Genomic DNA, 114521 nt, shown 5'->3' with positions numbered 1-114521 from the left:
GGCGGCCCGTGCAGTGTGGGCCTGCCGCGCTGCGCGAGCAGCCGCAGCCGCAGGGGACGGATCGACGATGCCGGCAGCCGCACGCAGCTCTCGGGCAGCGACAACAGCGACAGTAGTCAGCGCAGCCGCGAGCGGGCCGTCCCCGGGCGGGCCGTGATGCGCACCGCAGTCACCCTCACCGTCACCGTCTCCGTCGCTCGCGATCTCGGCGTCGTCTCCGAACAGCGAGGCGATCGTCTCGGCGGCGGCGGTGATTGCCTCGGTATCACCGTCGGCCGCGGAGACCGCCCGGTCGGTCTGCTCGGCAATGACGGCGATCTGCTCCGAGGTCAACCACGGCGCCAACGCGGCGTCCAGGTCCGGCAACGACTCCTCGTCGAGCACACCAGCCAGAATGCGGCCACCGAGCAGGACCAGGGTGCGGGCGGCGTGATCGGTGCTTGTGGGATCGATCTGCCCGAGTAGGTGCAGCGCCGAGGCCTGCAACCAACGGCGCGCCTGGGGATTACCTGCGGCCACCCGGCCCTCCATGCGCGGCTCCTCGAGCAACGCTGCCCACTCTGCGACAGCGCCGTTCAACCCGTAGCGACGCGTCGTGTGGGTGGCGTGGCCTGCCTCGTGAGCGAGGACGCCGGTTAGAACCGGGAATCGCGCGCGGTCCCGCTCGTCGCGTAGATCGATGCGATCGGGGTCGGGTCGACCGGGCATCGCTTGGGTGGCGTCGAGGGTGATGCGAGCGGTGCGGTGGTTGAACACCCCTGCGGGCTGGCCGCTGCCCGGATGATGCGGGAGCACCGACACGAGGACGTCGCGGCGTGGGGTGAGAGTGTCGACCCAGTCGGTCAGCCGGGAGCCGAGCTGTCGCCACTGTGGGTGGGCCGGACTCTCCCACGCGGTGCGGGCAGTGGTAGCAGTGGCGGTGGCGGGCATTCGGTGCTCCTGTCGGTCGTGGGTTTGTGGTTGCACCGATCGTCTCGACGTCGGTCCTACAGAGTTGCAAGCGAGCGTTCCGGAGGCAGCCGGTCGGTTCCCATCGCAGGATGTGCGCCGGCGGAGGATCCACTGCGGGCGGACAGTTCTCGGCAGGGAACCACTATCGGCACGTCATCGCGGCAGCCGCGATGACTCCGATTGGTCTCGTGACGCCCCGTCCCGGAACGGACCCGTTCCGGGACGGGGGACGAAGGGATACGCCCAACCGCGTCAGAGGTCCGCGGGTCCCGTGATCGTCAGCACCGGCTCGTAGTTGTCGCCGGGACCGACGGAGATGCCGAGGTTGACCGGCTCCGGCTCGTCGGCACCGGGACGGTTCGGGACGACGTACACGGTGAAGATCTGCAGGCCCGTCAGACCGAGCCGACGGGCGCGACGCAACGCCATGGCAGCCATTGTCAGTACGTCCCACTGGCGGCCGGTCTCGTCCTGCATCGCACCGTGCGCGGGGTCCCAGGCCACGGCGGCATCCCACGCGTGGGTTGCGATCGCGACCGGGTACTGGATGCCCTGTTCGGCGGCGAGCTCGGTGACATCGTGCAGAACACCGTCTGCGATCGCGTCGGCGCGACTGTAGGTGTGGATGACCTCGAGCTGGTCAATGACTCGTGCACTGCTCATCAATTCCTCCGTGGATCCGTCATGATGTCGATGGGAACGACGTTATGACGTTGTCTGCAAACGTGTTTCATAGTGAATTGGCTGCTTGGCGCGTGCCGCGGCACAGCGGATCGCGTCGATTCGGGCTTCGCCGTCGCGTCAGTGACGTTCACTTTGGCGAGGTCGGGCGGACAGCGGCAGCGCGCCTCCGATGACACATGGATCGTCCAGATCGGCCATAGCTGCTCACCGTGCACGGGTGCAGATCACGAACAGCTGAGGGCCCGAGGTGCGGCTCCGATGGTGAGGTGCGCCGGCCCGCGCAGCGCTGACATCGAACGCAACGCCTCCGACCCGCATGGCCGGAGACGTTGCGTTCATCGGCTCAAGCGGCCGGGGCCAACAGGACCGGACTGTCGACGGTGAACTCAGCGATGCGTGCTGCGAACAGCTCTGCCCACGCCTTCTTGCTCAACGGGGCGCGCTGACCACGGCGAATCTGCCGCTGATGCCAGTCGTTGTCGAATGCCTGACGTTCGGCGATGACGGTGCGGGCGTGGCCGACTGCCTCAGCCTCGGCAGCATCGCGAGGAGTGAGAGTGCGCGGATATCCGGAGGCAGGGCACGCCTCGATAACCTTCCGCGCCGCGTCGACGGCGCTCTTCGAATGCGGAACGCCCAGCTCGGGGGCCAGGTAGCGCATCTCGGTCATCGTGCGGGTGTCGACGACGATTGGTTCGCCAGCGGTAAGAACCCACACGGTGTGCATCTTCGGGCCGGGCGACCAGAGTTCACCCACGGCGGGCTCGCCTTTGAGATCTGTGTAGTACATCGCCTGCTCCTCGTCATCTCGCGATCGTGAACGCTGCCGACGCTACGAACCACACGCGAAAGGTGTTGCACCACCCAAATTCCGGGTAGACATCCGGTCATCACCGCGCCCCGGACAGATCTCGTCGAACGTGGGAAAACACGCCTGGAAGTGGCTGAGAGGAAGCGCGGTCAGAGTGCGGTAGAGCCTACGCAGCCGACCGCACCACCTTCGAGGTCTGAAACACCGTGGCGTGACCGTTCATACGTTGGTGGCACACCGATTACGACCAACACCATCAGGAGAACACGCCATGACCACGACCGTCGCCGGATTCGCCGTCCAGGATCCGAATAGCCCCGAGCAGAAGGTATACGCGGCATTCGTGTACCGCGACGGCTCGTCCTTCCGATTCGCCACGGCCTCCGGCGGCTTCGCCAACTGGGTCGGCAACCGGATGCGCGTTCAGTCCAACAAGCAGTACGCCTCGATCGACACTGCGGTCGCCGCGATGGCCGATGTATGGACGAAAAAGTGCTCGAAGGGCAGCTACGACACGGTCCTTGCAGGTCCGGTCACCTTCGACGTCGCAGCCACCGGCGAGATCGATCCCGCCGAACTCGTCGCCGTTGCTCAACATGAGAACGCGGTGTTGTCGGCTGACGTCTCGACCGTCGAGGCCGTGGTCGCTCAGACCCTCTCCCCCGTGCCGGCATCTGCCACCGCTGCCACCGCAGCGCCGTCGGCCTCGCGGGTGACCGGCCTGACCGTCGACCCCAGCGAGCGCAACGGGATCGTGCTGCCGAACGGGCACACGATGTACCCACGACAGGTCGCCGGGCATACCGACGTCGCCCTCATGCGGCATCTGCGCGCCAACTCGCCCGATCTGTTCGTGCGCCTGCACGGACCCGCGGGCGGCGGTAAGTCCACCGTGCCCTACGGCGCGTTCGGCACCGACCTGGTCGTGATGCAGGGCCATGGTGATACCAACGTCTCGCACTTCGTCGGCCAGTACCTTCCGCTGCCCGATGGTGGGTTCGAATGGCGCGACGGTCCGCTGACCCGAGCGATGCGCGAAGGCAAGGTGTTCTTCCTCGACGAGGCCTCTCGCGTGCCGTCCGAGACCATGGCCGTGCTCATGTCGGTGGCCGACGGGCGCCGCACCCTGAACATCGACGATCTGCCGGGGTCCGAACCGGTCGTCGCCGCTGACGGGTTCTGGATGGTCATCGGCTACAACGAGTACGGCCAGGGCGTTCGCCCACTCGATGACGCGATCAAGCGGCGGTTCCCGATCGCGATCGAGGTTGCAGCGGACTTCACGGCCGCGGAGGCAGCCGGTGTCGACCCGAAGCTGATCAAGGTCGCCCGCAACCTGCACACCCGCAACGCCGAGGAGAAGAACGACGGTGGCCTCGGTTGCTGGGTGCCTCAGATCGCGGACCTGCTGGTCACGCAGAAGGTCCTCGACGCTGGCCTCGGATTGGAGGTTGCACTCGCGACGATGCTCTCGGCCTGCACCGACCTCGACAGCATCGAGTGCGTTCAGGACGCGATCCATGACGTCTACGGGATGGGCGTGCAACCCCTCGCGCTCGGCGGCCGCGCATGACAGTCATTCGACCGAACATGCGGCAGCAGCTTCCAGCTTGGCGCGGTGGCGCAGTGTTGCGTCCGCTCAGCGCATCCGGTGTTGACTTCGACAGATATACCCGGTTCGGGGTCATCTTCGACGACGAGCCCGACGAGGATGCGGTGGCCTATCTCGAGCAGGTCGTCGGGTACGCGTGGGCAGCGAACATGACGGGCGTGCCGACGATCGATCAAGGCAGGGTGTCAGTGCACGACACCACCGTCGTGTTCGACGCCGACATTCGGCTGCGCCGCATGAGAACCCGCACTCGCGAGGAGGCAACGCGGGCGCTCGCTGCGCAGGTACTGACGTACTACAAGGAAGGCTCACCGGTGCGCCGGGACGGACTACGGCTCGTCGACCGACCCGATGGTGTCGACTTGCCGCCGATCGCGGGATTCGTGGTCGGGTGAATCGGCTAGCCGACCGTCCTGAGGTGCAACACCCTTTGAGTGTCAGAGCGAGAGTGGTTGCACCGGTTCGGAATCGCCGAACCACCGTTCTTCAGGAGGCAGCATGTCGGTCACCTTCACCCCCGAAATCGAGCCCACCGGCTTCGACGTCACCGACGGTGAAGGTGGCCGGGAACAGCACGCCACCCGTGAGGCCGCGTACGCCCGCGTGGCCGAACTTGAGACCACCCGGGAGCCGCTACCCGGTTGCACCGATCCCAAGGCTGTTCGCACCTACGGGGCGTACCTGGTCGAACCGGTGCACGGCGACCAAGAGATTCCATGGGTGAATGCGTCGAACGCGAACGCCCGTCACCTGCTGCGGTTACTCGGTCTGCTCCCCGGGCTCGACGCGGGCGACGTCGTCGGCACGAACGACAGCCACGAGGTGCAGACCGCTGGTGAGGACGATCTATGGGGTGAGGAGTCCTGCGAGCAGTTCCTCGGACGCACACTCCTCGCACTGGCCACACCCACGTCCGCTGGTGTACCGGCCCGCACGATCGGTCCTCGGATGATCGACTGCGGTCGCGCCGAGGGCTACGACAGTCGTCGACTCACCCAACTGCACGATCTCGCGGTCTGGGCACTCGAGCACGGTGCCAGCCGCATCACCTGGGCGTGACCCCTGTAAACGGGCGTGCCCGCCCCTTCCGGGGCGGGCACGTTACGGGGACGTCGGGGCCGCTCAGATAGTGACGGCCTCGACGGCGACAATGACGACGATGATCCAAGCGACTACCGAGATGTAGCCGAGCACCAAACCTGCGATGGCCAGGCCGCGACCGTTCTCACCTGTTCGGTTGATCTGGCTCAGTGCGATGTGCCCGAACACCACCCCAAGAACGCCACCGAGCAGGCCGAACACCAGGGCGAGAATCGCGAGAATATTGGTGGACTGTGAACGCATCGGAGCGCCGTACACGGGCTCTCCCTGTGCCGTGTACCCGACGATGGGAGCGACCAGCGTACTGGCAGACGATGTCGCCGGCCGACTCGATGCCTGCACGATTGCGATGATCCCGCCCACAACAAGTGCCAGCAAACCGCCGAGCCGGACGAGGAAAAGCAGAGTGAACAACACGGGGGCGCCTGTGGCGGCGTAGAAGAAGGAAATCGCGCCGACAGCGAGAAACGCGGGAGTGAGCAGCTGCCACCATTGCAGGCGGCCGTCTTCTTCCCGATAGGTTGTGTAGGCGTAATAGCCCAGGACAGCAGCGATCCCCAGTGCGATGACCCCAGGGACAGCCATCAGGGGCTCGGGTATACCCCTGTAGACCAAGAGCATGACGATAGATCCTAGGAAGGCACCCAATCCGAGGAACAGCACGATCTTCCCGAGGTGGGGAGCACGAGGCGGAGCCGCTGCGGCATCAGCATCCGACCGAGGTTGCGCTGCGGGATATGAAGGATTCGAGGACATTCGAGCATCGTGCAGGCATTTTAGAGTCCCGGACGGGGGACACACTCGGGATGTAGTTCGATCGAATTACATCCGAGTGCATCACCTCAAGCCGATATGCCGGTGGGCCGCCCTCGCACGAGAGCGGCCCACCGTAATTGCGGGCATCAGAAGCGAGCAAGCTCTACCCGATAGATCCCGCCCTCGGGGTTGATCGGTTCGAAGCGGTCGGCGATGGCACCGCGCAGGTTCGTCACGTACACCGCGACGTCCTCGGCCTGGTCCTCAACCTGTTCCATCAGCGACGTGCCGTCGGCAGCGGTGACATCGGCAAGGGCGTGGTGCGGGCCCTGGTCACTCCAGTCGAGCAGCAGGTGCGCTGCGGCCGGGACTGCTTCACACAGCAGCGCGGCGATCAGCGCCATGCTGGTCGTCTCGATCTCGAGATTCGCCTGAGATTGCTCTTCGTAGAGGTTGCGGAGGTGGGTTTCAAGGTCAGCGATGGTGGCCATACGGTTCTCCTGGGCGAACTCGGCGGATTGGATTCGACCGCCACGCTATGAACGCGACGGCGCCGTGTTGCATCGCTACTCATCGACACGGACCAGGGGTTTATATCGCTCTTCGGCAGGGAACTTTGGAAGGCCGTGGCGGTGTCGCAGCCGAAAACGGTGCTCATTGCGCCCCAGAATCGTCACCGTCCGGAAGCCGGACAGCACGAGAGAGTCTCGGCCCGCGCAGAGTAAACACTGCCCAATGCCGCGGTACCCGCGGTCGACCTCGCCAGCCTGGTCATTGGCGGTACGAAGGATCTGGTCTGCGGCATTGTCACTGTCAGGTCGCATTCAAGTGCCCCTGGGGTCACCGATGCCGGATGGGACGGTAGCGCGGCGGCGAACACGGTCCGCGCCGACCCGATGAGGTCCCGGATCCGGGGTACGACCAAGGGCAGCGAGAACGGTCAGCAGGGAGTAGGCGACGGCGGTGCCAACGAAGTACCTGCCCGGTGGGGGCCGCTCACGACTGGGCGCGTCGTTGGCGGCGCTCCCTCTGCCGCTGCTTCATTCGGGCTACGTGTGCCTGCTGCCATTTCTTGTGCTTGCGCTGGTGTTCCGCTTCGGCCTCGTCGAATATCGGGCGTGCTTCGGCGCGCTGCTTGGCGAGTTCCTCCGCGGGGCGGGGGCCGCGCTCGATCGTCGGCAGCAGGTTGCCGGCGAGGTGCTCGACGACGAGCTGGTCGAACTTCCAGACCGGACAGCCCTGCTCGGCGAGCATCGCCACGGCCTCGGGACCATCGTCGATCCAAGCCACAACCGGTGACTGGTCCTCGTACTTGTCGACCCACTTCCACCAGTGCCGGCGCTTGATGTCGAGGGACGGGCGGACGGTGCCATCGGTCCAGAATTCGCGGCACTCGATATGCCCCGGAGGCAGGGACTTCTGCCGAATCCAGTAGTCGGTGGTCGGCATGAACGTGTCGAGACGCGTGGTGGTGTACGCGATGGTGAAGCCTGCGTCGACGAGGTCGCGGACGAGACGGCCGCCGGCTCGGTTGAGTGCGGCGTCGCCGAAGTGACTGTGGAAGGCCTTCCAGTCCCGGTCCTTGTACTTGGGGGCCTGAATCAGGTGGGCGAACTCATCCATGTTGGCCAGCGGGCCATCGATGTCGATGACCACGGTCGGGCCAGGCGCGGGCGGGTCTACCCAAGGGGTCGGGCGGTCGAGAAACCGTCCCTTGTTCGGCTGACCCACTCTCATCCTCCAGCTGTCGTGTCGTAACGCACCCATGAGAGTAATGGGGTTGACGCAACAAACCGGAAACGGCCCGCGCGTTTCTCCAATGGCAATGCGCTGCGTCTTCACGCCCGGAGTGGCCGCGGGACGATCTGGTCCAGCCACTCGATCAGTCCCGGGCGGGAATGCCATTACCCGCGGCTTCGACCGATGCTCTTGGACGACACAGGCACTCACCGGGAACCCTCGGGACAGCGCACCAGCAAGTGCGGCCAAGTCTCAGGTCGCAAATACCGCTTCCCACGAGCATGGCGGGCTTACCCCTACGCCCCGGTTCCACACGCCGGATCTGCGTGTCGGTGCGGTACTCCTGAGATTCGCCCCCGCCACAAGCTGAAATCCGGCTATCGGTCGAGTCGCTTCAATTGGCCGTTGAACGATTCCTTCGACTTTTGACGTCCTCCTCGGTCCGAAGTCCGAGGATTCCTACCAACGCCCGTGGCGCTCTCGGTGGGTTCCTGTTTCATCGAGTCGTGCTCCCCGTTATGTGGGAGGCTTACCGTCTCTCCGCAGGCGTTTTGCCTCTCCGCCCGTCCGGCGGCGAGGATGTTTCGTGCAGCGTTCAGATCCCGGTCATGAACTGCTCCGCACGGGCAAGTCCAGGTCCGGACCGACAGCGGCTTCGGTCCGTCGATCCGACCGCACGTCGAGCAAGTCTGGGACGACGGGAAGAACCGATTTACCTTTCCGACCACTCGTCCGTACCGGGCGGCTTTCTCCTCAAGCAACCGGATAAACGTGGCCCACCCAGCGTCGTGCACCGATTTCGCCAGGTGGGTCCGCGCCAACCCCGTGACACACAGATCCTCGACGTACATCGCTTGGTTCTCGCGGATGATCGTCGTGGAGTGTTTGTGTGCCCAGTCCTTGCGGGCATCAGACACCCTGGCATGAGCCCTCGCAACGCGCAATCGCGCCTTGGCTCGGTTCCTGCTGCCCTTCTCCTTCCTGGACAGATCCTGTTGCGCCTTGCGGAGTTTACGTTCGGCGCGGCGGAAGAACTTCGGAGAATCGATGATCGTGCCGTTGGAAAGGACCGCGAACGTTGTCAACCCCAGATCGATTCCGACCTCGGCGTCGAGTTCGGGCAAGGGCTCGTTACTGGTCTCGACCACGAATGAAGCGAAGTAGCGTCCGGCTGCATCCTTGACGACAGTGACCGAGGACGGTTCCGACGGCAATTCCCGGGACCAGGCGAGTTTCACGTCCCCGATCTTCGGCAGCCGCAACATGCGACTGCCAGTGACAGCGAAGCAGGCGTTGCGGGTGAACCGGATGGTCTGCCTGTGGTCCCGGCGGGACCGGAACCGCGGCGGCCCGACTTTCCGGCCCTTGCGTTTGCCGCTGATCGAGGCGAAGAAATTGCGGTAGGCGGTGTTCGCGTCTGCGAGAGCCTGTTGAAGCACCACCGACGACACTTCGCCCAGCCACTTCCGCTCGGGGGTCCGCTTGGCTGCAGTGAGCGCTTTCGACAACTCCGCGTCCTTCGGGTACGGCAGACCGTCCCGACGAGCACGCTCGCGGGCGGCGATCGCATCATTGAATACCACCCGCGCACACCCGAACGCCTGAGCCAGCGCATTCTGCTGGCCGGGAGTCGGATAGAGGCGGTACCGGTATCGCAACTGCACACCAGGACAGTAGCGGGCTACCTGTTCGGCGTAGTCGTGCACACGATCGCCTCGCTCGGCCGCCTGGTCAGCCAACCACAGGCCAGTGCCCGCGATCGCCTTGCGCGCTGCCCGGTCCACGTCGCGGTTGCGGGCGCGGGCTTCGTCGATCGCGGCGGTCACGTGCGGGTACCGGGCCAGCGCGTCACCGCCGTCGAGGTAGGCCTTCATCGCGTCGGCTGCGACACGGGCGTGCCACCCGTGCAGGGTGTCCGGGGCTTCCGGCTTGTATGGCGTGGCGGCAGGTGTTCGAACCGGCGGGTTCGTAGCGTGCCGTAGGAGACCGTGGGGATGGCCCGGAGGCTTCCTGCCACCCGACCGGCCGGCGGGTTGGCTCTCAGAGGGTTCTGCCTCCCCGCGGTCTCCGTTCGCTGCCTGGCTCGACACAGGAGCGTCACCACCTGGTGGTGGCCGGAAGCCGGAATGCCGACAGCGGATGCCCCATCCACCAGCACACGGAGACACGCCACGGTGATCGTCATCGGTATCGACCCGCACAAGTCCACCCACACCGCGACCGCGGTGGATTCGGCAACAAACAGGGATCTGGGCTCGCTCCGGATCCGGGCCTCGTTCGACGACTACGCCCAGTTGATGACCTGGTCGAAACAGTGGCCGGACCGGATCTGGGCCGTGGAGAACGCCTCGGGCCTCGGCCATCACCTGACGCAGTGGCTGATCGGCCGCGGCGAAGCGGCCGTCGACATCCCGTCCACCGCGACCGCACGAGTTCGGGAACTCTCCCGTGGTGGCCGGAGAAAGAACGACCGCATCGATGCCGCGGCCGCGGCGTGTGTCGCATTCTCGCAGGGCGATTTCCGGCCGGTCGCCCCGGAAGGCCACACCGACGTGCTGCGGATCCTGGACGAACGGCGGATCGACCTGGTCAAACAGAACGGCCGGCTGGTCAACCAACTCCATGCGCTGCTGCGGGAATTGCTGCCCGGCGGGATCGAGCGGGACTTCGGTACCGAGGACGCCGCAACGCAGCTTAGGAAGCTGCGGCCCGAGTCCGCGGCGGACTCGATGCGGGTCAAGATCGGCCTCGAAGTCGTCGGAGACCTGCGCAGGCTGCGGTTCCAGATCGACGACATCACCGATCGCGTGAAGGCCGAGCTCGACGCCTGCGGCACGACGCTGCCGACGATCCAGGGTGTCGGCACTGTGACCGCGTGCCGCATCCTCGCCCGCACCGGCAATCCGATGCGGTTCCCGAACGAGGCCGCGTACGCCAACTACACCGGCACCGCGCCCGTCGAGGTCGCCAGCGCCGACAAACAACGGCACCGGCTCTCCCGCAGCGGAGATCGGGCACTCAACTCCGCCATCCACATCGTCGCCGTCACGCAAGCCCGGACCCCGAGCAGCCCCGGCTACGAATATCACCGCCGCAAGCTCGACGAAGGAAAGACATCCCGCGAGGCGATGCGCTGCCTCAAAAGACAAATCGCGAAGAGGCTCTGGCGGACAATGCGCGCCGACACCGAAGACCGGCTGAGACAACCGGTGGCCGCCTGACAGCGCCCATCAGGCCGCATCTGGTTGGTCTGCCGGCGGATTCCACTGCCTCGCATAAGCGTCGACGTATTGCTGCCCTGTTCGGGCACCGATCATGCGCATCAACTCGTCCGTGGCTGCTCGGACACCGGTCGCGCCCGCGTCGCGGAACGGGTCCAGGTCCAAGGGCTCGAGGACCTCGACCACCACTCGGCGGCGCCACCATGGAACGGACGGGTCCGGCCGGGTCCCCGTGATTGCCACTGGCACCAGAGGAACGTCGGTGTCCATCGCGACACGGACAGCGCCCGTCCGCCCGCGATACAGGCGACCGTCAGGTGAGCGTGTTCCTTCAGGGTGGATTCCCCACGCCCCGCCTTGCTCGACGATCCGAGTCGCGGCTTCGAGCGCTGGCGACGCTGTGGCCCCTCCTCGTCGGTCGACCGGAATCTGGCCCATGGCCGAGAAGAAACCCCGCTGGAGACGGCCGGTGACACCACCTCGGTCGAAGTACTCACGCTTCGCCAGGAAGGTGATCTGCCTGCGAGCGGCAAGAGTCAGATAGAACGAATCGAGAACGGCGAGGTGATTGGCCGCCACGATGACCGGGCCGCGCCGCGGAATATTGCCACGCCCCACGATCTTCGGGCGACCCCGCAAATACAGCGCGGGCCCGATCAAGGCGTAACGACACAGCCGATAGAAGCAAGCACTCCACAAGCGCATAGACAGTGTCTACACGACGATGAGAGACACTGTCTACGTGACTGTGGAAGATACGAGGTCGGCCTTGGTGAGAGCTGGCGTCGAGCTACTCGAAGAGACAGGCTCAGCCGACGTCGGCCTACGGGCGATCGCCCGGCGAGCTGGTGTTTCCCACGGCGCGCCGCGACGATGGTTCCCGACCCACCGCAGTCTTCTTGCCGCGATAGCCGAAGTCGGCTTGCGTGACCTCGCCGCCGCGCTCGCCGGCGCAGCCCAGCAATCACGGAACGGACTTACCGAAATTGCGGCCGCCTACGTCGATTTCGCTCGCCGCCGGCCAGCAATGTTCACACTGATCTTCCGCCACGACCTACTCGAAGGGTCCGGGGCGCAGTTGCGAAACACGTCACAGCCACTGTTCAACTGGCTGGTAGCGATGATCAAGGAGTCCGCCGATGTCCGCGACCCCCAGCAGAGTGCTGCCGCGCTATGGGTCGGAATCCACGGGATCGCCGTGCTCTCGTCGACCGGCTCACTAGGGGTCGCAGCCGGAGGCGTGGACGTGAGCGAGTTGATCACCCGAATCGTGCACGGCAGTCTTCGTTGATCGGGTGAATCCAAAGAGGCGAGGGGCAGAAGAACGGTGCGGGCCGATGCTTCCCTCATCGACCCGCACCAAACTCGACCGCCGGCCTTCGAACGAATCTCCACTTGACGAACACAGAGGAACCCTCGCTGGCCGACACCAGGCTTTGGCCTGCTGCGATGTTCGAAGGATCCTGCAATTGACAAACACACAGGAACCCCCAGGACGGTCGTAAGCGAGGGCACACGCGGCCGGTCCCCCACAAACCGGCCGTACATCCGCCCCCACTCGGTGGCGTGTGCGAGCTTGGGCTGGGTCATGATGCCGCCCGCGGGATCCGGATCGGTTCGGACGTCGGGGTTAGCAGGGGAAGCGGGATGGGAGGTGTGAGGGGCGCGGTGAGGGCGGCGTCGACGTCGATGACGTACCGGTCTGTTGGCGGATGCGCTGCGGAGAACGCTGCGATGACGTCTGCGTCGAGTTCCAGCGCGTCGAGTGCTGCGTACTTTCCCATGGTGAGCACGACCATCGTGTCCCAGGTGGGCGTCTCGGTGAAGTCCGCGAGCTCCAGGGTGATGGTGGTTGCTTCGGGTACGACGAGCAGCACCGCAGTAACAAGATCAAGTTCGGTTTTGTCGGTAGGTGTGTGCACCGTGACTCTCCGTTCAATGCGGGGGTGTGAGCAGATCCGATGCACAAAATGTAGGGCCGCCCCTCTCCAAATGTTGCACAGCCACAGACGCCGAAGCTTGTGCTCGTTCCAGGCAAGACGACGCCTCGGGAACCGACGGACAGCGCCTGGCCGGCCGTGCCCATGCAGCAGTTCCCTGCGACGGGCGGCAGCGCCGGTCACTCGTCGATGAGCACCGCCTCAACGATTGCGCTGATGACCTCGTTGTGGCGCTCCATGTCCTCGTACAAGCGCCCCTCACTGTCACCGTGCTCGTTAATGAGGGTGGTGATCGCGTCGGGAGGGCGGCCGGCCAACCCGCGGTCGACCTCGACGATCTCCTCGGGTGTGTAGTCGCGCTTGTAGACGACAGTCTCGGTGATGGTGACGCGGATCAGTGGCCGATCGCTCATGCGGACTCCTGGGCGGGTGAAGCGAGACGGGTGGTTGGAGGCCGCTGCGCCCCGCCCCGGGGGGGCCGGGCGAGGCGCAGCGGGGTCAGGCGGCCAGAGCGGCGACGGAACGCTCGGCGAGGCGGATTTCGCTGGCCAGGGCCTTGAGGTAGACGGCGTTGCGCGCAGGCAAGGGCTGACCGTTCCCGCGGAGGCGACGCTCGACGCGGGCCTGGTCGATCGCGTCACGCAGCCGGCGGGTGGCGTCGTGATGGACGTGGCCGCGGAGCTGCCGGAGATCGATGTTCATCGCGTCCCACAGGCGCTGGTGGCTGCCGCTCCACACGGTGGCGGTGCCAGCGGAGGGGCGGGCGCGCAGCAGACGGGCGGCGGCGGTCGCCGCGGCGATGAACAGCTTGTGCTTGGAGGCGGTGATGGCCGGGTCAACCCCGAGGAACGCACCGTCGACGTCGACGAGGTAGCCCGTCTCGGTGTCGATGCCGTGAATTTCAGCGAAGTCAGACTTGGTGGGGATCACGGGAGCAGGCATGGCGGGCAACTTCTTTCGGTCGTTCTCGGTGCTGACAGGAACGACTTTGCCGACCAGGGTGGAGAGTGTTGCAGTCGGGATTGACCGCACTACGGTCGGGATACGCACGCTGACAAGCAGGTTCACCTCGGGGTACCTGCCTCTTGGATGCGGGCAACCGTCATCGTTGGCGGCTCTTTTGGTCTCGGTGGACGCTGCGATGGTCCCCGCGGTGGTGGTGGTGGTGTGAAGATACCGGAGGCTACGTGGATTCACGTGTATCGGTGCAGGTGCCGCCCTGTTCTCACGCGGGCGTAGTTGTGTCAGACGCTCGACGCGACCACGGCATAGGCCGCCAGGAACATCAGGGCGACGACGCTGACGCCGGCGACAATGCTCGCCGAAGTCGGGTGGTGCGCCATCCACTTATCCAGACGCGCGAGCAGCTCCTCTTCGAGCGTGGGCCGGGGAGCCACCGCGGGCCTCACCACGTTGATGTGAGTTCGGCGGTGTACGGCGAGCTCGGCAGGTCGGCGGGTTGCGGTGTAGGGCAGGTGCGCCATCGTGGATTCCCCTTTGGGCTCAGTCGATCTCGGTCGATTGAGACGTTAGAAACGGGAATCCGCGGTGTTGCAGCTGCAACAGCCGGGTTTAGGCGGTGGCGCAAAGACCCAAGATCAGGTGCCGGTGCTCGGGATCGGCGCGGTAACCGTGGCGGCCCTTGAGTCCCCCATGGGAGCCCCCGAACACCGATTCCATCCCCATCGACAGCACCTCGGTGTGTACCGACGACTGGTACTGCTTTCCGACGTAGACGTCGACGAAGTCATCGGGGCGCACGTACTCCCCCTTCGCGTACTGCTGCAACGTATGCGGGATCCCGTCTACTGAGGTCGTGCGGCGTTCCCGGAAGCTCAGGCACGCAGCGGTCGCCGCAACGTTGAATGTCTCGACGCGGTGTGACATCTCGTGGATCGCCGTGCGGTGGGTGTCCTCGGCGCTCGATGCGGAGCTGGGAACCCGCAGCTCCGACATCGTCACGGTGCCCTTGTAGGTCATGCGCAGCTTCCATCCCCAGCGACGCGTTTCCGGGTCCCGGACAGCGACCCACTTCGGGTCGCCGTCGGGCCAATCGAGTTCACGCATCCGGTCGACGGTCGACTTCTCCGGTGCCGGCGGCATCTCCTTGCGGGTTGCCCAGGTCTGCTCGGACGTCGGGTCGTCGCTGTAGTCGTAGTCGGTGTTCTCGGAGACACGCACTCTCGATTGGTGCTGGTAGTACGCGCGGTCCTTGGACTCCTTGACGATCATTCGGCGGCTGTTGTTGGACGCGGTCATCCAGTCTGCTGGGAAGACGGTGGAGGCTGCGGCGGTGACCTGCTGTGCCCGTTTCGTGGTGCTCTGGTGGACATCGGGTACGACGGTGCCGTACTCGCGGTAGCGGCCGAGCACTTCTGCAGCGACGCGGCCTTCGGCGGCACCGTGTGCGAGCCGACGCCGTTCGATCTCCGCGGCAGTGGCCTGCAGTGTTCGGCTTCGCTGGTTGAAGTCATTGACGAGCTCGTCGATCTCGTCGAGGTACTGGACGCGTTCCGGCGGCGGTAGTCGTCGTAGCTTGGCCGTGAGGTCATGCACTCGCTGCTCTACGGCACGTTTCTCCCGGGCGTGCTCGATGACGGCTGCCTCGAGCGCGGCGGCGTCGGCGTCGAGTCGGTCGAGTTCGGTCGGGTCGAGGCGGGCGGCGATCTCGGCGTCGACCTGGGTGGCCACGAGCTCGCCGGCGTAGCGGACAGCAGATTCATACCGGCGGAGCGTCTCGACGTTCTGGTTGCCAGCGAACGCGTCGAACAGGGCGCTCGCTGCGGCGCATGCCTCGCGCACTTGCTCGTCTGTCGCGATCGCCGAGTGGTCGCCATGTGTGGGTTCGGGTCCGGCGGGATCGGCGATGGTCGCGGCCTTCTGCGCCGCGTAGAGCGCACGCCGGTATTCGCGGCGCCGTTCGCCGCGCTGTGAGGGGCATCGACGTGGCCCGCCCGGATCGTTGATCCCGTCACACACGAATGTCTCTCCCTGTTTCCCGACCGGCTCTACCTGTGCTTTCGGTGTCCCCACCGTCTGCGGGAGGAGGTCGCGAGGTGATGGAGTAGGTGCAACGCGCGCAACGGTGCAAGATTGCGTAACCACCGCTACGAGCCGTCGACGAAAGGACCGCATGCCGCCGCGCGACCAGCTCGCCGACCTCAGCGATTCGGAGTTCGTGCGCGCAATACTCACCGAACTCGACCGCCGCCCAGCCTTCGCGGCCGTCCGCGACCAGCTCGCGACTCTGCTGGCGATGGGCCCGACGCTGACCGCCGTCACCGAGGCCGGCGTCGGACAGCTCGTCGAGCAGGCCCTTGCAGCCGCCCGCGCCGCGATCGCGGAACAGAACGTCGTGCTCGGCCAACCCATGCTCACCGCGGTGGACGTCGCCGAAGCGGTCGGTGCGCGCGGATCGAGCAACCGGGCTGTCGCGTCGCGCCTGCGTTCGCGCGGCGAGATCGTCGGTGTGGAGGTACAGGGCCGATTTCTGTTCCCGGCGTTCCAGTTCGATCTCGCCCGGGCGCGGGTCCACCCGGTGGTGGCGGAAGTAAACCGGCAGGTCACCGAGCACGGCGATGGATGGGCGGTTGCCCGTTGGTGGATGACCACAGTCGACGGGCATACCCCTGTCGAGCTCATCGAGCGCGACCCGGAGTTGCTGCGCGCGCGGGCGGCGCAGTTCTGCGGGTAGCCCATCCCCGCCGGCGCCCACAAGGTTCCGGCAGCGTGGGGCACAGCCCTGCTTCCGGCGCGGCGGGCGTCGACGATTCATGGGCCGAATAGGACCATGAACGTTCTCCACCCTTCGCGGACAGAGCGATCGACCGTCGGACCAGCGCGTTTTCTGGCGTCCGTGGATGTCACATCGAGTGGTCCCTGAGGTGCTGCCGCCCAGTACAGCCCCTTTGCCTCGCTCTGGAGAGCTCTCACCCGGTCGCTGGGTAGACACTCCCTTTCGCAGGTTCACGCTGAATAGGTGAAAATCTCACTCTCGGAAATGGCTGCCTTCGCTAAACGAGAAGGAGTGACGCTACGAGAAGTGCCCGCAGCGCCTGAACGATTCCTTGCTGACCTGCCGGGTCAACTCACTTTCTGTCGGTCCGAATTTCCCGGGCTTCTGCCATGTATCTGGGCCGGGAATCGCCGCTTCGTTCAACGACGCACCGCACGTCCCGACCTTCGCGTTCGTCGTACCGGCCGGCGGCACCGGCCCTGTTGACATCACGATCAGGACCGACAGGGATCGGATCGAGGCCTGGTGGTTCTACGACTGCTCGATCCTGCAGCTCTGAGGCGATCGCCATCGGCGGAACCGGTCTCACTTGCACGGTCGGACAGCTGAGGCGGGGCACCATTGGTCGACTTCGAGGTAGCCGCGGCCGTTGCCGGTCGGGATCTGGAACGAAACGCGACAGATCCAGCCCCCCGTATTCACCCGCGCCCACGCCGACAAGGCCCCCGGTACCTGGAGGTCCAGGGCGAGTCCTTCCGCGCGCACTCGAAGTGGCAGCTCGTTGGCACGGCGTCCGTCGGTGGAGCCGATAGCGGAGGCGATGTGCACGATCACTGGCGTCGGCGGGTCCACGACGCGGTACGGCGGAGGACCTAACCCAGACGGCCAGTGATCGAACATGCATTCGATTTTAATTCTCGACCTCGGCCGGGGATGACAGCCCAGCCGAAGACGCCGCGTCAGTTCGTCAGCTGCGGGGTTGAAGGCAGAGCACCCGGGCTGGGGCGGGTGCATTGCTGCGTCGTATCAGTCCAGGAGTTCGACGACTTCGGTTGTGTAGAAGTCGCTCGGGTGCCGGGTGAAGTACTCGTCGATCGCTGCACTCGGACTGTCGGGGACCGGGCCGGGCTCGTCTGCGAGTTCATGCCACCACGTCTCCACGTGTTCGCGCAGCACGCGCTGAGCGCCAGCCTCGGTGCGGTGGGTCGACACGGTGGTGCCGTGCCGGTGGTCGATGGTCACGACGGTCACCGATTCACGTTCGGTGGACGGGTCAGTACTGGTCATGACAGAGAACGCTACGACCGCACCCATCGGGTGTTGCGCCGGAAAGTCGGCCGCCTGGCGGTGGTGAACGGCGTTTCTACGGTGTGCGCGACCCGCACCCACAGACCAGGAGGACCCGCAGTGTGCCGTGTCGGCAGACGGTGCTTCCCCCACACCGCTGATCGCCTCGACCGCGCCGAGCAGGAGGTTCGACGGCTGCAGCTCACCCACGATGCGCGACTGGCGACCGCAGCACGGCAACCGACGTCCCAGGCATGGCTCGACCAGTCCGCCGGCGAGCTCGACCAAGCACGACGCAAACTTCAGCAGCAACGCATCGACCTTGCGTCCACCGCCCGCGGCGTGCACAACCTGATGCTCGAGGCCCACGCCCACGAACAGTGCGGACACCCAGAGCAGGCCGCCGAACTCCGCCGGCTCGTCACGCGTGGGCTCGCGCGCCGCCGAGCTGCCGACATCGCGGCGAACCCGGCAGCGGCCGATGGATGGACACCTCCGCAGGTCCGAGGCGGCGGCGATCGCTGTCCCGCGTGCGGCCAGTTCGCCGCGGCCTCCCACCGTTGCCCATCGGTCATCCTCGACGCCCGCCGCCTCGCCCTTACCGCCAGCACCCACCTTCCGCCCCCGACACCAGCGACCACCGCAGCCGGAACCGCTGCTGCGCAATCCCTGTCGACCAGCCTGTATCAGGACATTCCGCTGACCGCCGCCGACGCCGACGCGATCACCACCGTGTGCCGGGACGACCGGTACGGGCCACTCCCCCAGGGCTTGCCGGAGATCCCCCGCCGGGCGGACGGGTCACTGGATACAAACAGCGCCGAGTTCGCAGCGCATCGGGACATGGCACTCGATCGGGCACAGCGGGCGTGCATCGAGGACGACCACATCGACGGCGAGCCTGTGCCGGTCGTGCTGTCGCAGGGCGCGCTCGAGCCGTTCGCGGTACCGGTCAAGCGTGACAATGCTGCCCGACTGGGGGACGAGCTGGCCGCCGTCGAGGACCGCGAACTGTTCGATGACGCAGAGTGCGCAGCGCTGGCGGCACCCGATCGAGCGCAATGGGGTCAGTCTGCGGCCGGGTTGTGCTGGCGGACAGCCAACGACGAACCGTGGCGGCAGATCGGGACCGGCGAGCGGGTCGATCACCGCATGGTGACCCCGAGCGAGACGGGATCTGTCGCGGTCCTTGCTCGGCGCACGGTCGCCTCGCAGGCGATGTCGGCGTGGGCTGCGCACACAGAGCGCGACATGTCACCCGCGGCGGTGCATATGCAGTCCGCGGTCCGGGATGTATTCGTCCATCCCGACGCCGACCTTCCCCAGTCGGTGGAAGCGCGGCGGGCCCGGGCGGTGGTGCAGGCCCAGTACGCGCTCACGCAAAGGCATCTCGCCGCGCGTGGGATTTCCGAGGTGTCGATCTCGCGTGGGATGTGGTTTCCGACCGGCTCCCCTGCTCCTGCGTGGGTGCCGGCGGTGAAAGGTGATCGACAGCCGGCGGATCTGACGTTGAACCCGGCGGCGTCGTTCACCCTTCGCGGTGAGGTGTCGTCCTACTTCGCCCGCCGCGAGTGGGACGACGATGAGTACGTGTCGGTGCGGCTGCACGGCACCGTCCATGCCTCGCGGATCCTGTCGTTGCCCCGAACGGGAATGGGATGCTTGTCCGAGGAAGAGGTCATCGTGGTCGGTGGCCGTGCACAGTGGGAGGTTGAGCGTGTCTGAGCAAGCGCGGCGCCCGATCCCGACGTTCCGGGACATGCGGGCCTGGGATGTTCGCACGGCGGACGGGACGCTGGTCACCACGGTTTCCGCGCTGGGACAGGTGTTGGGGATGTCCCCTTCCGAGGCTGTGCAGTGGGTCCGCGCGCAGGAAGGGCAGCGGGCGATGCCCCAGGAATTGATCACCGAGGCCCGAACCGCCCACTGACCGGAGACCGGACTATTTCGGCCCCGTCGGCCTGTAGTCGGAGAACAGCTCTCGGTGGATCATCTCGGTCATGTTCGGCCCGGTGGCAGGGCGGTCCGTGGTCGCCGGGCGCGGCGCGCGGGGGCCGTCTCGAGGGTCGCGTCGACGGCCGACTGCGTGGGTGCTGCGATAGTCCATGTGCGAAAGCGCCTTCCGTTCAATGAATGATTTCGCCGCCATCATCAGCGTCGGGGTCGATGATGCCTTCCCACAATTCCGGGTCGTCCTCAACCACGATGCCGCGACCGCGGGCGGCGCCCAGCATCGCCACCATCGCCCCTTGCCTGCTGTCCGCGCCCGCGGTGGCGTACCCCCCGGGTGGGGCGACCTCGACCTGCGCCGCGATCGCTGCGAGACCCTGGGCAGTCGAGACGAGTTCGGGGTCCCCGGCGAATGCTCCTCCGGACCAGGAGACCGCACGGTGTTCCCCGGGTAGCCTCACGGTGACTGTGTCTTTGGCCTTGGCCATCAAATCCTCCTGCCCGCCATCATCGGCGGGGGCATCGGTATCGGTGCGTCGAGGATACGGCCGGGGTTCACCGCTGCCGGGGTTCATCACGTTCATGGCGCACCCACCATGGCCACGAGGTGCATGGCGTTCGACAGGGCCTCATTGATGAGGTCCACGACCTCATCGAGGACTTGCTCGGCCAGCTCGTATCCGTTGCAGGTCGTGTCGGGTGTCCACTCCCCGAGGTCGGTGACGATGAGGTCGGTGGTGACCACGCTGCCCGGTTCGATTCGGCTGATCGATGCGACCAATTCGGCGATCGGGTCGCCGTCGCCGACCAGTCCCACACGGACCGAGGGCACAATCGTCACTTCCGGCACGATCGAGGCGAACACGTGCTCGTGCGTGAGGATCAGGTAACGCACCTGATCGAGGTCAGTGAAGTGCTCGGGGGTCAGGTGATCGACCTCGGCGGCGTCGAGGGGTTGCTCCGGATTGCGGATGATCTGCAGCATCGTGACGACTCCTTCTGCTGGATGGAAGATGCCGCCACGGTCTCGTACGCGACGTTCTGGTGTTGCACGCCGACTGCCGACCCACCGTGATGATGGGCCGGCAGCCGATAGCCAGATGTCAGCTGGCGAACCGCTGCAGCAGTGCGCCTCGCTGGTTCTGGCCAAGACCACGGATGCTCCGGTTCTCCGCGATGTCGAGATCGACCATCACTGCGGACGCCTTCGTCTTCCCGAACTTCGGAAGAGCTGCGATCAGGTCGATGACCTTCATCTTCGCAAGGACCTCGTCCGTTTCAGCGCGCTGCATCACCTCGTGCAGCTCGACCCGCCCCTTCTTGAGGTCCTCCTTGACCAGTGCGCGCGTGCGTCGAGCCGCGCCGGCCTTCGCGAGCGCCTGCTGGCGCGCTTCCGGGGACAGCTGGGGAAGAGCCATCGGTGTTCTCCTCGAGATAGTGATTCGGTTGCGCCGTGGGGTACGGCAACTGCGAGCAGATCCTGTCGTGCCGCTTCTCCACCGCAGACGAACGCGACGGATCAGGACAATCATGCGGATGACGACACCACCGGTTACTGGTGTTTGGCCAGGGGTATCCACGGCTGGAAACGACACCAGCGAACCGACACGACACGGAGCCGTCATCATGCGTAGATGGACGAAGCGAACCGTCCTGCCCGCCGCAGTCGCGATACCCTTCTGCTTCGCCGCACCCGCCATCGCAGCACCCGGAGACGTTGCTGCCACATTCACTACCGTCGTGAACCCCAGCGGCGGCAACAGCGTCACCGGGACATTCACCTCCGCGAACGGTGCTGCAGGCTACTGCCGATTTGTGGACCTTGGCACCGAGACTGGCGACGAGACCTCCCCGTACGAACTCCAGGCTTTCGCTAGTCCTCCGGTGGTAGAGAATTCTGTTAGCGCGACCGACGACTATGTGCCCGCCGGCACCTACACAATCGACTGGATTTGCTACACAGTTGATTTCGAACTGATCGAGGCCACTACAGGTTTCGACGGCACTGCAGAGCCCGTGTTGCTGGAAGTCCCAGCCAGGCCAGAGCCGGTCTGCATCGGTTCCGCATGCTTACCCACTGGATCCTTCGGATCCTGACCTAGACCAGCGGCCCGAACCTCTCGGGTTCGGGCCGCTGGCCACGATGTCGGGCCTAGTCCTGCCAGACCAGCCCCTCCGCCTGCAATCGGGCTTCCACCAGCGCGGCGAGTCCGACGACCTCGCGCTGCAGGTACTTGCAGCCGGTCGCGGTGTCACCGCAGTCGGGGCAGAACGAGTCGATCGCAACGTCGGCGGTGATCGTCGGCCCCGCTGCGACCGTCACGACCGGAACGTACACGGCGACGACGGCCGGATCACTATGGGTGGCGCAGCACCCGATGACCGCCAGGTTGTCCTGAGGAGCACCGTCGGCGAGCTCCTGGGCTGTGAGCGAGCGTGCACGAACGATTCCGTGTCCGCAGGACGGGCACAGGTGCAAATCGGAAACAGTACGAGTGCGCATGCTGCACCCCTCCTTTCGAGGGTCGTGGCCCAACCCGGATGGCCGGGGCTTGATGTCCTGTTTCCGTGACTCCAATTTCCCTCGGGTGACTGATGGTGTTGTACCGGTGACTGCATGACCTCGATGACCGCGCCACTGCCGGGTGCGACTCGGCGCGAGCAGTGCCTTCTGCCAGATTCAGCGTGAGCGTTCGGCTGAAACACCCTGCACCTCCCGTCCGTAACGTGCTGCGCATCAACCGATCCGAACCAGAGGATGCGCCATGCACGACACGTCACTGCTGATCACCGCCACCATCGCTATGCACCCGAACGCCTGCGGCAACACGATCGATCTGACCGCGGTGGGCGCCGACAGCCACCCGAGCGATCCTCCTGCCTGGGAGCAGGAGATCCCCGTGCACGACCATCAGACGACGGCCTGGGGCCAGCAGTTCGCCGACGAGATCCTCGCGGCGAACAGCTACCGGCGCGAAGGACGGTGGTGGTGCAGTACCGACCTCACCGGCTACCCGTCCTGGACCGCCGACGTTATTGCAACGTAGCCCGCTGATCCACCTCCACCCGCACGAGGAATCATTCGTGCACGCTGGCACGTTCGATCCGCTCAGCGCGGACGGTAACGCCTGTTGAGCTCCAAGAGGTAATAGAACTGGTCATTACGCGCCGTTTCGTTCGCAATGTCCTTCGACTTCAATGCTGTCGCTGCTACACCAGCCACTGACGGGACGGCAGCTACGGTCAGGGCCGTGAGATCCGCGACGCCCATGCAGATGGAGGAAGCGGCGGCAATGGACCCACTCACCACAGCCCTGGTATTCGCCAATGCATCCTTGGCTGCGTTGAAAACAAGCTTGGTCGCACTCAGGGACTCATACAAATTCCTCAGATGAATTTCCACTTCATCATGCCAAAGGTCATCGATCTCGGCCCTTAGGCGGTCGTTGTCGAAGGGACTTGCCCCCAACTTTTTTGCATACTCGGCCATTCCCTTCCTGTAAGAGGACAGCGGCTCCCTTAGCTGATCGCGAGCGTCGAGAACATCATCGAGTGCTGCATATGGGAAAACTGGCAGCCTCTGAATGAGGCCCGTACCTGCTGCTGCCACCCCGGCATGTTTGACGACGAGCGGGGACGGCCTAATGCGACCTGACTCGACTAGAGCGCTCACCCTCTCCGACATCGTGGTGTCAAACAACGGGTGCACTGAGTGGTCCGTAAGTAATGCACGCAGCGCAGCGGTATAGACCTTTGGATGAGCATCGACGCCATCTCCCAGATCGAAGCCATCGGGTGCCAGCGACATCAATCCGCGTTCTAGCAATACCTCAAGCTCGCCCAATCCAGACCCCTCGTAGACCGCACGCGAATCCATATCCCCTGCCTGCTCAAGCAGATAGAGGATGCGTGTGAGGTCGTCGGTCAACCTCGGGTTTATTGCTCGAGCTCGACGCCTGAGACGCCGTCTATCCGAATTCGAAATATTGCTTGACAGGCTCGGATCCAAGCCAAATTCTTTCAACACCTGATCGCTTTGAGTCGCGAGGAACTCAAGCAGTCGTTCAAGACTGGCTTGTCCCGCCCACATCAGCTGTTCCATCATCACTGCGCCGTAAGAGAAGAGCCGGACCTTGTCCGAGTACAGAAGCGCTGCTTTTACCAGGCCTGAGTCTGTTCGCAATGAAAACGAGCCCCCCGCAGCGCGAGGCGCCGTAACGACAGCGATTTCACGGCCTTGCCCGGAGCCCCACGCATCACGCGAATGGTGTCTCAACATCGTGCGAGTATGCCCTGACAACGGGAAGTACGCGTGCGTTAGCTGCACCCGTCCCATCATTGGCCATAGAAAACTGACCAGCAAGTTCCCGACCGGCGATAGTCCTCCGAACGGTGCTGCGGCAACATCGAGTTCATCCTACTCGAGCCACGGAATCGATCGGCACATTTGGTCGTCAACGGCGACCACCCCTGCTGGTTTGCCCACCCCAGTTCAACTGCGGTACGCCGCTACTCACGTGGACGGTAACGCTGCCCGCTCAGCTGCGCCGCAGGTAGTGGGCGTCCTCCCCCAGCGCGCGTTCGACTTCGGCGCGCAGGGTTGGCCGGCGGAGGAGGTGTGGGTCGGCGGCGAGCATCTGCTGCGCGTCGGCGCGGGCGGCGTGCATCAGCTCGGCGTCGGCGAGCAGGTCCGCGACGAGCAGCCCTGCGCGGTGTCCGGCCTGGGCGGTGCCAGCAAGTGCGCCGGGTCCGCGGAGCTCGAGGTCGACGTTGGCGAGCTTGAAGCCGTCCGTCGTTTCGCACATCGCGTCCATGCGGGCCTGTCCGATGTCGGACACCTCACCGGTGAGGACGCAGAACCCGGGGTGCTTGCCTCGTCCGACGCGGCCGCGGAGCTGGTGGAGCTGCGCGAGACCGAAGTTGCCGGCGTCGAGGATGGTGATGGTGGTGGCGTTCGGTACCGACACACCGACTTCGATCACCGTGGTCGCGACGAGCACGTCGAGCTCTCCGATGCTGAAGGCGTGCATGATCTCGGCTCGGTCCGCTGGCTTCTGCCGGCCGGTAACCACCGCGATCCGCAGCCCGGACAGTGCACCGTCGGAGAGCGCTGTCGCGGTTTCCATGGCGGCAGCGGACTGCGCTTCGGATTCCTGGCCGGCCTTCGTTTCCGGCTCGGCAACAAGCGGGCAGACCACGAACGCCTGTCGACCTTCGGCGATCTGGGAGCGGACGAAGACCCAGTGTTCGTGGGCCGGGTCGTCCAGGGGGACCACCGGTTCCCACCGAGTCTTGATCGGGGTCCGGCCCGGGGGCAGCTCATCGAGGATGGAGATGTCGACGTCACCGAACTGGGTCATCGCTGCGGTACGTGGAATGGGTGTGGCGGTGGCGCCGAGTTCGTCGGCGATCGCACCGCCGGGGCCCTTGGCGAGCAACGCTGCACGCTGGTTCACTCCGAACCGGTGTTGCTCGTCGATCACTGCGAGGCCGAGGCTTTTGAACTGCACGTCCTCGGACAGCAGGCCGGTGGTGCCGACGGCGATGTGGATCTCCCCCGAGGCGAGGCCGGCGAGCGCCTCGCGTCGGGCCTTGGGCTTGTTCTTGCCCGGGACGAGGACGGCTCGAAGGCCGAGCTGCTCGCAGGTTTCGGCGATCTCCTCGTAGTGCTGCTGGACGAGGACGCCGATGGGTGCCATGAGGGCTGCCTGGTGGCCGCCTTCGACGGCCATGAGCATGGCACCGATCGCCGTGGCGGTCTTGCCCGAGCCGACGTCGCCCTGCAGTAGCCGCTTCATCGGCGACGGCGCCCGCAGATCGGCGGCGATCTCCTTGAGGACGCGGGTCTGGGCGCCGGTGAGGGGCCACGGCAGCGAAGCGAGCCATGGGCGGGTCAGTCGGCCGGTGGGTGCGTGCACGACAGCGGGTCGCTGCCGGGCGGCGTTGCGCTGCACACCCATCGCCAACTGCATCCGCAGCAGCTCGTCGTACGCGAGACGGTCCCTGCCCGAGGTGGCATCTGCGGCATTGTCGGGGACGTGCACGGCGCGCAGCGCCTCGAGCCGACGCGGCAACTGCCGGGCGGTGCGGATCTGCTCCGGGAGCGGATCGTCGAGCGTGGGCAGACGGCGCAGCGCGTCGAGGGCGGCGCGGTGCAGCGTCCACGTCGAGACCTGGTGTTTGTCGGACTGCGGGTACACCGGCACGAACGGGGCGGTGGCATCGCGCATCGGCGCGATCAGCGCACCGCCCATCTGGATGAACCCTTCCCATTCGGTGACGTCACCCCACATCAGCACGAGGTCGTCACGGCGGAAGCGCTGCGCCAGCCACGGCTGCTGGAATTGCATCGAGGTGACCCGGTAGCCGCCGGCGCCGATCTCGATGCGGGCGTACTTCTTGCCCCAGTCGGCTTTGGTGGACAGCACCTTGCCGACGGTGGCGACGTTCTTCATCCCGGGCCGCAGGGCCGACATGGGGGTGATCTCGGAGCGGTCGATGTAGCGCAGCGGCACCCGCATCATCAGGTCGTAGACCGTGGCGATGCCGGCGGCGGTGAGGCGTTCGAGTTCCTTGTCGCCGATGCCGGCGTCGTCTCGGATGCCGGCGAGGTCATCGATGGGGACGCCGCGCAGTCCGTCGAGAGTGCCTTCGAACTCGAGTGGTGGCTTGTGGGAGGGCTGCCCGAGGACGGCTGCGGCCGACAGCGTCGGGATGGTGCGGATCTCGACGTCGTGGCGGGGGCGAGCGTTTCGGGTTGTGTGCTGCGGTTTCGGTGTCCCCTGGTGCAGGGCCGGATCGGTGGCTGGCGCGGCAGGGCCGGCACCGAAACCACGCCGCGGCGCAGCGTGCTGTGGAGCGCGCAGTGCCGGATCCAGTGGGACACGCGGTGGGCCGGCGCCGAAGCCATGCCGCGGCGCGCGCTGCGGCGGGGGCTTCGCTTTCTGGGCGGTGGGACCGAGGAGCTGGGTGAGGTCGAACCCGAGGGCGCCGAGCTGGTCGGCGAAGGCCGGCAACTGAGCTCGAACGCGCTCGACGACGGCGGGGTGCCAGTGCGCCGACCGTGCGGCGGCCGACAGAATGGCTGTCGCCGAACCCGACTGGTGAAGCGCAATCACCGCGGCCCGCAAGGTATCGACCTGCTCGACTGCGGTCACCTCACCTCACCCTTCCCTGCCCGACAACGGCGGACAGCTCGCCTCTGCGCGCATCTTCCCTGGACACCCCGACAAACTCCGGCGTGCGCCGCGAGCGGCACGGTACCGGCCGGCTTCACCAGTGGAGCGGCAGCTGAAACACCACGTGCCTGCGGTCGATACCGTCGCTGCACACCACATGAGGACCCGGGGCCACCGTCGGTGGCCCACCGCCTGCGCGGCCTTCCGCTGCGCCCGAGCCCCCGCAGGAGGGCCTCATGTTCGTTTCTGCTTCTGCTGCTTCGCAGTCGTTTCCGCCCCGGCATCCGTGGCTGGGAGCACATGCCGTACGGCTACCGGCGCTGGAACGGCACCGTGTGGGCGCCTGCCTGGGTCGACCGGTACAACCAGCAGCTCGACCTCATCCGACGTCTGTTCGAGGCCGGTTACGACGTCGAGCACCATGTCGAGGACTGGTACCGGATGCTCACCGAGTTCGACCTGCTCGGCAAGGAACTCGACGCGCGTGAACGCGTCGCCCGGTAGACGATGACGGCCCCGTCCCTCGCGCGAGGGACGGGGCCGGGGCCGGTGCTGACGTCGCTACTTCGCGGCCGCGTCGATGATCTCGGCGGGCAAACCGCATGTGTCGATCGAGTCGAGGCGTGGTTCGTCGATGTTCACAGTGGCAGGGGTGACTCCTGGTTGTGAACCGCGGTCGAGTTCGACGACGTCGAGGGTCGCCCGGATCTGTTCGGGCGTCAGACCGGCGCGGTGCTGGTCGAGGACGTACTCGGTGTAGGGCAGGCACGCCCACTGTTTGACGGCGCTGGGGACGGTGACAGCCGACTGCTCGGCGATCTGTGCAAAGACGACGCCCGCGAGCACCAGCAGAACGACGCCGGTGACCGCGGCGACGGCGGTGATGATCTGCGCGATGGTGCTCTTGGGACGGGTGGCTTCGGACATCAGTCCTCACTTTCGGTGTTGAGGGCAGGCAGATACGGCGGCTGCCCCGCCAGGTGCACGGGGCAGCCGCGGTAGAGGTGTCAGGCGATGTTGAGCCCGGCAGCGACGTAGTCGGTCGGGGTCGGTTCCCAGTCGTCCCTGAACTCGTCGACCGCGTCATCGAATTCGTCGTTCTCGATGAAGTCGCGGGTGCGGCGGTCGCAGTGAGGCTCGTGAAGCCGATCCCAGGTCCCGCACGTGCATTCGGGTCGAATCCTTCGCGGCATGGCGTGTCCTCCTCGCGTTGCAATCTCCGTGATGGCAATTGCAACGCTAGAAACACATCCGATAGGTGTTTCATCCGTTACGGCACGGGTGTTCCGCCATGAGCGGCTGCACCGACTCGTCTGACATACGGACAACTTTCGAACGGCACGCGGATTCTTCAAACGATCAGCCTCGCCGATGCGACCGTCGATCCCCGGAAATCCCATGCCATCCCCTCGTCATCACGTGACAGGCAGCATGAGGGCCGGCTTCTCCACCCTCCCCCAACTTGGTGCGGGCGGACAGGTTCCAGGTCGCACGACGACAGTGCGAACGACGGTGCGGTGCACCCGGTGGCTTTTCACAGTCCTGGGAAGTCCTCCGAAGACCCCATGGCCGAGACCGTTCACGACCCGGGTCACGTCGGATCGGAGGGGTCGACTTGTCGGTAGCCGGTGCGGACCGGGTGTAACCGGTCGACGTCGATGCTCACCACCCGATCAATCGGCACGCGGCCACCGGTGGCGCGGTCGGTGCCGTGGGTGATCCGGCAGATGGCCTGATGGTGGCCGTAGGTCTCCTCGATCGCCTCGATAGTGAAGTGCCGGATCGGATCCCGAGTCGGGCTGTTGTCGCACCACTGTTGACCAACGCGGATGACGGTGCCTCGCTTGTTGGCGACCTCGGTGAGGTTGGTCGGATCGTGCGGGTTCGTGGTCATGAGTTCGTCTCCAGTTCGGTTCGGTCGCCGGCACACGAGCACCGGCGTGGATGGGTCGACGATGGGTCAGCGGGTGCTGCGGACAACCGACGAGCTGAAAGGAAGGCGCACGGCCCGCCATCCCCGGTGCGGGCCGTGCGCGGTGATCAGTCGATCGTGATGCCCTGTGCGGACCGGGTGATCACGATGCGGGTGTTGCGACCGAACTGACCCTGGTATTCGTGCAACTCTGAGAGGAAATCCCCATCGTCGAACGCCTCGAAGTACACGTGCTCGCTGTCGCCATCGGTGAAATCGACCTCCACCGTGGTCGAGGGGTAGAAGCCGTTTTCGAACTCCTCGCTGGTGATCTCAACCTTGCGGATCGTCTTGCCGGTCTGCTTCTCGAGCGCGCCAAGGACCCGCTCTTCGACAGTCTGGAATGGGTACCCGGCGGGAGCAATGATCAGAACCTGTGGATCCCGGGAGGGCGTGCCTTCCCGGAAGATGATCTGCAAGGAACCTGAATTCTGATCAAGACCAGCGCGCCAACGCTGGCGGGAAGGCACGCCCGTGCTCACGGTAGTGGACAACAACGACGACTCCAACGACACCCGTGTTGGTGCGGATCCGGGAAGGTCGCTGCTCGACGAGATCGTCCGTGACGGGGCCCGGCAGATGCTCGCCGCAGCGTTGCAGGCCGAGGTCGCCGACTATATCGCCCGGCATGCCGGTGAGGTCGACGACAACGGCCACCGTCTGGTCGTGCGCAACGGCTACCACGCGCAGCGCGAGGTGATCACCGCTGCTGGTGCCGTGGCGGTGAAGGCACCGCGGGTCAACGACAGGCGCACCGACCCGGATACCGGTGAGCGCAGGCGGTTCTCGTCGCGTATCTTGCCGGCGTGGGCTCGCAAGTCCTCGCAGGTGTCGGAGGTGCTGCCGCTGCTGTATCTGCACGGATTGTCGACCAGCGACTTCGGGCCCGCTCTGGAGCAGTTCCTCGGCAGTGGTGCCGGCCTGTCACCGGCCTCGATCACCCGACTGACCGCGCAGTGGCAGCACGAGGCGACCGCGTTCGCGAAGCGGGATCTCTCGCAGGTCGACTATGTGTACCTGTGGGTCGACGGCATCCACCTGAAGGTCCGGCTCGAGCAGGAAAAGCTCTGCCTGTTGGTGATGCTCGGGGTGCGGGCGGACGGCCGCAAGGAACTCGTCGCCCTGGCCGACGGCTACCGAGAGTCCACCGAGTCCTGGGCGGACCTGCTGCGGGATTGCCGCCGCCGCGGGATGCGCGCGCCGGCGCTCGCGGTCGGGGACGGAGCTTTGGGATTCTGGCGGGCACTGCGGGAGGTGTTCCCCGCCACCCGCGAACAACGCTGCTGGTTCCACAAACAAGCCAACGTTCTTGCTGCACTCCCGAAATCGGCGCATCCGGGTGCGTTGGCGGCGATGAAGGAGATCATCGGGGCCGAGGACATCGACAAGGCGCAGTTGGCGATCGCAGCGTTCGAACGTGACTACAGCGCGAAGTACCCGAAAGCGGTGAAGAAAATCGTCGATGACGCCGACGTGCTGCTCGAGTACTTCCGGTATCCCGCCGAGCACTGGGTGCATCTACGCACCACGAACCCGATCGAATCGACCTTCGCGACGGTTCGGCTTCGGACCAGGGTGACCAAGGGCCCGGGATCACGGGCGGCGGGCATGGCGATGGCCTACAAGCTGATCGAAGCAGCGCAGTCGCGGTGGCGGGCGGTCAACGCACCACACCTGGTGGCGTTGGTGCGGGCCGGCGCAGTGTTCCACCAGGGCAAGCTCCTCGAACGTCCGGTCGACATCACCCCGGAACCATCGCCCGACACCCCAGTGTCCGAGGTCGCCTGACAAACCCAGATCCACAGGTATTGACAATTCCTCACCCGGCGGCCGGGACGAGCGCAGCTGCGATGTCCAGCTCAGCGGTGGATTGGGCCCGCCTCCACGGCGCGCACGCTTCGCCAGGGCAAAGGGTCGCCAGCGCGGCGCTGACGACGCTGAGCACCTCGACAGGCAAGCCCTTTACCGCGCGCAGCGAGCCGTCGGGTCCCGTGCAGGTGACGTCCGTGAATGCGAACCACGAGTCGATCTCGTGCACCGTGACGGTGTGCGCATCCGGATTCACCGCGTGGGCAGCAAACGCGAGAGCGCGGGCGGCGAGAGCGCGCTGCGCGGCCGCACGCTCGGCGATCTCCTCGCGGAGCGTGCGGTTGTAGCCGGCGATGCGCTGCAGCAGCGGCGGGTCGAAGGTGACGGTCACGGTGGCCTCCCGGCGAATCGAAGTTGATGCCCTTGACCTTCCGGTGCCACCGGTGGTCGTGTTGCAGTCCGCCGCAGACCATCAGGCCTGTGGGCTGCGGTGGGGGGTGTGGACAGCCGAGCGGAGCAACGAATACGGGTCGGCCCGCCCCTCCGGAAAGGGGACGGGCCGACCCTGAGTTGGTATGCGGTTCAGGCGCCGAATGGAATCGGGGCCCGATCGTGGAAGACGCGCAGCAGGTTCGCGGCGTAGTGGATGTCCTCGGCCACCCGATGGTTTGCGGTGCCGTACTCGTCGACGAGCTGGAGGCGTTCGGCGGTACGCCCGGCGTCGAGGATCGCTCCGGCTTCGCAGAACGACCGCGCGTCGATCATGCGGTACGAGAACATCGCCTCGACCTTCGGCAACCACCGGTCGAGGAACTCACGATCCATGCGGTGCGAGCACCCGCACAGCGGGGTGGATTCGTCCACTCCCCACCGGGCGAGGATGTCGACGATCTCGGATTCGTACCCCGACAGGTCCGTAGGGACCTTGTCGCCGAGGGTGACGAGTTGCTTTTCGAGCTCCGCGAACAGGCCGTTCTTGGTGTGCATCCGGGTAATGAAGTCGTAGGCCGGGTCGTTTCGGACCCGCTCGATCAGGACTGCGGTGCCGGTGGTGACCGCGAGCATCTCGAACCGCTCGACCGGCTCGAGGTCCACGGAGTACAGCGCGAAGCCGATCTCGAGGATCTCGTGTTCGGCTGCTCTGGTGCCGGTGGTTTCGAGGTCGACGAATACGAACCCATCCACGCTCATCTGGTTTCTCCCTCTTCTCTCGGATGGTGCGGCGGCGCACGCTACGTGAGTCGTTCGCCGCCGCCGCACCGGTTTCGGCCGACGCGGCGGCCGCAGTCTCTGTGGGTGATCGTCACCCCTGGGTGTGACACGCCTCCCGCGCCTGCGCGGCCCGCAGCATCTGTTGCGCGTGGCCGTGCTGCCGCTGGAGCTGGGTGTAGCGGGCCAGCCGTGTGTCCTCCTGCTGTTGGACCCTGCGGGTTCGCCGCGGGCCCAGCGCGGCGCCTCCCGCCGCGGCGCGGTCGGTGATGATCGGCTCCGCCAGCGTCTCCATCTGCGCGCCGACCTTGTTCACGCGGTCCTGCCAGTACGACGCGGGACGGTAGCGCCGCGGCCGCGGCCGGTGCTTGGGCGTCGCCTGCGGAAGCTGTACGTGCGCGATGTCCGCCTCCAGCACGAAGTCCGGCAGCAGCGGCGTGATGATCCGTGACAGCTTGAGGCCCTTCGCCTCTCCCACGGCGCGGTGCTGATCCGCCCACGCCGCCTGCCGCGCGAGCAGCACGCGCTCGACGTACTGGTCGCCGGTCAGCGGGTCACCATGGTCGGCGAGCGCCGCGGTCAGGTAGGCATCGGGCGCGTCGGTCGCCGTCATGGGTTCTCCTCGGGGCATCTACGGGAAGCTGTCGAGGATGGACGCTATGAAGCCGGTGCCCTGCGTGTTTCAGCCAGACCGGGCCGGCGGACGATGCACGCCCTGGCTGCCGCTACTGCTGTGACTGTCCCGGCGGTCGTGCACGTCCCCGGCTATGCCGCGGTGCGTGCGGCTTCGGCAGCGAGCGCGGTCAGGTCTCCGAGGTCGGCCCAGGGCACCACCAGGTCACCGTCGACGAGGACAGCACCGTCCCGGCCATCACCACATCGAGCGAGCAACCGGCCAGGACGCTCGCGAGTCGTACCGACAATCGGGTCGAATACCGCCTGCACCACCCCCGCCGGCAGGAGGTCACCGCGACGCCGCGACGGAACAGTCACGCCGAACCGTGCGACCGCCGCGACGAATGCGTCGACGTCGTCTGTCGCGGCGACCAGCAACGCTCGGTGCGCCGTGATGCCCACGGCCTGGCAGGGCGCGGCGAGCCGTCCTGTCGTGTCGGCCACGACAACCCACACGGGCAGCGGTTCTGATTGGCGGACAGCATTGTTCATGGCGGGCACGGTACGAGCCCCCTTGTCCGGCTCGCCCTGCCCGACGAGTCTGCCGGTCAGCACTGTCCACCCGGGTATCCGTAGCGGTCGGCGAGCATGCGGATGACCGCCTCCACGACCTGTCGTCCTCCTGCGGCGCCGCGTTCGCGGTCGCGACGGATGCACTCGTCGACTGGGGTCGGTACGTCGACCACGACGACGGGGACGCCGAACGGGGCGAGGAACTCCTCCCATGCCGTGAGGTGCGCCGGGTCGAGCAAGGTGTCGTCGCATACAACCGAACAGCCCTGCCTGAGCGCGACTGCGGTCCGCGCTCGTTGGGTCGCGGTGATGACCTCTTCCTGTTCCTCGGTGAGCCTTCCGGCTGCCGCGAACAGTTCGGCGCGGAGATCGTCACGGCTGATTCGAACCCGACGCTCTGGGTCCTGCTGCACCCACAGCCGTGCGAGGGAGCTCTTGCCCGAGCCAGGCAGTCCGCGGGTGAGGGCGACCCAGTTCTCGCTTCCCGCCGAATCAGGCTGGATGCAGGCCAGGTTGGTCGGGAGGTCGAAGATCTGCACAGTCGGTCCTTTCGGTGGGAGCGGGATGTCCACCACCGTGCGTGGCGTGGTGTCGGGGTGTTTCACCCCGACACCCACGTCCGCGGTAGTCACTTCGGCTGGTAGACGTCCCACTTCACGCCGCCGACCTCGGCCCACCTGTCAAGGAACGCCGAATCGTCCACATCGAGGTCGATACGCGAGGCGGCCAGCTCGCCGCGCTCGATGAGTTCGCGGGCGTCCCTGCGCGCCCAGCCGGCGAGAATCGGCTCGGCGTCCTGTTCGGCGCCGACGACGGCGACGTGGTCGAGATCGCTGTCATCTGGGTGCTGCATCTGCACAAGCCAGACCCCTGTGATCGGGCCCCCCGTGTAGATGGTTTCGCCTGCATCACGGTGAACGAGCCCGGCGTCGTCGATCCGGTACCGCCACCGGTCGCTGTGCTCGTCCTCACATTCGATCTCGCCCACGAAGCCAGCATCGGCGAGCACCCGCAGGGTTTCCTCCATTCCTCGGAGGCGCCCCCACCCGGAAACGGAGAGCACGAACGTGTCGCCGTCCTTCTCGATTTCGTCCGTGCCGGTCGCTTCGTACATCGTCGACATCAGCGCCGACACGACGGTGTCGAAGGGCGTGTCGGACGCGTCGACCTCGTCGAGCTCGGGGATCTCCAGCAGCCGGTCGACGATCTCCTTGAACGTCGGCGCGGTCGACTGCTCTTCAGTGATGGTCAGTCGGGCGGATGAGTAGACGTCGGTTCCCATAATTCGGTTCCTCACTGTCGGGGCCTATCGGGCGACGCAAGGTTCGCGAGCGGGGATCGCGGGTGTTGCAGCGCAGCACCGCAGGCGGAGATCAACGGAGCGGGCGGACAGCCGGGTCTTCATGGAGACAACACGGGTCGGCCCCCGGGGAGTGACTTCCCCCGAGGGCCGACCCATGTCCGGTGACTACGCCGCGAGCTTCGGTGCGGACGACCACACCACGTCGACCGCCTCGTCGAGCACGTACCCGAACTTGCCGCGCTGGGAGTACCGGTCGTGGGCGACCAGGAACCTGCCGCGGGCGCCGTCGCCGCGGCGGAGCGCGGTCACCCCGACCATCCCCTCCGGGACGTCCTCGTGCCAGTCCCCCAACGCGCTGTCGGCGACGAACTGGTCGGCCGTGGCCACCTCGAAGGTCTCCTTGTCCCGCAGGTACGACTCCCCCGGCTCGAGCGTGCGACCGAAGTGCGCTTCCCACTTCGTCGGGAACCAGTCGGCCACCGACTGCGCAACCTGAGCCCGGCGACGATCGTCGAGCCCAAGGTCATCGGCGAATGCGAGTCCCACAAGAGCGGCCTCGCAGTCCTCCTCGAACCAGCGCCGTCGTCCGATTCGAAGTGCGGCGGGCATCTGCTTGAACCGCTCCGGGCTGATCCGCACACCCCCGTGTCCGGCCGTGGAGACGGTGATGATGCCGTCGGCGACGACGCTGCCGTACTGCACAGCACCCCACGGGGAGCTGGCGGGGATTCGATTGTCTGCGTTCACGTGTACTCCAGAGTGTCGGTGAGAACTGCTGCAACCGACGATGCCGCCGGCGTACAGCGTGTGTTGCAGACTTCGCTACTGGTGCACGGCGCTGAACTGCCGAGACGAAAATCGCCACGCGCTCGCCCATCTCGGCGTGCCGCAAGACGCGGTCGACGATCGGCCGGCCAGCTATGCACCGCCCAAGAACGCGAACCGGCACCGGACAGGTCTGGCTCCGAGCCACCCGGCATCCGACGCACGTTCAAGACCGAGTCCGCGAACGACGGCCCAGCAAGGTCACGACGATCAACACCAAACCGACAGCCGCACACCCCGATGCCACCGAGGACAGCAGCAACAACATGGCCACCGAATCCGACGAGTCGCTCACCACAGGGCCCACGTCACCGAGGCCCACACCGATCGGCCCCGGCGGCAGGCCGACCGTCATCCCCGGGATGGCGCTCGCCGACTCTGGGAATCCGATCACCCCACCGACAACGATGCCCGGACCGTCGCCCACCAACCCAGGAATTCCTTCGACTACGACGCCCGGCTCGTTGCCGATCAGCCCCGGAACCCACCCGAACGTCACACTCGGCGCGATACCCGGCACCTCCGGAACTCCCGGACCCAACACGTCAGACGTCGGCGACATCGCCATGCTCCTCCCTCGCGTACTGCTCAGCGCACAGGCTGCACAACCACACATGGCCGTCGCTGGCGCGCGGTCGTCCAGCCTCTGCGATGGACTCCTCGGTGGCCATCAGCTCGAGATCCCACCCGGACCGAAGGTCACGGCCACACAGCGCCGCCGTTCCGGCAGGCAACCCGCGGGCGAACCAGGGTGCCCCTCGGTTGACCGAAGGTGGGTCTTGCCCATCGCCGCAGCGGTGACGGGCTCACAGAACGCATACCGCTGCGTGACCGCACTCTCGCCAACAAGCCTGCTCATCGCTCGTGTCACCCTTCCCTGGCCTCGATCATCGGTGTACCGCTACCGGTTCCGGTCTCACACAACGCACCATCGGCCGCGGCCTGCACGGCGGCCATCTCTTCGAAGCTGTCGAACAGCAGCGGCCACCCCTCACCGGGCTGCAGCGCCGCCGGGTCGAGATCCCCGCGTACCACCGCGATCCGGACGCCGAGATGGTCGGCCCCGACGGTGGCGAGCCACCCCGCGCACGCCTTGTCGGAGCCTTCCCGCGACTTGTGGCACGCGAACATCGGAGCGCCGACGCCCACCTCACACCCCGGGCCTCCCGCGGTGCCCGCCAGCGCATCGAAACGGTCCCGCCCGAACTTCCCCGCCGCGACATCACGGCGCCACGGGCACTCCACGCACGGTCGACGCCGCCGCGGTAGCCCTTCCTTGAACTGTCGATTCAACTCCCCCGACATCGCCTACCCCTCCCCACGACTTCACGTGGCGAATCGCTCACGCATCACAAACCCTGCCCACCGGGACCGACACTGTTGCAGCGCCGACGACGCGGCCGGCTACCGGAATCTGGCTGTCACCGTCGCCGCCAGTTCCGCGTAGGCCACCTTCGTCCCCGGCTGAAGCTGGCCGAAGTCGAACGCCGCACCTGCTGCCAAGAGCGGATCGTGCGGGATCCGCCGCACCGCCCGCACACGCCGCTTGAGATCAGCGTGGATCTTGTCGACGTCCACCGAGGTCGACTCGTGGATCCCGTTGATCACCGCCACCGCATCGCCGAGCAGCTTGGAACGCCGCATGTCGACCAGCTCATCGAGTGTCTCCAGCAGCGCGTAGAACCCGTCGATCTGGGCCGGCGTGACGACCACCAACTGCGTGGCACGGGCCAGGACCTCACGGGCCACATCGGACGTTGCGCTGGTGCCGCAGTCGGCGACGACCACGCGGTAGTCGGCGGTGAGGAAGTCGAGGATCTCGGCGTACACCGGACCGTCCGAGGTCGTGTCCCGGTGCCGCGTCGAGGTGAGCGCGTCGAGGCCGAGGTCGTTGGACAGCAGATACGGCCGCAGGTCCGAGTAACTATGGAGCACCTCGGTACGGCCGGCGAGCTGCTGCAGCGGGAGCGCGGACTGCCCTTTCGGGAACTTGAGTCGCAGCGTGCCCTTGTCCGGGTTGGAGTCGACAACTGCCACCCGGTCACGCATCACCGCGGCGAGCATCGACCCGATCCCGGTGGAGGTGGTCGTCTTGCCCGCTCCCCCCTTGCCTCCGAACACCGCCACGTACTCGGGTCGACGACTCGAACGCACCGCGGCGACCGCGGCGTCCATCTGGCCAGCAAGGTCCGGTGCACTGCGATCGAACAGGCCCCGCAGCCATCCGCGGGCCGGGATCTCGAGCGCCTCGGGGAGTTCGATGTCGTTCTGGCTCATCGGTTTCGCTCCTCGGGTCGTTGGGCGGCGAGCAGGTCGTTGCGCCACTGCTCATGCTTTCTGCCGGTGCGGCGGTCGGTCCACCCCGGGGACGCCAGCGGCATCCATCCGGACAATCGCGATGCAGCCTGCGCGCCAACCCAACCGGTCAACGCCGTCCACCCCTGCAAGTTCGTGGTGATCACGACTGTCACTGGGTGAGGGGCACGGGCTACTGCGTCGGCCAATGCCTTCCAGGCGAGCATTCGCTCGTCGGGCCGGCGTAGGGACACTCCGACGTCGTCGATGCCGAGGACTTCGACTCCGGTGATCCGCGCGGTGATCGCGGCGGTGAGTTCCCACGGCGGCACGTCGACGGCGAGGATGGTGTCTTCGCTGCCGACGAGCGCGCGGCGGCCGGGGGCGAGCGCATTGACGACTGAGAACATGGCGCGGGTCTTGCCGATCCCGGTGGGTCCGATGAGCGCGATGCCACCGCGATGACCGCCGTGCGGATCGGCCGCGGTGTGGGTATCGATGAGGCGACGGCATGCGGCAGCAGTCTTGGTCGAGTCGATCTCGTCGACACTCGCGTGCTCGTATCCGGCGACCGCGTCGAATGCGCGGACAGTGTCGAACCACGTCTGACGGTCGCGATCTCGGGCGGACGCGGCGCGGGCAGAGGCGGCGTCGACGCCTGCTGCGGCGGCATGCACCCGACACCGGACAGCGTCGCGCCAGCCTTCCGGGCGGCCGGGAAGCTGTGCGGGACGAGCGACGAGAGCGCCGCAATCGCGGCAGGGCACCTCGATCGTGGTGACCTGTCCGAGGACCGCAAAGATGCGGCGGGGGCTGTTGGGTGTGCTCATGCAAGTCCCTCGAGTTCGCTCAGATCGGTATGGGCGCGCACCCCCGAGGCGGCGGTGTTGGTGGCGGCGACGCCGTTCGACGGACCTGCGGTACGGGAGGTCCGCATCGCGAGCAGCGCGCGCGACACAACGTCAGGGGTGGGGAAATCGGCGTCCCGGATGTAGAAGCGGGCATTGCCCTCCTCGAACCACCACCGCATCAGCGCACCGAGCTCGGCGGCCGGAACCGCCTCGATGCCGTCGCCTGCGAGGGCGCGGTGGAGGTTGCGGCCGGTGCGGGGCACCGACGGAGACGCCCCTCCCCCGTGCTTGCTCTGGTACCGCGTCCATGTCCGTCCGAGGTCGCGCAGTTGCTCAGCCATCTCGGGTTCGGCGACATCGGCGATGGTCCAGTCCTGTCCATCGGCGCGCCAGTCGCCGAGCATCTTCTCGAAGGTGGACTTCGACGGGGCCTGGGTGATGGTGCGCTGCCAGTGGGGCCGTGAGCGCAGGCACCAGCAGATCACGGTGACGGCCTGATGAAGGTTGCCGCCGGTGACGTGCGCGGCGGCGAGAAGGTTGCGCCGCCAGGTGTAGGTCGCCTTTGCGGTGTGCCGTTCGGCGATCGCGGCCCGCACAGTCTCGACGGCAGCGCTGAGGTCGATGACGAGGTCGGCGCGATCTCGAGTGGTGGCAAGAGAGTGCTCGGACAGCAGCTGGTCGAGTTCGCTTCGGGTACTGCGCCCTTGCCTCCTGGCGATGCTCGGTGCACCGCGGAGGCGTCGCCAGTAGTCGGTAGGGCACTGATCGGACCATGCCCACTCCAGCGCCGGCGCAGCGGCCGGGTAGTGCTCGGCGACCGCGGCGATCCACGCGTCCGGGTCGGTCGGCCGGTGCTTCGGGTTCGCGGCGAGCACCGCTTGAAGCCCGGCAGTGGCACCGGCCGGTGCGGGTGTGTCGGCGATGAAGCTCTGCTGGACGGTGAGGCGAGGGTCGGACAGCACGGCTGCGGTAACAGCGTCGATGAAGGCGGGCAGGGCGGCTGCGACCGCGTCCGAGACGACTGTGGCGAGTTCGGTGTCCGCGGCTGCGCGGAGGGGCATACCGGGGCCTTTCGATTGGTGGTCGTGGTGGTGCGCGAAAGGCTACGGTTTCGCTTCTCCAGTCCGGTCGGAAGACGAAATGGTCGTGTGTCCAGCAGTTTCGGTGTCCCTATCGAGGTGGCGCCTTGGTTCGACCGCGACCGGGTGTGCCTGTTCGGTGAGGGTGCATCGAACGGAAGCGGGCGGGGCCGGCGCCCGGGAAGGGGCGCATCCGATGGACGGGCAGAGGGTTACGCGGGTGAGCTGGCGTCGAGAGGCGGCCGGGCGGCTGTTCTCCGGTCGATGTTTTGTACGGCTGTGCGGGCCGTGGGGCGCCTGAAGAGTGTGGGGTGGGTTCCTGTGCCCGGTCGGGGGTTTCAGAACGTCTGAGAGGCGGATCGATCTGGGCGTCTCGGCGTCAGCCGGGACAGCGGGCCTGCAGCCTGGCGACGGTTCGTTGGGTCCGCAGCGTCGAGCCGGCTGCAGGTCGCGTTCGTGTGGCGACCGTGCGTCGCGAATTTGCCCCTCCCCCCACACCCCCCACCTACCCAAGGTGACCACTAGTAGTTCTTATATCTCAGTTCTTATTCGCGCGATAGGCGGTATGCCATGGGTATGCCACCCCTATGCCACGTCTATGCCAGACCGATTGGGCGGCATACCCTACGCCACACAAGCGTCGTTCCAGAGCGTGTGGCTTGACCTGCGGTGATGATTCCGGAACCCATCGTTCATCGCGCGGATGGCATACCCCATGACTGTCCGAATTATCTGAATCGGCATTGGATATGGCAGGGCTATGCCAGATTGGGGCCGACGGAAATCGGCATACCCTATGGCAGACCTACACCACCCCTACACCACCGGAAATACCGGACAAATGCCCCGCCGAGCCCTTTCGTGGACAGCTCGAAATCCCGTCCTGCGAAGGTAGTTCCGACCCACGACGAAGCCCGCCCCGACGTGATCGGGACGGGCTTGTTCCTGTCGTAGCCAAATGCTCAACCGTGCACGATCGCACCGAACAGTGCTGCCTGCACGACGTGCTCGGCGATCCCCGCGTCGATGTCACCGTGTCGGCCATCCGCCGGCATCATGTCGTTCTCCCGGCTGGCGGCGGCGATCCGCGCGCGATGCGTCTCGGGCAAGTAGTCGACCTCTCCCTTGACGATTCGACTGATCCCTCGCGCTACGACATCGAGATCGACGATAAGTTCCTCCGCGTCCGGACCGGGAACCCAGCTCATGGTCTCGTGACCGAGAATGAGCTCCTCGGTGTGAACGAGCACCGCCCGCGGCGACTCGGTGTGCCTGTACTCGAGCACTGATGCCCAGTACGAGACCCCGCCTTCCATCGCGGTAGTGAAGACATCGGTGAGGAACTCAGTGCGTTCTGCGGAACGAGTGGCAGGCATGGGCAACTCCCTTGAAATCGGCCGGCGGCTGCGGCGGTGGTGGGCTGCGCTGACCGGACGCTCGGGAGTTGTTGGGAGCCACCGGCCGTGGATATAGCTCGGCGGGCCCACCAGTGGCGGACCCGCCGTTCATGCAACGGTGCAGCGGACAGAGCCGGTCAACCGAGCCGGGTGCTGTTGAGATGCCCGAACCGATTGTCTCCGAACCGGGACAACAGTGAGCGCTGCAGTGGGGCACGCAGCGGCTCGTCGATCACGGACCACGACCGCGAGGTGAGGCCTTTGAATGCCGTTTCCGCGCCGGGCATCACAGCAAGGTGATCGAGCATCTCCTCCGGGGGCCGCAGGAGGTCGCCGGTCATCGAACTGGCGGGAATTAAAGGGCAGCCGGTGATTTCCTCCCAGTACTCCGAGGCGTACTGGTACATCCGGTTCTTCTCCAGGTCCGCGGGCGTCTGGTCGCACAGTCGCAGGCCGAGGAGTTCGGATCCGATCACCATCCGGAGCAGCGGTGAGTCGACTTGGTGCACAAGGCTGTACAGACCAGAGGAGAAGTACTTCGGCTGACGAAACCCGCGAGTGGGCATCCAGCCGCGGATGAGGACCCAGTACCCATCGAGGGCGAGCTTTCCTTTGGCCTGCAGGTTATCGAGGAGTCGCCCGACGTGACTGGTTCCGCCGAACACGTCGTTCCATTCGTTCGGGCGGTAGAGGACGCCGACGTGTTTGGTCTCGGGATGGGTGTTCGCGAGGGTGAGCAGTCCGATCTCTTCGAGGGTGAGTTCGTCGGCCAGGCACTGCTTCTCGAACGTCTTGGGGATCTGGACGAAGCCGGGGCCGCTGGTAGTCCGGCGCGGTCTCCGCAGTTGACGGGGTTCAGGCACGACGCGCCTCCACTCGGAGCCACTGCCCGCCCAGGCGAGCGGACAGGTCATCGAGGTCGGTGTCGAGCCACCATCGCACGCAGGCCCGAACCACGGCGTATCTACTGCGCACTCCTCTTGCCGACGGATGTGCTGCGGCGATCGAGTCGAGCTTGCTGGCGACGTCGCCGTGCAGGGTGACGGTCGTGCGGACGGTGTCACCACGGGCGGGGGTGGCGAAGTAATTGGTCAGATTGGCTCCGTCATTGGTCGCGTGGAGGACCGCTTGAGTCACCAGGAAGCTCACCGGGCGGCCGGTCGTCTCGCGGAGACGGGCGAGCGTGGTCGCCGTTGCGCGGTCCCATCGCGCGGGCATCGTCTCGGTCATCGCGGTCCTCCTGGGTGGTTGGGCGTGGTGGTCGCGACATAGGACCATGTCGCTTCTCCACCGGCGCTGACCTGGAGGAATTCGACGAACCTTCGGGCACGTGTCCCCCGCCGGCGGGTTTCTCTCCTGCGACCACGGAGGCGGACAGGCGTCTCCCGGGGAGACGGGGAGATTCGTAAGGCCGCGTCCTCTCGGCTCCACCAACGATGCGAATGCTCCGACTCTCACCCAGCGTAGAAACCGCCCCGGTGACTGTGCCGGGTGAGAATGAGACTCCTTCCCCACCTCCGATTGGACTGTGCGATGCGACGGATGCTGGCTCTGGCAGCTCTGACGGTGATGGCCGCGGCGTGCGGACCAGAGGTTTCGGTGTCCCCGGAGGAAACCGCCGATGCGCCGTCGGCTCCATCCACCGTCGCCACACCGAGCTGGGCATCCACCACCGCACCAGTAGCCTCCCCGCCCACCAGCAGCACGGCCACCCAGACTTCGACCATTCCCTCTCCTACGCCCGCAGCCGTTCCACATGAGAAGCCGCAGGTCAGGTTCGGGGGCACGATCGACGAACCTGCCGCCTTACCGATGCCACCGGCGGAGTTCATGGAAACGGTGGGAGCGCACGTACAAGTAGCTGGTGGCTGGCAAGGCGTTGTGGTGCCGACCAGCGTGCACTGCGAGACCGTTGGAGATCCGCCGCCTATAAGCGGGACGGGTTGGGGCTACTCCGCCAACGAAGATGGTGTCTTCGAGTCGCTCAACGTCGGTTTGCAGGCCGAGTATGAAGTGCCGAAACCGCGAAGCAATCGACCGCCCTACAGTCCATCCGTGCTCCTCGGGTGGGTAGATGAAACGGGGACTGGATGGAAGGCTCACGCCTCCTGGGCCATGGGGGCCGGGGGCCGAATGTGATCGTCAGTCCCGACCGTCGATCGATCCGTTTCAACGGGTATGCCTTGGCGACACCGTTGCTCGCAGGCTCGGGTGAGCTCGATCGCGTCACGTGGATTACCTTCGACGGCGCTGTGACCTGCGCAGATCCGATGCGTGACCTCAACTAGAGGAATCAACCGCTCCCACCTTCAGCGCCCTATAGAGATAGGCCTCGCTCAATACAGAGCTCGATGCAGAGATGGGTGTGGGTGGTAGGGCACCACTCCCCTACCCCGGACAGCGGTATCCCCGGGAGACACGTGGTCGTCCCGGGGATACGGCTCTCTCTGTATATATAGGGCGCTCAGGACTTTCGGCGGCGCCGTGCGTCGACCGGCAGCAGATCCTCAAGCCGATCGTTGGCCTTCGGGTCCTTGGCGATTGTCTCGAGACCGAGGCGCATCAACGCGATGACCATAGCGTTGTCCGACGGACGGCGGCCAAGGCGACGCTTGCGCTCACGACGGTCGCGGTCGCCGTACCAGTCGTCGCAGCCGTCCTGGAACTCGTCCTCGATCGACTGGTCCCACTCGACGTACTTGCGACGGACCTCGCTGTTAGTGGATTCGACGACCCGCTTGCTGCGCGACGTGGTGCTCTTTTTCTTCGTCGGTTCCGGAGCGGCCTTCGGTTCCGGAGCTTCCTCGACCTCCGACGGCGCGGGTGCGGGAGTCTCGGCCACCGGCGTCGTCTCCGGGACGGCAGTGAGCGAGGGCTCGACAGCTGCAGGTGCCGTTGCTGCAGGTGCCGTTGCGCCAACGAACGCCGGAGGCAGAGTGCCGCCGCCGAAGCGATCGGGTCGACCTGACGTCATCTTCGCCATTACTGAACTCCTTCTGCGACGGCCACGGCAACCGCCGCACCTTCATCTCCACCGGCGTCTGCGGCCGGCACATGGTCGTCTTCGTCGGGTTCGACGGTGAACTTGAGCGGGCTCTCGAACAGGACCTCACGCATCACCTGAGGAAGCTGTTCGTTCTGGAGCTTCTCGATGGTGTCCTCGTACCGCTCCGGGGCGAGCAGCGCGAGAAGGTTGAGTGCGTGCCGCATGTAGGCGGACACCAGGCGCAACTGCGAGTCGGTATTGATCTTCGGCTCCCCCGCTGCAGTGAACATCGAGGGCAGAGCGTCGGCGACGGACTCGCCACGACCGTTGGCAGCAGCGACGAACGCGGCTTCGTTGATAGCCGGCGCCCACACCCCGGATGCGAACGCGTCCCGCGGATCGTCGGCGTCGAAGCCGGAGTCAGGCCAGGTCCCATTCACGAACTGGACCGTGCCTTCGACTCCGATGCGGTGCTCGGTGGTGCGGTTGACCTTGGTGACCACGACGCCTGCCACTGCGAGCGGATGACGCCAGGCCTCCGCGAAGTGCTGGACCGCTCGGACGCCGTCAGCGAACCCGACCGTGCCGAGCAGTTCCGGGTGGGCCGGGAAGATGGCCCATCCGGAGGCGAGAATCGCGAGTTCCGTGGTCGACCCCACCGAGGGTGGGCAGTCGATCAACACGACGTCGTAGTCCGAGGACAGTCCGGACTCGTGCAACCCCTTCCACAATCGCAAGTGCGCGGCTGCGGGCTTCTCGTCCGCGATCTCCTGCAGCGCTGCGCCCGGTGAGGGCACAACATGAACCGATCCTCCGGGTACGAGCGCTCCCCCGAGCTTCCAGGGCCGGGTTGTGTCGGGCTGCCACGGTTCGGTAGCCAGGTGCGCAGCGCGAGCGACGATGCTGGGCTCGGTCGGGTACTTGATCAGGTCGGCGATCGAGACGGGGTCCTCGACAGTCGGCCCCGTGCCGGTAAGGACCGTCATGCTGCGGTTGGTATCGGCGTCGACGATCAGGACCTTCACACCGACGTTCGCGAGGAACTTCGCGTACTGGGCGGTGGTGGTGGTCTTGGCGACTCCACCCTTCTGAGAGGTCATCGAGCAGGACTTGTCGAGTGCGGCGTTGAGTTCCGCAGGGGTCAGGCTCATCGGACCCCTCCCCCGCTGTGTCGACGCGAGGGGGCGACGAGATTCGTAGGCTGCACGGCAGCTCCTCGTGTTCTGGTGGTTGATGTGGTGCGAGAACCGTAGGTGGCGGGTTCTCCACGCGATCCGCGTGTGTCACAGGGTCCGGTGGTAGCGCGTGACTCCCGTGACTGGAGAGGTTCGCGTGGTTGAAGGGTAACGCGTGGACAGCGTGTCTCGTGTGTCCACCCGGTTTCTAGTGATGCGCGTGTTTAGAGTGTCTCCCCCATTTCTCTGGTTCCATGCTGGTCACGGGTATCACGCATACCACTGGTGTCGGGTATGCCACGTGTATCTCGTGTCTCGCGTGTCGCCCTCGCTTCCCGGGTTTCGCGGGTGACAAGGGTGCCGTGGATAACCCGTGTGGCATGGGTCAGTCGGGTACTGCGGGGGTCACGTGTGACCCACGATTCGTGGGTGGCACGCCCTCTCCGGGTAACGCGGGTGTCTCGTGTTACCCCCTCTTCCCGTCAGGTTCGGGTATCGCGTGTGAGGTGTGTTCGTTGGGGGACCGGTGTGGCACGTGTTGGCCGGGTATTCCGCTATACCAGTGGGTTCCGGGTATCTCGTATTCGAGGGGTATAGCGGGTGACCGGCGATTCGTGTGTGTGTTGGGATGCACCGGTATCGCGTGTGGCGTGGGTGTCCCACTGTTCCCAGGCTCCGCGTGATTCGTGGGTGTCGCGTTGGTCGTGCGTTTCGCGTGTTGTCCCGGTTGAGTGTGTCTCCAGTTGTTCCCGTTTTACCGGTTGACGTGGGGTTTCGTGTGACTCTCGTGTTTCACGCAGTACCCCTATTGCCCGGGTATTGCACGGAACGCGTGCATCGGGGGAATCGCGTGTCACATGGGGTTCGCGGGTACTTGGGGTTTCGCGGGTGTCTTGTGTTGGTGGGGTCTCGCGGGGGTCATGGGAGTGGGGGAGTTATGTGACTCGCGGGAGTCGCGGGCTTCAGGGGTATCGCGGGAGTCGGGTGGGCCTAGGGAGTCGGGGTGTAGACGGGTATCGCGCGAGTCGGGTGGGGCGGGGGAGCGGGGGTGCGGACGGGTATCGCGGGTCTCGCGCGTCTCCAGTGAAAGCCGGTGTTGTCGGGTATCGCGGGAGTCGAGTGGAGCTGGGGAGTCCGGGCGTGCGCGGGTGAAGCGGGTGTCCCGGGTCTCGGGGGAGTCCGGGCAATGGCGGGGGGCGCGTGTTTCGCGGGATCCGGGTGGGGCGGGGGAGGGGAGTTGTAGGCGGGTATCGCGGGTGTCACGCATTTCCAGTGCGGCCCGGCGTACTCGGGTTGAACGGGTATCTCGTGTGTCGTGGGATACCGGTTTCTGGCGTGTGGCATGTGTGTCTTGGGTGTCGGGTAGTTCGCGCGATTTGGGGAGTGCGCGGGTTTCATGTGTATCCCGTGTTTCGCGTTTTGCGCGTGGCCCACGTGTGGCGCTCGGTTCTCGTGTTTCGCGCGTATCCCTGCATTCGTGCCGGTCTCGTGCCCATTGGGTGTCGCGTGTTTCGTGTATTACCCGGGTATTGCGTGTATCGCGTGTCTGGCGTGTTGCGTGTATCCCAGGGGTCACCCTGGTTTCGTGCGGCGCGGGGGTTTCCCCTGCGATGCACGGCTCATGGGAGTCGTGTGGAGCGGGGGAGTCGTGCGGCGCGGAGGAGTCGTGCGGCACGGGCGACGGGCGACTCGTCGGGCCCGAGGTCGGCGACCGGGGCGGCTCGGGTGGCGTCGAATCGTCTTGGCCGCGATTGGTCGGCTGGCGGGCTGCGCCGGATGGGGCCTGCGGATGCCTGCGCGGCCCGCTGGCGCCCGAAACGGCGTCGGACGGACCCGGGGGCCCGATTTGCGTCCTCGACGCGTCAGCGGCTCGCTGACGCGTTTCCGGGTCAATCGGAGATCTGGGGTCCCGAACGCGAACGGGAGACCCCCGTTTTGCCGCCTGAGAGCCACGCTCGCGGACGAAAAAGCCAATCTGGGGTTCCTGTGCCAGAAAGGGGGAGCGGAGCGCTCAGAGGGCGTGCCGCGTTTCGCGTCCTCCGGGCCGCCTGCGGGCCGAACAGCGGTCTCGGAGGCCACACGACCGAGCCGAGGAGACACCCCTCGCCGACCGGGGTCCGGCGAGAGCAGGTGAGCCTCGTCGAGCCCTCCGCTCAGGCGGGAGCGGGAAGCTCTCACGGGAACAGCCAGTACGCGACCGCCACGGTGGCAGCGAGGACTGCGGCGGAGCCCGTCAGCGGGCGCCAGAGGCAGCTTCTAGCGCCGAGGTTCGCGTACCGCGGCTGGTGCAGCGCGACACCCAGCGCGAGGAGACCGAGGAGCGCAAGCGCGCCGATCCCGAGAACTGCCGGAAGCGGTGCGGCCGCGAACGCGAAGGCGAGGTCGCTGGTGCCTGTTCGAGTGCTCATGGCCACGAGTGGACCGAGCCGGTTCACCGCCTGTTGCAGACCCGAGAGTCCGGCGACGGGACATACCGCCGGCGATGCCCTGCGACCTGGCTGGACAGCGGTCTCCCGGGGAGACACGAGGCGGCGGAGGGAGACACCCGCGTCGGGTCCGGAAACGCCTCGGGGCCGGCTCCCCGAAAAGGAGCCGGCCCCGTCGTCACGCTCGCGTCCATGCGACCACCAGAGGCACGTGGACGACAACCCCGCGACCGCTGTCCACGCGGGCGGACAGGGTCGGATTCCTCGATCGATCGGATTCCGCTACCACCACGGAGGGCGGCGTGACCGATCTCAGCGTACGGGGAACACGCGGTGACCACCGGCGAACCCGCCACCGGCCCGTCGGCGTGTCAACGCGCCCCCGGGCTGCTCACCGGTCGGTGTGCCGCCACAGCGGGCGGAACGCTGCAGCTGCTTCCGACACGATCCGCCATGCCTCAAGCGTGGGGACCGGACCGCTGCGAGCCGCGCGTACCAGCGCCAGGCGCCCGGCCTCGACCGCATCCTCGACCGTGCGACCGACGAGGTCGTCGATCTCGTAGTCCCGGCGGCCCGGCTCCGCCTCACACGCCGCTCGCTCCACTTCGCCGGCCTGGCGGGCACCGCACTCTGCAGCGACCTCGAGGGCCTGGAGCTCACGCAGCGGACGGTCGCCACCCCAGCGGTCCGCGAACTCGGACAGCGCATCGGGGGAGGAGTCCGCATCCACCCCGGTGGCGGCTCGCTGCCGCGCGTTCTTCCACCGCACGTTCGCAGCGGCCCGGTTGATCCCGCCGAGAGCCTCCTGGCACTGCCGCCACGGCACGTCCATCTCCCGAGCCCGCACCAACGCGGCACCGGTCACCGCGGTGGCCATCGCGAGCCGGCCACGCTCGTCGCTCTCGCGGGCATGAGCGCTACGCAACGCATCCAAGGCAGCAGCCTGCTCCCGCACCGAGTCTGTGACCACCGCGTTCACGGACAGCACCGCCTTCTCGACTCCCGAATATATGTCTACGTCCACAATACATAGACGCACCGCCCGGGTGCCCGAACCACACACCCCACCGCCCACGCCCGCACCGCGCGCCCAAAACCCAGCCACCTGTAGTGGGTGGGGTGGGCGCCTGCCGGTGGTGGCCGGGGTGTGTGGGTGTCCCGGGGCGAAGGGTGTCGCTTGCCAGGGTGATGGGACCACCTCGTTGCCATGAGCATGGGACCACCCGAGAGTGCTCATCGAGCATCGGCCTCGCTTTCTGAACTGTCAACCACGGTCCGTCCGGGACGGCTGCGTTGCCGGTAGGACGGACCCTCGATCACCAGGGTGTGCGCCGCGGAAGTGAGCCGATCGACGGCGGACTGCGCCAGCAGCGCATCGGTGGTCATCGACAACCACTCCGAGGGCTCACGATTGGAACTGACGATCGTAGATTTGCGTTTGTGCCGCTCGACGACAAGCTCGTAGAAGTCGTTCGTTTCGGTTGCATCGAGCGGCCGCAACGCGAAATCGTCGAGGATCAACACGTCGACGGCGGTGATCCGCCGCATCTCCGCGTCGAGGGAATTGTCGAGGCGGGCGGCGCGCAGGCGGGCGAAGAGTTTGTCGGCGCGGGCGCAGAGCACGCTGCGTCGTTGCCGGATCGCGATGTGACCCAATGCGGTGGCCAGATGCGTTTTACCCACGCCCACGGCGCCGAGGACCAGGACGCAGTGGCCGGCGTCGGCGAACCGCAACGACACCAGATCCGACAACAACGCCCGGTCGTAGTGCAGGTCCTCGAGTGCATCCCAGGTGTCGATGCGCATGTTCGGATCCAGCCCGGCCTTGGCCGAACGGAGGGCTGCCGACCGTGATTCGCGGCGTGATACCTCGTCGGCCAACAACAGTTCCAGGAAGGCGAGGTGGCTGAGTTGATGCTGGCGGGCCAACGCGAGTCGCTGCGGCAGAGTGTCTTTCAATGCGCCGAGTTTGAGGGCCTTGAGGATCGCGATCAGGTCGGCGCCGATCGGATCGACCGGGCCGGTGGTTGTGGTGGTCATCGGGGCTCCTTCGCGTCGGTGCCGTCGTCGGGGACGACCGTCAAATGGGGGGTCCTGTCGGTGGCAGAAGCGGTCCTCTCACCGGCAACGGTGGTCCCGCCGGTGGCGATGCAGGTCCTGGCGGTGGCGAACTCCGACGGGTCCCGGGCGAAACGAGCAGGGGCGGCGGCACCGGCCGCCGGCAGGACAGGTGGGGTGGTTTCGGTGCCACGTTCGAGCATCGAGGCGATCTTCGACACCGACACGACATCGAGGTCCAGCGCGAGGCTGCACGCCGTGTCGACCGGGTCGGGCCCGTAGCGACGCACCAACCCGAGCAGTCGGTAAACCGCTCGCATCCGGGTCCACGGCAGTCGGTCGTCGAGCAGACGCTGGGCGTAGATCCCGATGCACCGACCGTGCTCGGTGCAGGTGGCGATCAACCGATCCAGATCCCGCATCGCATATCCGACCTTCTCGGTGGGCAGATCCTCCGGATCGGTGCTGCGCCCACCGGGAGGCTGGCGGGGGTGCACCTTGACCAGGGTGCCGCGGGAGTAGAACTTCACCAGTTCGGAATCGGCGCGGGCATCGAGCACAGTCCCGATCCACTGCTGCGGAAGCGAATACAACGCCCGGGCGATCTCGGCATGGAAGTCGCGGTGCACCTTGATCCGTTTGAAGATCGGCACATCATAGGGTTGCGGAACCGCCAGCAGCATCGGCGCTTCGTCGGTGTCGAACGCCTCGGACGGGCGGGCCGCGGTGGTTCCGTGTATCCGGTGGCCCGCCACCTCACGACACCACTTCTCGGCATGGTCCTGCGCCTCGGTCAGGTCGGTGAATGTTTCACCGGCCCAGAAGTTTCCACGCACGTATTGCACGGCGCGTTCGACGCGGGGTTTGTCCTTCGGGGAGCGTACCCGAGCCGGGTCGGTGACGAATCCGACGTGCTGGGTGTAGTCCAGCCAGCCTTGGGACAGGCGCGGATTGACCGCGTCCGGGTCGGTGACGACGGCTTTCATGTTGTCGGGGATCAGGACCTTGAACACACCGCCGAAGAAGGTCCACGCCGCGTCGCAGCCGGCGATGATCGCCGTCAAGGTCTGGGAGTAGGTGAGCCAGACGAACATGTGCCGCGAGTACACGGCGGTGAAGATCAACGCGTGGACCTTGCGCCGGCGGCCGGTCTCGGGGTCGGTGAGCATCCCCAGGTAGCCGAAGTCGATCTGGCATTCGCTGCCGGGTTCGCCGTCGAGGATCCGCACGGTGGTGTCGGTGCGGCCGAATCCGCATCGCTGCGTGGCGAATCGGTGCAGGGTGCGATACGGCACCACACATCCCTGCCGCGCCAGCAGGGTTTCGATCTTGGTGATCGTCAGGGGCGGATGATCCTTGCCGCCGGTCACCCATTCGCGGATCTGGTTCTCGAAAGGCAGCAGTGTTTCCCAGGCTGCGCCGTGGCCGTGCGGGCGTGCCGGGCGCACCGCGTCGATCACCGCACCGATCAGTGTGTCGTCGAGTGCCTCGATGCTGTCGGTGCGAGCCAGGCCGGCGGCTCGAGCGGCCTCGATGTAGCGGCGGACCGTTTTGCGGTCGACGCCGCAGTGCGCTGCGATGGTGCGCAGTCCTGCGGGTCTGTCGCCGGGGCCGGTGAGCCAGATCCGGAGTACTTCTTTGACTTCGTTCACGTTGACCTCCCGAAACGCCATGCTCGCCTGCCTTCGTGTTCGGAGAACTCCGACACGAGGTATCAAACGAGCTGTTCGTCGGGACCTCGGCGCGACGCGCCGGGTGGTCCCATGACTGGCAATCCGGGTGGTCCCATCTACCTGGCAAGAATCAGGTCAAAGTGGTCCCATTCTCATGGCAGGCGACAAAGGGTCGTCGTCGTTGGGGGTGTTCGTCCTGGGGTGCCGGTGCCCGGCCCGGTCACCCGGAGGGTGGCCGGGCAACCCAGCCCCTGGGGCTGGGTTGAGGGCGCCGGTTCCCCAGGCTCCCGGCCGCCGGTAGGGGGCCGGGGGGTTGACCTGCGCGGTGTTGGTGGGTGGTTCGTTCCCGGGGGCGGTGCGCCTTCGGTGCCGCACGGGTCGGTGGGTGTCGTTCGGCGCGGTCGCTGCAACGCGCCGTTGGTGACGGGGTGGGGTTCCTGATTTCGGCGGCACATCCTCGTGTGCCGGGCTGGTGGGGTGACTGGGGGGTGGCCTCCGGCCGGATCGTTGTCGGCTGCGGGTTGGGCGGGGGTCGGCTTCCGGGGGTGGCTTGTGGGCCTGCGACGTGGGTGGCGTGCGACGTGGATGGGTTGGCCGGTGGCGGGGTTGGCCCTGTGCTGACCCGTGAGGTCACTTCGGGTCGACACAGCACCGGCGGGGCGACGGAGCTCCGAGGGGTTCGGCGCGGTCGCTGCAACGCGCCGTTGGTGACGGGGCGGGGTTCCTGATTTCGGCGGCACATCCTCGTGTGCCGGGTCGGGAGGGTGTGGTTCGGGGGAGCGGCGCACCGGTGGCGTGTGGCTGGGAAGGGGTTCGGCGGCAGGTTCGCTCCGCTCAGATCGTGGTTGGCCGGCGGTCCGAGCGTTCGACGCGTGCGACCCGCCCCTCGCGGGTTGCCCGTCGGGACGACTCGGCGTCCACCCGGGGGCAGCCCGACGACCCGACTGTCACCCACAAGGGGCGGCCCGAGGGAAGACCTACGCCACCGCCGCAACAACCCCAGTCGGGGACGGCGCCTCCGGTGAGGTGCGCACGTTCGGGCCGGAGGCCCACCCGGCAGGACGGCGATCACCGCAACCACCCAGAAGCCACCAACCGGGAGGACACCCGAGGCCGTGCCCGGCAGCGCCTCCGGCGCGAACCCGAACAGTCACCACCCCTGCGCGGCCGCCGCAGCAGGTTGACCCGACAAGGGCAACCCGCGCTGACCCAGGGGCAACACCCTCGTCCAAGGCGACCACCACACACCCACGCGATGCGAGGGGGTCCTCACCCCTGGGCGGCCCGTGAACCACGCAGCGTTCCGAGCGAGCGAGGAACCAAGGGGTTCACACCAAGGCCGCCCAAAAGGGGTGACCCCCACGCACCGCGCGGGCACCGACACCCCAAGAGGGGGCAGCAGGGGCACCACCGGCGAGGCACGAGACCAGTGGAACCCGCGACACCCCCGGGTGGAGGTGAGTGGTGGTGGTCGGCGGGGGTGGGGTGGGGGCTTTTCGCAGGTGTTTCAGGTGGAGAAGGCGGGTGATGGGGTGTGCGCGGTAAGCCCCCGGGTGGGGGGCGCGTTGGTGGGGGCCTTGTGGCTGGTGTGGCTGCGGGGTCTGGGGCTGGCGCGTTGGACGTGATGTGAGGAGTGGTGTTGGTGCCGGAGTACGTGGAGAAGGCGTCTGATTTGGGGGCGGGGTACCGGGTTCCGATGACGCGGAAGCGGCGGGCGGCGGCGGCGCGGCGGGGGAATCAGGGGATGTCGTCGGGGACGGTGCGGCGGCACGGGTGGCGTCGGACGCCGGGGGATGAGCAGTTGTTGGAGTTCGCCGGTGCGTTCGGTGCGATCACGCTTCGGCACGCCGCCGAACACTTTTATGGCGGGGTGTGGGAGACGGCGCGCAAGCGGGTGCAGTACATGCGGGAGGCAGGGCTGTTGGAGCGGTCCGACAATCTTCGGTGGGCGGGGACAGTGTTGTATCCGACGGCGGCGGGGATGGCGGCCGCGGCGGCCCCGGGGTTCCCGGAGCTGCGGGCGTTGGTGCCGTCGGAGGAGCGGATGCTGCACCGGTTGTTGGTGGCGGAGGCGGCGCTGCGGATGCGTGCCCGTGGGGTGCCGGTGGTGTCCGAGCGGCAGATGCGGGCGGTGGAACGCGCGAATGACAGTGGGCAGGCGGCGGAGGCGTTCGCACGGTTCGTGGGTGTGGCGGTGGCGGGGTCGTCGGCGGCGGATGAGTTCGGAATGGCGGTCTCGCCGACGATGGATGGGGCGGGGCGTGCGCGGTGGTTCGGGGTGCCGGTCGGGGTGGCGGGGGAGCTGCATTGGCCGGACTTCACGGCGATTGTCGGTGGGCGGATTGTGGCCGTGGAAATGGAGATCACGCACAAGGAGCGGTGGCGGATGCTGCAGGTGCTGCGGGGCTACAAGATGTCGATCGAGGCCGGTCATATCGCGCAGGTGCTGTGGGAGGTCACCCCGGATGTGCAGATGCAGTTGGAGGGTCGGCGCAGTGTCGGCGGGTGGGATGACGGGTTGCTCGCGGACCTTGGTTTCCTTGAGTCCGGACAGGCTCCGGACTGGTCTGTGAAGGGTCGGCCGATGGTGGTGCGGCCGGCGCAGGGCCGTGATGACGGGGTGCGGTACGCGCTGTCGCAGAAGACGCTGCCGCCGTCGCTGCGGTGCTCGTATCGGGTGTGGCGGCAGTGGCTGCAGGTGTGGGAGCGGGATGACTCTGCGTTGGAGTTCGAGGAGTGGTTGATGCGTCCGCGAACGCTGCAACGCCTGCAGAGTTTGGGCTCCTGATCTGACCTGAATGCGTGCTACGAGTGGCTACAGTGTCGGCAGATCCGGAGGTCGCGCCATGGATTCTCGGTCCCGATACATCACCACTCCAGAGGACGCCGAGCAGTTCGCGGCGTCACAGATGAGGGATATGGGCTTCCCGGATGCGAGGGTGACCGGGCGCGGCGCTGACGGGGGCGTCGACGTCGTTGCCCGCCGTGCAGTCGCTCAAGTGAAGTGGATGCACTCGAAGGTGGGGCGGCCGGATCTGCAACGCCTGTACGGGGCGCGGGGCGCAGAACATTCCAAGGACATGCTGTTCTTCGCGGAGCTGCTGTCCCCTTCGCCGTACACGCAGGACGCCGTCGAGTACGCAGACGAGCACGGGATCGGCTTGTTCGCCTATACCTCCGACGGCAATTTGTTCCCTCTCAACCAGCACGCGAAGGACTTCGCGGCGGGTATCGATCAGGTCCGCGCGGCTCGTGCCGCAAGGGCCGCGTTCATGGTTACGGTCCGCACGGTGGTGTGGTCGAGCCTGCTGGTTGTGTCGATCTGCGGGCTGTTCATTTCTGTCTTGACGGTCCCGTCCGCTGCCCCGGTGTGGCTTGGATTCCTTGCGCTGTCTGTGCTGGGGCTGGTGCTTGCCCGGGTCTATCAGCCAGGCGCCAAGTAGGGGAAGCGGCCCCTCCGAGCGTCGAGATGAGTGCGGCCCGGGCTCGCGTCGAGGAGAGGGAGACGCGAGCCCGGGCCGTGTTGGTCACCGCGGTGAGGGGAGGAGCGCGGTGACCGGCGGGGCACTGTTTCGAGGGGAGGAAAACAGTGCCGTTGTCTGTTACGCCAAGTTCTGCCTCGACGTGTCTCCATGATTGCCTACCGCTTCTCCACCTGTTTCAGCGGCGGCATTCCGGCCGGGTGCGGCGAACCCTCCGCGGCGGTCGGAGTGCTCCATGAACCCGAGCTTGGACAGTGCCTCCAGGCGGTCCGAGGCGGTGAGCTTTCCGGATCGCAGTTCCTTGCGGCGCGACTGCACCCACATGCCGAGTGCGAAGCCATCCTCGGTGACGTGGCGGCGGGGGACATCGGCGTTGCCATGGATGGCGACGTACGCCCGCAGATGGTTCAGCCCGTGATCCCACTGCTGCTGGTGCAGTGAGGTGGGGCCGCGTACACCGCGAGGGCTCGTGGTCTCGAAGCCGACGGCGTGGAGCTGAGCGATCCGTTCCGGACCCAGCGAGGTGTCGCCGGCGCGGATCGCGGCCCGCTTATGGGCAACCCAGCTACCCAGAGCGAACCCGCAGTCCGGGCACACCCAGGACCTGGGAACGTGCCCATTGCCGTGGTGTTCGACGTAGGTACGAAGGTGCGACAGACCCGTCTCGAACCGCTTCTCCCTCATGCGGGCAGACAGTAAGACGCCGCTTCTCCACCCCCTCCGGTTGTCGCCGGCCATCACCACTGCGGAAACAGAGCGCGCTGTTCCAACGGGGTTCGCGATCAAAATGGAACCTCGTCTGGACGCGGCTTGCGAAGGATGGCGGCTGCTTCCGCGAAGGCTTCGTGTAGCTCCCGAGTGAACCGGACAATCTCTTCCGGCGTGCGATGCTTCGGGTCCACCACGGCCGGGCTCGTGTGCCATGTCCCAATCGCAGGCAGCCTGCTGGTGTGTATGGCACCGGGTTCGACCTTCGGCGCGAAAAAGAGGTCGACCGGGGTGTACTCGGCCAGTTTCTCCCAAGCCTTGCGGGCGACGGTCCCGTGGAGCATGACGACCTCGAGGTTCGGTAAGAGGGATAGAAATCGTGACAGCGCGCGCCTTGCAGCAATCTCGTTTTGCTTAGTACGGACGCTTTTGTCCTCGAACCATTGCGATCCGAACCAGGGGTACGCATTCCAGGTGACTACGTCACAGACATCGATTTTGTACTCAGACAAGAAGGCCTTGTGTCGTGCTGACATTGCGTCGTCGTTCTCGATACAGAGCATCCCTGACCCGCCGGTGTCAGGAAAGGTTCCCGGCCCGGGGGTGGGGAACAGGGCTAATACGCGTGCGTTCGTACCGCCGAACGTGGGAGCGATGTACGGAATGAAGCGGTCCGGATGAACAGCGCGCAGCTCAACGATCAGACGGTTTAGGGGTCGAACGTGGGGCGCTGTGAGACATCTACCCTTCAGGTCCTCGACGTAGGACACATCTGAACACCACTGCACCACCTTGGTCCTCCCTCATCTCTCCCCCGAAAGGTAGATGATCGCGGGCCGGAGCTGCCCTGGGCATGCTCGTTGGGACTATTGCTCCATGGCCTCCATCAACGCTTGGATGCGGGCGAGGAGTTCGTCGGTGCGGTCGTCGAGTTCTTCGAAGGCCGGCTCGAGGTCGGCCATCGCTTTCGCAGTGCCGCGGCGCGCGGCGAGACCTGCTTCGTAGCGTGCCGCGAGTTCCTGGCTGGACAGCTCTGGGGGTTCGACAGGTTCGGTGTTGTCTTCGTCGTTGTCTTCGTCGTCTTCGCTGATGGCTTCGACGACGTCCTCGACGGCGTCGGCCCAGCCGTCGTCGAAGAACTTCACCTGCCGTTGTTCCCGAGTGCTGGTGGTGCCGCTCAGGTGCGCGGTGAGGATGCGGGTGATGGCGCGGCGGGACAGGCCGACGCGGCTCAGACTGGCGTGGCCCCATTTGTCGAACGAGGGCAGCAGCGGTCCGTTGTGCCGGATTGCTGGGAGCAGTTGGAGGCCGGTAACGGAGTCGTCGGTGACCGGGGTGGCGTTGGTGAGGGACTCGCCGAGCCACCGGTTGGAGGGGGTGCGGTCGGTGAAGGCCTGCAGTCTGGCCCACCGCAGGTACACGGCGACCTGTTCGGTGCGGGGTGATTCGTGGGGGTCGTGGGGGATGAAGATGCCGTGGCTGGGGATGCGGAGGGTGCGGCCGTCGAACGTGATGTCGCTGCGTTGGAGGCGTCCGACCTGGATGGGCGAGAGGCCCATGCGGCAGGTCAGGGTGAGCAGGAGGGCGTCGCGTCGGCCGAAGAGACCTCCGGGCCAACCTGAGGTGGGCAGCCGCCGAATCACGTCGGTGGCAGCGTCCCGCAGGTCCGGGCGGGGCCGGGTCCGGCGGGTCAAGCGTTCCCGCAGTGCCTGAGCGGTCCCTGGAGCGGGGTAGCCGCAACGGGTGTGGACGGTGTTGATCGCGGTCACGCGGCGGCGGTGAGTGCTCGTGGCGGCGGGGTGTTCGTCAAGGAACAGCGCGATCGTCAGCGGATCCGCCGGCAATGCGGACGCCTCGACGGCGGTGCACCAGTCCGCGAACAGCTGCCAGTCGTACCTGTACCGCGCGCCGATCGCGATGGCCGGCACGAGGTCGCCGAGGGGGTAGGAGCTCGTCATGGCGTCATGCTCGCATCGCCCTGGTCCGGCATGAGGATGGGTGCGTCGGTCACCTGGGAAGGCTAGCCAGGGTGAGCACCGGGTCGGCCCGCCTCCCGCGGAATGCCAGGGGACGGGCCGATGCGCAGGTCGTGCGGGGTGTCAGGACACTTTGAGCGGCCGACCGTGTCTGCGCTGGTCACCTCGCTACCTCATGGTGGCCGATCCGGACGGGACTCGGCGGGCCGAGATCGGGCAGCTGCGGCCGGTTCGCTGAGGGGGGCGCGCACCCCGCCAGCACCAGGAAGCCCCCGGCACCGGGTGGTGTCGGGGGCTTCTGACGCCGATCGGGTGCTGGTCAGACGGCCTTGTTGGTGCCTGCGTCGGCGAACTGGTCGAGCAGGCACTCCGTGGGGGCCTTGTCGTGGCGCTGGCGGATCAGGCGCGGCTGAACCATCCGCGGGTGCTCGGGGTTGGCGACGTACAGGAACGTCACCACCCAGACCTGACCGACCTCGACTGCGCCCTTGCCGATGGTGGACGCGGTACCGACCTGGACGAGGTTCCCCTCGGCGTCGTGGACGGCGAGCTCCGCGGAGTCCTTCACCGGGTGCAGGGCGGTGACGACGACGTCGACGTCCTTGATGAGCTTGTGCTTGACCAGCATGGTCGAGCGGCGACCGGACTCGTATGTCCCGCAGTAGTGGCGCAGGATGATGCCTTCGCGCTGCTCGGCCACAGCGGATTCGAGCATGTCAGCCTTGTGCTGCGCGGTCACCGCGACGGGCGCGAGCACCACCGGGCTGCCCTCCGTGGCCTTGTCGACGGCGGGGATGCCCAACACCTCGGTGAGAATGGTGAGCGTGTGGTGGCGGACCGGGAACCCCATGGACTCGCGCGCCCAGGTGTTGATGCCGTCGGTGGCGACGATGAGGTCAAAGAGCACCAGGGTGCGTCCCACTACCTCACCGTCGAAAACCCAGCGCCCGGAGTGCAAGGCGCTGAACGGATGCAGGTGCGACGGTCCGACGTTGCGGACCTTCGCCTGCCCCTGGCGGTTGAGGACGCGAATCTCGCCGTTGTCGATTTCGATGACGACGCGGTCGCCGTCGTACTTGAACTGGGCGCACCAGTCGTCGGAGTCCATCGCGTCCGCCACGATCTCGGCGGGCTGCACGGAGGCGAGCATCGGTCGCACCGGCAGCGAGGGCATGGTGTCCTCGGCGACCGCGGGCTCCCCGAGGAACGAGGTGGCGGTCAGTGCCTCGACAGCGGCAGCGGTGAAGTCTTCACGACGGGTATCCATCTCGACGGCGGCGACCGGCTCGGTGACGATGCCGACGGCGTCGCCCTTCTGCAGACTCTCCACGAGCGTATCGAGCACCGCGAGGTTGTCCGCGGTGATGACGGTGCTGGTTTCGACGCCACCCGAGCGCACGGGCTCGTAGCCCTTCTTCACCTTGCCGGCGAACTTGGCGGCGGCGGCCTTCACTGCCGCCTCGGGGCTGGCGGTCTCGACGATCTTGGTGAAGGTGCCCAGGGTGCCGTTTCGGCCGTACTGGGAAACCCATGCGGAGCCGAAGGTGAAGGTCCGGTAGAACTTGTCGTTCCCGGCGCGCGGGTCGATGTAGACGGCCTCGTTGATGTGAGCGGTAGTGGTCACTGCGGTCCTTGTTTCCTTCCGGGGCGAGTCGATGTGCTGGTCGTGGGGGTCAAGACGCCTTGAGCAGGCCGACGGTGTGAGCCAGGCCCTCGATGTCGTCGCGGTCCTCGCTCGACTGGAGGGTCGGGTTGACGATCGTGACCGGCAAATCCTGGTCGAGGTAGAGGGTTCCGGCCTCGGTCTCGACGCTGACCATTCTGGGCATGACGTCCGACAGTTCGACGGTGCCGGTGACGCGGACGTGGCCGTCGTGGGCGCCGACGATCACGGCGCCGGTGATGTGGGTGAGCTCGCCTGGCGCAATCTCGATGTGCGCGACGGTGGCGGGGCTGTCGGAGTGGGTCGTCATGGTGTTCTCCTGGTCGTCGGTGCTGGTCTGGGGCAAACGTAGGAGTGGGCCGGTCCAGGTGTTTCAGCACGGCAATCCGTGAGTCGGGCTGGGTGCTGGGCGGCCGCCGGTAGGTTGCGCAGATGGCTCAGTTCACGAGTGACCCGGTGCGGACCCGTCAGCGGATCGCTGAGCTCGACGAGTACATGTCCAGGTCGGTGTTCGGTGCGGGCGGTTTCGTCTGCCGATCCAGTGCCAGCTGTGGCAGTGCGGCCGCGAAGAAGGCTGCCGACTTCTACGAAGGACAGCTCTCTCACGTGGGCCTGCACTACGACCTATTCGAAGACGGCGTCCCCCTGCGAGTGCTGGTGCTGGGCATGGAGATGGGGCGCCCGGACCGGCACATCTCCCTCGAGACGCGGCGACTGCAACAGGACGAAGCGATCGGGATGAGGTTCGGCGCCCGCCATGCACACATGCTCGGCACCACCAGCGCACTGCGCGCCGCGTTCGGCCGCGGCCTGGGCGATGACCGTGCTGGGGAGTTGTTGCCGCTGGCGAATGACCCGGTGCCGCAGCACGTCATGCAGTGCTATGCCCTGGTGAACAAGCGATTGTGCTCGGCGGTGCGGCCGGTCGACTCGGCGAAGGGCCGCCGATTTCAGGCCGCGCAGGTGCCGGCGATGGACCGGGCATGCCTCCCGCACCTTGCGGCGACGATCCGGATCCTCGAGCCCACCATGGTGATCCTGCAGAGCAAGGCACTTCGGTCGCTGATCGCGCCGCACCTCAAGCATGTTGAGCGGATCGATCCGGCGAACGAGCAGCTCGAGTACGCCGAGTTCGCCGGCGTCGCCACCGCGATCGCGAACTTCAGTCACCCCGCCGCTCACGCCCCGTACAACTGGGGCAGCTCGCACCGGAACGTCTACGCGATGGATGTCGTCGAGCCAACGTTGGAGACTGCGCGCAGCTTCCTCCTCGGATAGCCGCCGGTTGTCCTCGGTCGTTATCGCATGCGAGGGGCCGTTTCCACTGCTTACACTGCCGACATGGGTGAGCCCTGGGTCGACCGCGAGCGACTCGCTGACGCCGCTAACCTGTTCGCGGAGAAGGTCGACGTGCTGCTCGACCGAGTCGTGGACAGCGCGATCGGCCCTGCCCGCGCCCACTCGGCAGACCAACTACGGGACGACAGCGAGGCGCGGCTGCTGACGCGGATCGCGATCGCACATCGCGCCGGTGTCGATCCGGTGCTGGACGTGCAGCGCGCGCTGCGCGTTGGGATGACGTGGGAGCAGATCGGCGACGCGACCGGGATCGGTGCAAGTCCGGCGAGGACGAGGTGGTCAACGGACCAGCCGGTGGAAGGGACGTCGGACAACCGATCGCGGCGGCGCCGTTCGGTCGATGACCAGCAGATGTCGATGTGGTGATGGGTCTCCACCTGCGCTGATCGTCCCTGGTCTGTGGTGAAGCGCCGGGGATATGCGGGGAAAGCGTGCGCGGTTGAGTTCGAGACTTGGTGGACGCCGGCTGGTCTCGAGCACCGGTGTGCGAGGAAGGCAGCGAACAATTCGAGTATTCGCATAGTCATGCGACCCTGCCTGTGCACGGAGCATCATCGATTCACACGAGGTACCGCGGTCGGAAGCGATCCGCCTCGACTTCTTCCCGGCAGGAGTCGCCCCACCGCTCCGACAGTGTTGATGGTGACGCCATTGCCGGTTAGCAGGTTGTGCTCGCGGGCGAAGATCTCGACGGTGGCGGGGAGGCGTAGCCGGTCTGGGGGCGCTGGAGTGGTGGGGCGCCATATCTCCCCCGAGGACATCACTTACGCGAACATCGAGCCAGGGAGTGCCGCCTGGTGGTCGTGCCGCCTGGTGGTGGTGCCACAGACAGTGACGCACTCACTGATCCCTGCCTGTGACGGTGAAACACGTCGGTGCCCGATGGGAGATTCTCGGTTCACGCTCGGCACCCCGATCGAGCGATCCGCACCACATAGGAGGCTTCGTGTCCGTCCCCCCTGCGTTCGCTCAGATTCCCGAGGTCAAGCCGGAGGCGCCGCCGTTTGTCCCCGACCTGGTCGGCGCGTTTGACCCGGTGTGGTGGCTGCTGCTGATCGCCGCGATCGTCGTGTTCGGGATTGCGTTCGCCTCGTACCGCGGCGTCATCCGGCTGCGGATCGCCGAGGAGTTCCCGCTGCTGTTCCTCTCCCCGGTGGCGGCGGCCGTAGCAGTCGCGGCCCTGGCGTACGGGACATAGCCGCAGCCGGTAAGACCGAATAGCGAAACGGCGGTGGGCTGTCCCGAGACAACGGGCAGGCCGCCGCCGTTCGTATCTGATCGGTGCTGGTCCGCGTCGAGCAGCTCGCGAACAACTTTCGGTCAGCGAGCGAAACGGGTGACAGCGTTGCCCGTCAGCGGGTTGTGCTCGCGGGCGTAGATCCCGACGGTGGTGGGGGAGGCGTGCCCGGTCTGCCGCTGGATTTCGTGGGGTTGTGCGCCGTTGCGGAGTGCTTCGGTGACGAACCCGGCGCGGACGGAGTGGCCGCCGAGTTGGGCGATCTTCGCGGGGGAGAGGCCGCCGGCGTGGGCTGCCCTGCGGTAGACGGCGTGGATGGCCTGCCCGGACAGTGCGGTGTCGCCGAGGTTGCCGTTGACGCGGATCGGCCGGAACACCGGCACGTCGATGTCGGTGAGCTGGGGGTGGGGGAGATGGCAGACGTGACCGGTTGGCTCGTCGTCGGTGCGGAGCAGTCGGATGATGCCGGGTCGGCCGGCAGCTTGGTGGGCGGCGATCACGTCGAGCCAGCGGCGGTAGGCGCAGGGGCCGCACACGGTGTGGGTGAGGGCGACAGGGGCGGCCTTGATCAGGCCGTGGCCGGTTTGGTCGGTCTTCGAGCGGCGGACCCGCATGTGGAGGCCATCGCTGGAGTGGATGGTGACGTCGCGGATCTGCAGGTCGGACAGCTCTGACCGGCGGAACGCACCGAGGAACCCAAGGAGGAGCAGTGCGGAGTCGCGGCGCTCGCGCGTTCGGGATTGCCAGGTCTTGGCCTCGCCGCGGAGAGTCGTGACGATGTGCTCGATCTCGGCGAGCTCGAGCGGCGCGACGCGTTTGACGGGACGGTCGCCGGCCGCGGCGTAGGTACGGCGCAGACCGGAGATGGTGTCCTTGACGAGCTGGTATTCGCCGGGTGCGCGGTGGTCGACGGCGCGGTGCCAGTAGTTGATCGAGGCGACCCACCGGGCGAGGGTGTTCATCGAGTAGGCGCGCTCGCCGGTCTCGGTACGCAGGTCCGCGCATTCGGTGAGGTAGTCGGCGACGACGGCGGGGTGGGCCGGTATCGAGATGTGGCCGTGGGCGCTGCACCAGGCGGTGAACTTCTCCCAGTCCTGCCGGTAGTTGCGGGCAGTGGAGGGGGAGTGGCGCTGTTCGAGAACGGCGACGATGCGAGCTTTGGATTCAGCGGAGAGGACGGGGGCTGTGGACAGCTCCGGGTTACCCGCGGCCACCGGGGCCGGTGCGGCAAGGATGGTTTCTCCCAGCAAGTGCTCTGTGGTCAACGCCGCTCCTCTCCTGTCTGGAGGGAGCCTACCGAGGAGCACCGACGCCTCGGTGGGACCGCGGTTCAGTTGAATCGCTATTGGAACCGGGCCAGGCACAGTGCCCGGAGGAGTGATCTGGAGTCTGTCATATGGCCGGCCTATCCGCGATGTCCCATACCGGGGAGGCCACCGCCAACGACGGTACGGACCTGCGTCGGCTTACGGCGGTTCTTCGTCCGTCGCTCTTTCGCTTGCTCGGTGAACTCCAGTTCTATGAGAGCGCTTAAGGACTGTTGGAGCTCAAGGGCTTCATTGCGTAGACGCGCCAGTTCCGCAGGCGAACATGAGTCTGCAATGTGCTGCATCACCGTGCTGACTGGTGACCCGGATTCAAGAACTTCCCTGTCGGGAAGTCCGATTCGGGCTATGTGGCTCTGAACCGCTAGATGAACGGCATTCTTGACCGACTCACCGCCAATCGCGAGCGGCTTTACCTGCTTTTTCTTGCCAGGCTTGGATCGCGGACGGGGAGGAACCACAGCGTTTTGCACCTGCTGACGCACGATCTTCCGTGCACCGCACCGCGGGCATCCGACAGCAGCACTAGCTGATGGATACCGCACACCGCATACACAAATGAACGCCATCACGTGCCTTCCCATAGATTTGCCCCACTGTATCGACCCCACTGCGGAAATCAGCCAGTTCATCGGAAGGCTTGCGATCGGTGCATTGCCATGCGTGCGAGGCGATGCTGCTGTTCTCCGATGCTGCGGGTGCCAGCGAGTGGGGTGCGGGCGTGTGGCCACACCTGCTGCGCGAGCCTGGTGTAGTCACGTCCGGCCAGGATGACGACATTGGGGTGTCCGAGGAGTCCCTGCTGATCGGCCTGCTCCTGGAGCTGCTCGGCGGTGACGGATCCCGGTCGGCCGAAGCGCAGATCGTACGGTGCGATGACCTGGTCCAGGGGTAGTAGGCCGTGGAGGGCGCTGATGATGCGGATGTTGTCGCTGCTGGTGAGGGCATCGGCGGCGCGGCGGGTGAGTCGGTGGTAGCTGCCGGTGTACAGCTCTCCGGCCGGGCAGGGAAAGGGCGCTTTGGCGGCTCCACAGGGAACGATGACCAGCGGATCGCTCGCCGTCTCGGAGTAGACCGGAGTGACCCCGAGGTCCGCTTCAGTCCGGAGCTGGCGGAGGTCGTGTGCGACATGGTCGGCGACCGTCCACCGTAGCCAGTGCCAGCCGCGCCGTTCCGAGAGCTTGAACTCGCCGTGGCTATGGCCAGCGACGTGGAACGGGGCGTGCCAGAGCTGCAGATCGGTGTTGGGGAGGGTCATCTCGACCTGGTCGTGGGGTCTCCAGAGACGGGTGTGCAGCGGACCGATCGCGCGGGGGATTCCGATGTACTGTCCGCCGGTGGCGGGACCGATTCCGGGCAGCGATTCCACGAGTCCGACCTGCATGATCAGGTCGACCCCGGGGGAGGGTGGGGTCAGGTCGGGGTCGTCGTAGTCGTATGTGAGGCGGAAGTTCGGCGGCATCGAGATGTCCTTGAGGTTGAGGGAGGGGAGTGGCTACTCGCTGGGGGTGGTCTTGTTCGCCCAGTCGCAGCTGAGGCCGCCGGCGTCATAGCCGGTGCTCTGCTCCCAAAGGCACAGGACGGACGTTCCGTCGGAGAGCTCGATGGTGTGGACGCGAACCCAGGTCTTGGGGTCGCCTTCGATTCGGGTGACTTTCGGGGCATTGTCGCTGGTGGGGGTGCAGGCGGCGAGGGTCAATGTGGTGGTGGCGGCGAGCAGCGTTGCGACGGCGATGCGGGAGGGGCGGTTGCGGTAGGTCATCGGCGGCTCCAAGCGTCTGGCGATCAGGTCGTTGGGATACTGTCGGGCCGATGTTCGGGGTGTTTCAGTTGCCGCTGGGCGTTGGCTGGCGGAGGGGAATGTCCTGGTCGGGCGGGTAGTTGGGCGGCCTCACCGGCCCGTTCCGTCACGTGACATAACGGGTTGCGCCATGAGGTGGCCGAACCCTCATCTTGGGGTTTCCGCAGCGGGTCGATGAGTCGCAATGGGCCGTGGCGAGGGGGGATTCAGCGCCCGTCGGCGTCGGTCACCTGACGTCCGAAATGACCGGATTCCCTCGGCGTGCGGATAGGCGGACCGCCTCAAAGTCGGTGATCGCCACATTCCTGGTCATCGCATCAGTGTTGGCGCTAACTGTCATTAGCGCTGCTCGCACCATCAAAACGGGACCCTACTTGAAATACACCCCTGTTCCGCCACAAAACCCCAGGTCACGACTACTTGAGATGCAGCGAGAATTAACAGAATCCGCGGTTTTTTAGCAGGCTGCGAAGCAATCATACTGCCGCTGACCTGCGAAAATGTAGGGTTCCACAAGGACGTGTCACTTTCCAGATTCCGTGTCACTCGCATGTCATTTTTCCGCGTTTCGTGTCACCCCATCCTGCTTTCCCCAGCTCAGGCCCCTAGGGTTGTCTCACGCCGCCCGGGATGGCCGAGGATTCTGACAAGATCGTGAGAATCCCTGGCTGACACGAACTCGGAACACCGCAGGTCCACGCGCTGCACTACTGACAAGTTCGGCGAGAACCTACAGAAAACATGCGAAACCCGCTCCCGACTCCAGGGAGTCTTGCTCGAATTGCTGAGAATCTTGTCGACTCGCCTCACGAGGGACGCTCTACGGGAGCCGGCCGACCCGCTCTACCCCCTGCGAACTGGACCATGACGCAGAGCGGTTGCCGCTTCCTGCCAGCCACGTGGACGGTTCAGATACACCTCGGGCCCGAGATGTCTCAACACCTCGGGCCCGAGCGAGACGGACGGACAGTCGTCCGTCAGCAAGTCACCAAGAAGGAGAAGATCGCGTTGGCGTTCCGCGGGGAATCCTCACCCGCCAACTTCAACTGCACGTCGCCGGTGCCGTCGATCTCCACTCCGTTCATCCCCCACGTCACAGACTCCGCGCGTATCGGATTCGTGACGGGCTGTATCTCCGGCGCCGTCAGTACAACAGTCTTGGCGGCACCGTCGATCTTGACCTGAATGTCATTGGGGAAGGCAACATCCGCATTCAACGACGGCCCCGTCCCCTCACACGTGACGGACGCGAGCGCAGGGGAGACGTTGTCGAACCCGATCTTCTTCTGCTCCTTGTTCCAGTTCACTTCCAACATGACGCGCCCGTCGACCTGACTCACTGAGCCAGAACGCGTCGCGGAGGCGGCGGTCGACGCCCCGGTCCCAGCCGCCGCTTCGCTGCCGTCATCGTCAGATGAACCGCATGCCGAGACACCGATCAAGCACAGCGCAGCGAGCGCCGTTCCTGCGTACGTCTTCATCCGGGTCACGAGCGTTTCCCCAACCTTCCGCCCGCCGTACTTCGGCGGTCTTTGTTCGAAAACTACCGGACGAGCGATGCGGCCTCTCGGCTGCAACACGACTCCCGACTGCAGCCAACGCCGGCCAACTCGCACGTGCCGGGACCTGGAGAAGGCGTTTCCGAGACTGCTTCCGACCGAATTCCGGTGAAGGGAGCACGATGTCCGACGAGGACGGCTACGACGAGGACCCCAGGTCGCCAGGGCGATCCAACGAAACCTCTGCAGGACTACCGATCGCGGCCCGCGTCCTGGCGGTGCTCGTTCCGATCGTCACGGTGCCGGCGACCATCGCAGTGACTGCGGTGTCATTGCTCATCGTCGAACGGCGACGAGTCCGCGGGCGGTGGTGGGCAACCTGGGCAGCCCTGAGTTTCCTACTCGGCGTCCTCATCTCCGGTTCGTTGCTTGCCTGGGTGCTCCAGCCCCTCCAACTTCCCGCGTGGCTCATCACATCTCTGGCTGGCGCCTCGCCAGCCGACGCTGCCTCCGGTGTCGACGGTGACGTCGGCGCCGCGCTGCGGGACGTCGCGACGTCGACGGCCGGGGCTGCGGTACTCGGGCAGCTGCTGTTCGCGTTGCCTGTCGGCTTCGCGGTCACCGCGGTGTTCACCCGGGTGCGCCGATTCAAGCGGGAGAAGCTCGGCGAGATCGAAGGACCCGAGTTCTCGAACTGGCGGCCCGTCGGTGTCCTCGATCGGATGCGTGCGCGCCGCGTCACCGAACAGATCCGCGCCGGCCATCACACCATCGCACCTATCGAGGCGACCTCATGACACTGAATCCGATCTCTGCCAAGACCACGCTGTTTCGCCGACGCGGCCACGATGCGGGGCAGGTCGCCGTCGGCATCGGCCGCTACGGCTTCCCAGCCGTCTGCGACCTCGACGCGTTGAAACTGCCGGCGCTCGTGCTCGGCGGCCCCCGTACCGGTAAGACACGACTCGCGAATTCGATGAATGCTCAGCAGGTCCGGGTGACCGGTGGCGGCGCGTGCATCATCGATTTCAAGGGCGGCGACGACATTCCCTCGTACTGGGCGGAGGTGGCGCAGCAAGAGAATCGGGCGTTCCATCACTTCACGCTGAACGAGAAGTCCTCCGGCGCCTACCGGCGCCCACACCCGTACGCGCGCACCCAGCCCTCGTTCTACGACCCGCTGGTGCGCGGCAACGGTGACAGCAAGACCGCGATGCTCCTCAATTCGGTGGACCGTGACGGCGACGCCGCGGCGTACTTGAGGACAGCCGAGGACGTCGTGATGTTGGCGTTCGACATCGCCGACCTGACGGGGTTCTCCGCCGGCAAGGGCGGGCTCGAGACGCTCACCGCGATCCTCGACCCGGCCGCCCTCGACAAGGCAGCCAACCAGCTGACGGTCGACGCGGTCCTTCGTGCGCATCCCTCGATGGCCGACGTCGATGCCCGCCGCCGCGTCAACGATCTACAGCAGCGGGTCGCGGAGATGGGGCAGAAGACCCGCGGTGCAGGCAATCTGCTGGCCGGCGCGATCGGGGACAGCCAGACGCTGATCTCGAAGTTCGCGAACTCGTCGGCACTGGGAGGTCGACTGCGCCCGGGACGCGACGCGACCGACACGATCGACCTCGTCCGGGCGGTGCTGCAGGGCGAGATCGTCGTGTTCTCGCTGCCGTCGAACGACTACCGAAGCCTGTCCATTCTGGTGTCGACGATGGTGCTGCTCGATCTGCAGAACACGACCTCGACGCTGCGGAAGAACATCGCGGATGTCCGGAGGCTGACCGGGGATACCTCCCGCAAAGCTGACGCGACGCCGTGGAAGCCGTTCGTGGTGCAGGTCGAAGAGCTCGGCTCCGCGAAGTCGACGGCGGCCGCGGCCGCGTTGCTCGGGCTGCTCAACAAGTCCTCGAACGAAGGCATTCGCGTTACGCTCTCCTCGCAGGGCTGGGGTGATTTCGTCGCCGTCGACGGCACCGGTGTGTGGGCGAACCAGGTGCTCGAGCAGGTCTACAACCTCTTCTGTTTTCAGCTCGGATCCGACGCCGACGATCAGGCCGTCTGCGGGTTCTCGGGACAGGTCGACAAACGCAAGCCGCGGATGAAGCACGAGATCGACATCGGCGGCAGGTGGCGGCTGTGGTCCGGCGCCCGGTCGATGAACTCGGGCATGACCGATTCTGTCCGGGAGACTCGCATCCCCCTGGGAACGCTGCAGGAGCTGACCAAGGACGACGCGACCGACACTCGCGAGTTCATCTGGATCGCGAAGACACCCACGCTGAGCGCGGTGCACACCGTCGACGAGGGGCCGAACATGTGGTTCGAGCCGCTGCGGTTGGTGACCGTGCTCGAACCTCCGAACCGGCACGATTTCTTCGGCGATCCGGCTGCGGTGGAGCAGGCCGAGGCTCTCCGTGACGAGGTGCTCGACAAGACATCGGAGCGGGTGCGGTCGGACGCGGTGCTCGCTCACGTGCTGTCGGCGGATGCCGCTTCGGTCGAGGAACCGACGCACGAGGCCGCGTCTGCGCCCGTGCTGGCCGACGCCGAGGATCCGTGGGCCGTCGCTGCGCCTCTGCCGGCGAGAGAGCAACTCCGCGAGCCCGTCTCCGTGCGTCCGGTCGATTCCGACGTGCCATTGCGACCAGATCCCGGCCCGGACCCGTGGGACGAGACGGACACCGAGTGGGGGATCGATCCCTGGGATAGCGACGCCGATCGTGGCCAGGCAGCGGTGGAGAAGTACGGAAGTTGAATGTGCCCGCGCAGTGAATTGACCACGCCGCCCGACGCCACCGATCTGTGAGGCCTTGAATGTCAGCTCCCACCCCGCCGCCCGGGTATCGGCCCGTGCACCCGCTTCCGCCGGCTCCGGGTTACACGCCCGCGCCGGCCGATCCGCCCGCAGCGTCGGCTCCGTCTGCTGGCACACCGACCGCTCCTCCGGTCCCAGATCGCAGGCCGCCGCGCCGGGCGATGCCGCCCGCACCGGTCGTTGCCCCCGGGACGGCTGGGGCTGCCCCTCGCATGCAGGAACGTCCGACCCGGCCGCGCCCAGCGCCGTCTCGGGCCCCGGCTGAGGCGCAACCCGAGCCTGCCTACGCCGCTACGCCGGACACCCCGCCTGCGAAAGACAAGAAGACCGGTAACAGCCTGCGCGGGCGAGCAACGGCCGCGTTCTCGGCCGTACGCGGAGAGCACGAGCCGGCGCCGAAGTACGACGGCTCCACCAATGACGACTTCGATGTCCCGCCGATCGGTGGGCATCCGTCCCACACGAAGAGCCGCCAGTGGGCGGTGCGGCTGGGTATCCCGGTGGGTGTCCTGCTGTTGGCGGCCGGCACCACGTTCGCAGTGGGGGTGAACATCGGGTCGTCGCGTGTCCCGGCGCAGGGCGCGATCTCGCAGAACGAGGCGCTGCGGTTCCGCCTGTCGTCGTATCCCGTCGAGCAGGCAGCGGTGTTCGGTCAGCAGTACCTCAACGTCTGCCTGACCCGTCCGGCCGCGTCGAACACTGCCGCGGTCCGCACCCGCGGCGAGGTGCTGGCTCGGATGGCGACGAGCGGCACGGAGTCAGGGTGTGGCTATTCCGGTACTTCGACTGCGGAGGCAGAGAAACCGGAGAGCATCGTCTTCACCGGACAGATCAGCTCGGTGCGCGAAGGCTACACCGAAGGGGCCGCCGCGTATTTGACGTACCAGGTGGCCTACGACTCGGAAAAGACCTTGGAAGCGGTCGTTCCGGTGTGGGTCAACGATCGTGCAGACCCGACGCTGATGCGGGTCGTCGGCAATGTCGGCTTCATGCCGGCACCCCGGTTGGGTGCGCCTCCCGCCTACGCCGAGACGCGAGCCAAGGACGCCCAGCTGGCGACGCAGCTGCGCGATCAGGTGCTCTCTCCGTTCCTGCAGGCGTGGGGATCATCGGATGCCCAGCAGCTCAATCTGACGTTGACCGAAGACGCATCGTTTGCGGCTCGCGCTGGCCTGCGCGGCTTGTTGGTCAACCCCACCGTGGAGAAGGTGACCGTGTACACCGCCCGGACAGAGTCCGGCGGAACGATCCACTACCAGTCCGGCGACGAGGTTGTCGCGGAGACGACTGTCGAGTGGACCAGTGCGATGAGCACGTCGAAGCAGGCTGGCACGTACCAGATCCGGTTGCGGTACGTGCAGGGGAAGTGGGCGGTTCTCGACGTCACGGGGTCCGCCTTGGATCCGTCTGGGGGACCGGTTCCGAACAGCGGCGCAGCCGCGTCGTCATCGGGTGCGCCCGACAGTTCGTCACGCAGTGGATCGTCGTCGCCCTCGTCGCCGACAACGCCTGTGCAGCCGCAGGAGCCGACGCAGGCCGCGTCCGGTCCATTCGATCCTGCAGGGGTCCCCAGCGCGTAGTCCCCGGGGAAGTCCCTCGTAGAACGCCAATTTCGGCGTCGGTCGGGTTCGGGTGGAGAACCCATGCGAGATCGTGCAGTCGCCGCGACTGGCCCGCAAGGCGGGTGCGGCCCTTACGAGAAAGGAAGCACAGCATGTGGGATCAGGTTCTGGCATTGACGGGAGACCCTTCGACCGCTGTCGTCGCGCAGCAGGGGTGGGGCACGGTCAACGAAATCGCAGAGAGTGTCCGCGACAATCTCCTCCTCATCGGCAGCACTCTGCTGACCGTCTTCGGGTCCATCCTCGCCGTGAAGATCGGTGGCTCCGGCAAGGGCAAGATGCGCGAGCGCATCGGTGACGTCGGCGTGTGGGTCTTCGCCGGGGTCTTCGCTGGGCTGGTCACCTTCATCCCGGGCCTCGCCACCTCGCTCGGCAAGGAGACTGTCCAGTCCGGCACCACTGGTGGCGGGGTATCCGTGGTCGACGGACAGTAGAGCCTCGCGATGTCCGCCGGCGACAACTCTTCCCGAATCATCTCCCATGACTGGACCAACCTGTTCCGGCACCGGTCCCGTCAGTTCTCGATGGACGAGTTCCGCCTCCCTGGCGTGGACTGGGTCGGAGCAGGTGTCGCAGGCGGAGCCGCGCTATCCATCGGGATCGGCACCACGCTGCTGCTGTGGCTGCTCGGAATCGGCTGGTGGTGGATCGGACTGCTGGTCGGCATCGTAGCCGGTGGTGCGGTCTACCCCGTGGTGGCCAAGGACACCGAGGGGCGGGTCACGCCCCTCGAATCGACCACCCTGTGGATCGACTACCACCTGTTCCAGCCCGCAATGCTGCAGGGCACAGGCAAGGACGAGTACCCGACCGATCTGCACTGGCAGGTCATCCTCTACCGCCCCGAGGACATGCCGGATTACAGCGACAGCTTTCCCACACCCGCGCCTTACGGCACCTACCGGAAGTAGCTTCCCGTGACATACATCTTCCTTGGCGTCCTCGTCATTTGCGTCGTCTACTTCGGTGCTCGGAAAGTCCAAGCGCGCAAAACCTCCGCCCCCACGGGGCGCGCTCGGCAGAAGAAGCTGACGACAGTGGCGGACCGGGAACGGCTGCCGTACCGATACGCGGACGACCTGATCTTCATCTCCGGAGACTCAGTGTGGACCGCGCTGCGGCTCGCCGGCACGACCGACGAGTTCCTCACGGCCGACGAGAAGCAGTCAGCTGCCGAGTTGGTGGCGCAGACCTACAACACGCTGCTGGCCGTCTTCAACGGCAAGTCGGTGCAGTGCCACGAGATCATCCGGTACCGGCCGACGTCGGCGGAGGAGTGGGCCCGGGGCTACCTCAAGACGTCCTGGAATCCGTCGCGACTGATGCGCCAGCTTCTGCGCCACGTGTCGGCGTTGCTGTCCGAATCCACACCGGAGCGCCAGCGCTACCTGATGGTGCGGCTCGGCGAGTTCACCGGCGAGACCGTCCCCGACCCACTCAGCGCCATCGCGAATCGGGTCACCGCCGTCGCCGACGAACAGTTCCGAGCATCGGATCTCGAGCCGTTCCGCGATCTCGCGATCCGGGTGCACCTCCAGCTCGCCACGTTCCGCGCAACACCGTGCACCCGCGGCGACCTGATCTGGCTGATCCGAAAGACACTGTCCGGGCACCGCTTCCCGTCCGAACAGCCGATCCTGACGTCGAAGCCGCTGCGGACAAGTTTCTTCGACATGGCCGTGAACTTCCGTGGTCGCAATGGGCAGGACTATGTCGAGATCATCGACACCGACCCGGATACCGGGGACGAGCGATCGACCTACACCGCAACCCTCGTCGTTGCGTCGTCCGCACCGATCCTCGAGTTCAACCCGGTCATGGCGTGGGGTCCGGCCCTCGCGCAGCTTCCGCGGCCGGTCGAGCTGTCGTGGCGCTACGAGCTGATCTCGGCGGCCGAGTTCAAGGACCGAGCCCTCAAGGTCGCCAAGAACATCAAGGATGAGGCCGCCGACCGCGACAAGGTCCAGGCCTCGGAGGATCCGCGATTCGAGAACAAGTACGACCGGGCGCAGGCCTTGTTCGAAGAGGCGAGTACCGCTCCGCAGCCCGCGATGATCGGCCGGTTGCGGCTGGTGCTCTCGGCGCCGACGCCCAAGGAACTCGTCGCCGCCGAAGAAGACGTCCGAGCGATGATGGGCGACCTGGAGATGGTGCGCGTTCCCCGTGCCCAGTCCCACCTGCTCAAAGAGCAGCTGCCGGGGGACTACACGGGCAAGATCTTCGGCGGCCTCGTCGCTGCGCAGGGTGGCGGGGTGAAGATCGGCGAGCGCACCACCGATGTGTGGGCGCCGGCGGTGGCTCGCCTCGATTCCGATGACCAGGTCGGCGACGCAGTCGAGGCGAACCGGGGGAGGACCCGAGGCTGGCGCGGCTTCCCGGTCGGCTACACCTACACCAATGGCGCGCCGGTCCACTTCGGGCTGCACGTGCAGGTTGCGCGGGACCGCGGCGCAGGCATCGCGATCATCGGCGCCTCGGGCGGCGGCAAGTCGACTCTCGCCCTGCTGCTGTACTTCTGGGAATCCGAGTCCGGCACGCAGTGCATGGTGCTCGACCCGAAGAACGACTTCGAGAAGTTCACGTACTACATCGCATTCGGCGAACAGGTGATGCAGCCGGGATTCTCCGCCGACGCGGAAGCCGGGATTCTCGGTACCGAGGAGTCCCAGTTCCAGCCGGTCAACCCGGAGTTCTGGGCCGAGACCACGATCGTCAGTCTCGCCCGCGGCGCCGCTGGCCAGTTGGATGCGTGGTCGCTGACCGACTCGTACGCCGAGGCTGACGAACTCGCCCGCGGCCAGGTCGAGGTGCTGTTCACCGACAAGGACGATCGCACGATCGTCGAGCAGGCGTTGGCTGTGATGAAGGAGGCCTACGACGCCGAACAGGCCGGCGAACCCATTCACGGCGACCCGATCGTGCCGTCGATGGGGACAGTGGTTCGGTTCCTCGAGCAGAGCCGTGAGAAGTACCGGCCGATGGCAGAAGATGCGGACAACGCGAATGCCTTCAACGCGACCGAGAAGCTCGAACAGCTCGATCGAGTGATCAACCGGTTCAAGCGTGCTCGTGACACTCGCTACGCCAAGCTGCTCGTCGGTAACGGCCAGCGAGTCGACCTCGGTGACATGACCCGTCGGCGGGTCATCTTCACGCTCCACGGGTTTGCGCCGCCGAAGAAGCCGGACCAGCCCGAGACGTGGTCGGAGTCCGAGCGCAATGCGGCAGCCGCGATGTTCACGGTGCTCGATCTGGTGCAGAAGCTCTTCGACGATCGTCCGAAGCCGAATCCGGTGACCGGTGAGATGAAGACGCCGCCGCGTGCACTGTTCGTCGACGAGGGGTACATGATCGCCCGGCAGCCGACTGGGCAGGGCATCCTCTCCCGTGGCCTGCGTCAGGGCCGCTCGCTCAACCTGGTGATCGTGTTCATCTCCCAGCAGCCCCGCGACGTGCAGGAGATTGAACAGCAGGCCAAGGACGCCGGCGAGGCCGACTCGAACCAGTTCGGCACCATCTTCATGTTCCGGCAGAAGTCCCCGGTCGAGGCGGCCCGTGCGCTGGAGCTGCTGCGGGATACCAGCGGAGGGACCACGACCGAAACGGTCGCGCTGGCACGCAAGCTCCTCGAGGAAGGCAAGAGCGCTGGCGGTCAGCTTCGTGGTGGTCGGTGTGTGATGCGCGATGTCGATAACCGCGTGGCCACGGTTTCGGTGGACCAGATGTTCGCCGAGCTCGCCCGGGCTACCGAGACGAACCCGAATGACCGTCCTCGATCCCAGAGCATTCCGATCAGTGGCAGTGGACGGGACTGGGAGATCGACCCGACCACGATGCTCGAAGTCCGCACGGGAATCAGCGAAGCCAACATGCGCGGTGACTACACCGACGACCTCGAACTCGACGAGGACTGGCACGACTTCATCGCTCGCAACATCGACGAGCTCGAAGCGGCCAATGCCGCGGCGGCAGTGACTGCCGAGCGCCTGTACACCGAATCCGGATTGGAGGATGCGCACTGATGGCTACCCTTGCCCCTCAACAGCTCTGGACCGGCCGCCGCTCGCGGTGGGGCCGCAAGTTCATGGATGTGCTCACCCAGCCTCGTCTGATGTTCCGCGGCGTCGCGGTGGTGTCGGCGCTGTTCCTAGCTGCCGGCCTCGTGCAGGAGATCGGCGTCGTGTCGACCCTCGTGGTTGCCTCGATGCTGGCCGGGGTTGCCGGTCTGGTCGTCGCATGGCGGCGTAGCCCGGCACACGTCCTGGCGGCCGTCTCAACGCTGGTGTACGCGGGCGTAGTCGTCGCGCTCGGTGCGGCATCGTCGTGGCTGACGATGATCGAGGGCGGGTATGCGTACTTCACCGCCTACCTGACCGGGCTGCTGGCGCTCGCGGTGCTGGTACTGCGTTCGCGACGAATCGGCCCCTCGCCGGCACTCACCACCTTCCTGGCTCAGACCGCACTGATGGCCACCCTCCCGCTCCAGCTGTGGCTCTCGTCTGCCTCCGCTGCGATCGGCGGGCTGATCCTCGGGGCCGCGGTTGTGTGGTGGCGGCAGCGTCTCGCGCCACGACGTGCGCAGACGGATCAGCGGGTCCGCCACCTCGCGGGTCGAACGTGGCAGGTGGTGACCGCGGTGGTGGTGACGTTGCTGGTCGCGGCCACGGTGATGCTCGGCTCGGCCGCGCCGGCGGGAGCGTGGGGTTTCTCGTCGATCACGAACGCGATCACGGAGCCCGTCAAGGAAGCCATGTGCGGTATGACCGCACCCAACCTCGAACAGCAGCCGGTGGGTTCCGGCCCTGAGGCATGGTTCTCGAACCTGAACCTGGCTGGTGCGGTCGATGCGGAAACGGGTCAGCGTTCGGACAACGCGAAGGACATCCGTCTCGCGGCCGGCGGCGACATGACGCAGTACACCCTCTACGAGATCTCGGGTCTGCGCGGCTTGGACTGGGTGAACTGGCAGTACTCGCCGGACGCCGACGGGGAGGCGAAGCCCGACCAGTGCTCGATTCCGGCATGGATGTGGACGATGTCGGGCAACGCCATCTTCACCGTCAACCTCTACATCCTGCAGGCGACCATCGCGCTCAAGGAACTCGCGCAGGCGAAGAACCCGGTCGCCTGGCTGTACGATAAGTCGAACTCGGTGGTCGCGAACGTCTTCACCAACCTTGCGCTGCCGCTGATGGGTATCGCGATGGCTCTGGGTGCGATCGCGATCGGAATGGCAGCGGTGCGGGGCGGGGGCCGCGACGCGATCGGGAAGGCGGTCGCATCGATTGGCGTCATGATTCTCGCCGGGGCCATGTTCGGCGGCATCATTGCCGACAAGAACAGCGACCAGTCCCTCGATGAGCCGCAGGGCGCGGGCTTCTACGTCGTGGCAAACACGCTCGATTCGATGATCGGGCAGTTGAATTCGGCGCTGACGACGGCGATCTTGTCCGATCTCAACGATGACAATGGCGAAGAGTTCTGCCACGTCCCGCCGGGGAACACCGAGGCTCTTGGGCAGCGGGTGTCCTCGTGTGTGCTCGCGGAAACCTTGGCGTACCGGCCGTGGGCGCTCGGACAGTTCGGGCCTTCGGGTGGACGTGCGATCAACGTCGATGAAGGCAAGCCCGATGCCGGATCCGGGCAGGCTGTGGAAGGTGTCCGATACGGCCAGGACGCAGCGACCAAGGGCGATGGACTGCCGTGCTACGTCAACCTTGACATGTGCCGTGACCTGCGGACCTACCTGATCGTGCAGCAGGGCGGACCGGCCATCGGCGATCTGGTCACGACCTGCCTGAATGCCAACAATCCGAAGAACCTCGCCGATGCGCAGCAGTGCGTTCCCTATTTCGCTGCAGGGAAGGTTCTGGCTGATCGGGTCACCGCCGTTACAGACGCGTCTGACGGTGATACGGGGCAAACAGGCGGTTCTCCCGCACTGGCTGGAGTTGACGCGAGCACGATGTACTCGGCGTTCACCGGCACCAATGGCCTGCAGCGGCTCACTCAGGCCGCGTCGTCTCTCGTCGCGACGCTGGTCATTGCGATCGCACTCACGTCGCTGTCGATCATCACGATGCTCTGGCACGTGCTGCTGTTCGCGCTCTTCATGATCGGCCCCCTGGTCCTCGCAGGAGCGACATTCACCGGTAAGACCAACGGCGCTAAGGAATGGGTGTGGAATGTGCTGCACACATTCAGCGCACGCTTCGCCTACGGCCTGATCATGACCCTGATCATCTGGCTGATCTGCCTGGTATTCCGCTCCGACAGCATCTACACCGGTATGAAGATCATCATCGTCGGAATGGTGCTGTTCGGGTTCTTCAAGCTGATCCGCAAGATCGACGAGAAGATCCGCCCACAGCAGGGCTCGATGAACGTGAACATGGCCGACCAGGCTCGCCGCGGTATGACTACGACAAAGGCCATGACCGCGTACGCCGGATACAAGGGTGCGCAGCGCCTTTCGCGCGCGCCCGGCGCGGTCGGCCGCGGCACGGGCGCTGCGGTGCAGGCCGGCGGCCGCTCCGCGAAGTCCGCGGTCCTCACCGGCGGCCGGATGGTCAGGGGCGCCGCGGTGGGATCGGTCAACGCGCTCGGTGGTGAGCACAAGTCCAACCTCGCCGCGTCCCGGGCCATGGGCCGCAGCGGGACCCGCGTGATGGCGCGGCGTCTGGTGACCGCCCCAGTCACAGGCACCGCCGGCGCGGTCCGCGGCGCCTACCAGGGAGCGCGGGGCCGCACCCCGGCCTACGCCGGTGAGGGAACGAACCGGGCTGTCGACTCCCTGGCTCGCGGCGCGAAGTCCACGGCCAAGGTGACCAAGGAGGCCCAGTTCCTGGCCCAGTACTCGGCGCTGCGCGCACAGGAAGCGGTGGGCAACAGGCTCAATCCGGCACGCAAGCTCCCCGATCAGCGACGCGGGAAGAACGCGAAGCAGGGAGCGGGCAGCAACGGGGGAGGAGAAGCGTAGTGACATTCTCCGACCCGACTTCGACCGATCTCAGTACGACGACTCAAGGACAGCGCATGGAAACCACGGCCAACGGCAACCACCATCCCGCCGATGACCTCGCCGAGGCGCTCGACGCGTTCGACGCCGCCGGATATGGGGATGAGGTGTTGTACGGCTACGACCCTCAGGTGCTGTACGACAACGAGACCGGTGAGGTTCGGATCATCGTCGTCGTTCCCGTGGAGGGCGGTGGCGAGCAGCCGATCCACATTCCACTCGACGACGAGGGGATGGTCGCCGTCGTCAACGGGCTCGCGGAAGCGCGCGGCGTCCAACCGCGCATGTCGGCGCCGGCACGTCACCCGCTGGCCGAGGAGATCGATGCTCCCGGTGAAGCGCCGAAGCGGTCAGCGATCCGACGAATGGTGGATCCGGCTGGGATCGGCGGGCTGACACCAGATGACCTGCCGCCGACGATCTTCGGAGTGCAGTCGAACAAGATGATCGCGTACATCCTGATCGGAGTGCTCATCATCTCGTTCCTGCTGATGATCCTGCTCTGACTCTATCTGCCTCTCCACGAAGCGGCCCCCACCCGACGGTGGGGGCCGCTTCGCGTTTCCGCTGGTCAGCAGCTGGTGGAGAACCCGTACGCAATCGTCTGTCCGACCGATCGACGTCGACGCAGGAAGGACCCGTCATGGATCTTGCTGACCGCACACGGCGGTGGGCTGGACAGGCCATCAACGAGGTCGGGGCCAGGCTCACCACCACCCGCGGTCGCCTGGTCCTCTGGGGAGTCGTTCTCGTTCTCTCGGCGTCGTTGTCCGAGACCGGATCACAGCGACTCGGCGACGGTGGCGTGCGCATGGCCGCCCTGATGCTCGCGGTGATCGCCCTCGAGCTCACGGTTGCGGCGGTCCGCTGGCTGTGGCGCCGGTTCAAGCAGCGGCGTGCGCGTCACGCTGTCCGGAGCGGCCGATGAGTACGGCCAGCACGCGGACCGCGCTGGCCGCGATACTGCTCGCAGCAGCGGTCGCCCTCGCGGGATGCGGCGGTGACAGCCCATCTGCCCCGGCAACGCCGACTGTGCTCCCCGACGACCCGGGAAACATCGAGGTCACCCCGAAGCACACCTACGCAGAAGTGCCGGCAGCCGACGCTGAGGCATTCGCTATCGACTTCATCAAGCTGTACGGCACGTTCAGCCCCGCCAACCCGGCGCCAGGGCGGACGTGGATGTCGTCGTGGCGGTCGCTTGCCATGCCGGAAGTATCCAGTCGGGCCGAGGCGGAATTCGACAGCATCTGGGGGTGGACCTGGGACCAGCAGGTTCAGGCGCAGGACGTGTTGCCGGCCGGGCCCGTTCAACTCGACGCAGACTTTGGGACGGTGACCGTCCGCATCCCGGCCCGCCGCTACGTGCTCGGGCTCCTCGCGCAGCACGTGGAGGACGGGCATTGGGAGAACCTGCATTTCGAGGTCGTCGTCGGGCCGAGGACTGTCGGGGAGGCCGACTCCGGTCTGGCGGTGTACCGCGTCGAGATGCGTGGTGCCTGACAGATGTGGGTTGTAGCAGGCAAGGTCGCCGCGAAGGCGGCCACCAAGGCGGTCGCGAAGAAGGCCGCCGGAGGGCAGGCTCCGAAGAAGAAACGGTGGCCGCTCTACCTGTCGATTCTCGGTGCGATCGCCGCGTTCTTCGCAGTCCTGTTGCTGTTGGTCGGGAACATGATCACCGCATTCGTCGCGGCGATCGCCGGAACCACCACAGTCGTCTCGACTGACTGCGGTGTCGACCGAGGGCGGGTGTCCGCGTTCGGTGCCGCCGGTGGATCGTTGTCCGGTGTCCGTGCCGGATCACTGGCCATCCCCATGGCCTCGGGTACCTACACGATCTCCTCCGGATGGGGGATGCGTGACGGTGGCATGCACAACGGCAGCGACTTCGCCGCCCCCGTCGGCACACCGATCTACGCCGCCGCCGACGGCGAGGTGACCGTCGCCGGTCCCGTCTCCGGATACGGCAACGCGATCATCGTCGAGCACAACCTCAACGGCCAACGGGTCGCCACGCTCTACGGGCACATGTTTGGCGACGGCGTGCTGGTGAAGGCCGGTGACCTGGTCCGCGGTGGACAGCACATCGCCAACGTCGGCAACGACGGCGACAGCTCCGGCCCCCACCTGCACTTCTCCCTGCATCCTGGCGGCTACGTCAACTACAACTCCGGTGTCGATCCGATGCCGTGGCTCACGCAAGACCTGCCCGCAGCCTCATCGCTGGCAGCTGCGCGACCCGAGTACACGCCGATCGACCCCAGCACGTCGACCAGCGCCAACCCATTCGATGCCCTCACCGCCCCGGCCGCCGAGATGGTCGCCTTGCCGACCGAGAAGGGCACCGAGTCCGGCATGCAGGTCGACGGTGTGCGCGTCATGCGTGCCGCGTCAGCGAAGTTCCCCGCCGTCACGACGATCGGTGGCCTACGGCCCGGGGACACGGGCGACCACGGGTCCGGTCGAGCCGTCGACATCATGGTCCCGGACTACAAGAGCCCCGAGGGGACCAAGCTCGGCGACGACATCGTCGCCTACTTCCAGGCGAACGCCGACGCCTTCCACATCGACTACCTGATCTGGCAGCAACGACTGTGGCAGAACGGATCCTGGTCTGCGATGGAAGACCGAGGATCGGACACCGAGAATCACTTCGATCACGTCCACGTCAGCGTCGCCGGTGGCGGGACCCCGAACGGCGACACCCGCTACGGCACCGCGCCGGGCGTCTCTCCGAACTCGCCACCCGCGGTCCTCGCGGCCGACACGTCTACCTCCACTGTCGACTGCATCAAGCCCCAGACCAGCGGTGGCGGCGGTCTCGCCGATGGCTCGGTGCCCGAGAAGTACCGGGCCGCAGTCATCGCCGCGGGCTCGATGTGTCCGGAGATCAAACCCCCGCTGATCGCCGGGCAGCTCGAGCAGGAATCTGGCTGGCAGGAGGGAGTCACCAGCGCAGGCGACGGTGTCAACTCCGGTGGCGCCCAGGGTATGGCGCAGTTCATGCCCGGCACGTGGGCGACGATGGGCGTCGACTCCGGCCTGGATAGGAGCGGACGGCCCGAGGGCCCGAACGCGCCGGACCCGTTCAATCCGTTCGACGCGATCGCCGCCCAGGGCAAGTACATGTGCTACATCGTCGATCAGCTCAAACCTCACGTGGCCAGCGGAAAGGTCAAGGGCGACATCGTCGATCTGGCGTTGGCCGGCTACAACGCGGGCGAGGGTGCGGTGATCGAGTACGGGGGGATCCCGCCGTTCGGGCAGACCCAGGCGTACGTTCCGGGCATTCGCGCCCGGATGGCGAAGTACGAGGCCAACATCGGGTCATCCCCGGAAGTCTCGGGGGGAGGCCCGGCCATCACCGTCGCTGGCAGCCCCTTCGCGCGCGCGATGATCGAAGCCGCGTCACGTCAGCAGGGTCTGCCGTATGTGTGGGGTGGCGGTGGAGCTGACGGCCCCACTGCCGGTCAGGGCGGCGACGAGCTCGGCTTCGACTGTTCTGGGCTGGTGCTGTACGCCGTCGCGCAGGCATCCGGACAGCGGACGATCCTTCCTCGCACCACCTGGGGGCAGGTCGAGACCGGCACCGCGGTGTCCAAGGAGAACATTCAGCCTGGTGATGCGGTGTATTCCAACGGCACCGCGCATGTGGCCATCTGGCTCGGTGACGGGCTGGTCCTCGAGGCGCAGACTTTCGGGGTGCCCGTCGGCGTCCACCCATTCGACCTGAACAACGCCGAAAACATCAGGAGGTTCGGATGATCCGCCGTGCACTGACCAGTGTCGCTGCGTTCTCGTTGGTCGCCGCCGTACTCGCCGGCTGCTCCTCGTCGAGCGAGGAGCCAGCACCGCAGCCAACCAAGACCGCGCCAACGAAGGTGATGCCATCGTCCTTGCCTGCACTCGACGCGTCGACCATCGACACCAGCGACCCGGATGCCGTGGCCATCGCGTTCGCTGAGACGTCGTACACGCTGTTACCGGGGGCCGATCCGGACATGAACGCTGGAATGGTCCGTGCTGCAGCGGTCCTGGATCCGAAGCTCGCCGAGGACATCCGCGGCCAGGTCGGGCGTTCCTCGCCGGGGTACGAGTGGAACCGGTGGGCGCAGGCGGGTGCGATGGTGGATGCCACTGCGGCGATCGACACGCAAGAGGTGCCGCCGCAGACTGCTCTCGAGGCGTACCGGATGGTGCGGGTGACGCAGACGGTGGAGAACTCGACGCGGTTCATTGCGCGACGACAGCTAGTGCTGCTGTTGACCCTGGTCAACATCGACGGCGAGTGGAAAGTCTCGCGTCTGACCCAGCTCTGAGCTGTTACCTCAGATCCACGCGTGTCAGGACTTCTCGGAGGCGCTCTTGATTGGTGATGAGCCATTCGGCCATCTCGTCCCACCGGTCGCGGTCGTTGATGTCGTTGAACGGCGAGGAAACGATGATCCGAGCGGCCTTGTTGTCCGGCATCGGATCCCATGTCACCTCGGCGTTGACCAGCGAGTCGACGATGTGGCGATGCTCGACCAGGATGGCGTACCGGCGCTCGTTCTCCTCGGCGTTGGCCGAGAAGTACACCTGATGTGTAAGGACTCCGTTGAACCAACTCATCAGCAGCTGAACGTTGCTGATACCCGTGCCTATGGGTTGCCAGGGTTTGTTCAAGCCGGTGGCGTTCGTCCAAGACGGATACCGGTCCCGAATCCGGTCGAGGACAACCGCCCAGAATTCGCGGTACACCACAGCCGACGCGGACTCACCTGTCGAGGTCGCCGCCTTCTTCACTGTCTTCTCCCAGTCGTTCGGTTTGACGACCAGTTCGAAGTTCGGGGCGACGGGGGAGTCGCCGATCCGCACCACACGGATCTCTACACCGAAGAATCTGGTGTCCTCGTCGGTGCGATGATTGAGCCATTCCAGTGCCGCCCGGTGCTCCTCACGGAACCCCGTGGTCACCCACACAATTGTGCTTGGGTTCGTGCCGGCCGCGTACGTGATGATCTGGCCGAGATGCTGGTGATCCGAACGCCCGAGCTGGTTTTCGACGATCACCTTCCGGTCCGTTCCCTGATCCCGGCCGATCAAGTCCAGGCGGAACCCCCCGACTCGGTGCTCTGCTGCTTCGAGAACGAGATCGTCAATACCGAGCAGCTCCGCGAGAACATCCGCGTTCTCCAGCAACCAAGGTGTGAAGTGCAATGCCTCGTCCGGCCACACGGTACGGGGCGCAACCGAGGTCAGCCGCGCCAACTCAAAGCCGCTTGTCATCGCTGCTTCCCTCCACTCCGGTCATCCGCTCGCAGCTTATGCAGCCAGGGCCACAGCACGGGACAAAGACGCCAGCACCCGACCGAGTGCTCCAGCAAAGTCCGCCCGACCATCCTTGCCCGTCGGGAAACGGCCACGGAGCAGAGGGAGCGGGTGCTCGGCACGGACCGGCTTCCGGCTCCGCGGTGCTCGTCGCCACGCCAACTCTCGTTGCCACCACTCCCACATCAGCGATTCTGCGGTGTACAGCCTCTGACGTGCTTCGATCACGCCCGCCACGCCCAGCTTCACAGCGGCAGCAGCCATAGCCGAGACCACCTTCTTCACAGCCCGACCGCACCGAGTGACAAGTCCGAGGTCCTGCAGGAGCCGCAGATGCCGAGTGACCGTCGCTGCGGGGAGGCCCGTCGCCTGAGAGAGTGAGGAGGTGCTGTGGTGGCCCGACAGGAGGGCACGGTGGGTGGCACCGCAGGCGCCGCCGAGGCCGGCACTGGTCCAGAGGTCGTGGCGGGCGTGGAGCAGGGTCTGGTGGAGGCGGGTGCCCAGGAGGGGATCGGGGGCGGGTACCCCTTGTGATTCAGTTCTAACCTCAACGGCAGGAAGGTCCAACCGATACCGATCGGATCGCGTTCCCCGGCAGGTATCTACTCGGGTGATCCATCCGTTCTCCCGCAGCCAACTCAGCGCCCTCGATGCAGTCGGCTGCGTGACCCCCGCAGTCAGGGCCAGACGTCGCTGATCGATGTCGAACTCTGTCCGTCCGGTCTCCCACGCAATCAGGCACAGTGCATCGAGAACACATCGTCTGTGGACTCCGGCGTTGCCGCTCCACTGTGTGGGGTCGGTACCGGCGGCGTGCTGAATCTGGTGGGCGCGAAACCTGCCGCCCTTGTCGGTGGTTGTCTCCGCGCGACCGCGACAGGGATGCTTCTGGGTCCATCGGTTCCAGGCTGCCAAGGCACGGTCCCACTGGCGCAGCGCGAACCGATCGATGTCGGGGCGTTGAACGCGGCCGGTACCGCCGTAGCGACCGGTGCGGAGATATTCGAGGGCGGGTGCGGTACGCGCGGCGGAGAGGACATCGTCGGTGCGCCATCCGTTGGCGGCCATGCGCAACAGGGCAGAGAACGCAGGGCCACTGTGGTCGTCTCGTGGGCGGATGGGGGTCGACAGCGCGGCGTGGAGCGCGGCGTGGCGGGGGTCGTCTTCGAGGTTGCAGCGGATGGCGGGGGCCCGGGTTTCGACGATGGTCGGGCCGGTGAGGACTTCCAGGCGCGGGGACTTGCGGGGTGTACGGGGCTTCGGCTGCGGCGTCGGCTCGGTGGTGCCGGCGGTGTTGAGGACCGTCAGCATCATGGTCAGATGCTTGGAGAGCCGGCGCAGGTCGAGCATGGTCGCGCCGAGGGACAGTGCGGCGAGCGCTTCGTTGGGGTCACCGTCGGGATCGGGCAGTACGGGGGTGGAGCATGTGCCGCTGCGGTGAGCGGAGGCCGGGAGACGGACGCAGCCGGTTCGCGGGTTGGTCAGGGGCGACAGGTCGAGGCTGCTGTGGAGCTGTTTGGTCAGGCGGGCGAGGGAGCGCACCGCTCCGGCGGCTACCGGCTCGGCCATGCGGATCCAGACGTGGCGGCCCCATTGGCTGCCGGAGGCTGTCACCAAGTGTGGGATGTTCAGCGACCGCAGTGTCGAGGTGAAGGCGAGTGCGTCAGCAATGGAGTCGGCGAGTCCGATCGATGGTGCTTGGGTCGAGTCGAAGTCGAACGCGAGGAATCGGTAGGTGCCGTGAGGGTCGGCGAGGTACATCGCGACGGGGAAGTCCGGTAGGTCGGCCGGAAATGGCGCGTCGGTGTAGGTGTGGGTGCGCGCGGTGTCGACTCGGGCGGAGGGCCGCGGGGACCATTCGTGAAACGCCTGGTAGTAGGTGTGGCGCCAGTTGTGGTCCGTGACAGTTGTGACAGCGTCGTTGTGTGTTGCCGATGGATCAGCGCATAGATGTGCGCTACCATCGAACTGTCCTGCTAGCACAGGAAAGCTCCTCATTGGTTCGGAGCCGCGGATCAGCAGAGCTGGTAACTCTGCCCCGCACATGAACACTGGTTCGGTGAGTTGGCGCTCACCGAGCAGCTACAGAAGCCCCGCTTATGCGGGGTTTAGCTGTTTCTAGGGGTGGTTAGTTCCTAGACATGTACGTCCACGGCTGATGAAGTTGTTCATGGGCCTGACGCCGGTTGGCTGGTAAGGCCGGCCCGGCGTGTGGCGTTAGCCGGTCATCAGCAGCTGGCTCCTCTCGGGCATCAGGTGCCCTAGGCCTACGCGGTGGGCAAGCAGAGAGGCGACGACGTCGGGGCGACGAAGAGCTGCCTCGGCCGCGAACTCGTCAAGGACCGGGACGAGTTCCTTGGGCACGCGAATCGCGAGTGTCCCTGTCCCCTCCGATTCATGGGCCACCGATGGGATGACTTCTGCGAAGTCGAACATCGGCTCACCGTGAAGAACGAGGTCAGGGCGACCGGCGGTTTCGGAGAGCAAGTCAGCGACTGCTCTGCTTACAGGCAGACCACGTCGCTCCGCATAGGTAGCGAGAGCATCGACGACGGCCTGGGGCGCGTGGAAACGAATCTGCGTTCGTTCGCCGAGGTGTGGTTGAGCCATGGCGGTCATTAAACACGCATAACTGTTACGGAGTTGCACGACACGCCGCACTTGTAACAGTTACGGCTGAAACACCCGGCGAAGCGTCTCCGTACCTTCACCGACATGAGCACACCAGACGCCCACTCCGTCGGCGGCGACAACCCCGCCCTCGCCGGGCAGTCCCTCCGCAACCGCTCGCGCGCGCAACGCCGCGCCCTGCGCACCATGACCGGTCAGCTCATAGTCACCGCCAGCGCGATCACCGCGACGGTCACCACCATCGCTCTGCTGTTCGTGCTCCCGCTCATGGACGCCCTCGCCGTGGGCACCTACAGCGCCGCGGCACTCGCCGCCGCCTACGCACTCATCACCTTCCCACGCCGCGCCGCAGCAGTCGGCTGCGCGTTCGTCGCAGCCGCGCTGGTCTTCACTATTGGTCAGATCTACGAGCTCGGGGCCGCTGCATCCTGGGCCGCCGCCCTTGCATGCGCAGTCACCTCGGTGGCCGTGTTCTCGACCCGTCGCACCACCCGAACCCCGTACCTCCCCACCGTCGCAGTCTTGACCGTCATCGTCACGGCCTTCTGGGCGACGGCCGCCCTCGGTCTACCGCGTTGGCTGTGGGTAGCACCCGCCCTCGTCACGAGCCTGGTGGCTGTCGGGTGGCGCGCTGCGTGGCCGATCACCTGGCGGGCACGCCGCGCGGGTTGGCGCTCGAAGATCCGGTACCGCACTGGCGCACCGCTTGCCGAGCGCCCGGACGGGGACGGCCGGTGGATGGCCGAGGAGTACCTCGAGGTCGGCGCTGACGCCGAACGCATCACCGCTCACATGTTGACCGGCCTCGATGACCGCTGGCACGTGCTGCACTCTCGGGCACTGCACTACACTGCGGCGGATGCGGACCACATCGTGATCGGCCCAGCTGGTGTCCTGCTCATCGACAGCAAGTACCGGTCAGGGCACTTCGAAGCCCGCCCCTGGGTTACCGAAGATGGCACCGCCGGCAGCGACTGGTTCTACAACGGCCAGGTGCTCGACGCCAGCCTCGCGCAGTCGGCGATCTTCGAAGCTGACCGCATCGCGTGGGCCTTCCACGCCGATGGCCTCGATCGCCAAGCGGTCCCGATCGTCCTCGCCATCCACGGCGCCCGCATGAATGTGCCCTGGGGGGAGTGGACGATCGAGCTGCTCGGTGACCCAGTTGACGATGACTCCGAGGCGCCGATGGTCGGCACCCGGCTCGTCACGCTCGTCGACGCGACCCACCTGGTCGACTACCTGACATCGTTGCCGGCCCGACGGTTCACCACGCCGACGAAGCACGAACGCGCCACTGGAAGACGAGAATCACTGACCCCTCAGCAGGTTGAGGAGCGCGCACAGCGGCGCTACGTTCGCGACCTCGCGGCGGTATGCGAGCACGTGTTCGTGCCGGTGCCACAGTGACCGGAAACTGCAGCCTCCACCGAAACCCCCACAACGCTTAGTCCATGATGACCGGCACAACTGTTTATGCCCCCTAGCGAAGGATGGCCTGTGTCGACGAATCAGGTAGAGGAAACCCAGCCCGGAACCGGCGACACAGACGATGTCACAAGTACTCCGGACGACCAAACCGAAACGAGTACTCCGGACCTCAACCCGTCGCCGGCACCCACTCCAGCAGACGAACCGAACCCTCCAGCAGAACGTCCCTTTAGCTGGTGGCACAAGAAGCCCGGAGATCGAGAATGGAAATCGGGAATTCGTGAAGTCCTCATAGGTGTCGGTGCAGCAGCCTTGATCGCCTTCCTTGGAGTTGCGTACACGACTATCACCGACGATCGCCGGGCGGAACAGGCAGAGCGACTTGAGAACCTTCGGTTCATCCGAGAGCGTTCCGACGAAAAACTGGAGACACCCCGTCCGTTCAACGGAATGGACTTAACTGGGCAGAATATGGCAGGTCTCTTCCTTTACGACGCCGACATCGCACTTGCTGCTCTGCCCGACGCCAATCTCTTGCGAGCCGTACTCGCCAGAGCCGACCTTTCCGGCACCGACCTCTCCGGCGCTAATCTCGTCGGCACGGATTTCACCGAGGCCATTTTGGACCAGGCCGTACTCACCGGTGCAGACTTGACCGAAGCCATGGTCGATTCTGCCTCCTTCGAGGGGGCCAATCTGTCCGATGCCAACCTCCTCGGCACCCGTATCACCTCACTACAGCTGTCGCGCATCTGCAAATACGGTGACCGGCCGCCGCGGAATCTTCCAACTGACGTGGAGCTCCCGGACAACCGCGACCTGACCGAGTGCGGACGCTAACTACCAGCAAGACTCACGATCAATCGCCCCAGGCTGGGAGTCTGCTGATTTCCTCCGTGCCAGCGGATTTGATTCGGTCGTCTCGACCAATGATTTTCGAATGCCCACAAAGCTGAATTAAGTAGAGAAGTTTCGGCGTATCAGCTCGTCGAACTCTAAGCGATCTTGGTCTGCGCTTTGGTTTCTACTGATTTGGTCAGGCATCAGGTCGCCTGAGCCTACCCCGGTGGTCTCCGCTACCGCATGGACTGCAGGAGGTTCCACGACCACCGGTGCATCCCACCAGCCTGCTGGTGTTGGCGTGCCGGGCGCGGCCGATGGAGACGTCTTGACCGACTCGGGTCGGCGGAGGGCTTGGCGGGCGTTGTCCCGCTCGTGGCGAAGGTGCTGCAACCTCCGATGCTGTTCGACCGCAACGACGGACAGCATGAAGGCGAGCACCCCGAGTATCGCCACGAGCGGGAGCGGTATGACCCATCGTGGGGCCCCCGCCCATACGAGAAGTGCAACCGGGATGTTCATCAGTGCGGAGACCGTTAGCGCCGCCCACCATGCGGGGACAGCGAACGCGACCCGGATCAGGGCAATGCTGATGAGTATTGCGAGCACGAACGCGCCCGCGTGAAGTATCGCGGACATGGCCGGCGCCTTTCTCTTCGGTCAGTTACCCGCGGCTGCGGGCTCACCCTCGACGGTAAAGGTCGGCTGCGACGGTGTTGCAGATGTCGTTGCCGGAGCCTTCTTGGTGGTGGTCACGGCCGAATTGCGGCCTCCGAGTTCACTGGTGAAGTAGTCCGCGGTCCAGGCCAATGCGTCGCGGCCTCGCGAGTCGACGACGAGCTGGCCGTAGTTCTGGTGCGCACCACCGGAATAGAAGGAGATGGCTCGGGTCGCGGAGCGAGTGACGGAGGCGACGTTGAACGAGGAGGCGAGGTTCGACACCGCGCCAAGGTCGACGCCGTCGAGGATCCCGCTGGTGTCGGCCGCGGTGGCGAGGGTGTCGAGGATCAGCGGTGGGATCGCGAGCAGGTCACCGCTCATCACGTACTTCACGATCAGAGCGACGTTCTGAGCGAGTGCGGTCAGGTCGAGGCGGTTGATGACCTTGAGGACATCCCCGGCCAGCCTTTCGGGTGACCCGGTGGGCATGGTCTGCAGGATCGCAATGAGCGGGTCGAGATCGACCGAGTCGACAGCTTCGACGATGCCGACGAGCTTGGCGTTGAGGGCGTTGACGATGTTGGGCATGGCGGGGAAGTCGCCGACGGCGGCGAGCGAGCCCAAGGTGGTCAGGTCGTTGACGATGCCTTGGAAGTCGATGCGTGCGACCTTGCCCGAGGTGACCGAGGCTTGGCGGAGCAGAGAGACCGGTTGGATGCCACGCACGATGCGTGCGGCCGCGGTGACATCGCTACCGCCGAGTCCTGCGAGCGGGCCGAGAACTTCGGCGAGGTCGGCGGCGGAACCCATGAGTTGATTTGCGCCGAGGCTCTCGGCTCCGTCGGCGAGGCTGTCGAGGATCCTCGAGAGGTTGTCGATGTCGACACTGCGGACCGTGTTGAGGACGGTGCTGGCGCGGTACTGGGCCGTGTCCTGGGAGAAGTCAGTAAGGGTGGCGGCGGCGTATCCGTTGCTGATGTTCTGCGCGAGGCTGCGGACCAGCTGGCTGTCCTTGCGTGTTTGGGTCGCGATCGTGCGCGCGCCAGCGGTGTCCCCGGAGGAGAGTGCGGTCTGGATGCGAGTAGATGCGGTCTTGAGGCCGTCGATGTTGAGATGGGCGAGATCGGTGGCCGTGGCGGTGTCGGCAGGGTTGGTGGGGGCGTCGTCGGCGCTGCTTGCCAGCCCGACGTTGCCGAGCACCGATCCGATGCCACTGAGGAGACCGTCGTCGCCCGGGGTGGCGCAGTAAAGGTCGGGGGCGGGATCGCAGATGGTCATGACCTTCATGCCGGAGAACCCGTCGGTACGCGGACCGGCGATGCCGTGGCCGGGCGGATTCGGGCCGACGACAGTTTCCCCGGGGGTGCCGCGGCGTGGGTCTGCGATCAGGACGGTGGCGCGCAGTCTGGATGCGGGGATCGGGCCGTTGCCTTGTGCGATCTGTTCTGCGATGTCGCCGGCGATGTCAGCGCCTTGGCTGTATCCGGTGAGTCCGAACAGGGTGGACGGGCAGCGAGCGGCGCGCTGCTTGAGTGCGGTGCTGACGGCGGCGACGCCGTCGGCCTTGCTGTCGGCGTAGCCGACGCCTTGGTCGAAGGCGGTGGCTTCGTAGGCGGGGAAGAGAGAGCTGATGGTGCCGCCGGACTTGGCGGCGGCCTTGTCGGTGACAGTCTTGAGCATCCCCACGGGCGTACTCGGGTCTGCGTTCTTGTTGGTCTCCCAGGTGCCTGGGACGGCGATGATTTCGGCGGGGGAGCAGTCGCCGGGAGCGGCGTATGCCGGGGGGCCGGCCAGCGCGCCGACGCCGAGGCTGGTTGCGCCTGCGACGGCTGTGGTGAGTGCAGCGGTGGCGGCGCGTGTGAGCATGGATGCGCGGGGCGTCATCGGGCATCTCCGAGTCAGGTGTGGGCCCGGATCGACGTCGATGGCCGGTGTGATTGGCCGGTCTCGCTGTCCCCGGATCCGCTGGGTGTGGACGCGGACACCCTGGCAAACGCCTTCTCCACTCTGATGAAAAAGGCTATCTACCTGAACAAAAAGGAGGAGCGCCGGCAAGGCCGACGCTCACTACGCTCTATCGGATCTGCCCACACACACCCGCCGCGAGGGAGGGGTGCATAGGTAGCGCGACTCTCTGGGAGACGCGGCCGCACGACGTGGATGAACCAGCCGCCAGCACGTCCAATAGTAGTAGACATTCTCGGTGAGGCCAACCGCGATGGGGGATCGGCGCGGTGCCCGAGCCTCGTGCCCACTGGTCATCAGCTCCGACCGGCAGCTGGTGAACCGGACCGATAGCTTTTGCCGCACCACCGATTGGAAGGAGCGCAGATGACCAACGCTGAGTCCGTATTCGAGATGGCCGCGACCCGGCTGCGGAGTGTCGCCGGGCGCGCCACCCCGGGGCCTTATCTCCGATCGAAGGCCGTACCTGGCGCTTTGCGCTGCGTGGACGCTCCCGATGGCGGGGAGCAGCACCTCGCATTCGGAATTGCGCGGCAGGAGGATTTTCGCCTTCTCGTCGGTGCCGATCCGGGGATGTACGAGCTGTTAGCGGCGGTGTTCGCGGCGGCCGCCGGGTCCGATGCGGCCGCACCGGAGCTGGCGGACCTGGCGGCGTACCTGAGTCAGAAGATGGGGTTGAAGCTGCCTGCGGTCGCGTTCTATCCAGCAGACGAGGCGGTTGTCGAGGATCCGGAAGCACCCGCTGCGGCGCCCGTCGTCGCTCCGGAGCCGACTCCCACGGCACCCTCACGGGCACCTCGCGCACACTCCGTGGTCCAGCCTGCCGCAACCGCCCCGGCGTTGGACGCCGCAGACCTGTAGTCACGGTTCATGCAGCGACCAACTGAACTGCGTCACCACCGATCCTCCGGTACATGTCCGACGCGACGGTTGGAGAAACGTCGAACTCGTTGTTGCGGCGCACCGCAATCGCTGCCCGGTGGGCCGCCTCGTTCAGTGGATGCCCATCGTGACCACGGACCCAGCGCACCGTGCTTCCGGTCCGTTGCAGCTTCTCCCGCAGCGCCCGGACTCGGCCGGCGTGACTCGAAATGAGCCAACGGGGGATGTCGGGATCGTTGCTCTGCAGGTAGGTAGCGACGTGCAGACTGTCGGTGAGGATCTCCAGCTGGCCAGTGTGTCGGCGCACCGCCATCTCGATCGCGAGGCACTCACCCAAGTTGATGCTCTCCACGTCGGGTAGGTAGTCGACGTAGACCCTGCCGGCGGCGTCCACTGCGCTGATGCCGACACCGGCGCGGCCGCGACGCTTCGACGCGTCGGTGGCGACCTGCAGAATCGACTCCCGTTTGCCGCTGCGGGTCGGGTCGGGGTTCTTCAACGATTTCGGTACCTCGGGTAGAGCGCGTCCGGCGGCATGGAAGAGTTCGGAAAGGCAGCCGAGCGGACTCGCTGTGAGGACGACTGCGGGGAAGCTCGCAGCGCATCGTCGTGTCTCGGCGCGAACTCCCGAATGGTCGATGTACAAGGCGGGGCGGATGATGGATTGTTCCGCGAGCGCATAGAAGTGCTCGAACGCATCGAGTACTACCGCTTCGGCGCGCTGCGTGTGGTCACGTTCGAAGGGGACTGTCGTGGTGTGGCCATCTATGCCTTGATATGTCACAACGGCTGTGTGCGGCCGGATGCGTTGCGTCAGATCGGGGGAGGGTCGATCGACGCGAATGACTCCCGCGACCACCGTGTTTTCTGTGCGGTCTTGCCAGTTCCTCCATGATGCGTGCAGTGCAACGGGACTGAGGATGGCGTGGAGCGGCGACAGCGTGGGCATGAATCCTCCTCTGTGGGGATCGGTCCGCAGGACCGGGTTGTCGGGGACGCCTCCACAGAACCTCCTCGGGCGGCGGATGTTTCAGTCCCCGGCTGTCGCACTGTCAGGGGGTCGGGCAGACCGAGTCGCAGCTCAGCTTGTTCGCGATGTAGAACCGTCCTCCGGCTGAGACCACCGTGTACTGCTGGTGGTACTCGTGGCTCACGCCGTCAGGGGTGGTGACCGTCAGTCGCACGTTGTAGACGTTCTCGGTCTCGGTGCTGGTGATCACGATGTTGTGGGTCGTCAGCGGGTCGAGTCGGTCGATGTCGGTTTGGATTGCCTGCGCGGTGGCGGGAGTGTTCTGGCTGGCGACGAGGTATCCGGCAGCGGCGGCACCGTTGCGCTGCTCGTAGTACGCGTTGTCGAAGCCGAGGATCACCCCGGGGCCGCTGGTGGTGTCCCCGGGAGCAGGAGCGGAAGCGACGGTGCTCGGCGTCGCCGGCGCGGTCGTCGTGACGGCAGCGGTTGTACCTACCGCCGCCGAGGATTCCTGATCTGTGAAGCCGCCCCGGAAAGTGCCGACGGCAACGGCGCCGAGGACCACAACCCCGGCGACGACAGCGACCACGCCGACGCGACGACGCTTTCCCGCGGGGGTTCGGGTCGGTTTCTGGGGAGTCCGAAGAAACGCGTCGGTGTCGAAGTCCCCTTCGGGCGTGCCCCCGTAGGGATCTGCTGTGCGGGCGTCGGAAGAGTGGTGGTCATAGTCGGATCTCTCGTAGTGATCGGCACCACGGTATTCGGACTCGGCGCGCGGATCCCAGGGCTCGTAGTCGGGTAAAGGGGCAGGGGTCACCGCGGGGAACGCAGCGGTCACCTCCGAGGCGTCGTCGAAGCCGTCGGTGTCCCCGCCGAATTCGTCCGCGACGTACTCGTCGCCGAACCCCTGGTCGTACCCGGGAGTGAAGCTCTGTCCGTCGGTGACTGGTTCCTCAGCCCATGGGTCGTCGCTGTCCCACTCGTCGTTCCCGGGCATTGGCTGTGTGTCGGGTTCTACGCGTCCGCGTGCCATGGCGTTCCTCGTATCGGGTCGGTCTGGTGGTCGGTGCGCAGAACCGTAGCCCCATGCTTCTCCACGCAGGTCATCGCTTGTTTGCCCTGCATGCGAACGCTTTTCACTCGGCGTCGGGTGGGAGTGGAGAAGCGCCGCTCTACGGTCGGCGCGACCTTTGCGACAACGTGCGGGGCCCCGCGTCGCACAGGCTCACCGGTCCCGGAGCCGCCGGGAACTCGGTATCAGCTCTGGCTGCAGCACAGGAGGAACAACAGATGGCCAAGAAGCACCGCAAGCCACGAAGCTCGTGGATTGCCCCGACGGCGGTCGCCGCTGGTATCGGCATGACCGCCATCACCGGCGCGGGTATCGCCACTGCCGCCCCGGAGTCGGGGTGGTCGAACCCGGATCCTTCGGACAGCGCACCGGAGTCCGGGTGGTCGAACCCGAACCCGACGCCGGCAACTCCGGAACCAGCGCCCGTGCAGAGTGCTCCTGAGCCCGAGGAGTCGTTCTGGGTCGCTCCGCCGCCCCAGTACAACCGCGGCACGCGGGCGTACAACCCGGAAACCGGCGGTGGCGTGACGCAGACGGTCTGGTCCGGCAACGACTACTCCGGGGGCAACAACTACTCCAGAGGCGACGATTACTCGGGTGGTACCAACTACTCCGAGAACACCTCGCCCCAGGTCGACTGGAGCAATCTGCATGCACCCACGCCGGTGATCGATCCGACGCTCCCGATCGAAGCTCCCAAGGACAAGATCCGCGTCGGACGGGTGATCTTCGATCAGCCGAACTGGGTCTCGGACATCGATGCCAAGCGCACCAACAACACCACGGCTGTCATCGAAGCCCAGGTCACCGACGCGTGGCGCTCGGTTGGTCTGGAAACCACCGAAGCCGAAAAGGTCGCCTCCGGGCAGGTGGCAGGAACCGCGCTTGGCGCGGTGAGCGGGTTCGCGACCGGTTGTGCGGCTACAGCAGTTCCGGCAGGGCTCATCGGCGGCACGATCGGTGGAATCGGTGGGGCTGTCCTGGGCGGATGGGTTCCCTCTCCGATCCCCGGAACCGCACCGATCACCACCGGTGTCGCGGGCACTGCCGGTGGCGCCGCGATCGGCGCTGCAGCAGGCTGCGTTGCCGGTGGTGCGGTCGGTGCCGGAATTGGTGGCGCCGCAGGCCTTGCGGCTGGTACCGCCTACGGAGCCGGCGAGGGTGCCACCCCGATCGAGACGACGGTCCCGGACGTCGAAGAGGACCAGATCGCCGAGCAGGTGGACACCACCTTAGATCAGTGGTCCCAGGATCCGGTGGGTGCGACCGTGGTCGACGCGGTTCAGTCGTTCACTACCGAGACGGCCCCGGCCCTCGACACACAGGTCCGGGACTTCGTCGGCGCTCAGTCGGGTGGCGAACAGATCCTCGACCAGGTCGACCAGACCCTCGAGACGTTCTTCAACGACGTCACGCCGGGTCTGAGCGGAAACCTGATCAGCACGGCGGTCGGTGACGCCATCGCAGCTTTCGGGGCTGCCCCGGCCGCGGATCCGGCTGCGCCGATCGCGGGCTGACCGCAACAGCAAGACAGCGGGCTCCACACCAGCATTGGTGTGGAGCCCACTGTCGTGTGCTCAGCGAATCAACTTGCCGCGACGGTATTCACGGCCACCCCAGACACCGGTCTGCCCGGTCGCGCTGGCGTAGGTGCCGCACGCGTCGGCGATCGGGCAGCGATCGCAGATTCTGGCGGCGTAGTCGAACGACTCGCTCGGGTCCGGGAACCACCGGTCCGGGTGCTGGTCGCCGCGGCAAGCGGCGACGTCCCAGTCCGTGGCGTCCTCGGAGATGGGGAGCAGGTCGGTCAGGGTCAGCGTGACTGTCATCGGGATGTGCCTCCTTCCAGGCGATTCAGGTTGTTGGGGCCAACTCGCGCCAGATGGCCTGCTGGCGCTTCTGGTCGGTACGGGGTGCCCGGGGCACCCACAGGAGCGGCATGTCGGCCTCCTCGGGGGTGCGGTCTGCCTTGCGGCCGTTGCAGTCCGAGCAGGCGGCAACGATGTTGCCGTAGTGGTCTCCTCCGCCGCGACTCTTGGGAAATACGTGGTCCACTGTCCGGGCACCGGGCTGGCCGCAGTACGCGCACCTGTGGTGGTCGCGAGCGAGCACCGCTGCGAAGCTCGCGCGGGTGTCATCATCGACCGCGGGTCGCGGGGGAGTGTGGACGTACTCGAGCAGCTGGATCGTGTGCGGCAGAGGGATCGCCACGTGCTGCGACCGCACCACGAAGCGCGGAGTGTGCTCGACCAAGGTGATCGCGAGTTCCTCGTTGGGCAGCACCACCGCTCGGGCGGCCGGTACGACGTCGAAGTCCTCGTAGGTGACGTTGAGGACCCGCACGCGGGTGTTCATCCAGGTGCGGGCGGTGATGGCGGTGGGTGGGCGGTGCATGGCAATCGACAACCTCGTTCTCTCGCAGAGGGGAGTGGCGGGGTCTCGAGGTGTGATCGTCCCGTGGAGGCCGGGGTCGGCCGGAAGTCACCTCGGGGGTGACTGAAAGTCGGGGCGCGCACGCCCCGAGAGGGGCGTCAGTAGACGCGGAATCCGGCGGTTGTGCCGGAGTGTTCAGCGAGCCGGTCCAGGAATTGGATCTTCGGCTGCGACATGCACTGTAGGTACGCGCTGGTGCGCATTCGAGTGTCCTTCCTGGTCGTAGGTGGCTGCTACCGGTCGCCCAGTGTGCCATGCGAGAGCGGGGAAGTGTTGCAGATATTGAGCTCGCGCGCCGTCGACCTCCGTCAGCAGTCACCAAGATCGAGCCCGCGAACTGGTGAACCCTCTACGTACGGTCGAGCCGCCAGTTCACCAACGATCAAGGGGTATTCATGAGCAAGCTCAACGGTGCAGTGCGACGTGCGGTTCAGATTGCAGCCGGAGTGGCTGCAACAGCAGCGGTGATCATCTCCGGAGCCGGAGGCGCATCAGCGGCATCACCGCCGGTCACACCAAGCCCGGGCGGAGACAACATCTGGCCCATCATCAACCTCGACCGGTGCGGCGGCCCGATCCAAGTATCGAGAGACACCGTCCCCGGTCGAACGGACCTGCTCGGGGTGACACTCACGCCGACGGGCAACTTCGGCGCCAGCTCAGAATGCGTGGCCCCGGTGAAGCTGGAATGGGTGAATGGCATAGCGCCGTTCGGCCACGCGGTAACGGTCACGGTGGACAGGCCCGGACCCACCCGAGTCGACATCCCGATCGGTGCGGGCGCGAGCCTACTGACGGTCCAGACGCTGGGAGTGCCGGCGTTCGGGACATCCCAGTACGTGTGGATGCAGCCGTGATGCGTGGTTAACCCCACTGCAGGCGAAAGGCCCTGCCACACGTCGTGGCAGGGCCTTCCCGGGGATCGCGGCGACGATCAGGCCGAGAACTTGAGGTGAGCCTGGGTCTTCCCGAGGACCTTCTGGCCCTCCACGGACACCGTGACGTCGATCCGCGCCGTGCGCTCCTCGTCGTCGAGCCGAGCCACCTTCGCCGAGATCGACAGTTCGGCACCCTTCGCCTCGTCGACCACAACCGGCCGCGTGAATCGGGTCTCGTACGAGATGACCGCAGTAGGATCGCCGACCCAGTCCGCGACCACCTGCAGGCCGAGCGCCGCGGTCAGCATCCCGTGGGCGAGAACGCCCGGCAACCCCGCGCTGGCCGCAGTGACGTCGCTGAAGTGGATGGGGTTGAAGTCGCCCGAGGCGCCGGCATAGCGGACGAGGTCATCTCGGGTCACCGTCAGGTCGGCCTTCGCAACAACCGCCCCGACCTCGAGGTCGACGAATCGAGGAACTGTGTAGGTCATACGTCATCTCCTCGGTGCAGCAGCGACGAGGTGATGGTGACAACCAGATCGCCGCTCTCATCTCGGATCTCGCAGATCGTGGAAAGGATGGAGCTGCCAGCACGCTCGGTGACGTCGGTAATGGTCAGCGTGGTGCTGAGTTCGGCGCCTGCGACGATCGGGCGGCGGTATTCGATCTTCTCCGAGCCGTGGACGATGCGGTGCGGGTCGAGGCCGGTGTCCGGGGTTTGGACCTGACTTGCACAGATTTAGTGCCCCGCTCCGATCACCGAGTCGGTAGACCCAGCGCGGTGAGGATGCGGACCGCGTCCGGGTCGAGGGGGTCGGTAGCGGTGTGGGGGTAGCCGGCGATGGTGATGGTGATTTCCTGGAGCGGACGCAGGGTCCGGACCAGGGAACGAAGCGAAGTCCCGGTCTCGGCCTGCAGGTAGCGGGCGATCGCGAGTGCGGTGAAGACGACCGTGAGGTGGGCTTCGATCGCGTCGCGGGTGTGGTGGAACATCGGCCGTGCCCGCAGGTCGGTTTTCGACATGCGAAACGACTGCTCGACATGCCAGAGGTCGTGGTACTTGCCGATCACCTCGCCCGGCTCCATGAGTGTGACCGGGATGTTGGTCACGTATCCCTTCAGGCCGATGAGTGATCGGGCCCGCTCGATGCTCGCCTCATCGACGGTGCGGCCACTGGTAGTGGTCTTGACGAACCGGGTCGATTTCGGTGCCTTGCCACCATCGACGACCGCCCGTGCGCGGGCTTCCTGAGCGTTGAGCGTTTGGTTGTCGCGGACAGCACGGCGTTTCGAGTACTGCCAGACCGCCCGCCACGAGGTGGGATGCCGAACCGGATCCCAGATCGGTTCGGCGCGTCTTTTCGCCGTGTTGACTACGCTGCGGGCGTGGCGGGGCGTGACGGTGTCGATGATCTGCCCATCGACGAAAACGTCTCCATTCCAATGAAAATGGTTGGCCAGATCCGCCGGGGCCTTGGTGACCCGAGACCCGACGATGAACTTCAGGCCGACGCCGTCGAGATCTGCGAGGTTACCGGCGGAGAGCATGCCGGCGTCGGCGGCGACGACCATCTCGACTCCGGCGATGTCGTGTCGGGCCTGGAACTGGCGGATGATGGGCACGATTGTGTGGGTTTCGGCCTTGTTACCTTCGAAGCAGCCGATCTCCAGTGGGAAACCGGTCCGGTCCACGAGCAGGCCGACGACGATCTGCGGGTCGACCCGGCGTTCTTTCGAGTACCCGACCTTGCGGAGATCGTCTTCTTTCTCCGCCTCGAAATACAGGGTGGTCACGTCGTAGAGCACCAGGGACAGACCCCCGGTCGCCGCGGCATGCTCGAAACATCGCGTCGCGACCCGATCCCGGTAATCACTTGTGGCACATCGTTTCAATGCACTCGCGTAGGTGTTGCGGTGAACCGGGGTCAGGCCGATCTCGCCGACCACCCTGGCCGTGTCACTCATCGAGGTCGGCTCCACGATCCGGGCAAGGACCAACTGGAAGAAAGCCTCGTCGTCAATGACGTCGAACCCGAGCCGGTACCAGGCGGTCTCGACCGCCTCGACCAGCCAGCGCGAACGCTTCGCGGTGATCAGCGACGGTCCCTTCCCGGAGTTGCCGGGCACATCCAGTCCCAGGTCGAGTTCTTCCTGGCCGGCGTGGAGCTTGCCGCGGGCGAGCTGCATCAACGCGGCCAACTCGCTGTCGGTGTGGGCCGAACCGACATGCTCGACGATCGTCCGGCGACCGCCCTGCTTGACCGCGATCTGCACCGCCGTCGCCCCCGACGCGGTCCGAACCTTGCGAATGTACGCCGCCACCCGCCAGATCCTACCGACCGTTTAGTGCCCCAAATCGACAACCCGCGATCCCGCTACCAGCGGAAACGCTCGGAGAACCCGGGAATCCTCCTCAACTTGTGCAAGTCAGGTGGTGCTGAGTTCGGCGCCTGCGACGATCGGGCGGCGGTATTCGATCTTCTCCGAGCCGTGGACGATGCGGTGCGGGTCGAGGCCGGTGTCCGGGGTTTGGACGAGCTGGGTCACCGACGGCGACTGCACGACGGTGGTGAAGGTCGTCGGCGCGATGACATCCGCGAAGCCCGCAGTCCGGGATGCCTCGACATCGTGGTGCAGCGGGTTCGTCGCCCGCACCGCGCGCGCGAACTCACGGACCTTCTCACGACCAACGAGGTAAGTCGTCGGAGGGAAGACCCGTCCGGCGAGGTTTGGGTTCAGTGGTGGCATTACCCGAGACTAACGCGGCCACCCCCGCGTCGCGCTCATCGTCCAACCAGGCCGAGGAGAAGGCCTACGCGAACCCGGACGCCCACTCCTTCATGAATATTGTTCGAGGGTTCTGCGTCCAGCAGGGATTGATCGACCCCAGCCAAGCTTGCGGTAGGTGTCAGCCGAAGGACTTCGTCCAAGTCCCTGAACGTCTCGGGAAGAAGGCGCTCGACGAAGACGGCCGCATCGATGAGGAGCAACCTCTCCCGCACTACCGGTGTGATCACGTGTTCGACGATCATGAGTTCTCCCGCCCAGAACGGTGAAGCGCAGGATAGGAAGCCCATGTCATGCCGGCTCGAGCAGCATGCGCCTCCAACGAAGCCGGCTTGAATCCGAGCGTTCGAGCCGCAACAACCGCCGGCATCTCCCGGACCAGATCGCGTATGGCCGCCGCCTTCATCGCACGCAACTCAACTCCATGCTTCCTCATCTGTTTCATCAGATAGTTGGCACTGAGCGGCTGGTCAGGGCAGATTCCGGCGAATAAGTAGGACGAGTCAGCGTTGCCTGCAGTGTTGATGTTAGGCCTGGACTGCACATAAAGTCGTAGTATTTCGTCGAACGGGTGGGGGACCTGCACGGGATGATCGCCGAAAAGAATCTCGATCACATCTTCTTTCACCGTAATGTCGTTGAGGGTGAGGCGAACCAACCGAGTGACGGGTTGACCGTAAAGAAGGAAAAGAATGGCGGCAGTGCGACAGGGCAGCGGAATTTGCTTGTTGTCGAGCAACTCTGCCATGAGGTTCAATCGCTTGTCCTGATCGATATCAGGTGATCGAAATACGGTGCTCCCTGGGAGATCGATTCGGGAAACATAGCCGTTGCGGAGCGACCATTTCATGAAGCTTTTCACACGCGTCCGTGTTGTATTTCCTGTAGCGAACCATTCGTCGATATGGGCCTGGCGGCATCGACTCAGCGAAAGCGACCTCTTCTCGAGCCAGTTCAGGAAATTGATCGCTACGGTTGTGTCCTGTTTCGAGGTTCTGACATGGCCCTCCCTCAAGCTTTTCTTGCCGGAGAGTTCCCGCAGCCTTCTCAGGTGATGCCACCGTGCGTACTGCCGAACCACTGTGGTGTGCTCGTCGTTGAGATCGCACGCGTCCATCGTGCGCTCGAGCCACCGAGTATAAAGTTGCAGGTTCGGATCCCTGTATTCGAGGACGCCTAATTTCGTCAAGAGTTGATGCAGGTGCTTGACCTTCGCGTATTCGCCGTAGCTCTCGAATGTCTCATGCTCGATCGGCGACTCGCCGTGAGCCAGACTGCGGAGAACCTGCCGCACATGCCCGTTACGGAGCCAGATCATCGCGCTCATGGGTCGCGGCTGCGCGATGACCGCCTCGTAGAAGGGAGTGAGCTCCTGGCACAGGCTTCCGGACCCGTCGTCCAGGAGAATCGACAAATCATCTGTCACACAACAGCGGACACACATCTGGTGACGAAACAGATGGTCCTCGTTCCCACATCGAGTGCAGTAGAAGCTTCGAGGTATCTCTGCGCAATCCGAACAGATCGGCCGATTATCCGGGTCCAGGCCCGGCAGGAGTCGTTCACGGGAGCATCCCGGGCACATTCCACGTTTCCCGATTGCACGGTGGTAACACCGGCTGCACACCACGCCCTCCGGCCACCGCCAGTAGACCCGAACATGACGATCGCACCGGGCGCATGGAGTAGCTGACATGTCTACTCCGCCGGACGGATCCGTGCCCGCTTCGGTCTGATCGTGCTGTTCAAATCCACTACGCCGCCACCACCACCGCCGCCGGCTGTCGTGGTTCTGCGGCTCGGGGTCGCCTCGATGCGGAACTGGCACAGATCTTCCACCGAGCAGTCGAGCGCATCGCATAGTGCGCCCAGCAGGGCCAGAGACATTCGATCCGGTCGATGGCCGAGCATTCGATACAGCTGAGACGGGGAGAGGTCGATTCCGCGCTCGACCAACAGCGGTATGAGTTCCGAGATATTGTTCAAACCCCGCGCTGCCATAATTTCCCGGAGGCGCCACGAATATTCAACTCGTCGATTCACGGTTCCTCCTTTCGTGCGAGCCCTGTCGGACCGCTCGTCCCGCAATGCGCTCGAAGGCGTTCTGGACAACACGTGTGCGGTAGTCGGATGATACGTGCGTGTAGATCGATGTGGTGCTCGCGTGTTCGTGCCCGACTTGCTCCTGCACGAACCGGGCCTCATAACCGTATTCGATGAGATGGCTGACGTAGGATCGGCGGAGCGAATGAAAGTCGATGCCCGAGGCGAGACCGAGCTCCGTGCGGAATTGGTTGAACGTGTTGGATACCGAGCCCAGTGCGATACGGCTGCTGCGTTCCGTGCACCACAGGGCAGGGTTGTCCTCGTGTGATACTCGGGGTCGAATATCCTCGATCCATTGGACCAGACTCTCGACCGCCCAGTCCATCTCGGGAACGGTCAGGACACTTCGACGCTTCGGTGGGGAGCCTTTCATCGCCTTCCCGTACCGCACGTACAGAACGCCGTATCGACCGAAGGCGGGAGCTTTCGGATTGAATCCGAAGTCGATCGTGTCGAGCATACGAACTTCGTTTCTGCGAAGTCCCCAGGCGTACGCCACCTTGAGCAGCACCGCGTCCCGAAACGCTGGGATGGCCCCCTTCCTTCCTTGGGCCAGGATGCGTTCGACACGATTGTCGGCGTGATCGAAGAGGTCCTGAACTTCCTCCCAGGTCAAGGCTCGTTTCTTCGGTCGAGCCATCGCATCCTGAGTATGGCGGGCGGTATTCCATTCGTGGCAGACCTGGGTGGGGTGAGTCCCGAATCGTTTCTCGCATGCTTCGGACCATCCATACGCAGGATCGACGAGATATGCCAAGAACGCCCGCAGCGCCAGTTGATAGCCCAAAAGTGTGCTCTGCGCCAAGCCGTGGATCGCCCGACGCTGCATGAAGAATTCGTCGACATCGGCAGCGGACCATTCCCACGGCTCACTGCCGGCAAAGGCGTGAAAGCGGCGGACGATCGCCTCTCGTGCGTTGACGGTACCGAAGCCCAGATTGCGACTGAGTTGCTGGTTTCGCCATCCGTCGAGCATGGCCTGAAAGACCTGCTCTTCGGGTCGGAGCAGTGCCACACCGTCGGCAAGGTGCAGCGACGCATCCCCAGGTCCACGGCGATCCGAACGACCCATGGAAACCCCCTCGCATTGTGCGCGAAATATTCGCACATAATGCGAATGCGGGTCAAGGTCGCCAGGTCAGAAGGGTGGGGAGGATCCACTGACCGGGTGATATGCCCTCGTGCGAGCATGTGACATCCGGATTCGGCGAGGAGGCGGAGCGCGGCAGACGGGTGGGGAACCCGCAGCTCAGCGCCTGCGTGAGTCGGTCGACACGGAGAGGCTGTCGCGTCCCGCCATGTGGACGTCACGGGTTCGCGTGCCGCGCAACTCGTGACGGTTTTTGCTAGATAACATGTATTATCTAGCAGATATCTTCCCTGGGTTGAGGAGTGACGTTGACACTGCACATGTTCGGCCGCCACGCCGGCGGTTGGCTGGTCATGTCCGACAGTCGGATGACTCGGGTAGGCGACGGCGGGGTACTCGACGTCGCCGATGACACCGTCGAGAAGACACTTTCCTACGTTGCGGAACCCTCCTCCAACGAACAGTCTCCATTCGCTGCAATCGCATTCACCTACGGGCGTGCCGAGTTCAGCACTCCTACCGGCCAAGTCGTACGCACCATCGATGTCCTGAGGTCCGGGTTAGAAGATCCGAAGCCGCAGGTCAGCAACATCTCCGAGCTACTCAGGCACCTGTGGCGCCCAATCGACGAGTATTGGTACTACTGCGAGGGTTGCGCAAACACCCGCAACTTGATGGCTCTGGTAGCGGAAGAGAGCGACCTAAACCCAGAGGTCAGCGAGTATGACCAGTACCTTTGCGACCGGCATGTCAACTTCGATCTTGGCGTGATCGTGGTGGCTGTGAACGCGGACGATGAAATCGAATGCGTTCGGAGGGAATGGGATACGGCAGATAACCGCAAGGCACCACCCCCCGGAGAATTCTGGGCCGCCGGGGATGCGCACTCATCCGGTACTGCAGTCGAGGGTGACCTGACTGCCGTTGTCTCAAGTCTCGACGAGAGGTTCGACGAACACGCACGGTTTCAACGAATAGAACTCTCTAAATGCCTTGAGCTTGATACCCCCGGGCCAATCGGCGGGCAACGCACTGCGCTGTATCTCGCACCCAGCGGGATAATCGAGGAAGCCGCCGCGCCGCGACCGATCGACGATGGCTCGTGAGTCACGCAGTGTGCAATCTGTTGACGGAGTGCTTCGAAGGGTTTCTCGTCTACCGCAGCACCGGAAAGCCATCGCAGGCCACACTCAAGGCCTATCGGCAGGACTTCACCGCGATCGCCGAACTTCTCGCCGCCCACACCGGCGTTCCGGCCCACGACCTGGCCTGCCATGTGGTCGACAAGGACCGGATACGCGCGGCGTTCGCGGCCTACGCCGACACGCACTCCCCCGCCTCGATCCGGCGCTGCTGGTCGACATGGAACGCCCTGTGCAGCTACCTGTTCACCTCGGATCTGATCGTCGCGAACCCGATGGATGCGGTCCTGCGTCCCAAGGTCGCCAAGACCGTACCGAAGGCCTTCGACCAGGACGCGGTCGAGAAACTGATCACCGCGCTGACCACAGACGAGGACGACAACGCACACGCCTGGCGAGAACGCGACCTCGCCATCGTCCTTACCGCACTGCTCACCGGATGCCGACTCTCCGAGCTGGTCACCCTCGACATCGGGGACTTCCGCGACCTCGACGACACCGGCCGCGTCAAGGCCATCACCGTGCACGGTAAAGGAACCAAACAACGCGTCCTCACCGCCGAGCCCGCACTCGTCGACGTGCTCACCTCCTACCTCGACTCGCGCCTGCAGCGATTCCCCGGCAGCGGCAAAGCCCGCACCTCCCCCACCGCCTCACCCTGGCGCCGCCTACGGGCCACCGATCCGCTTTTCCTCGGTGCCGGTGGGGAACGCATCACCGCACCCACCATCCAGTACCGGGTCGAGCGCGCGTATCGCCGCGCTGGCATCAACGGACAACGCGCGAAAGGCGCACTGGTCCACCAACTCCGACACACCTTCGCGACCTCACTGGCCGATAGTGACGTCAACATCTACACCCTGATGAGGCTGCTTGGACACGAGTCGATGACCACCACCCAGCGCTACACCCAAGGCGCCGGCAAAGAAACCCGCGCAGCCTCGGCAGCAAACCCGGTCTACCGGCTGATCGAGAAGAACGAGACGAGGCACTGACGTGACCGCGCCGATCCCCTGACTCGATCGGCCAGCGTGAGGTGGGGGTTCGTAAAGATCACCTGGGTTGGCTGCTGCGAAGGACGACGACTACGGCTCGGGGGCTGAGTACGGCGTGGACGGGTGCCTCGGCGCGGCGCCGGTCGGCATCGGGGGTTCCGACACATGCCAGTGAATCCTGATCCGCCGCATCCGGGACTCCAGGCGCGTCGCCGTCGAGGGAGTTGGGAAGTCGCGGGTCCCAACGCACGATACGAGCGAACCGGCCGGATCGCAGATCCAACGCCCTCCGTCCTGTGCTCGCTGTTCCCAGACGAACTCGACGATCTCCCCGTTGCCAGGGGTTCCCAGTACCGATCCCGCTCGTCGAGTCTCGACCAACCCGGGGACAGCGCGCTACCGAAGTCGAGCGTGTGCCTCCTCATGGTCGAGCGGTATCCGACTCGGTGGAGGGTTCCAGGACCACCCGAAACCGTTCGACGCCGGGATACAGCTCACCGAGCGATTCGATCTCGAAGCCGACCGACCGGTAGAAACCGACACCGTCACGATCTGTCTGTGCCTCGATCGGATCGCCGGGATACCGGGCTTGAACCCACAGGATCATCGCGGCACCGATGCCTGTGCGCTGCCAGGAACGAGCGGTAGCGATATGAAGCAGCTCGACTCGACGAGGCATATCGCGACCACCGGGATGACCGGGGTAACCGACGACGCCGACAACAGAGCCTTCCAGGAATACTGCGGCCAGTTCGGTCGGCTCGGCGAGGTAACGGGCCCGGACGCGGTCGAGACGCTCAGCGTCGGTTCCTCCGACGGCAAGATCGAGTAGATCGACGACCCCTTCGACGTCGATGCTTGTCGGTTCGACGACGAATGTCGGCATGACACGCAACGCTACAACCCCCACCGGTCAGCGACGGTCGAGACGGACAGCAATAGGTAGGTGGTGCGGCCGTCGGAGGTCTGGTCCCGTGGGTTGTCAGCGACGATGGTTCGAGCGTATGCCTGTCGGGGGATCGATTGCGCGGTGATCTGCGGGGTCCGTTGCAGCGAACGATGTGATCGCGTCGACGAACCGGCTGAGGAAGCTTCCTCCACCGTGGCCGGCGTCGTCGACGACAACGAGATGGCTGCCGTCCCACCGGCGGGAGATTTCCCATGCTGTGTCGAGCGGGCCGGATACGTCGTACCAGCCGTGGACGAGAATCGCGGGGATTCCGGCGAGCCGGTGCATGCCGTGAAACAGTTGGTTCTCGGCCAGGAAACAGTCGTTGCCCCAGTAGTGGGTGACCAGGCGCGCGAACACCATCCGAAAGACGGGATCCTGGTACCTGCGCGAGGGCGTCCATCCGGGAGCCAGCGAGATGTGGGTGTCCTCCCATTCGCACCAGCGCAACGCCGCGTTCTCGCGGACAGCGGCATCGGGATGGGCGAGCAGGCGTGCGTAGGCAGCTGCGAGATTTCCGTCGCGCTCAGCGTCGGGCACCGGTTCGGCGAACCGCTCCCACTCGCGCGGAAAGATCCGCCGCATGTCGCGGGTGATCCACTCGATGTCCCTGCGTCTACCCGAGGTGATCGCCCCCAACGCCATCCCGATCACTCGCTCGGGATGTGTTTGCGCGTAGGCCAATCCGAGAGATACGCCCCAGGACACTCCGGCGACGACCCATCTGTCGATGCCGAGGTGTTCACGAAGACGCTCGATGTCGGCGATGAGATTGCAGGTGGTGTTCGTGGAGAGGTCGATAGCTGGATCGTCGACGCGGGGTGTACTGCGCCCGCAACCACGCTGATCGAACAGCACGGCACGAAACAGACGCGGGTCGAAGTATCTGCGCATGCCCACGGTGCAACCGGATCCCGGGCCTCCATGGAGGTAGACGATCGGAAGACCTGCCGGGTTGCCGATGTTTTCCCAGTACACCGAGTTGTTGTCGGATACTGGCAGGCATCCCGAGTCGTACGGTTCGATCGCTGGGAACAGGTCCATTCCGGCGAGTCTGTTACGGCACATGCACCTACCCAGACCCCATGGTGTGCTGTTGATGGTTGAGGAGGATGAGATATCGGCGCGTCCCACCGTGCCTCTAGCCGCAGTGGCCTGCCTTGGCTGCGGCCAGAGTCTGCTCGAGCAGCACTGCGATGGTCATCGGACCGACCCCGCCCGGCACAGGAGTGATGAGTCGGGCCCGTTCATGCCCGATACCGGACTGCGTGTCGTGGTCGGGGTCAGGGGGTGATGGCGGCGTGGGCGGTGGTGGCCACGGCGGAGTGCAGGCCGGTGGGCCGGCCGTGGCGAGTAGACCCGGCAAGGATGCCGAACACGTCGAGGGTGGGATTGGCGACCGCAGCCGGAGAAAGGGACGCCTTGCCCTGGGTGCGCCAGCCGAGCGCCTGCAGGAGGGCGGCGATCTCGGTGTGCCAGTGCTCGGCGGGAACACCGCCGGCGACCACCGCAGCGGTGATCCAGCCGGCCTGCCGGTCGAAGTCGGTCCTGCCGGCCGGCAGCCGGGAGATGATGTGCCGCCACAACAGCAGCGGTCGGTCCCGGCATCGGCGGGCAACGGCGGTCGGGGTCAGCCGCCCTTTGCGCACCCCGATCAGACCGAGGGCTCGCGCGCTGGCCCGCAACCGGGCTACCGGGACGGTCAGATCCTCACGATTCGCCGCGCCGATCCACCACCGGGTCACGCCGGTCCGGCCGGCGAGGTGCTCGACCAATGTCGGTGGCAGGTAGCCGGCGGCGGTCAGCTGCACCCCGTCGCCAAGCACCTCGAGCAGCAGCCGATACGGCTCGAGCAGCTGCGCGGCCTCCGACTCGCCGACCTCGACCACCGGATGGGTGCTCGCCCGTTCCAGCAGCTGCGTGAGCGTGGGGTCACCGTGGAGTTCGAGTCGGGTGCGTAAGGCGGCGAGCTCCGCGGGCACCGGAACCGGTGAGGCCATCGCTGCGGCGATCGCAGCCGTGGCCTCGGCCGGATCGAACCGGTCGGGATGCCAGTCGAGCGGCAGCCAGTCGCGGGCCTCTACGGCGGTGTCGAACGGTGGAGGGACCGCCATCGGGTCGCAGCCGCCGCGCACCCAGGCCGCCAGGTCGGTGTATCCCCAGATACCGCCGCAGTCCTCGGGTGGGCAGGCCCTGCGGCCGGCGGTGCAGCGCGCCGCGGGGGGTGGTTCGTCGAGGACTGCTTCGACCTGCACCACGTGGCTCCAGCCGTCACCGAAGTCGTAGTCGTACCAGAGGCGATCACCGGAGCCGGTCAGCAGCTGATCGAGCCGCACGGTGTCCTCGAGCACCCCGTCGTCGCCGTCCTCGACGTCGAAGGCGGTCACGAAGTACGGGGACCGGGGATCGCTGCCGGTGCGGAAACGGTGCAGATGGCCGTCGAGCCAACCCATCGCGGCCTGGAGCACCCGGTGCAGTCGGTCGAGGGTCAGATCCCCGGGCAGCTCGAGCCGCCGCCACACCGGCGGCTTGGCGCCGAGCAGATCCACCCGGACCCGCACACCCCGGACCCGGTCCGGAATCGCCCCGACGACCGGGTCCGGGGTGCGCAGCAGCTCGTCGAGCCACCCCCGGGCGCCATCGGCCCGGATCGCGTCCACCACGGCCTGTTGCTGCTGCGGGGTCAACGCGGCGATCAGCTGTTCGGCGCGCCGCTGTGCATCATCCGAAGTCGCCACGATCACCAGTGAACCACCGGCCGTGCCCACATCCCCCACCGACCCGGTGCCGACAGATCTCGGCACTGCCTGTGTCGGCACCGACAAGACAGCGCAGCCAAACCAGGGAAGAAGAAAGGAGCCCCAGGTCGCTTACTCTAGGCAGAGGCGGCACTGGGGCGTTCGCGAACGACGATAGCATCTTTTCGTGACTGACGCTGTGACTGCCTCCACACGAGACGAGCTCGTTTCGCTACTCACCATCGAGCGGCTTGCCCCGTATCTTCGTGAGAGCGACGGCAACATCGACCTCGCCCTCGACCTGTATTCGTGGAATGCGGCGATCGCCGCCGCAAGCATGGAAGTAGTCGCATACATCGAGGTCATGCTGCGCAACGCCGTCGATCGTGAGCTCTCGAGATATGCACACGAGGAACAGCGCAAGCTTCCGTGGTTCCTGGTGCCGTCCATCACCGGAGACTCGCACGACGCAATCAGCAAGAGCATCGAGGCCACTCGAACCCGACTTCGGGGACTCAGCGCACACCGGGACTCCCGCGACCAGATCATTGCCGGTCTGTCATTCGGGTTTTGGACGGAATTGTTCGGATCGAAGCACGAAGACCTATGGCGAGCCGCACTCAGCAACGCTCTACCCGGAACACCGGCAGGAAGACGGAAGAACGTCACCGCCAAGCTCGAGCGATTGCGCCCCTTCCGGAACCGGCTCGCCCATCACGATTCCCTGCTCTCCCAGGATGTCCTGTTCCAACTCGAGGAAATGCTCACGCTCGCGGAGTGGATGAGCCCTGGTGCTCGAACATGGCTCGAACGCCACGAGAAGGTCAGCGACCTCTATCGGCAGCGCCCTGTCACCCCGATCGACACCCTCGTAGTCCCCGCGACCGAAGCGTGGCATCTGTACGAGAACAACGGCATCTACATCTGTCCGGCCGGACGGAACTTCCGACCGAGCAAATACTTGGCTTTCTACGCGAACAAGGAGATCAAGCCGACTATCGCACAAATCCTCTACCACAGAGACAACGTCGAATGGACCACTACCGAAGCCGCCCGCCTGTCGACCCTGGCAGGTGACGCAAACAAGAACGACCGAAAGATCGCAGCCGCAATCACTGCCAGCCGAGCTGCAGGCTGGACGGGTGGGCGTTATCAGATCTTCCTGCTGAGCCGGATCGGAGACCCCAGGACCATCGAGCTCAAAGCTGCTATCCCGCATCTCCACAGCGGACGTGGATCAGCGTTCGTGCAACGTCATCGTTATGTCTCGCATCATTCGCTCCAGTCAGCGAAGGACACCTCAGATGTGAAGTGAGCATTGGAGATCGCAAGGACAAAGGCGGCTACCCTCTCGCTCCATCAGCGTCGATACGCCATGGGTCATCGGGTGCGTATGCGGCCAGGAGGCGCTAGGGCGTGTTTCAAAAGGTCGCTGTCTCATAGCCACTGACTGATTGCGGCGATCTGGACGGTGGCCAGATACCGCACCGCGAGTTTGTCGTAGCGGGTGGCCACCGCCCGGAACTGCTTGAGTTGGTTGATGCCGCATTCGACGGCATGCCGCTGCCGGTAGACGGTGCGGTCGAAGGCCGGTGGTCGCCCACCATCGGAGCCGCGATTGCGGCGGTGCGCGAGCTGATCGGACGGGATCGCAATGGTGGCCCTGATTCCACGTTGGCGCAGGTAGTCCCGGTTCGCTCGGGAGCTGTAGGCCTTGTCGGCCAGTACCCGATCCGGTCGCGTGCGCGCCCGGCCGGCACCGGACCGCGGTACCCGGATCGCGTCCAACACGGCGGTGAACTGCGGACTGTCCCCGTGTTGCCCGGCTGTGAGTACCAGCGCGAGCGGACGTCGGTGCTGTTCGCAGGCCAGATGCAGCTTCGTCGTCCATCCACCTCGTGAGCGACCCAACGCGTGGTCGGCCGGTTCGAGCGTGACACCACCAGGTGGTTCGACCTGCTCGCTGCCGTGGCGGCGGGCGCCGGCGGCGTGCTGATGCGCCCGCATGATCGTCGAGTCGACACTGACGTCCCAGGCGATCTGGTCGACGGCGTCGGCGATGGTCTGCAACCGGGTCAGCACGTGTGCCCAGGTGCCGTCGCGTTGCCAGCGGCGGAACAGCCCGTACACGGTTTGCCAGGGGCCGTAGCGGCGCGGGACGTCCCGCCATGGGGCACCGACGCGGATGCGCCAGCGGATCCCGTCGATGAGCTGGCGTTTCGGCCACTTCGGTGGACGGCCGGTCTTCTTGACGCGGGGCAGCAGCGGAGCCAGACGCGCCCATTGCGCGTCGGTGAGGTCCGCTCGCCCCGGTACCGCTACGCTGGGCACGAGGTCTCCGGGATATTCGGGTTTTGCTTGGTCGCTAAACCCAGATACCGGAGGCCTCACTCATTCCCCGACTGCGACACCACTTCCTGCAGAAAACCGGTTCAAGATCACTTTTGAAACATGCCCTAGCGGTCGAACGGACACCACAACGGCTGCCGAGCCTGCTCAGCGGTGAGCGGATCGTCGATCAGGGACTGACGATATGAGCATGTTTTAGTAGCTCGTCGGCGTAAGAATCGGCGCCGCGTCGAACCCAGGCGGGGGTAAAGACGAACGCGAAAAACAGAATGTACGCGAGCGACCCAAGGAGCGTCCCGATGGGCGTGGCAAGACCGAAGTCGATCGCACCGTGGAGGATTAAAGCGATGGCGACGATTGATCCGAGAAAGATGATCGAGGCGACGGTGTAAGCGAGTTTGCGGAGTCCATATACGTTGCGCCGGAAGCAGTATCCGATCAGATCGTTCTTGAGCTTCGCGTATGTGTCCTTGTCCTGGGTGCGAGCGATCAGCACGCGAACAGCCGCTTCGTAGATCTGGTCTGCCTGATCTGGATCTGTGCTCTCCTGTTCCAAAGTGGGGAGTGCGATGTCCGGACCGACGATCGCTTGCAATGACTGGTGAAGGTGGCGATGGATGATCAGGTTGTCGGCGGTTGCCCATCTGAGTTGTTGAGTAGTGGGGGGACCGCCCCACTTCTCCCAAAGGGCGCTTTCCGCTTGTTTGCCCGCGTCTCTACCTAGGTGTTTCGCGATTACCGACAGTGCAAGTACCAGAGGTACCGGAAGTAATGTCCACCAGCTCTTCTCTGAGAAAATTGCGGGGACGAGGAGCACAGCACACAGGTATACCGGGGCGAGCGCAATGACCACCGGTAGTGTGTGGCTCCTGAAGTCGAAGGTGTCGTACGACATGAGTTTCGGAGTTTCCGTCTAGTCGTTGTCTTCGACGAGCGGAGGAAGGGCATCGATCCTTGACCATCCGGGGCGAACGGTGTCGTGGCTGAGGCAGACTGTTCGTCCCTCAGTGGCAACGACGTATCCGCCTCTCCGCGAAAGTGCGTTTACCACTTTCGGAGAGGGGTGCTTCGGTGATGCCTTGGCGGAGCTGATGGGTGCTTGGAAGGCGCCAAAAGGACTCTCAGGTGTGCCGACAATACGGTTGAGGATAGACGGGGCAAGATTCCGCCGACTTCCGTGATGAGGTGCTTGGAGCACGGTCAATGGGTAGAGCTCGAAGGACCCGATGGCCCGTTCGTATTCGTCTGCGGCGGCGGTCATCGCGTGTATGCCAGCATCGCCGGTGAAGAGTATGCGCCGATCGTCGACGGTAAGCAGAACGATCGCGGACGAGTTGTTCCGAGGACTGGTCTCTCCGTCTTCGCCCAACGTCTCGATTGGTAGCGACGGCAGTACCGTTGCGAGTAAGTCTCGGCCTTTGCTCAGCAGCGAGGCTGCCAAGGAAGACCGAGACGCGGAGATGCCCAGCTTCATGTCCAGGAGGTGCTCGGCCAACAAGTCCTCGTAGTAGTCCTCGCTAGGGCCAAGGATCTGGAGTTGGTCCCCCCACCGGGACAGTTTGGTAAACGGTTCCGAGATAGTGACTTGACGCTTTTCGGCAACAGCGATGAGATCGTCGACCGCTTCTAGGTTGCTGAAGTCTGAGACGTTACGCGCGTGATCACGAGGTCGATGGATTAGAAGTTCACCCACTTCCAGCGTTTCAACGACGTGCTTGAGTCCGTTGAGGTGATCGGCATCGGGGTGGGTCGAGACCATGATGTCGACGCGGTCGGTGCCATAGTAAGTTCGGATATGCTCGACGATCTTTTCGCCGGTCGCGCCGAATCCTCCGTCAATGACGAGGACCACTGTTCGCCCATCATTCAGGGTGAGCTGAGCGGTGATCGCGTCGCCGCTTTTCGAACCTTCTCCTGATTCGCTCTCCACTGGAAGGAAATCGATCTCATACACCGCGGTGACCACCTCCTGTCGACGCTCGTCGCCGGACCCACCGCACCGTCGATTGCGCAGTAGGTTGGATTGGGCTCGACGGCAGATAGACCATGCACCATCAACAGTCCCCACTCCTGTCCGGCTCCCGGAGATGGATCCGGGGCATCGACACCTGGAAACTACATCGTGGGTCTGACAGATCCTCCAGCTGTCACATCTCATATTCGCCCTTCTGATGTGAGCAGGGTCGTTGCAAGCTCAAGAAACGGGCTCTTCGCAGTTAGCAGTGGTACTGGTGCCGGCTGGGTGCGACCCGACGTGACCGTCGAGTGCAGGCCCACCGTACCCGGCGGCGTTGGTTCTCCGGGGTACGGAATCCGAACGCGATGCGGCCGACGTGCTTGACGATGCGGTTGTAGCCTTCACTGCGCGCATTCGACAGGCCGGAGGTGATCGCCAGGATCATCGGTTCCTGCCACGCCGAGATGGTCGTCGCCAGCTTGCCGATCTCCGGGACCCGGCACGCCGCGCAGAACGTGTAGAACCGGTGCAGCGCATCTCGGATCTCGTATCGCAGACCACCACGGTCGGTGCAGCGCAACACATCGCGCAGCAGTTCCTTCGCTATCCATGCGGCGGCGATGTCCCCGTGCGGGTGATAGTGCCCCGTGGAGTGGTGGACTTCGGATCGGCTCGCGGTATGCGCGGTGATCAACGAGTCGCGGTGAATACTATGCTGTTTCGCTCGAGCCGGTCAACGACAACGCTGGTTCGGTAGCGTGCTGCTTGGCGGCGATCACCGCACGGAGCTCGTCCATGCTCACATCCGAGACATACCGGCGGGTGACCTGCCACTCGTCGTGCTGCTCGATGACCACCGCTGTCGCCAACCGTAGGAATGCCGCCGGGTTCGGAAAGATCTCCACAACATCGGCCCGACGCTTGATTTCCTTGTTCAACCGCTCGATCGGATTGTTGGACCAGATCTTCTGCCAATGAGCCTTCGGAAACGCCGTGAACGCCAACACATCGTGCTTGGCGGCCTCCATCAACGCCGCGACCTTCGGAAACGACCCGGAGAAGGTGTCGGTGACCTGATCCCACTGCGCGGCGACCTCGACCGGATCGGTGTGCGCGAAGATCGTCTTGACCGCCGCCATCACCGGCGGCACATGCTTGGCCGCCACAGCTGCTCGGATGTTGCGCATGAAATGCACCCGGCACCGCTGCCACGACGAGCCCGCGAACTGCTGCATCACCGCAGCTTTGAGCCCACTATGGGCGTCGGAGATCACCAGATGCACCCCCGACAGACCCCGGGCCTTGAGGCTGGTGAGGAACTCACGCCAGAATTCGAAGGATTCACTGTCGCCGACCGCGGTGCCCAACACCTCGCGGGTACCGTCGATCGACACCCCGGTCGCGACCACCAGCGCCTGCGAGACCACGTGTGCACCGACCCGAACCTTGCAGAACGTCGCGTCGAGGAAGACGTACGGAAAGCTCGTGTGCGTCAGCGTGCGCTCCCGGAACCGGGCGATCTCGGCATCAAGGCCGGCGCAGATCCGTGACACCTCCGACTTCGAGATCCCGGATCCGACACCCAACGCGCCGACCAGGTCGTCGACGCTGCGGG

Annotated in this window: 115 protein-coding genes and 3 pseudogenes (2 of these 118 cut by a window edge); 38 read left to right on the top strand and 80 right to left on the bottom strand. The window is 65.8% G+C overall.

Annotation, left to right across the window (positions count from 1 at the left end):
- The 3 genes from LPH33_RS26025 to LPH33_RS26015 form a co-directional block, all read right to left on the bottom strand.
- On the bottom strand, positions 1–930 hold the 5' portion of the coding sequence (locus tag LPH33_RS26025; RefSeq protein ID WP_229568614.1) for a hypothetical protein. It extends 765 nt beyond the left edge of the window; the window shows 930 of its 1695 coding nt (coding positions 1–930); the start codon lies at positions 928–930; its stop codon lies beyond the left edge, outside the window.
- Between the two features lie 273 nt (positions 931–1203).
- Positions 1204–1614, bottom strand: coding sequence for a DUF6573 family protein (locus LPH33_RS26020; RefSeq protein WP_229568612.1), 411 nt, complete (start codon positions 1612–1614; stop codon positions 1204–1206).
- Positions 1615–1978: 364 nt separating this feature from the next.
- The gene (locus LPH33_RS26015; protein WP_229568611.1) at positions 1979–2425 is read right to left on the bottom strand and encodes a hypothetical protein; all 447 of its coding nucleotides are present in this window, start codon (positions 2423–2425) and stop codon (positions 1979–1981) included.
- Positions 2426–2717: 292 nt separating this feature from the next.
- Here LPH33_RS26015 and LPH33_RS26010 point away from each other — a divergent pair, with 292 nt between their 5' ends.
- The 3 genes from LPH33_RS26010 to LPH33_RS26000 all read left to right on the top strand — a co-directional run bounded on the left by LPH33_RS26010 (position 2718) and on the right by LPH33_RS26000 (position 5117).
- Complete coding sequence (locus LPH33_RS26010) at positions 2718–4019, top strand: AAA family ATPase (protein WP_193904139.1); 1302 nt, start codon at positions 2718–2720, stop codon at positions 4017–4019.
- On the top strand, positions 4016–4453 hold the full coding sequence (locus LPH33_RS26005; RefSeq protein WP_138845976.1) for a hypothetical protein: 438 nt from the start codon (positions 4016–4018) through the stop codon (positions 4451–4453). Before LPH33_RS26010 ends, LPH33_RS26005 begins: the two co-directional genes overlap by 4 nt.
- A gap of 103 nt (positions 4454–4556) precedes the next feature.
- Positions 4557–5117, top strand: coding sequence for a hypothetical protein (locus tag LPH33_RS26000; RefSeq protein WP_193904137.1), 561 nt, complete (start codon positions 4557–4559; stop codon positions 5115–5117).
- A gap of 63 nt (positions 5118–5180) precedes the next feature.
- Here LPH33_RS26000 and LPH33_RS25995 read toward each other — a convergent pair whose 3' ends face one another.
- From LPH33_RS25995 to LPH33_RS25980, 4 genes are all read right to left on the bottom strand, one after another.
- Positions 5181–5780 (bottom strand): DUF4190 domain-containing protein, encoded by a 600-nt coding sequence (locus tag LPH33_RS25995; RefSeq protein WP_229568609.1) that lies wholly within the window; start codon positions 5778–5780, stop codon positions 5181–5183.
- Between the two features lie 281 nt (positions 5781–6061).
- Positions 6062–6406 (bottom strand): hypothetical protein, encoded by a 345-nt coding sequence (locus tag LPH33_RS25990; protein ID WP_138845978.1) that lies wholly within the window; start codon positions 6404–6406, stop codon positions 6062–6064.
- Positions 6407–6911: 505 nt separating this feature from the next.
- Positions 6912–7757, bottom strand: coding sequence for a hypothetical protein (locus tag LPH33_RS25985; protein ID WP_229568607.1), 846 nt, complete (start codon positions 7755–7757; stop codon positions 6912–6914).
- Between the two features lie 275 nt (positions 7758–8032).
- Positions 8033–9319 (bottom strand): RNA-guided endonuclease InsQ/TnpB family protein, encoded by a 1287-nt coding sequence (locus tag LPH33_RS25980; protein ID WP_229568781.1) that lies wholly within the window; start codon positions 9317–9319, stop codon positions 8033–8035.
- 510 nt (positions 9320–9829) lie between these two features.
- Between LPH33_RS25980 and LPH33_RS25975 the strand changes: the two genes are divergently transcribed.
- On the top strand, positions 9830–10876 hold the full coding sequence (locus LPH33_RS25975) for an IS110 family transposase (protein WP_229568605.1): 1047 nt from the start codon (positions 9830–9832) through the stop codon (positions 10874–10876).
- A gap of 9 nt (positions 10877–10885) precedes the next feature.
- Here the strand turns inward: LPH33_RS25975 and LPH33_RS25970 are convergent, their stop codons facing one another.
- On the bottom strand, positions 10886–11581 hold the full coding sequence (locus tag LPH33_RS25970) for a lysophospholipid acyltransferase family protein (RefSeq protein ID WP_106201945.1): 696 nt from the start codon (positions 11579–11581) through the stop codon (positions 10886–10888).
- A gap of 37 nt (positions 11582–11618) precedes the next feature.
- Here LPH33_RS25970 and LPH33_RS25965 point away from each other — a divergent pair, with 37 nt between their 5' ends.
- Entirely contained in the window at positions 11619–12167 is a 549-nt protein-coding gene (locus LPH33_RS25965) for a TetR/AcrR family transcriptional regulator (protein WP_324256242.1), read from the top strand.
- A 295-nt stretch (positions 12168–12462) separates the two neighbouring features.
- Here LPH33_RS25965 and LPH33_RS25960 read toward each other — a convergent pair whose 3' ends face one another.
- The 5 genes from LPH33_RS25960 to LPH33_RS25940 form a co-directional block, all read right to left on the bottom strand.
- The gene (locus tag LPH33_RS25960; RefSeq protein ID WP_229568604.1) at positions 12463–12798 is read right to left on the bottom strand and encodes a hypothetical protein; all 336 of its coding nucleotides are present in this window, start codon (positions 12796–12798) and stop codon (positions 12463–12465) included.
- A 197-nt stretch (positions 12799–12995) separates the two neighbouring features.
- A complete protein-coding gene (locus LPH33_RS25955; RefSeq protein ID WP_193904135.1) occupies positions 12996–13229 on the bottom strand; it encodes a hypothetical protein in 234 nt (77 codons plus the stop codon).
- 85 nt (positions 13230–13314) lie between these two features.
- A complete protein-coding gene (locus LPH33_RS25950; protein WP_229568603.1) occupies positions 13315–13758 on the bottom strand; it encodes a hypothetical protein in 444 nt (147 codons plus the stop codon).
- A gap of 302 nt (positions 13759–14060) precedes the next feature.
- Positions 14061–14300 carry a hypothetical protein gene (locus LPH33_RS25945; RefSeq protein ID WP_229568602.1) on the bottom strand — a complete coding sequence of 80 codons (240 nt, stop codon included), beginning with the start codon at positions 14298–14300 and terminating at the stop codon, positions 14061–14063.
- A gap of 88 nt (positions 14301–14388) precedes the next feature.
- On the bottom strand, positions 14389–15795 hold the full coding sequence (locus LPH33_RS25940) for a hypothetical protein (RefSeq protein WP_229568601.1): 1407 nt from the start codon (positions 15793–15795) through the stop codon (positions 14389–14391).
- Between the two features lie 154 nt (positions 15796–15949).
- Between LPH33_RS25940 and LPH33_RS25935 the strand changes: the two genes are divergently transcribed.
- The gene (locus LPH33_RS25935; RefSeq protein WP_229568600.1) at positions 15950–16510 is read left to right on the top strand and encodes a hypothetical protein; all 561 of its coding nucleotides are present in this window, start codon (positions 15950–15952) and stop codon (positions 16508–16510) included.
- A gap of 1068 nt (positions 16511–17578) precedes the next feature.
- Here LPH33_RS25935 and LPH33_RS25930 read toward each other — a convergent pair.
- Positions 17579–17839 carry a hypothetical protein gene (locus LPH33_RS25930; RefSeq protein WP_229568599.1) on the bottom strand — a complete coding sequence of 87 codons (261 nt, stop codon included), beginning with the start codon at positions 17837–17839 and terminating at the stop codon, positions 17579–17581.
- A 120-nt stretch (positions 17840–17959) separates the two neighbouring features.
- Here LPH33_RS25930 and LPH33_RS25925 point away from each other — a divergent pair, with 120 nt between their 5' ends.
- Entirely contained in the window at positions 17960–19564 is a 1605-nt protein-coding gene (locus LPH33_RS25925; protein WP_229568598.1) for a hypothetical protein, read from the top strand.
- Positions 19557–19769, top strand: a complete 213-nt coding sequence (locus LPH33_RS25920; RefSeq protein ID WP_229568596.1) for a hypothetical protein — start codon at positions 19557–19559, stop codon at positions 19767–19769. The genes LPH33_RS25925 and LPH33_RS25920 overlap by 8 nt, the downstream gene beginning before the upstream one ends.
- A 196-nt stretch (positions 19770–19965) precedes the next feature.
- On the opposite strand, the gene LPH33_RS25915 is transcribed toward LPH33_RS25920, so the two are convergent.
- The 3 genes from LPH33_RS25915 to mihF all read right to left on the bottom strand — a co-directional run bounded on the left by LPH33_RS25915 (position 19966) and on the right by mihF (position 21207).
- A complete protein-coding gene (locus LPH33_RS25915; protein ID WP_217580333.1) occupies positions 19966–20373 on the bottom strand; it encodes a hypothetical protein in 408 nt (135 codons plus the stop codon).
- Positions 20370–20774, bottom strand: coding sequence for a hypothetical protein (locus LPH33_RS25910; protein ID WP_229568595.1), 405 nt, complete (start codon positions 20772–20774; stop codon positions 20370–20372). The genes LPH33_RS25915 and LPH33_RS25910 overlap by 4 nt, the downstream gene beginning before the upstream one ends.
- 118 nt (positions 20775–20892) lie before the next feature.
- Complete coding sequence (gene mihF / locus LPH33_RS25905; RefSeq protein WP_229568593.1) at positions 20893–21207, bottom strand: integration host factor, actinobacterial type; 315 nt, start codon at positions 21205–21207, stop codon at positions 20893–20895.
- Positions 21208–21325: 118 nt separating this feature from the next.
- On the opposite strand from mihF, the gene LPH33_RS25900 reads away from it, so the two are divergent.
- Positions 21326–21886: a hypothetical protein gene (locus LPH33_RS25900; RefSeq protein WP_229568591.1), complete on the top strand. Its 561-nt coding sequence runs from the start codon at positions 21326–21328 to the stop codon at positions 21884–21886.
- 55 nt (positions 21887–21941) lie between these two features.
- Here LPH33_RS25900 and LPH33_RS25895 read toward each other — a convergent pair whose 3' ends face one another.
- Positions 21942–22292 carry a hypothetical protein gene (locus LPH33_RS25895; protein ID WP_229568589.1) on the bottom strand — a complete coding sequence of 117 codons (351 nt, stop codon included), beginning with the start codon at positions 22290–22292 and terminating at the stop codon, positions 21942–21944.
- Between the two features lie 262 nt (positions 22293–22554).
- Between LPH33_RS25895 and LPH33_RS25890 the strand changes: the two genes are divergently transcribed.
- On the top strand, positions 22555–22836 hold the full coding sequence (locus tag LPH33_RS25890) for a hypothetical protein (protein WP_229568588.1): 282 nt from the start codon (positions 22555–22557) through the stop codon (positions 22834–22836).
- Between the two features lie 62 nt (positions 22837–22898).
- Here LPH33_RS25890 and LPH33_RS25885 read toward each other — a convergent pair whose 3' ends face one another.
- Both LPH33_RS25885 and LPH33_RS25880 read right to left on the bottom strand, forming a co-directional pair.
- Positions 22899–23894 carry a hypothetical protein gene (locus LPH33_RS25885; RefSeq protein WP_229568586.1) on the bottom strand — a complete coding sequence of 332 codons (996 nt, stop codon included), beginning with the start codon at positions 23892–23894 and terminating at the stop codon, positions 22899–22901.
- 433 nt (positions 23895–24327) lie between these two features.
- A complete protein-coding gene (locus LPH33_RS25880; protein WP_229568585.1) occupies positions 24328–26946 on the bottom strand; it encodes an ATP-dependent DNA helicase RecG in 2619 nt (872 codons plus the stop codon).
- A gap of 321 nt (positions 26947–27267) precedes the next feature.
- Between LPH33_RS25880 and LPH33_RS25875 the strand changes: the two genes are divergently transcribed.
- A complete protein-coding gene (locus LPH33_RS25875; protein WP_229568583.1) occupies positions 27268–27471 on the top strand; it encodes a hypothetical protein in 204 nt (67 codons plus the stop codon).
- Between the two features lie 57 nt (positions 27472–27528).
- On the opposite strand, the gene LPH33_RS25870 is transcribed toward LPH33_RS25875, so the two are convergent.
- The 4 genes from LPH33_RS25870 to LPH33_RS25855 form a co-directional block, all read right to left on the bottom strand.
- Positions 27529–27894 carry a hypothetical protein gene (locus LPH33_RS25870; protein ID WP_138846022.1) on the bottom strand — a complete coding sequence of 122 codons (366 nt, stop codon included), beginning with the start codon at positions 27892–27894 and terminating at the stop codon, positions 27529–27531.
- An 80-nt stretch (positions 27895–27974) separates the two neighbouring features.
- The gene (locus tag LPH33_RS25865) at positions 27975–28160 is read right to left on the bottom strand and encodes a hypothetical protein (protein ID WP_138846023.1); all 186 of its coding nucleotides are present in this window, start codon (positions 28158–28160) and stop codon (positions 27975–27977) included.
- 398 nt (positions 28161–28558) lie between these two features.
- Positions 28559–28861, bottom strand: coding sequence for a hypothetical protein (locus LPH33_RS25860; RefSeq protein ID WP_193904261.1), 303 nt, complete (start codon positions 28859–28861; stop codon positions 28559–28561).
- A 146-nt stretch (positions 28862–29007) separates the two neighbouring features.
- Positions 29008–29409 carry a hypothetical protein gene (locus LPH33_RS25855; protein ID WP_229568581.1) on the bottom strand — a complete coding sequence of 134 codons (402 nt, stop codon included), beginning with the start codon at positions 29407–29409 and terminating at the stop codon, positions 29008–29010.
- A 4-nt stretch (positions 29410–29413) separates the two neighbouring features.
- Here LPH33_RS25855 and LPH33_RS25850 point away from each other — a divergent pair, with 4 nt between their 5' ends.
- Complete coding sequence (locus LPH33_RS25850) at positions 29414–30727, top strand: IS256 family transposase (protein ID WP_039584670.1); 1314 nt, start codon at positions 29414–29416, stop codon at positions 30725–30727.
- Between the two features lie 31 nt (positions 30728–30758).
- Here LPH33_RS25850 and LPH33_RS25845 read toward each other — a convergent pair whose 3' ends face one another.
- The 21 genes from LPH33_RS25845 to istA all read right to left on the bottom strand — a co-directional run bounded on the left by LPH33_RS25845 (position 30759) and on the right by istA (position 51213).
- The gene (locus LPH33_RS25845; protein ID WP_229568579.1) at positions 30759–31139 is read right to left on the bottom strand and encodes a hypothetical protein; all 381 of its coding nucleotides are present in this window, start codon (positions 31137–31139) and stop codon (positions 30759–30761) included.
- Between the two features lie 191 nt (positions 31140–31330).
- Positions 31331–31939, bottom strand: coding sequence for an exonuclease domain-containing protein (locus tag LPH33_RS25840; protein ID WP_229568578.1), 609 nt, complete (start codon positions 31937–31939; stop codon positions 31331–31333).
- A 112-nt stretch (positions 31940–32051) separates the two neighbouring features.
- Positions 32052–32570, bottom strand: coding sequence for a hypothetical protein (locus LPH33_RS25835; RefSeq protein ID WP_193904258.1), 519 nt, complete (start codon positions 32568–32570; stop codon positions 32052–32054).
- 152 nt (positions 32571–32722) lie between these two features.
- Positions 32723–33124 (bottom strand): hypothetical protein, encoded by a 402-nt coding sequence (locus LPH33_RS25830; protein ID WP_193904257.1) that lies wholly within the window; start codon positions 33122–33124, stop codon positions 32723–32725.
- A gap of 56 nt (positions 33125–33180) precedes the next feature.
- Complete coding sequence (locus LPH33_RS25825) at positions 33181–33684, bottom strand: AAA family ATPase (RefSeq protein WP_229568577.1); 504 nt, start codon at positions 33682–33684, stop codon at positions 33181–33183.
- An 89-nt stretch (positions 33685–33773) separates the two neighbouring features.
- Positions 33774–34427: a hypothetical protein gene (locus tag LPH33_RS25820; protein WP_193904255.1), complete on the bottom strand. Its 654-nt coding sequence runs from the start codon at positions 34425–34427 to the stop codon at positions 33774–33776.
- A 186-nt stretch (positions 34428–34613) separates the two neighbouring features.
- Positions 34614–35195 (bottom strand): DUF7007 domain-containing protein, encoded by a 582-nt coding sequence (locus tag LPH33_RS25815; RefSeq protein ID WP_193904254.1) that lies wholly within the window; start codon positions 35193–35195, stop codon positions 34614–34616.
- A gap of 244 nt (positions 35196–35439) precedes the next feature.
- Positions 35440–35835, bottom strand: a complete 396-nt coding sequence (locus LPH33_RS25810; protein ID WP_193904253.1) for a hypothetical protein — start codon at positions 35833–35835, stop codon at positions 35440–35442.
- A gap of 305 nt (positions 35836–36140) precedes the next feature.
- Complete coding sequence (locus LPH33_RS25805) at positions 36141–36578, bottom strand: DUF6283 family protein (RefSeq protein ID WP_193904252.1); 438 nt, start codon at positions 36576–36578, stop codon at positions 36141–36143.
- 99 nt (positions 36579–36677) lie between these two features.
- A complete protein-coding gene (locus LPH33_RS25800) occupies positions 36678–37550 on the bottom strand; it encodes a MinD/ParA family ATP-binding protein (protein WP_229568576.1) in 873 nt (290 codons plus the stop codon).
- Positions 37547–38398, bottom strand: coding sequence for a hypothetical protein (locus LPH33_RS25795; protein WP_229568575.1), 852 nt, complete (start codon positions 38396–38398; stop codon positions 37547–37549). Before LPH33_RS25795 ends, LPH33_RS25800 begins: the two co-directional genes overlap by 4 nt.
- Positions 38395–39480 carry a hypothetical protein gene (locus LPH33_RS25790; RefSeq protein WP_229568574.1) on the bottom strand — a complete coding sequence of 362 codons (1086 nt, stop codon included), beginning with the start codon at positions 39478–39480 and terminating at the stop codon, positions 38395–38397. Before LPH33_RS25790 ends, LPH33_RS25795 begins: the two co-directional genes overlap by 4 nt.
- Positions 39481–40460: 980 nt before the next feature.
- Positions 40461–40874 (bottom strand): hypothetical protein, encoded by a 414-nt coding sequence (locus LPH33_RS25785; RefSeq protein ID WP_229568573.1) that lies wholly within the window; start codon positions 40872–40874, stop codon positions 40461–40463.
- 158 nt (positions 40875–41032) lie between these two features.
- On the bottom strand, positions 41033–41758 hold the full coding sequence (locus LPH33_RS25780; RefSeq protein ID WP_169690343.1) for a hypothetical protein: 726 nt from the start codon (positions 41756–41758) through the stop codon (positions 41033–41035).
- The gene (locus LPH33_RS25775) at positions 41751–42125 is read right to left on the bottom strand and encodes a hypothetical protein (protein WP_169690342.1); all 375 of its coding nucleotides are present in this window, start codon (positions 42123–42125) and stop codon (positions 41751–41753) included. The genes LPH33_RS25780 and LPH33_RS25775 overlap by 8 nt, the downstream gene beginning before the upstream one ends.
- Positions 42126–43359: 1234 nt before the next feature.
- Positions 43360–43878, bottom strand: a complete 519-nt coding sequence (locus LPH33_RS25770) for a hypothetical protein (protein ID WP_228045357.1) — start codon at positions 43876–43878, stop codon at positions 43360–43362.
- Complete coding sequence (locus LPH33_RS25765) at positions 43878–45032, bottom strand: ParA family protein (protein WP_138846040.1); 1155 nt, start codon at positions 45030–45032, stop codon at positions 43878–43880. The genes LPH33_RS25770 and LPH33_RS25765 overlap by 1 nt, the downstream gene beginning before the upstream one ends.
- Before the next feature lie 2198 nt (positions 45033–47230).
- Positions 47231–47464, bottom strand: coding sequence for a hypothetical protein (locus LPH33_RS25760; protein WP_138846041.1), 234 nt, complete (start codon positions 47462–47464; stop codon positions 47231–47233).
- A gap of 409 nt (positions 47465–47873) precedes the next feature.
- Positions 47874–48506 carry a hypothetical protein gene (locus LPH33_RS25755; protein WP_229568572.1) on the bottom strand — a complete coding sequence of 211 codons (633 nt, stop codon included), beginning with the start codon at positions 48504–48506 and terminating at the stop codon, positions 47874–47876.
- A gap of 209 nt (positions 48507–48715) precedes the next feature.
- Positions 48716–49522, bottom strand: a complete 807-nt coding sequence (gene istB, locus LPH33_RS25750) for an IS21-like element helper ATPase IstB (RefSeq protein WP_229564907.1) — start codon at positions 49520–49522, stop codon at positions 48716–48718.
- A complete protein-coding gene (gene istA / locus LPH33_RS25745) occupies positions 49519–51213 on the bottom strand; it encodes an IS21 family transposase (RefSeq protein ID WP_229564906.1) in 1695 nt (564 codons plus the stop codon). Before istA ends, istB begins: the two co-directional genes overlap by 4 nt.
- A 1642-nt stretch (positions 51214–52855) precedes the next feature.
- On the opposite strand from istA, the gene LPH33_RS25740 reads away from it, so the two are divergent.
- Positions 52856–54001, top strand: coding sequence for a hypothetical protein (locus LPH33_RS25740; protein WP_229568571.1), 1146 nt, complete (start codon positions 52856–52858; stop codon positions 53999–54001).
- A 58-nt stretch (positions 54002–54059) separates the two neighbouring features.
- On the top strand, positions 54060–54656 hold the full coding sequence (locus tag LPH33_RS25735; protein WP_228045355.1) for a restriction endonuclease: 597 nt from the start codon (positions 54060–54062) through the stop codon (positions 54654–54656).
- Positions 54657–54815: 159 nt separating this feature from the next.
- Here the strand turns inward: LPH33_RS25735 and LPH33_RS25730 are convergent, their stop codons facing one another.
- From LPH33_RS25730 to LPH33_RS25710, 5 genes are all read right to left on the bottom strand, one after another.
- Positions 54816–55379: a helicase associated domain-containing protein gene (locus LPH33_RS25730; protein ID WP_229568570.1), complete on the bottom strand. Its 564-nt coding sequence runs from the start codon at positions 55377–55379 to the stop codon at positions 54816–54818.
- A 98-nt stretch (positions 55380–55477) separates the two neighbouring features.
- Positions 55478–56173, bottom strand: a complete 696-nt coding sequence (locus tag LPH33_RS25725; RefSeq protein ID WP_229568569.1) for a hypothetical protein — start codon at positions 56171–56173, stop codon at positions 55478–55480.
- A 96-nt stretch (positions 56174–56269) separates the two neighbouring features.
- Positions 56270–57361: a hypothetical protein gene (locus LPH33_RS25720; RefSeq protein ID WP_229568567.1), complete on the bottom strand. Its 1092-nt coding sequence runs from the start codon at positions 57359–57361 to the stop codon at positions 56270–56272.
- Between the two features lie 337 nt (positions 57362–57698).
- Complete coding sequence (locus LPH33_RS25715) at positions 57699–59003, bottom strand: WGR domain-containing protein (RefSeq protein WP_229568565.1); 1305 nt, start codon at positions 59001–59003, stop codon at positions 57699–57701.
- Positions 59004–59052: 49 nt separating this feature from the next.
- Entirely contained in the window at positions 59053–59352 is a 300-nt protein-coding gene (locus LPH33_RS25710) for a hypothetical protein (RefSeq protein ID WP_193904241.1), read from the bottom strand.
- 122 nt (positions 59353–59474) lie between these two features.
- Here LPH33_RS25710 and LPH33_RS25705 point away from each other — a divergent pair, with 122 nt between their 5' ends.
- The 3 genes from LPH33_RS25705 to LPH33_RS25695 all read left to right on the top strand — a co-directional run bounded on the left by LPH33_RS25705 (position 59475) and on the right by LPH33_RS25695 (position 61599).
- The gene (locus tag LPH33_RS25705) at positions 59475–60320 is read left to right on the top strand and encodes a hypothetical protein (protein ID WP_193904240.1); all 846 of its coding nucleotides are present in this window, start codon (positions 59475–59477) and stop codon (positions 60318–60320) included.
- A 63-nt stretch (positions 60321–60383) separates the two neighbouring features.
- A complete protein-coding gene (locus LPH33_RS25700; RefSeq protein WP_229568773.1) occupies positions 60384–60767 on the top strand; it encodes a hypothetical protein in 384 nt (127 codons plus the stop codon).
- Positions 60768–61347: 580 nt separating this feature from the next.
- Entirely contained in the window at positions 61348–61599 is a 252-nt protein-coding gene (locus LPH33_RS25695; RefSeq protein WP_193904238.1) for a hypothetical protein, read from the top strand.
- Positions 61600–61721: 122 nt separating this feature from the next.
- On the opposite strand, the gene LPH33_RS25690 is transcribed toward LPH33_RS25695, so the two are convergent.
- The 4 genes from LPH33_RS25690 to LPH33_RS25675 form a co-directional block, all read right to left on the bottom strand.
- Positions 61722–62903, bottom strand: a complete 1182-nt coding sequence (locus LPH33_RS25690) for a tyrosine-type recombinase/integrase (protein ID WP_229568771.1) — start codon at positions 62901–62903, stop codon at positions 61722–61724.
- A gap of 688 nt (positions 62904–63591) precedes the next feature.
- A complete protein-coding gene (locus LPH33_RS25685) occupies positions 63592–64425 on the bottom strand; it encodes a DUF6884 domain-containing protein (RefSeq protein ID WP_229568770.1) in 834 nt (277 codons plus the stop codon).
- A gap of 33 nt (positions 64426–64458) precedes the next feature.
- Complete coding sequence (locus LPH33_RS25680; RefSeq protein ID WP_138846054.1) at positions 64459–64725, bottom strand: hypothetical protein; 267 nt, start codon at positions 64723–64725, stop codon at positions 64459–64461.
- Positions 64726–65741: 1016 nt separating this feature from the next.
- Positions 65742–66254 (bottom strand): hypothetical protein, encoded by a 513-nt coding sequence (locus tag LPH33_RS25675; protein ID WP_193904234.1) that lies wholly within the window; start codon positions 66252–66254, stop codon positions 65742–65744.
- Between the two features lie 191 nt (positions 66255–66445).
- On the opposite strand from LPH33_RS25675, the gene LPH33_RS25670 reads away from it, so the two are divergent.
- From LPH33_RS25670 to LPH33_RS25615, 12 genes are all read left to right on the top strand, one after another.
- A complete protein-coding gene (locus LPH33_RS25670) occupies positions 66446–67060 on the top strand; it encodes a hypothetical protein (protein ID WP_193904233.1) in 615 nt (204 codons plus the stop codon).
- Positions 67057–69021, top strand: coding sequence for a type IV secretory system conjugative DNA transfer family protein (locus LPH33_RS25665; RefSeq protein ID WP_229568768.1), 1965 nt, complete (start codon positions 67057–67059; stop codon positions 69019–69021). The genes LPH33_RS25670 and LPH33_RS25665 overlap by 4 nt, the downstream gene beginning before the upstream one ends.
- 272 nt (positions 69022–69293) lie before the next feature.
- The gene (locus tag LPH33_RS25660) at positions 69294–70661 is read left to right on the top strand and encodes a conjugal transfer protein (protein ID WP_193904231.1); all 1368 of its coding nucleotides are present in this window, start codon (positions 69294–69296) and stop codon (positions 70659–70661) included.
- A gap of 134 nt (positions 70662–70795) precedes the next feature.
- Complete coding sequence (locus tag LPH33_RS25655) at positions 70796–71137, top strand: hypothetical protein (protein WP_193904230.1); 342 nt, start codon at positions 70796–70798, stop codon at positions 71135–71137.
- A 9-nt stretch (positions 71138–71146) separates the two neighbouring features.
- Positions 71147–71614: a hypothetical protein gene (locus LPH33_RS25650; RefSeq protein ID WP_217580406.1), complete on the top strand. Its 468-nt coding sequence runs from the start codon at positions 71147–71149 to the stop codon at positions 71612–71614.
- A 126-nt stretch (positions 71615–71740) separates the two neighbouring features.
- Positions 71741–74725 (top strand): ATP-binding protein, encoded by a 2985-nt coding sequence (locus tag LPH33_RS25645; RefSeq protein ID WP_229568766.1) that lies wholly within the window; start codon positions 71741–71743, stop codon positions 74723–74725.
- On the top strand, positions 74725–77682 hold the full coding sequence (locus tag LPH33_RS25640) for a hypothetical protein (protein WP_229568764.1): 2958 nt from the start codon (positions 74725–74727) through the stop codon (positions 77680–77682). Before LPH33_RS25645 ends, LPH33_RS25640 begins: the two co-directional genes overlap by 1 nt.
- A 56-nt stretch (positions 77683–77738) precedes the next feature.
- Positions 77739–78227, top strand: coding sequence for a hypothetical protein (locus LPH33_RS25635; protein WP_138846064.1), 489 nt, complete (start codon positions 77739–77741; stop codon positions 78225–78227).
- A gap of 137 nt (positions 78228–78364) precedes the next feature.
- A complete protein-coding gene (locus LPH33_RS25630; RefSeq protein WP_138846065.1) occupies positions 78365–78649 on the top strand; it encodes a hypothetical protein in 285 nt (94 codons plus the stop codon).
- Positions 78646–79224, top strand: coding sequence for a hypothetical protein (locus tag LPH33_RS25625; RefSeq protein WP_138846066.1), 579 nt, complete (start codon positions 78646–78648; stop codon positions 79222–79224). The genes LPH33_RS25630 and LPH33_RS25625 overlap by 4 nt, the downstream gene beginning before the upstream one ends.
- A gap of 3 nt (positions 79225–79227) precedes the next feature.
- Positions 79228–81486: a peptidoglycan DD-metalloendopeptidase family protein gene (locus LPH33_RS25620; RefSeq protein ID WP_229568762.1), complete on the top strand. Its 2259-nt coding sequence runs from the start codon at positions 79228–79230 to the stop codon at positions 81484–81486.
- Positions 81483–82040: a hypothetical protein gene (locus LPH33_RS25615; RefSeq protein ID WP_229568760.1), complete on the top strand. Its 558-nt coding sequence runs from the start codon at positions 81483–81485 to the stop codon at positions 82038–82040. The genes LPH33_RS25620 and LPH33_RS25615 overlap by 4 nt, the downstream gene beginning before the upstream one ends.
- A 4-nt stretch (positions 82041–82044) precedes the next feature.
- Here the strand turns inward: LPH33_RS25615 and LPH33_RS25610 are convergent, their stop codons facing one another.
- From LPH33_RS25610 to LPH33_RS25600, 4 genes and pseudogenes are all read right to left on the bottom strand, one after another.
- Positions 82045–82971, bottom strand: a complete 927-nt coding sequence (locus LPH33_RS25610; protein WP_229568758.1) for a DUF4268 domain-containing protein — start codon at positions 82969–82971, stop codon at positions 82045–82047.
- Positions 82972–83025: 54 nt separating this feature from the next.
- Entirely contained in the window at positions 83026–84600 is a 1575-nt protein-coding gene (locus LPH33_RS25605; RefSeq protein ID WP_229568756.1) for a helix-turn-helix domain-containing protein, read from the bottom strand.
- A 15-nt stretch (positions 84601–84615) separates the two neighbouring features.
- Positions 84616–84792: pseudogene (locus tag LPH33_RS27045) on the bottom strand (hypothetical protein); the annotation flags it as partial.
- Between the two features lie 456 nt (positions 84793–85248).
- The gene (locus tag LPH33_RS25600) at positions 85249–85467 is read right to left on the bottom strand and encodes a hypothetical protein (RefSeq protein ID WP_138846071.1); all 219 of its coding nucleotides are present in this window, start codon (positions 85465–85467) and stop codon (positions 85249–85251) included.
- 279 nt (positions 85468–85746) lie between these two features.
- On the opposite strand from LPH33_RS25600, the gene LPH33_RS25595 reads away from it, so the two are divergent.
- Together LPH33_RS25595 and LPH33_RS25590 are read left to right on the top strand one after the other, a co-directional pair.
- Positions 85747–87072, top strand: a complete 1326-nt coding sequence (locus LPH33_RS25595) for a nuclease-related domain-containing protein (protein WP_229568754.1) — start codon at positions 85747–85749, stop codon at positions 87070–87072.
- 90 nt (positions 87073–87162) lie between these two features.
- Positions 87163–87933: a pentapeptide repeat-containing protein gene (locus LPH33_RS25590; protein WP_229568753.1), complete on the top strand. Its 771-nt coding sequence runs from the start codon at positions 87163–87165 to the stop codon at positions 87931–87933.
- Between the two features lie 660 nt (positions 87934–88593).
- On the opposite strand, the gene LPH33_RS25585 is transcribed toward LPH33_RS25590, so the two are convergent.
- Positions 88594–90477, bottom strand: coding sequence for a cutinase family protein (locus LPH33_RS25585; RefSeq protein WP_229568751.1), 1884 nt, complete (start codon positions 90475–90477; stop codon positions 88594–88596).
- Positions 90478–90924: 447 nt separating this feature from the next.
- On the opposite strand from LPH33_RS25585, the gene LPH33_RS25580 reads away from it, so the two are divergent.
- Positions 90925–91419 (top strand): hypothetical protein, encoded by a 495-nt coding sequence (locus LPH33_RS25580; protein WP_169687148.1) that lies wholly within the window; start codon positions 90925–90927, stop codon positions 91417–91419.
- Between the two features lie 7 nt (positions 91420–91426).
- Here the strand turns inward: LPH33_RS25580 and LPH33_RS25575 are convergent, their stop codons facing one another.
- Positions 91427–91939: an RNase H family protein gene (locus LPH33_RS25575; RefSeq protein ID WP_229568749.1), complete on the bottom strand. Its 513-nt coding sequence runs from the start codon at positions 91937–91939 to the stop codon at positions 91427–91429.
- Positions 91940–91975: 36 nt separating this feature from the next.
- On the opposite strand from LPH33_RS25575, the gene LPH33_RS25570 reads away from it, so the two are divergent.
- The gene (locus tag LPH33_RS25570; RefSeq protein WP_229568747.1) at positions 91976–92335 is read left to right on the top strand and encodes a hypothetical protein; all 360 of its coding nucleotides are present in this window, start codon (positions 91976–91978) and stop codon (positions 92333–92335) included.
- Positions 92336–92492: 157 nt separating this feature from the next.
- Here the strand turns inward: LPH33_RS25570 and LPH33_RS25565 are convergent, their stop codons facing one another.
- The gene (locus LPH33_RS25565) at positions 92493–93407 is read right to left on the bottom strand and encodes a hypothetical protein (RefSeq protein WP_229568746.1); all 915 of its coding nucleotides are present in this window, start codon (positions 93405–93407) and stop codon (positions 92493–92495) included.
- Positions 93408–93700: 293 nt separating this feature from the next.
- On the opposite strand from LPH33_RS25565, the gene LPH33_RS25560 reads away from it, so the two are divergent.
- Positions 93701–94999, top strand: a complete 1299-nt coding sequence (locus tag LPH33_RS25560) for an insoluble domain protein (RefSeq protein WP_229568744.1) — start codon at positions 93701–93703, stop codon at positions 94997–94999.
- 60 nt (positions 95000–95059) lie between these two features.
- Here the strand turns inward: LPH33_RS25560 and LPH33_RS25555 are convergent, their stop codons facing one another.
- A complete protein-coding gene (locus LPH33_RS25555) occupies positions 95060–95311 on the bottom strand; it encodes a WhiB family transcriptional regulator (RefSeq protein WP_229568742.1) in 252 nt (83 codons plus the stop codon).
- Between the two features lie 25 nt (positions 95312–95336).
- The gene (locus LPH33_RS25550; protein WP_229568740.1) at positions 95337–95876 is read right to left on the bottom strand and encodes an HNH endonuclease; all 540 of its coding nucleotides are present in this window, start codon (positions 95874–95876) and stop codon (positions 95337–95339) included.
- Positions 95877–96310: 434 nt separating this feature from the next.
- Here LPH33_RS25550 and LPH33_RS25545 point away from each other — a divergent pair, with 434 nt between their 5' ends.
- Positions 96311–96772, top strand: a complete 462-nt coding sequence (locus tag LPH33_RS25545; protein WP_229568738.1) for a hypothetical protein — start codon at positions 96311–96313, stop codon at positions 96770–96772.
- Positions 96773–96849: 77 nt separating this feature from the next.
- Here LPH33_RS25545 and LPH33_RS25540 read toward each other — a convergent pair whose 3' ends face one another.
- The 8 genes and pseudogenes from LPH33_RS25540 to LPH33_RS25505 form a co-directional block, all read right to left on the bottom strand.
- A complete protein-coding gene (locus tag LPH33_RS25540; RefSeq protein ID WP_229568736.1) occupies positions 96850–97284 on the bottom strand; it encodes a MaoC/PaaZ C-terminal domain-containing protein in 435 nt (144 codons plus the stop codon).
- Complete coding sequence (locus LPH33_RS25535) at positions 97281–97460, bottom strand: hypothetical protein (RefSeq protein ID WP_229568780.1); 180 nt, start codon at positions 97458–97460, stop codon at positions 97281–97283. The genes LPH33_RS25540 and LPH33_RS25535 overlap by 4 nt, the downstream gene beginning before the upstream one ends.
- Positions 97461–97549: 89 nt before the next feature.
- On the bottom strand, positions 97550–99115 hold the full coding sequence (locus LPH33_RS25530; protein WP_229566897.1) for an IS1634 family transposase: 1566 nt from the start codon (positions 99113–99115) through the stop codon (positions 97550–97552).
- Positions 99116–99223: 108 nt separating this feature from the next.
- Positions 99224–99541 (bottom strand): annotated as a pseudogene (locus LPH33_RS25525) (FAS1-like dehydratase domain-containing protein); the annotation flags it as partial.
- A gap of 35 nt (positions 99542–99576) precedes the next feature.
- The gene (locus tag LPH33_RS25520) at positions 99577–99825 is read right to left on the bottom strand and encodes a hypothetical protein (RefSeq protein ID WP_229568734.1); all 249 of its coding nucleotides are present in this window, start codon (positions 99823–99825) and stop codon (positions 99577–99579) included.
- Complete coding sequence (locus LPH33_RS25515; protein ID WP_138846123.1) at positions 99822–100907, bottom strand: hypothetical protein; 1086 nt, start codon at positions 100905–100907, stop codon at positions 99822–99824. Before LPH33_RS25515 ends, LPH33_RS25520 begins: the two co-directional genes overlap by 4 nt.
- 371 nt (positions 100908–101278) lie before the next feature.
- On the bottom strand, positions 101279–101623 hold the full coding sequence (locus LPH33_RS25510; RefSeq protein ID WP_064257826.1) for a helix-turn-helix domain-containing protein: 345 nt from the start codon (positions 101621–101623) through the stop codon (positions 101279–101281).
- A complete protein-coding gene (locus LPH33_RS25505; RefSeq protein WP_229568732.1) occupies positions 101607–102758 on the bottom strand; it encodes a tyrosine-type recombinase/integrase in 1152 nt (383 codons plus the stop codon). The genes LPH33_RS25510 and LPH33_RS25505 overlap by 17 nt, the downstream gene beginning before the upstream one ends.
- Before the next feature lie 326 nt (positions 102759–103084).
- Between LPH33_RS25505 and LPH33_RS25500 the strand changes: the two genes are divergently transcribed.
- On the top strand, positions 103085–103882 hold the full coding sequence (locus tag LPH33_RS25500) for a hypothetical protein (RefSeq protein WP_229568730.1): 798 nt from the start codon (positions 103085–103087) through the stop codon (positions 103880–103882).
- Positions 103879–104913, top strand: coding sequence for a tyrosine-type recombinase/integrase (locus LPH33_RS25495; RefSeq protein ID WP_229568728.1), 1035 nt, complete (start codon positions 103879–103881; stop codon positions 104911–104913). The genes LPH33_RS25500 and LPH33_RS25495 overlap by 4 nt, the downstream gene beginning before the upstream one ends.
- Before the next feature lie 421 nt (positions 104914–105334).
- On the opposite strand, the gene LPH33_RS25490 is transcribed toward LPH33_RS25495, so the two are convergent.
- The 4 genes from LPH33_RS25490 to LPH33_RS25475 form a co-directional block, all read right to left on the bottom strand.
- Positions 105335–105799, bottom strand: a complete 465-nt coding sequence (locus LPH33_RS25490) for a GNAT family N-acetyltransferase (RefSeq protein WP_229568727.1) — start codon at positions 105797–105799, stop codon at positions 105335–105337.
- 96 nt (positions 105800–105895) lie between these two features.
- Positions 105896–106906, bottom strand: a complete 1011-nt coding sequence (gene pip, locus LPH33_RS25485; protein ID WP_229568725.1) for a prolyl aminopeptidase — start codon at positions 106904–106906, stop codon at positions 105896–105898.
- 97 nt (positions 106907–107003) lie between these two features.
- On the bottom strand, positions 107004–107087 hold the full coding sequence (locus LPH33_RS25480; protein ID WP_229568779.1) for a hypothetical protein: 84 nt from the start codon (positions 107085–107087) through the stop codon (positions 107004–107006).
- A gap of 58 nt (positions 107088–107145) precedes the next feature.
- Positions 107146–108600: a plasmid pRiA4b ORF-3 family protein gene (locus LPH33_RS25475; protein WP_229568723.1), complete on the bottom strand. Its 1455-nt coding sequence runs from the start codon at positions 108598–108600 to the stop codon at positions 107146–107148.
- 187 nt (positions 108601–108787) lie between these two features.
- On the opposite strand from LPH33_RS25475, the gene LPH33_RS25470 reads away from it, so the two are divergent.
- A complete protein-coding gene (locus LPH33_RS25470; RefSeq protein ID WP_229568722.1) occupies positions 108788–109915 on the top strand; it encodes a hypothetical protein in 1128 nt (375 codons plus the stop codon).
- A 122-nt stretch (positions 109916–110037) separates the two neighbouring features.
- On the opposite strand, the gene LPH33_RS25465 is transcribed toward LPH33_RS25470, so the two are convergent.
- The 5 genes and pseudogenes from LPH33_RS25465 to LPH33_RS25445 form a co-directional block, all read right to left on the bottom strand.
- Positions 110038–110931, bottom strand: coding sequence for an IS5 family transposase (locus LPH33_RS25465; RefSeq protein ID WP_229568720.1), 894 nt, complete (start codon positions 110929–110931; stop codon positions 110038–110040).
- 187 nt (positions 110932–111118) lie between these two features.
- Positions 111119–111844: a hypothetical protein gene (locus tag LPH33_RS25460; RefSeq protein WP_229568718.1), complete on the bottom strand. Its 726-nt coding sequence runs from the start codon at positions 111842–111844 to the stop codon at positions 111119–111121.
- An 18-nt stretch (positions 111845–111862) separates the two neighbouring features.
- Positions 111863–112903, bottom strand: a complete 1041-nt coding sequence (locus LPH33_RS25455) for a ComEC/Rec2 family competence protein (protein ID WP_229568716.1) — start codon at positions 112901–112903, stop codon at positions 111863–111865.
- 262 nt (positions 112904–113165) lie between these two features.
- Positions 113166–113540 (bottom strand): annotated as a pseudogene (locus tag LPH33_RS25450) (transposase); the annotation flags it as partial.
- Positions 113541–113616: 76 nt separating this feature from the next.
- A protein-coding gene (locus LPH33_RS25445) for an IS256 family transposase (protein ID WP_229567071.1) crosses the window boundary here: on the bottom strand, positions 113617–114521 show its 3' portion. The gene runs 343 nt beyond the window's last position; 905 of the gene's 1248 nt are visible here — the last part of the coding sequence; its start codon lies off the right edge, out of view; it ends in the stop codon at positions 113617–113619.

The organism is Rhodococcus sp. RDE2 (assembly GCF_020885655.1).
GTDB classification, from domain to species: Bacteria; Actinomycetota; Actinomycetes; order Mycobacteriales; family Mycobacteriaceae; genus Rhodococcus; species Rhodococcus pyridinivorans.
The sequence above is the reverse complement of the archived record's forward strand: the minus strand, read 5'-3'. Positions and strand labels throughout refer to the sequence as shown.

Excerpts from the sequence above, each read along its gene's own strand:
- LPH33_RS26020 (WP_229568612.1), bottom strand. The coding sequence starts at position 1,614 with ATGAGCAGTGCACGAGTCATTGACCAGCTCGAGGTCATCCACACCTAC.
- LPH33_RS26015 (WP_229568611.1), bottom strand. The coding sequence starts at position 2,425 with ATGTACTACACAGATCTCAAAGGCGAGCCCGCCGTGGGTGAACTCTGG.
- LPH33_RS26010 (WP_193904139.1), top strand. The coding sequence starts at position 2,718 with ATGACCACGACCGTCGCCGGATTCGCCGTCCAGGATCCGAATAGCCCC.
- LPH33_RS26005 (WP_138845976.1), top strand. The coding sequence starts at position 4,016 with ATGACAGTCATTCGACCGAACATGCGGCAGCAGCTTCCAGCTTGGCGC.
- LPH33_RS26000 (WP_193904137.1), top strand. The coding sequence starts at position 4,557 with ATGTCGGTCACCTTCACCCCCGAAATCGAGCCCACCGGCTTCGACGTC.
- LPH33_RS25995 (WP_229568609.1), bottom strand. The coding sequence starts at position 5,780 with ATGCTCTTGGTCTACAGGGGTATACCCGAGCCCCTGATGGCTGTCCCT.
- LPH33_RS25990 (WP_138845978.1), bottom strand. The coding sequence starts at position 6,406 with ATGGCCACCATCGCTGACCTTGAAACCCACCTCCGCAACCTCTACGAA.
- LPH33_RS25970 (WP_106201945.1), bottom strand. The coding sequence starts at position 11,581 with ATGCGCTTGTGGAGTGCTTGCTTCTATCGGCTGTGTCGTTACGCCTTG.
- LPH33_RS25955 (WP_193904135.1), bottom strand. The coding sequence starts at position 13,229 with ATGAGCGATCGGCCACTGATCCGCGTCACCATCACCGAGACTGTCGTC.
- LPH33_RS25950 (WP_229568603.1), bottom strand. The coding sequence starts at position 13,758 with ATGCCTGCTCCCGTGATCCCCACCAAGTCTGACTTCGCTGAAATTCAC.
- LPH33_RS25945 (WP_229568602.1), bottom strand. The coding sequence starts at position 14,300 with ATGGCGCACCTGCCCTACACCGCAACCCGCCGACCTGCCGAGCTCGCC.
- LPH33_RS25935 (WP_229568600.1), top strand. The coding sequence starts at position 15,950 with ATGCCGCCGCGCGACCAGCTCGCCGACCTCAGCGATTCGGAGTTCGTG.
- LPH33_RS25930 (WP_229568599.1), bottom strand. The coding sequence starts at position 17,839 with ATGACCAGTACTGACCCGTCCACCGAACGTGAATCGGTGACCGTCGTG.
- LPH33_RS25915 (WP_217580333.1), bottom strand. The coding sequence starts at position 20,373 with ATGAACGTGATGAACCCCGGCAGCGGTGAACCCCGGCCGTATCCTCGA.
- LPH33_RS25910 (WP_229568595.1), bottom strand. The coding sequence starts at position 20,774 with ATGCTGCAGATCATCCGCAATCCGGAGCAACCCCTCGACGCCGCCGAG.
- mihF (WP_229568593.1), bottom strand. The coding sequence starts at position 21,207 with ATGGCTCTTCCCCAGCTGTCCCCGGAAGCGCGCCAGCAGGCGCTCGCG.
- LPH33_RS25900 (WP_229568591.1), top strand. The coding sequence starts at position 21,326 with ATGACGACACCACCGGTTACTGGTGTTTGGCCAGGGGTATCCACGGCT.
- LPH33_RS25895 (WP_229568589.1), bottom strand. The coding sequence starts at position 22,292 with ATGCGCACTCGTACTGTTTCCGATTTGCACCTGTGCCCGTCCTGCGGA.
- LPH33_RS25890 (WP_229568588.1), top strand. The coding sequence starts at position 22,555 with ATGCACGACACGTCACTGCTGATCACCGCCACCATCGCTATGCACCCG.
- LPH33_RS25885 (WP_229568586.1), bottom strand. The coding sequence starts at position 23,894 with ATGATGGAACAGCTGATGTGGGCGGGACAAGCCAGTCTTGAACGACTG.
- LPH33_RS25875 (WP_229568583.1), top strand. The coding sequence starts at position 27,268 with ATGCCGTACGGCTACCGGCGCTGGAACGGCACCGTGTGGGCGCCTGCC.
- LPH33_RS25870 (WP_138846022.1), bottom strand. The coding sequence starts at position 27,894 with ATGTCCGAAGCCACCCGTCCCAAGAGCACCATCGCGCAGATCATCACC.
- LPH33_RS25865 (WP_138846023.1), bottom strand. The coding sequence starts at position 28,160 with ATGCCGCGAAGGATTCGACCCGAATGCACGTGCGGGACCTGGGATCGG.
- LPH33_RS25860 (WP_193904261.1), bottom strand. The coding sequence starts at position 28,861 with ATGACCACGAACCCGCACGATCCGACCAACCTCACCGAGGTCGCCAAC.
- LPH33_RS25840 (WP_229568578.1), bottom strand. The coding sequence starts at position 31,939 with ATGAGCGTGGATGGGTTCGTATTCGTCGACCTCGAAACCACCGGCACC.
- LPH33_RS25835 (WP_193904258.1), bottom strand. The coding sequence starts at position 32,570 with ATGACGGCGACCGACGCGCCCGATGCCTACCTGACCGCGGCGCTCGCC.
- LPH33_RS25830 (WP_193904257.1), bottom strand. The coding sequence starts at position 33,124 with ATGAACAATGCTGTCCGCCAATCAGAACCGCTGCCCGTGTGGGTTGTC.
- LPH33_RS25820 (WP_193904255.1), bottom strand. The coding sequence starts at position 34,427 with ATGGGAACCGACGTCTACTCATCCGCCCGACTGACCATCACTGAAGAG.
- LPH33_RS25810 (WP_193904253.1), bottom strand. The coding sequence starts at position 35,835 with ATGTCGCCGACGTCTGACGTGTTGGGTCCGGGAGTTCCGGAGGTGCCG.
- LPH33_RS25805 (WP_193904252.1), bottom strand. The coding sequence starts at position 36,578 with ATGTCGGGGGAGTTGAATCGACAGTTCAAGGAAGGGCTACCGCGGCGG.
- LPH33_RS25800 (WP_229568576.1), bottom strand. The coding sequence starts at position 37,550 with ATGAGCCAGAACGACATCGAACTCCCCGAGGCGCTCGAGATCCCGGCC.
- LPH33_RS25795 (WP_229568575.1), bottom strand. The coding sequence starts at position 38,398 with ATGAGCACACCCAACAGCCCCCGCCGCATCTTTGCGGTCCTCGGACAG.
- LPH33_RS25790 (WP_229568574.1), bottom strand. The coding sequence starts at position 39,480 with ATGCCCCTCCGCGCAGCCGCGGACACCGAACTCGCCACAGTCGTCTCG.
- LPH33_RS25785 (WP_229568573.1), bottom strand. The coding sequence starts at position 40,874 with ATGCCTGCCACTCGTTCCGCAGAACGCACTGAGTTCCTCACCGATGTC.
- LPH33_RS25775 (WP_169690342.1), bottom strand. The coding sequence starts at position 42,125 with ATGACCGAGACGATGCCCGCGCGATGGGACCGCGCAACGGCGACCACG.
- LPH33_RS25770 (WP_228045357.1), bottom strand. The coding sequence starts at position 43,878 with ATGGCGAAGATGACGTCAGGTCGACCCGATCGCTTCGGCGGCGGCACT.
- LPH33_RS25765 (WP_138846040.1), bottom strand. The coding sequence starts at position 45,032 with ATGAGCCTGACCCCTGCGGAACTCAACGCCGCACTCGACAAGTCCTGC.
- LPH33_RS25760 (WP_138846041.1), bottom strand. The coding sequence starts at position 47,464 with ATGAGCACTCGAACAGGCACCAGCGACCTCGCCTTCGCGTTCGCGGCC.
- istB (WP_229564907.1), bottom strand. The coding sequence starts at position 49,522 with ATGACCACCACAACCACCGGCCCGGTCGATCCGATCGGCGCCGACCTG.
- istA (WP_229564906.1), bottom strand. The coding sequence starts at position 51,213 with ATGGCGTTTCGGGAGGTCAACGTGAACGAAGTCAAAGAAGTACTCCGG.
- LPH33_RS25735 (WP_228045355.1), top strand. The coding sequence starts at position 54,060 with ATGGATTCTCGGTCCCGATACATCACCACTCCAGAGGACGCCGAGCAG.
- LPH33_RS25730 (WP_229568570.1), bottom strand. The coding sequence starts at position 55,379 with ATGAGGGAGAAGCGGTTCGAGACGGGTCTGTCGCACCTTCGTACCTAC.
- LPH33_RS25720 (WP_229568567.1), bottom strand. The coding sequence starts at position 57,361 with ATGACGAGCTCCTACCCCCTCGGCGACCTCGTGCCGGCCATCGCGATC.
- LPH33_RS25710 (WP_193904241.1), bottom strand. The coding sequence starts at position 59,352 with ATGACGACCCACTCCGACAGCCCCGCCACCGTCGCGCACATCGAGATT.
- LPH33_RS25705 (WP_193904240.1), top strand. The coding sequence starts at position 59,475 with ATGGCTCAGTTCACGAGTGACCCGGTGCGGACCCGTCAGCGGATCGCT.
- LPH33_RS25700 (WP_229568773.1), top strand. The coding sequence starts at position 60,384 with ATGGGTGAGCCCTGGGTCGACCGCGAGCGACTCGCTGACGCCGCTAAC.
- LPH33_RS25685 (WP_229568770.1), bottom strand. The coding sequence starts at position 64,425 with ATGCCGCCGAACTTCCGCCTCACATACGACTACGACGACCCCGACCTG.
- LPH33_RS25680 (WP_138846054.1), bottom strand. The coding sequence starts at position 64,725 with ATGACCTACCGCAACCGCCCCTCCCGCATCGCCGTCGCAACGCTGCTC.
- LPH33_RS25670 (WP_193904233.1), top strand. The coding sequence starts at position 66,446 with ATGTCCGACGAGGACGGCTACGACGAGGACCCCAGGTCGCCAGGGCGA.
- LPH33_RS25665 (WP_229568768.1), top strand. The coding sequence starts at position 67,057 with ATGACACTGAATCCGATCTCTGCCAAGACCACGCTGTTTCGCCGACGC.
- LPH33_RS25660 (WP_193904231.1), top strand. The coding sequence starts at position 69,294 with ATGCAGGAACGTCCGACCCGGCCGCGCCCAGCGCCGTCTCGGGCCCCG.
- LPH33_RS25655 (WP_193904230.1), top strand. The coding sequence starts at position 70,796 with ATGTGGGATCAGGTTCTGGCATTGACGGGAGACCCTTCGACCGCTGTC.
- LPH33_RS25650 (WP_217580406.1), top strand. The coding sequence starts at position 71,147 with ATGTCCGCCGGCGACAACTCTTCCCGAATCATCTCCCATGACTGGACC.
- LPH33_RS25640 (WP_229568764.1), top strand. The coding sequence starts at position 74,725 with ATGGCTACCCTTGCCCCTCAACAGCTCTGGACCGGCCGCCGCTCGCGG.
- LPH33_RS25635 (WP_138846064.1), top strand. The coding sequence starts at position 77,739 with ATGGAAACCACGGCCAACGGCAACCACCATCCCGCCGATGACCTCGCC.
- LPH33_RS25630 (WP_138846065.1), top strand. The coding sequence starts at position 78,365 with ATGGATCTTGCTGACCGCACACGGCGGTGGGCTGGACAGGCCATCAAC.
- LPH33_RS25625 (WP_138846066.1), top strand. The coding sequence starts at position 78,646 with ATGAGTACGGCCAGCACGCGGACCGCGCTGGCCGCGATACTGCTCGCA.
- LPH33_RS25620 (WP_229568762.1), top strand. The coding sequence starts at position 79,228 with ATGTGGGTTGTAGCAGGCAAGGTCGCCGCGAAGGCGGCCACCAAGGCG.
- LPH33_RS25615 (WP_229568760.1), top strand. The coding sequence starts at position 81,483 with ATGATCCGCCGTGCACTGACCAGTGTCGCTGCGTTCTCGTTGGTCGCC.
- LPH33_RS25605 (WP_229568756.1), bottom strand. The coding sequence starts at position 84,600 with ATGGCCGAGCCGGTAGCCGCCGGAGCGGTGCGCTCCCTCGCCCGCCTG.
- LPH33_RS25600 (WP_138846071.1), bottom strand. The coding sequence starts at position 85,467 with ATGTTCGACTTCGCAGAAGTCATCCCATCGGTGGCCCATGAATCGGAG.
- LPH33_RS25595 (WP_229568754.1), top strand. The coding sequence starts at position 85,747 with ATGAGCACACCAGACGCCCACTCCGTCGGCGGCGACAACCCCGCCCTC.
- LPH33_RS25585 (WP_229568751.1), bottom strand. The coding sequence starts at position 90,477 with ATGACGCCCCGCGCATCCATGCTCACACGCGCCGCCACCGCTGCACTC.
- LPH33_RS25580 (WP_169687148.1), top strand. The coding sequence starts at position 90,925 with ATGACCAACGCTGAGTCCGTATTCGAGATGGCCGCGACCCGGCTGCGG.
- LPH33_RS25570 (WP_229568747.1), top strand. The coding sequence starts at position 91,976 with ATGGAAGAGTTCGGAAAGGCAGCCGAGCGGACTCGCTGTGAGGACGAC.
- LPH33_RS25565 (WP_229568746.1), bottom strand. The coding sequence starts at position 93,407 with ATGCCCGGGAACGACGAGTGGGACAGCGACGACCCATGGGCTGAGGAA.
- LPH33_RS25560 (WP_229568744.1), top strand. The coding sequence starts at position 93,701 with ATGGCCAAGAAGCACCGCAAGCCACGAAGCTCGTGGATTGCCCCGACG.
- LPH33_RS25555 (WP_229568742.1), bottom strand. The coding sequence starts at position 95,311 with ATGACAGTCACGCTGACCCTGACCGACCTGCTCCCCATCTCCGAGGAC.
- LPH33_RS25550 (WP_229568740.1), bottom strand. The coding sequence starts at position 95,876 with ATGCACCGCCCACCCACCGCCATCACCGCCCGCACCTGGATGAACACC.
- LPH33_RS25545 (WP_229568738.1), top strand. The coding sequence starts at position 96,311 with ATGAGCAAGCTCAACGGTGCAGTGCGACGTGCGGTTCAGATTGCAGCC.
- LPH33_RS25540 (WP_229568736.1), bottom strand. The coding sequence starts at position 97,284 with ATGACCTACACAGTTCCTCGATTCGTCGACCTCGAGGTCGGGGCGGTT.
- LPH33_RS25520 (WP_229568734.1), bottom strand. The coding sequence starts at position 99,825 with ATGATCGTCGAACACGTGATCACACCGGTAGTGCGGGAGAGGTTGCTC.
- LPH33_RS25515 (WP_138846123.1), bottom strand. The coding sequence starts at position 100,907 with ATGAGCGCGATGATCTGGCTCCGTAACGGGCATGTGCGGCAGGTTCTC.
- LPH33_RS25505 (WP_229568732.1), bottom strand. The coding sequence starts at position 102,758 with ATGGGTCGTTCGGATCGCCGTGGACCTGGGGATGCGTCGCTGCACCTT.
- LPH33_RS25490 (WP_229568727.1), bottom strand. The coding sequence starts at position 105,799 with ATGCCGACATTCGTCGTCGAACCGACAAGCATCGACGTCGAAGGGGTC.
- pip (WP_229568725.1), bottom strand. The coding sequence starts at position 106,906 with ATGGACCTGTTCCCAGCGATCGAACCGTACGACTCGGGATGCCTGCCA.
- LPH33_RS25460 (WP_229568718.1), bottom strand. The coding sequence starts at position 111,844 with ATGTCGTACGACACCTTCGACTTCAGGAGCCACACACTACCGGTGGTC.